105 protein-coding genes, 1 other RNA gene and 1 pseudogene (1 of these 107 running past the window's edge) are annotated in these 115,343 nt (G+C 35.3%); 60 read left to right on the forward strand and 47 right to left on the reverse strand.

The features are described 5' to 3' along the window. Positions 1–330: 330 nt before the first annotated feature. Together AC13DP_RS11530 and AC13DP_RS11535 are read right to left on the reverse strand one after the other, a co-directional pair. Positions 331–762 carry a DUF4268 domain-containing protein gene (locus tag AC13DP_RS11530; RefSeq protein WP_483067853.1) on the reverse strand — a complete coding sequence of 144 codons (432 nt, stop codon included), beginning with the start codon at positions 760–762 and terminating at the stop codon, positions 331–333. 2 nt (positions 763–764) lie between these two features. Then, positions 765–1,433 (reverse strand): ZIP family metal transporter, encoded by a 669-nt coding sequence (locus tag AC13DP_RS11535; RefSeq protein ID WP_013071278.1) that lies wholly within the window; start codon positions 1,431–1,433, stop codon positions 765–767. Positions 1,434–1,577: 144 nt separating this feature from the next. Between AC13DP_RS11535 and AC13DP_RS11540 the strand changes: the two genes are divergently transcribed. Next, on the forward strand, positions 1,578–2,735 hold the full coding sequence (locus AC13DP_RS11540) for a THUMP domain-containing class I SAM-dependent RNA methyltransferase (protein ID WP_339811422.1): 1,158 nt from the start codon (positions 1,578–1,580) through the stop codon (positions 2,733–2,735). Positions 2,736–2,970: 235 nt separating this feature from the next. On the opposite strand, the gene AC13DP_RS11545 is transcribed toward AC13DP_RS11540, so the two are convergent. From AC13DP_RS11545 to rlmD, 3 genes are read right to left on the reverse strand one after another with little or no spacing between them, the layout of a single operon-like run. Next, on the reverse strand, positions 2,971–3,720 hold the full coding sequence (locus AC13DP_RS11545) for a DUF6048 family protein (RefSeq protein WP_013071281.1): 750 nt from the start codon (positions 3,718–3,720) through the stop codon (positions 2,971–2,973). Then, the gene (locus AC13DP_RS11550; RefSeq protein WP_339811425.1) at positions 3,720–4,316 is read right to left on the reverse strand and encodes a DUF6452 family protein; all 597 of its coding nucleotides are present in this window, start codon (positions 4,314–4,316) and stop codon (positions 3,720–3,722) included. The genes AC13DP_RS11545 and AC13DP_RS11550 overlap by 1 nt, the downstream gene beginning before the upstream one ends. Then, the gene (gene rlmD / locus AC13DP_RS11555) at positions 4,316–5,725 is read right to left on the reverse strand and encodes a 23S rRNA (uracil(1939)-C(5))-methyltransferase RlmD (RefSeq protein ID WP_339811427.1); all 1,410 of its coding nucleotides are present in this window, start codon (positions 5,723–5,725) and stop codon (positions 4,316–4,318) included. The genes AC13DP_RS11550 and rlmD overlap by 1 nt, the downstream gene beginning before the upstream one ends. 166 nt (positions 5,726–5,891) lie before the next feature. Between rlmD and rocD the strand changes: the two genes are divergently transcribed. After that, a complete protein-coding gene (rocD, locus tag AC13DP_RS11560) occupies positions 5,892–7,136 on the forward strand; it encodes an ornithine--oxo-acid transaminase (protein WP_339811429.1) in 1,245 nt (414 codons plus the stop codon). A 72-nt stretch (positions 7,137–7,208) separates the two neighbouring features. Here rocD and AC13DP_RS11565 read toward each other — a convergent pair whose 3' ends face one another. The 3 genes from AC13DP_RS11565 to AC13DP_RS11575 form a co-directional block, all read right to left on the reverse strand. Beyond that, entirely contained in the window at positions 7,209–7,415 is a 207-nt protein-coding gene (locus tag AC13DP_RS11565; protein WP_339811431.1) for a CCC motif membrane protein, read from the reverse strand. Between the two features lie 129 nt (positions 7,416–7,544). Continuing rightward, complete coding sequence (locus AC13DP_RS11570; RefSeq protein WP_041578799.1) at positions 7,545–7,826, reverse strand: DUF2752 domain-containing protein; 282 nt, start codon at positions 7,824–7,826, stop codon at positions 7,545–7,547. A 19-nt stretch (positions 7,827–7,845) separates the two neighbouring features. Next, positions 7,846–9,633: a T9SS type A sorting domain-containing protein gene (locus AC13DP_RS11575; RefSeq protein WP_483067854.1), complete on the reverse strand. Its 1,788-nt coding sequence runs from the start codon at positions 9,631–9,633 to the stop codon at positions 7,846–7,848. Between the two features lie 91 nt (positions 9,634–9,724). Between AC13DP_RS11575 and AC13DP_RS11580 the strand changes: the two genes are divergently transcribed. Further along, positions 9,725–9,934, forward strand: coding sequence for a hypothetical protein (locus AC13DP_RS11580; RefSeq protein WP_013071288.1), 210 nt, complete (start codon positions 9,725–9,727; stop codon positions 9,932–9,934). Next, on the forward strand, positions 9,934–10,488 hold the full coding sequence (locus AC13DP_RS11585; RefSeq protein ID WP_347406686.1) for a Smr/MutS family protein: 555 nt from the start codon (positions 9,934–9,936) through the stop codon (positions 10,486–10,488). The genes AC13DP_RS11580 and AC13DP_RS11585 overlap by 1 nt, the downstream gene beginning before the upstream one ends. Positions 10,489–10,601: 113 nt before the next feature. Here AC13DP_RS11585 and AC13DP_RS11590 read toward each other — a convergent pair whose 3' ends face one another. Beyond that, positions 10,602–11,627, reverse strand: a complete 1,026-nt coding sequence (locus AC13DP_RS11590; RefSeq protein WP_347406687.1) for a hypothetical protein — start codon at positions 11,625–11,627, stop codon at positions 10,602–10,604. Positions 11,628–11,716: 89 nt separating this feature from the next. Between AC13DP_RS11590 and AC13DP_RS11595 the strand changes: the two genes are divergently transcribed. After that, positions 11,717–12,865: a cysteine desulfurase family protein gene (locus tag AC13DP_RS11595; protein ID WP_013071291.1), complete on the forward strand. Its 1,149-nt coding sequence runs from the start codon at positions 11,717–11,719 to the stop codon at positions 12,863–12,865. 113 nt (positions 12,866–12,978) lie between these two features. On the opposite strand, the gene AC13DP_RS11600 is transcribed toward AC13DP_RS11595, so the two are convergent. After that, entirely contained in the window at positions 12,979–14,673 is a 1,695-nt protein-coding gene (locus tag AC13DP_RS11600; protein ID WP_483067855.1) for a M23 family metallopeptidase, read from the reverse strand. Between the two features lie 183 nt (positions 14,674–14,856). Here AC13DP_RS11600 and AC13DP_RS11605 point away from each other — a divergent pair, with 183 nt between their 5' ends. From AC13DP_RS11605 to rny, 4 genes are all read left to right on the forward strand, one after another. Then, positions 14,857–15,147 carry a hypothetical protein gene (locus AC13DP_RS11605; RefSeq protein ID WP_347406689.1) on the forward strand — a complete coding sequence of 97 codons (291 nt, stop codon included), beginning with the start codon at positions 14,857–14,859 and terminating at the stop codon, positions 15,145–15,147. A gap of 6 nt (positions 15,148–15,153) precedes the next feature. Then, positions 15,154–15,447, forward strand: coding sequence for a cell division protein ZapA (locus AC13DP_RS11610; RefSeq protein WP_041579872.1), 294 nt, complete (start codon positions 15,154–15,156; stop codon positions 15,445–15,447). A 53-nt stretch (positions 15,448–15,500) separates the two neighbouring features. Next, positions 15,501–15,618, forward strand: a non-coding RNA gene (gene ssrS, locus AC13DP_RS11615) — 6S RNA. Between the two features lie 49 nt (positions 15,619–15,667). Beyond that, entirely contained in the window at positions 15,668–17,251 is a 1,584-nt protein-coding gene (gene rny, locus AC13DP_RS11620) for a ribonuclease Y (protein ID WP_347406690.1), read from the forward strand. A gap of 131 nt (positions 17,252–17,382) precedes the next feature. Here the strand turns inward: rny and AC13DP_RS11625 are convergent, their stop codons facing one another. Both AC13DP_RS11625 and xerD read right to left on the reverse strand, forming a co-directional pair. Next, on the reverse strand, positions 17,383–18,339 hold the full coding sequence (locus AC13DP_RS11625) for an aldo/keto reductase (RefSeq protein WP_483067856.1): 957 nt from the start codon (positions 18,337–18,339) through the stop codon (positions 17,383–17,385). A gap of 98 nt (positions 18,340–18,437) precedes the next feature. Continuing rightward, positions 18,438–19,337, reverse strand: coding sequence for a site-specific tyrosine recombinase XerD (gene xerD, locus AC13DP_RS11630; protein WP_483067857.1), 900 nt, complete (start codon positions 19,335–19,337; stop codon positions 18,438–18,440). Between the two features lie 115 nt (positions 19,338–19,452). On the opposite strand from xerD, the gene AC13DP_RS11635 reads away from it, so the two are divergent. The 4 genes from AC13DP_RS11635 to AC13DP_RS11650 all read left to right on the forward strand — a co-directional run bounded on the left by AC13DP_RS11635 (position 19,453) and on the right by AC13DP_RS11650 (position 22,208). Beyond that, on the forward strand, positions 19,453–20,058 hold the full coding sequence (locus AC13DP_RS11635; protein WP_483067858.1) for a porin family protein: 606 nt from the start codon (positions 19,453–19,455) through the stop codon (positions 20,056–20,058). Positions 20,059–20,287: 229 nt separating this feature from the next. Further along, positions 20,288–20,866, forward strand: a complete 579-nt coding sequence (locus AC13DP_RS11640; RefSeq protein WP_272959201.1) for a porin family protein — start codon at positions 20,288–20,290, stop codon at positions 20,864–20,866. Positions 20,867–20,988: 122 nt separating this feature from the next. Continuing rightward, complete coding sequence (aroQ, locus tag AC13DP_RS11645) at positions 20,989–21,402, forward strand: type II 3-dehydroquinate dehydratase (protein ID WP_483067859.1); 414 nt, start codon at positions 20,989–20,991, stop codon at positions 21,400–21,402. A gap of 86 nt (positions 21,403–21,488) precedes the next feature. Next, positions 21,489–22,208, forward strand: a complete 720-nt coding sequence (locus AC13DP_RS11650) for a Dph6-related ATP pyrophosphatase (protein ID WP_483067860.1) — start codon at positions 21,489–21,491, stop codon at positions 22,206–22,208. Positions 22,209–22,504: 296 nt separating this feature from the next. Here AC13DP_RS11650 and lpdA read toward each other — a convergent pair whose 3' ends face one another. From lpdA to AC13DP_RS11675, 5 genes are all read right to left on the reverse strand, one after another. Next, complete coding sequence (gene lpdA, locus AC13DP_RS11655) at positions 22,505–23,896, reverse strand: dihydrolipoyl dehydrogenase (RefSeq protein ID WP_228251024.1); 1,392 nt, start codon at positions 23,894–23,896, stop codon at positions 22,505–22,507. Between the two features lie 167 nt (positions 23,897–24,063). Beyond that, the gene (locus AC13DP_RS11660) at positions 24,064–24,615 is read right to left on the reverse strand and encodes a hypothetical protein (protein ID WP_013071303.1); all 552 of its coding nucleotides are present in this window, start codon (positions 24,613–24,615) and stop codon (positions 24,064–24,066) included. Between the two features lie 22 nt (positions 24,616–24,637). Beyond that, positions 24,638–25,033, reverse strand: coding sequence for a peptide-methionine (R)-S-oxide reductase MsrB (gene msrB / locus AC13DP_RS11665; protein WP_013071304.1), 396 nt, complete (start codon positions 25,031–25,033; stop codon positions 24,638–24,640). A 9-nt stretch (positions 25,034–25,042) separates the two neighbouring features. Beyond that, entirely contained in the window at positions 25,043–25,531 is a 489-nt protein-coding gene (gene msrB, locus AC13DP_RS11670; RefSeq protein WP_041578800.1) for a peptide-methionine (R)-S-oxide reductase MsrB, read from the reverse strand. Between the two features lie 27 nt (positions 25,532–25,558). Next, positions 25,559–26,428: an alpha/beta fold hydrolase gene (locus AC13DP_RS11675; RefSeq protein WP_483067861.1), complete on the reverse strand. Its 870-nt coding sequence runs from the start codon at positions 26,426–26,428 to the stop codon at positions 25,559–25,561. A gap of 137 nt (positions 26,429–26,565) precedes the next feature. Between AC13DP_RS11675 and AC13DP_RS11680 the strand changes: the two genes are divergently transcribed. Continuing rightward, positions 26,566–27,390: a M48 family metallopeptidase gene (locus AC13DP_RS11680; protein ID WP_281683316.1), complete on the forward strand. Its 825-nt coding sequence runs from the start codon at positions 26,566–26,568 to the stop codon at positions 27,388–27,390. Positions 27,391–27,453: 63 nt separating this feature from the next. Beyond that, positions 27,454–28,773 carry an MFS transporter gene (locus AC13DP_RS11685; RefSeq protein ID WP_013071308.1) on the forward strand — a complete coding sequence of 440 codons (1,320 nt, stop codon included), beginning with the start codon at positions 27,454–27,456 and terminating at the stop codon, positions 28,771–28,773. Between the two features lie 493 nt (positions 28,774–29,266). On the opposite strand, the gene AC13DP_RS11690 is transcribed toward AC13DP_RS11685, so the two are convergent. From AC13DP_RS11690 to AC13DP_RS11705, 4 genes are all read right to left on the reverse strand, one after another. Beyond that, positions 29,267–30,004 (reverse strand): head GIN domain-containing protein, encoded by a 738-nt coding sequence (locus AC13DP_RS11690; protein WP_013071309.1) that lies wholly within the window; start codon positions 30,002–30,004, stop codon positions 29,267–29,269. A 155-nt stretch (positions 30,005–30,159) separates the two neighbouring features. Next, on the reverse strand, positions 30,160–31,251 hold the full coding sequence (locus AC13DP_RS11695) for a DUF4097 family beta strand repeat-containing protein (RefSeq protein WP_041578801.1): 1,092 nt from the start codon (positions 31,249–31,251) through the stop codon (positions 30,160–30,162). Continuing rightward, entirely contained in the window at positions 31,232–31,795 is a 564-nt protein-coding gene (locus AC13DP_RS11700) for a coiled-coil domain-containing protein (protein ID WP_013071311.1), read from the reverse strand. The genes AC13DP_RS11695 and AC13DP_RS11700 overlap by 20 nt, the downstream gene beginning before the upstream one ends. After that, complete coding sequence (locus AC13DP_RS11705; protein WP_041578802.1) at positions 31,785–32,342, reverse strand: RNA polymerase sigma factor; 558 nt, start codon at positions 32,340–32,342, stop codon at positions 31,785–31,787. Before AC13DP_RS11705 ends, AC13DP_RS11700 begins: the two co-directional genes overlap by 11 nt. Positions 32,343–32,556: 214 nt before the next feature. On the opposite strand from AC13DP_RS11705, the gene lon reads away from it, so the two are divergent. From lon to rpsA, 4 genes are all read left to right on the forward strand, one after another. Further along, positions 32,557–35,007 carry an endopeptidase La gene (lon, locus tag AC13DP_RS11710; protein ID WP_013071313.1) on the forward strand — a complete coding sequence of 817 codons (2,451 nt, stop codon included), beginning with the start codon at positions 32,557–32,559 and terminating at the stop codon, positions 35,005–35,007. A gap of 93 nt (positions 35,008–35,100) precedes the next feature. Further along, entirely contained in the window at positions 35,101–35,793 is a 693-nt protein-coding gene (gene cmk / locus AC13DP_RS11715) for a (d)CMP kinase (RefSeq protein ID WP_339813756.1), read from the forward strand. Between the two features lies 1 nt (position 35,794). Then, a complete protein-coding gene (locus AC13DP_RS11720) occupies positions 35,795–36,988 on the forward strand; it encodes an MFS transporter (RefSeq protein ID WP_483067862.1) in 1,194 nt (397 codons plus the stop codon). A gap of 172 nt (positions 36,989–37,160) precedes the next feature. Next, positions 37,161–38,990, forward strand: coding sequence for a 30S ribosomal protein S1 (rpsA, locus tag AC13DP_RS11725; RefSeq protein WP_084842811.1), 1,830 nt, complete (start codon positions 37,161–37,163; stop codon positions 38,988–38,990). An 83-nt stretch (positions 38,991–39,073) separates the two neighbouring features. Here the strand turns inward: rpsA and AC13DP_RS11730 are convergent, their stop codons facing one another. From AC13DP_RS11730 to AC13DP_RS11770, 9 genes are all read right to left on the reverse strand, one after another. Continuing rightward, a complete protein-coding gene (locus tag AC13DP_RS11730; protein ID WP_281682001.1) occupies positions 39,074–39,514 on the reverse strand; it encodes a hypothetical protein in 441 nt (146 codons plus the stop codon). 90 nt (positions 39,515–39,604) lie between these two features. Continuing rightward, positions 39,605–40,003: a response regulator gene (locus tag AC13DP_RS11735; RefSeq protein ID WP_281682000.1), complete on the reverse strand. Its 399-nt coding sequence runs from the start codon at positions 40,001–40,003 to the stop codon at positions 39,605–39,607. Next, complete coding sequence (locus AC13DP_RS11740) at positions 39,990–43,100, reverse strand: PAS domain S-box protein (protein WP_483067863.1); 3,111 nt, start codon at positions 43,098–43,100, stop codon at positions 39,990–39,992. The genes AC13DP_RS11735 and AC13DP_RS11740 overlap by 14 nt, the downstream gene beginning before the upstream one ends. Before the next feature lie 134 nt (positions 43,101–43,234). Beyond that, complete coding sequence (locus tag AC13DP_RS11745; protein ID WP_013071321.1) at positions 43,235–43,987, reverse strand: NUDIX hydrolase; 753 nt, start codon at positions 43,985–43,987, stop codon at positions 43,235–43,237. 704 nt (positions 43,988–44,691) lie between these two features. Then, positions 44,692–46,233 (reverse strand): hypothetical protein, encoded by a 1,542-nt coding sequence (locus AC13DP_RS11750; protein ID WP_483067864.1) that lies wholly within the window; start codon positions 46,231–46,233, stop codon positions 44,692–44,694. Positions 46,234–46,249: 16 nt separating this feature from the next. Continuing rightward, complete coding sequence (locus tag AC13DP_RS11755) at positions 46,250–46,930, reverse strand: hypothetical protein (RefSeq protein ID WP_013071323.1); 681 nt, start codon at positions 46,928–46,930, stop codon at positions 46,250–46,252. A 275-nt stretch (positions 46,931–47,205) separates the two neighbouring features. Further along, entirely contained in the window at positions 47,206–47,589 is a 384-nt protein-coding gene (gene gloA2, locus AC13DP_RS11760) for an SMU1112c/YaeR family gloxylase I-like metalloprotein (protein ID WP_013071324.1), read from the reverse strand. Next, positions 47,582–48,337 carry an ethanolamine ammonia-lyase subunit EutC gene (gene eutC, locus AC13DP_RS11765; protein WP_013071325.1) on the reverse strand — a complete coding sequence of 252 codons (756 nt, stop codon included), beginning with the start codon at positions 48,335–48,337 and terminating at the stop codon, positions 47,582–47,584. Before eutC ends, gloA2 begins: the two co-directional genes overlap by 8 nt. Further along, positions 48,330–49,700, reverse strand: a complete 1,371-nt coding sequence (locus AC13DP_RS11770) for an ethanolamine ammonia-lyase subunit EutB (protein ID WP_013071326.1) — start codon at positions 49,698–49,700, stop codon at positions 48,330–48,332. The genes eutC and AC13DP_RS11770 overlap by 8 nt, the downstream gene beginning before the upstream one ends. 346 nt (positions 49,701–50,046) lie before the next feature. Here AC13DP_RS11770 and AC13DP_RS11775 point away from each other — a divergent pair, with 346 nt between their 5' ends. From AC13DP_RS11775 to AC13DP_RS11790, 4 genes are all read left to right on the forward strand, one after another. Beyond that, a complete protein-coding gene (locus AC13DP_RS11775) occupies positions 50,047–51,552 on the forward strand; it encodes an MltF family protein (protein WP_013071327.1) in 1,506 nt (501 codons plus the stop codon). Between the two features lie 94 nt (positions 51,553–51,646). Then, positions 51,647–52,063: an organic hydroperoxide resistance protein gene (locus AC13DP_RS11780; protein ID WP_013071328.1), complete on the forward strand. Its 417-nt coding sequence runs from the start codon at positions 51,647–51,649 to the stop codon at positions 52,061–52,063. A gap of 153 nt (positions 52,064–52,216) precedes the next feature. Then, complete coding sequence (locus tag AC13DP_RS11785) at positions 52,217–52,657, forward strand: MarR family winged helix-turn-helix transcriptional regulator (RefSeq protein ID WP_013071329.1); 441 nt, start codon at positions 52,217–52,219, stop codon at positions 52,655–52,657. A gap of 226 nt (positions 52,658–52,883) precedes the next feature. Next, complete coding sequence (locus tag AC13DP_RS11790) at positions 52,884–53,708, forward strand: sugar phosphate isomerase/epimerase family protein (RefSeq protein ID WP_013071330.1); 825 nt, start codon at positions 52,884–52,886, stop codon at positions 53,706–53,708. Positions 53,709–53,740: 32 nt separating this feature from the next. Here AC13DP_RS11790 and AC13DP_RS11795 read toward each other — a convergent pair whose 3' ends face one another. Together AC13DP_RS11795 and AC13DP_RS11800 are read right to left on the reverse strand one after the other, a co-directional pair. Then, positions 53,741–54,217 (reverse strand): nucleoside deaminase, encoded by a 477-nt coding sequence (locus AC13DP_RS11795; RefSeq protein WP_013071331.1) that lies wholly within the window; start codon positions 54,215–54,217, stop codon positions 53,741–53,743. Positions 54,218–54,516: 299 nt separating this feature from the next. Next, positions 54,517–54,927: a hypothetical protein gene (locus tag AC13DP_RS11800; RefSeq protein WP_013071332.1), complete on the reverse strand. Its 411-nt coding sequence runs from the start codon at positions 54,925–54,927 to the stop codon at positions 54,517–54,519. 317 nt (positions 54,928–55,244) lie between these two features. Here AC13DP_RS11800 and pyrR point away from each other — a divergent pair, with 317 nt between their 5' ends. The 8 genes from pyrR to AC13DP_RS11840 all read left to right on the forward strand — a co-directional run bounded on the left by pyrR (position 55,245) and on the right by AC13DP_RS11840 (position 62,442). After that, the gene (gene pyrR, locus AC13DP_RS11805) at positions 55,245–55,784 is read left to right on the forward strand and encodes a bifunctional pyr operon transcriptional regulator/uracil phosphoribosyltransferase PyrR (RefSeq protein WP_013071333.1); all 540 of its coding nucleotides are present in this window, start codon (positions 55,245–55,247) and stop codon (positions 55,782–55,784) included. An 8-nt stretch (positions 55,785–55,792) separates the two neighbouring features. Further along, a complete protein-coding gene (locus AC13DP_RS11810; RefSeq protein ID WP_483067865.1) occupies positions 55,793–56,722 on the forward strand; it encodes an aspartate carbamoyltransferase catalytic subunit in 930 nt (309 codons plus the stop codon). Between the two features lie 44 nt (positions 56,723–56,766). Then, a complete protein-coding gene (locus tag AC13DP_RS11815) occupies positions 56,767–57,099 on the forward strand; it encodes a ribonuclease Z (protein WP_483067866.1) in 333 nt (110 codons plus the stop codon). Positions 57,100–57,146: 47 nt separating this feature from the next. Continuing rightward, positions 57,147–58,052: a ribonuclease Z gene (locus AC13DP_RS11820; RefSeq protein ID WP_483067867.1), complete on the forward strand. Its 906-nt coding sequence runs from the start codon at positions 57,147–57,149 to the stop codon at positions 58,050–58,052. Between the two features lie 246 nt (positions 58,053–58,298). Beyond that, entirely contained in the window at positions 58,299–58,943 is a 645-nt protein-coding gene (pdxH, locus tag AC13DP_RS11825; RefSeq protein WP_228251049.1) for a pyridoxamine 5'-phosphate oxidase, read from the forward strand. A gap of 2 nt (positions 58,944–58,945) precedes the next feature. Beyond that, the gene (locus tag AC13DP_RS11830) at positions 58,946–59,446 is read left to right on the forward strand and encodes a SixA phosphatase family protein (protein ID WP_013071338.1); all 501 of its coding nucleotides are present in this window, start codon (positions 58,946–58,948) and stop codon (positions 59,444–59,446) included. Between the two features lie 3 nt (positions 59,447–59,449). Continuing rightward, positions 59,450–61,558, forward strand: coding sequence for a polyphosphate kinase 1 (ppk1, locus tag AC13DP_RS11835; protein ID WP_013071339.1), 2,109 nt, complete (start codon positions 59,450–59,452; stop codon positions 61,556–61,558). Then, complete coding sequence (locus AC13DP_RS11840; RefSeq protein WP_013071340.1) at positions 61,555–62,442, forward strand: Ppx/GppA phosphatase family protein; 888 nt, start codon at positions 61,555–61,557, stop codon at positions 62,440–62,442. Before ppk1 ends, AC13DP_RS11840 begins: the two co-directional genes overlap by 4 nt. A 62-nt stretch (positions 62,443–62,504) precedes the next feature. Here the strand turns inward: AC13DP_RS11840 and AC13DP_RS11845 are convergent, their stop codons facing one another. From AC13DP_RS11845 to AC13DP_RS11860, 4 genes are all read right to left on the reverse strand, one after another. After that, positions 62,505–63,086, reverse strand: a complete 582-nt coding sequence (locus AC13DP_RS11845) for a MiaE family protein (protein ID WP_483067868.1) — start codon at positions 63,084–63,086, stop codon at positions 62,505–62,507. Positions 63,087–63,088: 2 nt separating this feature from the next. Continuing rightward, positions 63,089–64,960, reverse strand: a complete 1,872-nt coding sequence (locus AC13DP_RS11850; RefSeq protein WP_483067869.1) for a DNA polymerase III subunit gamma/tau — start codon at positions 64,958–64,960, stop codon at positions 63,089–63,091. Positions 64,961–65,343: 383 nt separating this feature from the next. Then, complete coding sequence (gene hemN / locus AC13DP_RS11855) at positions 65,344–66,702, reverse strand: oxygen-independent coproporphyrinogen III oxidase (RefSeq protein ID WP_483067870.1); 1,359 nt, start codon at positions 66,700–66,702, stop codon at positions 65,344–65,346. Between the two features lie 3 nt (positions 66,703–66,705). Then, entirely contained in the window at positions 66,706–66,987 is a 282-nt protein-coding gene (locus tag AC13DP_RS11860; RefSeq protein WP_228251055.1) for a hypothetical protein, read from the reverse strand. 320 nt (positions 66,988–67,307) lie between these two features. Between AC13DP_RS11860 and AC13DP_RS11865 the strand changes: the two genes are divergently transcribed. The 3 genes from AC13DP_RS11865 to AC13DP_RS11875 all read left to right on the forward strand — a co-directional run bounded on the left by AC13DP_RS11865 (position 67,308) and on the right by AC13DP_RS11875 (position 70,127). After that, positions 67,308–67,976 (forward strand): response regulator transcription factor, encoded by a 669-nt coding sequence (locus AC13DP_RS11865; RefSeq protein WP_013071345.1) that lies wholly within the window; start codon positions 67,308–67,310, stop codon positions 67,974–67,976. Then, positions 67,973–69,352, forward strand: a complete 1,380-nt coding sequence (locus AC13DP_RS11870) for a sensor histidine kinase (RefSeq protein WP_483067871.1) — start codon at positions 67,973–67,975, stop codon at positions 69,350–69,352. Before AC13DP_RS11865 ends, AC13DP_RS11870 begins: the two co-directional genes overlap by 4 nt. A gap of 142 nt (positions 69,353–69,494) precedes the next feature. Beyond that, positions 69,495–70,127: an HD domain-containing protein gene (locus AC13DP_RS11875; RefSeq protein WP_483067872.1), complete on the forward strand. Its 633-nt coding sequence runs from the start codon at positions 69,495–69,497 to the stop codon at positions 70,125–70,127. A gap of 9 nt (positions 70,128–70,136) precedes the next feature. Here the strand turns inward: AC13DP_RS11875 and AC13DP_RS11880 are convergent, their stop codons facing one another. Together AC13DP_RS11880 and AC13DP_RS11885 are read right to left on the reverse strand one after the other, a co-directional pair. Next, the gene (locus AC13DP_RS11880) at positions 70,137–71,090 is read right to left on the reverse strand and encodes an ISAon1 family transposase (protein ID WP_483067900.1); all 954 of its coding nucleotides are present in this window, start codon (positions 71,088–71,090) and stop codon (positions 70,137–70,139) included. A gap of 19 nt (positions 71,091–71,109) precedes the next feature. Next, positions 71,110–71,463: an ISAon1 family transposase N-terminal region protein gene (locus tag AC13DP_RS11885; protein ID WP_084841021.1), complete on the reverse strand. Its 354-nt coding sequence runs from the start codon at positions 71,461–71,463 to the stop codon at positions 71,110–71,112. Between the two features lie 96 nt (positions 71,464–71,559). On the opposite strand from AC13DP_RS11885, the gene AC13DP_RS11890 reads away from it, so the two are divergent. From AC13DP_RS11890 to AC13DP_RS11910, 5 genes are read left to right on the forward strand one after another with little or no spacing between them, the layout of a single operon-like run. After that, complete coding sequence (locus AC13DP_RS11890; RefSeq protein ID WP_013071348.1) at positions 71,560–71,997, forward strand: thioredoxin family protein; 438 nt, start codon at positions 71,560–71,562, stop codon at positions 71,995–71,997. Continuing rightward, complete coding sequence (locus AC13DP_RS11895) at positions 71,994–72,983, forward strand: FAD:protein FMN transferase (RefSeq protein WP_013071349.1); 990 nt, start codon at positions 71,994–71,996, stop codon at positions 72,981–72,983. Before AC13DP_RS11890 ends, AC13DP_RS11895 begins: the two co-directional genes overlap by 4 nt. Further along, positions 72,980–73,192, forward strand: coding sequence for a DUF4266 domain-containing protein (locus tag AC13DP_RS11900; protein ID WP_013071350.1), 213 nt, complete (start codon positions 72,980–72,982; stop codon positions 73,190–73,192). Before AC13DP_RS11895 ends, AC13DP_RS11900 begins: the two co-directional genes overlap by 4 nt. Further along, a complete protein-coding gene (locus AC13DP_RS11905; RefSeq protein WP_013071351.1) occupies positions 73,183–74,523 on the forward strand; it encodes a DUF3570 domain-containing protein in 1,341 nt (446 codons plus the stop codon). Before AC13DP_RS11900 ends, AC13DP_RS11905 begins: the two co-directional genes overlap by 10 nt. Before the next feature lie 59 nt (positions 74,524–74,582). After that, complete coding sequence (locus tag AC13DP_RS11910; RefSeq protein ID WP_347406705.1) at positions 74,583–75,044, forward strand: heme-binding domain-containing protein; 462 nt, start codon at positions 74,583–74,585, stop codon at positions 75,042–75,044. A gap of 6 nt (positions 75,045–75,050) precedes the next feature. On the opposite strand, the pseudogene AC13DP_RS11915 reads toward AC13DP_RS11910, so the two are convergent. Beyond that, a pseudogene (locus AC13DP_RS11915) lies at positions 75,051–76,560 on the reverse strand (efflux RND transporter permease subunit); the annotation flags it as partial. 223 nt (positions 76,561–76,783) lie between these two features. On the opposite strand from AC13DP_RS11915, the gene AC13DP_RS11920 reads away from it, so the two are divergent. After that, positions 76,784–77,932: an MFS transporter gene (locus AC13DP_RS11920; protein ID WP_347406706.1), complete on the forward strand. Its 1,149-nt coding sequence runs from the start codon at positions 76,784–76,786 to the stop codon at positions 77,930–77,932. 172 nt (positions 77,933–78,104) lie between these two features. Here the strand turns inward: AC13DP_RS11920 and AC13DP_RS11925 are convergent, their stop codons facing one another. Together AC13DP_RS11925 and AC13DP_RS11930 are read right to left on the reverse strand one after the other, a co-directional pair. Continuing rightward, positions 78,105–78,263, reverse strand: a complete 159-nt coding sequence (locus AC13DP_RS11925; RefSeq protein ID WP_228251061.1) for a hypothetical protein — start codon at positions 78,261–78,263, stop codon at positions 78,105–78,107. A gap of 104 nt (positions 78,264–78,367) precedes the next feature. Continuing rightward, a complete protein-coding gene (locus AC13DP_RS11930) occupies positions 78,368–80,644 on the reverse strand; it encodes a serine hydrolase domain-containing protein (RefSeq protein ID WP_483067873.1) in 2,277 nt (758 codons plus the stop codon). Positions 80,645–80,861: 217 nt separating this feature from the next. On the opposite strand from AC13DP_RS11930, the gene AC13DP_RS11935 reads away from it, so the two are divergent. Beyond that, on the forward strand, positions 80,862–81,974 hold the full coding sequence (locus AC13DP_RS11935; protein ID WP_483067874.1) for a hypothetical protein: 1,113 nt from the start codon (positions 80,862–80,864) through the stop codon (positions 81,972–81,974). A gap of 2 nt (positions 81,975–81,976) precedes the next feature. Here the strand turns inward: AC13DP_RS11935 and AC13DP_RS11940 are convergent, their stop codons facing one another. Both AC13DP_RS11940 and AC13DP_RS11945 read right to left on the reverse strand, forming a co-directional pair. Beyond that, the gene (locus tag AC13DP_RS11940; RefSeq protein ID WP_483067875.1) at positions 81,977–84,523 is read right to left on the reverse strand and encodes an ABC transporter permease; all 2,547 of its coding nucleotides are present in this window, start codon (positions 84,521–84,523) and stop codon (positions 81,977–81,979) included. After that, positions 84,524–85,210, reverse strand: coding sequence for an ABC transporter ATP-binding protein (locus AC13DP_RS11945; protein ID WP_483067876.1), 687 nt, complete (start codon positions 85,208–85,210; stop codon positions 84,524–84,526). A gap of 194 nt (positions 85,211–85,404) precedes the next feature. Between AC13DP_RS11945 and AC13DP_RS11950 the strand changes: the two genes are divergently transcribed. Continuing rightward, on the forward strand, positions 85,405–86,100 hold the full coding sequence (locus tag AC13DP_RS11950) for an arylesterase (protein WP_483067877.1): 696 nt from the start codon (positions 85,405–85,407) through the stop codon (positions 86,098–86,100). 491 nt (positions 86,101–86,591) lie between these two features. Here the strand turns inward: AC13DP_RS11950 and AC13DP_RS11955 are convergent, their stop codons facing one another. Next, positions 86,592–87,377 carry a 3-keto-disaccharide hydrolase gene (locus AC13DP_RS11955; protein ID WP_347407603.1) on the reverse strand — a complete coding sequence of 262 codons (786 nt, stop codon included), beginning with the start codon at positions 87,375–87,377 and terminating at the stop codon, positions 86,592–86,594. A gap of 290 nt (positions 87,378–87,667) precedes the next feature. Between AC13DP_RS11955 and AC13DP_RS11960 the strand changes: the two genes are divergently transcribed. The 12 genes from AC13DP_RS11960 (at position 87,668) to AC13DP_RS12015 (ending at position 103,065) form a co-directional block, all read left to right on the forward strand. Further along, a complete protein-coding gene (locus AC13DP_RS11960; protein ID WP_483067878.1) occupies positions 87,668–88,132 on the forward strand; it encodes a (2Fe-2S)-binding protein in 465 nt (154 codons plus the stop codon). 15 nt (positions 88,133–88,147) lie between these two features. Further along, on the forward strand, positions 88,148–90,421 hold the full coding sequence (locus AC13DP_RS11965; RefSeq protein ID WP_013071369.1) for a xanthine dehydrogenase family protein molybdopterin-binding subunit: 2,274 nt from the start codon (positions 88,148–88,150) through the stop codon (positions 90,419–90,421). A 217-nt stretch (positions 90,422–90,638) separates the two neighbouring features. Further along, entirely contained in the window at positions 90,639–91,241 is a 603-nt protein-coding gene (locus AC13DP_RS11970; protein WP_013071370.1) for a YkgJ family cysteine cluster protein, read from the forward strand. A gap of 125 nt (positions 91,242–91,366) precedes the next feature. Continuing rightward, positions 91,367–91,894 carry a DUF4494 domain-containing protein gene (locus AC13DP_RS11975; protein ID WP_272958316.1) on the forward strand — a complete coding sequence of 176 codons (528 nt, stop codon included), beginning with the start codon at positions 91,367–91,369 and terminating at the stop codon, positions 91,892–91,894. A gap of 373 nt (positions 91,895–92,267) precedes the next feature. Next, complete coding sequence (locus AC13DP_RS11980; RefSeq protein WP_483067879.1) at positions 92,268–93,908, forward strand: TldD/PmbA family protein; 1,641 nt, start codon at positions 92,268–92,270, stop codon at positions 93,906–93,908. A gap of 26 nt (positions 93,909–93,934) precedes the next feature. Then, on the forward strand, positions 93,935–95,251 hold the full coding sequence (locus AC13DP_RS11985) for a TldD/PmbA family protein (RefSeq protein ID WP_483067880.1): 1,317 nt from the start codon (positions 93,935–93,937) through the stop codon (positions 95,249–95,251). A 98-nt stretch (positions 95,252–95,349) separates the two neighbouring features. Further along, positions 95,350–95,970 (forward strand): DUF4159 domain-containing protein, encoded by a 621-nt coding sequence (locus tag AC13DP_RS11990; protein WP_013071374.1) that lies wholly within the window; start codon positions 95,350–95,352, stop codon positions 95,968–95,970. Between the two features lie 12 nt (positions 95,971–95,982). Then, positions 95,983–96,978, forward strand: a complete 996-nt coding sequence (locus AC13DP_RS11995) for an AAA family ATPase (protein WP_013071375.1) — start codon at positions 95,983–95,985, stop codon at positions 96,976–96,978. Then, a complete protein-coding gene (locus tag AC13DP_RS12000; protein ID WP_347407599.1) occupies positions 96,979–97,872 on the forward strand; it encodes a DUF58 domain-containing protein in 894 nt (297 codons plus the stop codon). Beyond that, a complete protein-coding gene (locus AC13DP_RS12005) occupies positions 97,873–99,135 on the forward strand; it encodes a BatA domain-containing protein (RefSeq protein ID WP_347407598.1) in 1,263 nt (420 codons plus the stop codon). Then, entirely contained in the window at positions 99,132–101,336 is a 2,205-nt protein-coding gene (locus AC13DP_RS12010; RefSeq protein ID WP_347407597.1) for a tryptophan-rich sensory protein, read from the forward strand. Before AC13DP_RS12005 ends, AC13DP_RS12010 begins: the two co-directional genes overlap by 4 nt. Next, positions 101,326–103,065, forward strand: coding sequence for a hypothetical protein (locus AC13DP_RS12015; RefSeq protein WP_347407596.1), 1,740 nt, complete (start codon positions 101,326–101,328; stop codon positions 103,063–103,065). The genes AC13DP_RS12010 and AC13DP_RS12015 overlap by 11 nt, the downstream gene beginning before the upstream one ends. Positions 103,066–103,646: 581 nt before the next feature. Here the strand turns inward: AC13DP_RS12015 and AC13DP_RS12020 are convergent. Next, positions 103,647–104,078 (reverse strand): hypothetical protein, encoded by a 432-nt coding sequence (locus tag AC13DP_RS12020; protein WP_347407595.1) that lies wholly within the window; start codon positions 104,076–104,078, stop codon positions 103,647–103,649. A 99-nt stretch (positions 104,079–104,177) separates the two neighbouring features. Then, on the reverse strand, positions 104,178–104,873 hold the full coding sequence (locus tag AC13DP_RS12025) for a LytR/AlgR family response regulator transcription factor (protein WP_347407594.1): 696 nt from the start codon (positions 104,871–104,873) through the stop codon (positions 104,178–104,180). A 262-nt stretch (positions 104,874–105,135) separates the two neighbouring features. On the opposite strand from AC13DP_RS12025, the gene AC13DP_RS12030 reads away from it, so the two are divergent. From AC13DP_RS12030 to AC13DP_RS12050, 5 genes are all read left to right on the forward strand, one after another. Beyond that, positions 105,136–105,828, forward strand: a complete 693-nt coding sequence (locus tag AC13DP_RS12030; RefSeq protein ID WP_013071383.1) for a hypothetical protein — start codon at positions 105,136–105,138, stop codon at positions 105,826–105,828. Positions 105,829–106,407: 579 nt separating this feature from the next. After that, complete coding sequence (locus AC13DP_RS12035; protein WP_013071385.1) at positions 106,408–106,845, forward strand: hypothetical protein; 438 nt, start codon at positions 106,408–106,410, stop codon at positions 106,843–106,845. Between the two features lie 156 nt (positions 106,846–107,001). Beyond that, positions 107,002–108,084, forward strand: a complete 1,083-nt coding sequence (locus AC13DP_RS12040) for an efflux RND transporter periplasmic adaptor subunit (RefSeq protein WP_228251137.1) — start codon at positions 107,002–107,004, stop codon at positions 108,082–108,084. 208 nt (positions 108,085–108,292) lie between these two features. Then, the gene (locus AC13DP_RS12045; RefSeq protein WP_041578809.1) at positions 108,293–111,457 is read left to right on the forward strand and encodes an efflux RND transporter permease subunit; all 3,165 of its coding nucleotides are present in this window, start codon (positions 108,293–108,295) and stop codon (positions 111,455–111,457) included. Continuing rightward, complete coding sequence (locus AC13DP_RS12050) at positions 111,447–112,931, forward strand: TolC family protein (protein ID WP_483067881.1); 1,485 nt, start codon at positions 111,447–111,449, stop codon at positions 112,929–112,931. Before AC13DP_RS12045 ends, AC13DP_RS12050 begins: the two co-directional genes overlap by 11 nt. A gap of 82 nt (positions 112,932–113,013) precedes the next feature. Here the strand turns inward: AC13DP_RS12050 and AC13DP_RS12055 are convergent, their stop codons facing one another. Further along, entirely contained in the window at positions 113,014–113,550 is a 537-nt protein-coding gene (locus AC13DP_RS12055; RefSeq protein WP_272957826.1) for a hypothetical protein, read from the reverse strand. Between the two features lie 733 nt (positions 113,551–114,283). Here AC13DP_RS12055 and AC13DP_RS12060 point away from each other — a divergent pair. Continuing rightward, positions 114,284–115,343: the start of a SusC/RagA family TonB-linked outer membrane protein gene (locus AC13DP_RS12060; protein ID WP_483067882.1), read on the forward strand. The gene runs 1,967 nt beyond the window's last position; the window shows 1,060 of its 3,027 coding nt (coding positions 1–1,060); the start codon lies at positions 114,284–114,286; its stop codon lies off the right edge, out of view.

Genomic DNA, 115,343 nt, shown 5'->3' on the forward strand with positions numbered 1-115,343 from the left:
GTCCGGTTAGATCAAAATGGGTGATTAATAATTCTGGTAATAATATCTTGAGTAGGTCTATATATGGATCCAATGCTTCCTGTTTAGAAAACAAAAATCTAATTAATATTTCAATTCACACACAACTTTTGAGAATGATCCTAAAATCGTATCTAGACATTTTACTGTAATCGTTGCTTATTTTTAAAAGACGTATTATAAGAATACTAGTAGTTTATAATATTTGAAACGTCTATTTGGTATAGAAAGGAGGATATGATGATTTGTCAAGCCTTTTTGGAAAAAGTACACTTGAAGTTAGTAAAATTAAGGCTATACTGATGTTGTTGATTAAGAAGTAATAAAGTCTTTGAACTGCAACCAGAATAATTCTAATTGATGCATATTTTCATCGAAGAAGGCTTTTACTTTTGGCCAATCTTTTTTATTATTAATACTAACTTTTTCGTTTAAGAGCACATATACTCTGGAAACTATTTTGCCTTCTGGTAATTCAAATTCTTCGTCTAAAATAACTTCTGGTAGGTATTCGGATTTTAAAATTGTCCTTAAGGATTGAATTTTTTCAAAGTAATAAGCTTGGATGAGTTCATCTTCAGCATCAATATCTAAAGATACCATCGCTTTTTTTCGATCAAAAGAAAATTTGAATTGTATTTCTTTAATCTTGGTATTATACAGTATCCATTTTCTGGAATATTCTTGTCCAAAGCTCGTCCAAAACTCTTCTTTTATTCTTTTACTTTCTTCTTTACTAAACATGGCTACATAAAATAGGCTAATATAATTCCTAATATAATAACACCTAATTTGGATGCGTTAAACTTATGGTTTTTAGAAGCTTCAAATAAAATAGTAGTAGATATATGAAGAAAAACACCAATCACAATTGCATTTAAATAGGCTGCATAAGTTTGTATAAATTCAAATTGTAATTTTAGCCAGCTTCCTAAAGGCGTCATTAAAGCGAAAAGTAATAAAAATAAAAATGCCTTAATATTACCAATTTTAGAGTTAAATAAAAAGATACTTAATATCGCTGCTACTGGTATTTTATGAATAGCCACCCCATATAGTAAATGAGAACTTTCATTTAAAGGAAATCCTTCCAGTAAAGAATGAATGCCTAAGCTTACCAGTAACATCAAGGGGAATTGTTGAGTATTTGGGTTGTGGTGCATATGGCCATGTTCGAGCCCTTTCGATATAAACTCCAAAATAATTTGAAATAATAATCCCAGTAGTATAAAAACTCCGATTTCTTTGCCGCTATGCTCATAGACCTCAGGAAGCAATTCAAATACAGTCACTGACAATAGATAAGCACCACTAAAGGAAAGCAATAATTTAAAAGTGCTTGAAGAAGAAGGTTTTAAAAATTTTGCAATTAAATAACCAATAAGAACTGCTAAAAGCGGTAAAATAAATATCATTAAATAGTACTGTTAATTTAGGCTTTAGTTAGTCGGTTGTTTTATAAAATTATTTCAGTTGAAATTATTTTTTTAACCAATTAAGCTTGGGTTATTAATTGCTGCGAAAATAACGTAATTTTGCCACTCTTTAAAAAGATGATTATGGAAGGTAATTTTAAAATGATCGCTAAGACTTTCTTTGGTTTTGAGCCCATATTAGCAAAGGAGCTAAGAGATCTTGGTGCGATGGATGTAAAGGAAGGCAATAGAATGGTTAGTTTTGTAGGTGATAAGGGGTTTATGTATAAAGCAAACCTTTGTTTACGTACCGCCATAAAAATTTTAAAGCCTTTCGCTGGTTTTAAAGTATTTTCTGAAGAGGATTTATATCAAAATATAAAAAGATTGGATTGGGATGCTGTTTTGGACGTTAACGGCAGTCTTGCAGTTGATGCTACATTACATTCAGAGGTTTTTACCCATTCAAAATACATATCCCTGAAAACTAAGGATGCTATTGTAGATCGTTATAGAGAGAAATACGGTGCCAGGCCGAATGTTGACCTAAAGTTCCCTAGTCTTCGGGTAAATATTCATATCGAAAAAACATGGTGTAATGTATCTTTAGATACCAGTGGGGATTCTTTGCATAAAAGGGGATACCGTACGGCAACAAATATAGCTCCTATTAATGAGATTCTTGCTGCGGGGATGATATTGAAATCAGGATGGCAGGGACAATGTGATTTTCTTGATCCCATGTGTGGTAGTGGTACTATTCCTATTGAAGCTGCTATGATCGCCTGTAATATTCCCGCTAATATAAACCGTAAAGAATTTGGTTTTGAGCGTTGGAAGGATTGGGATGAAGATTTATTTGAAAAGATCGAAGCTTCCAGTCTTAAGAAAGTAAAGGATTTCCATTTTGAAATCGTAGGATATGATAAAGCACCATCTGCAGTTGAAAAAGCTAAGGATAATGTGAAGAATGCTAATCTTACCGAATTTATAAAAATAGAAAGAGTGGATTTTTGTGAAACTGAAAAAAGAAATGATCGCCACTTGCATATGGTATTTAATCCTCCATACGGAGAAAGGTTACAGGTGAATATTGCTGAATTTTATAAAAAAATAGGAGATACGTTGAAGCAAAACTATCCAGGTACACAAGCATGGTTTATAACCTCAGAAGATGAAGCAATGAAAAATGTTGGATTGAGACCATCTAGAAAAGTAAAGATGTTTAATGGGGGCTTGGAATCTCGTTTTTTGAAATATGAAATTTATGAGGGATCGAAAAAACGAAAAAAACAACTTTAAATATGTGCCAATTGAGCGAATTGACGGTTTACAATCTCTGGACTCTAGGAGCGTAAATTAAATATAAATTCACCCAAACTATTAAGATTGTTTAGAAAAATCTATATTTAATAATCAATGCTAGGATAGTATCCAAACTATGATTAAATGGATAAGCTATGATTAGAATGAATAGATTTTAAAAACAATTTTAATTTTCAAGTCAATGTCTTATAGACTGGTCCTAATAAATAATTTAATTTTTTGCTTTTTTGAATATTGGAATCAGGTAAGAGATGGAATATCCATAGCCAATTCCGAAATTACTTTCGTCGAAGGTACGACCAAAGCCAGGTATGGTAAGATTGTCAAAGCCATCAGGTGTAGTTTGGCTTAGTCTACGTTTTAATTGCACATTAGCTGATAAAAATAAATTTTTAAGCACTTCAACTTTAAATCCGGCCATTAATTCGATCCAACTGGCATTTAATCCAGAGGCTTTCGAGCCATCGATTCTTATATCATCTCCAAAATAATTATTGGTAGTATAGATTTGGTATTCTTCAAGATCCTGGCTAAAAGTAGAGAAACCGTATCTCAAACCTGCAAAAACAATGTTTTGCATTCCTTCCCAGTTTTCGTAAGCATTATAATTTGCTCCAATCTTAACGAAGCTTCCAGATGATGAAACTTTAATATAATCTTCACCAAAAGGCAGGGTTTCGTTACCAATTTCAGCAGCTAAGTAGTAATTTTTATAAATGCGCATATCAGCTTCTAGCATAAAGCCGGTATAGTCATCATCAAGAACGGTTCTGGCTAATTTGCTTAGGTCTATACCCACTCTTAAACCATATTTTTCTTTATAAACGGTATCTTTTTTAGTCTCCAAAGCTATTGGTTCTTCCTGATTTTGTGCAAATAAGGAATCAGTGCTTATAGAAAAGAATATGGTGCTAAATACTAAAGCCGTTTTTATATAATTTCGGGATATTTTTTTAAGCATTAATCAAAAAATATATTTAAATGTGCAGTAGGCACATCTTCATTGTCATCATTATCCTCATCGTCATTTTCAAAATTGTCTGTGGTAATGTTATTTGTTAGAAATCTCATACGACTAATCCATCGGCCATCTTCCCCACCTTCAATGATGTAATCTATATTTAAATAATTCACCTTAAAAGAACAGGCTCGATTTATATATTCTTCTTCAGGGTCGTATGTAAATTCTATAATGTCGGTATTGGTTTCAAGATTATTATCTTCATTTTCTATGATCTCTCCATTTTCATTATAAGCAGGCCCATTATAAATAAATTCATATTTTGTAGAATTTTGGCCTGTTTTCAGTGGAATACGGATGCTTTGGCTATTTACCCGATATAATAGCATATCTAAAGTATCCCTGCCTACTTCACGCACGGTAAGGTTTACAGAGGTTCTAGGTTCGTTTTGGGCATTATTTGCGTAAAAATTAATGACCAACATGGGCGTAGTATCTACCGTTTCTGGGCAAATATCATCTCTTTGGCATCCTGCAAAGATTAAAAGGCTTAAAAAGCCTAGAATAAATTGTTTTTTTTGAATGATAAATTTCATTATTTTCTTTCTAAACATACCACATTTTCAACATGAAATGTTTGTGGGAACATATCAACGGGCTGTACCTTTGTAACTTTGTAATATTCGTCCAGCAAAGCTAAATCTCTAGCCTGGGTTGCCGAATTACAACTAACGTAAACAATTTTTTTAGGTAAAATATTTATAATTTGCGCAACAACGTCTTTATGCATCCCATCACGTGGTGGATCTGTTATAATAACGTCTGGATGGCCATGTTTATTGATAAAGTTTTGAGTAAAAACTTTTTTCATGTCTCCGGCAAAGAATTTGGTGTTCGTAATACCATTTCTTTTTGCGTTTTCAATTGCATCGCTAATGGCTTCGGGAACAGCTTCAACACCAATTACCTCTTTGGCATTTTTGGCTACAAATTGTGCAATCGTTCCTGTACCGGTGTAAAGGTCGTAAACAAGTTCTTCCCCTTTAAGACCGGCAAATTCTCTTGTAATTTTATAAAGTTCGTAGGCCTGTGCAGAGTTAGTTTGATAGAATGATTTGGCATTGATCTTAAATGTGAGCCCCTCCATTTCCTCAAAAATATGGTCTCTACCTTTATAGCAAATTACCTCCTGATCATAAATAGTGTCATTTCCTTTATTGTTGATTACATACTGTAAAGAAGTAATTTCAGGAAATTCTTCCGCAACCGCATTTAATAATAGCTTTCTAACTGCTTTATTTTCTTCGAAAAACTGAATAAGGACCATGATTTCCCCGGTGCTTGATGTTCTAATCATCAATGTACGTAGAAGTCCGTTTTGCGCTCTGGTATTAAAAAAGGGAATTTCGTTTTGAGTCGCAAATATTTTTACAAAATTTCTAATAGCATTGCTTGGATCTTCCTGAAGGTGGCACTTCTTTATGTCTAAGATTTTATCCCACATTCCAGGAATATGGAATCCAAGTGCATTTTTATCTTCAAAATCTTTACCACTTTGAATTTCTTCTAATGTTAACCACCTACTGTCACTAAAAGAAAACTCCATTTTATTTCGATAAAAATAGATTTCTTTACTACCTAAAATAGGCGTGATTTCAGGCAATTCTATTTTACCCAGTCGCTTAAGGTTATTGGTTACTTCCTGTTGTTTGTAATCGAGTTGATATTTATAATCCATAAACTGCCATTTGCACCCCCCGCAGGTACCAAAATGTTGGCAAACGGGTTCTACCCTTTTATCAGAATACGAATGAAAATTAACGGCAGTCCCTTCAAAATAGGACTTTCGTTTTTTTGTAGTTTGGACATCGATAACATCACCAGGGACTGCATTATTTACAAAAATAACACGACCATCTGGTGATTTCGCAATACTTTTACCCTTAGCACCGGCATCTACAACTTCAACAGCTTCAAAAAGCTTATTTTTATTCATTCTTCCCATACCGCAAAAATAGAATAATTGCAGGATTAAAGGTAGGGGTCTCTAAAAAAATCAGTAAACATTTAGTAAATTGCGAAAACATTAAAAATGGATGATTTCTCTCCTAATCTGTAAAAGCAGAACAAGAAGGAATTGCAGATATTAATGAATAAAATTTGAAAAAGGAATGGCATTAACAAAAATCAATTCATCACAACAAGCTATCGAATTAGAAGATAAGCATGGGGCGCATAATTATCATCCGTTACCAGCTGTTTTAAGCAAAGGAGAAGGTGTGCATGTTTGGGATGTTGAAGGGAAAAAATATTATGATTTTCTTTCGGCCTATTCAGCAGTGAATCAGGGGCACTGTCATCCCAAAATTGTAGCAGCTTTAAATGATCAGGCAGCTACTTTAACCTTAACCTCAAGAGCATTTCATAATGATGTTTTGGGACCATTTGAAGAGTATGCTACAGAATATTTTGGCTTTGATAAGTTATTACCAATGAATACCGGAGCTGAAGCCGTAGAAACTGCTATTAAATTAGCCAGAAAATGGGCTTACGAAACTAAAGGTGTTAAAGAAACGGAAGCTGAGATCATTGTTTGTGAAAATAACTTCCACGGAAGAACGACCACTATAATATCATTTTCTAATGATGAGGATGCCAGAAAGAATTTTGGCCCTTACACGCCAGGTTTTCAGAAAATACCTTATGATAATATTGATGCTTTAGAGAAAGCATTAAATGAGAATAATAACATTGCGGGATTTTTAGTAGAACCTATTCAGGGAGAAGCAGGGGTTTATGTGCCATCTCAAGGTTTTTTAAAGCGCGCTAAAGCGCTTTGTGAAAAACACAACGTGCTTTTTATTGCTGATGAAGTTCAAACCGGTATTGCAAGAACAGGGAAATTATTAGCTGTAGATCACGAAGAGGTAAAACCTGATATTCTTATTCTAGGAAAGGCAATTTCAGGCGGAGTATATCCTGTTTCAGCAGTTTTAGCAAATAATAATGTTATGGATGTTATCAAGCCGGGACAGCATGGGTCAACTTTTGGAGGGAATCCGCTAGCTTGTGCAGTTGCACATGCTGCTTTAGAGGTGATTAAAGAAGAAAAATTAGCAGAAAATGCGGAGAAATTAGGAGGATTATTCCGTAGACTCTTAGATGATTATATTAGAACTTCCAATATTGTGGAGTTAGTTAGGGGTAAAGGGCTTTTAAATGCAATTGTAATAAACGATACTCCAGATAGCTCTACTGCTTGGGATATTTGTATGGCTTTAAAAGAAAATGGTCTTTTAGCTAAACCTACACATGGAAATATTATACGTTTTGCACCACCTTTAGTGATGGACGAAGAGCAACTAAAGGATTGTGTGGAAATTATTACCAAAACGTTAAAAGCTTTTGAAAGATAGAAAGCAAGTCATAAAACCTAAAATCCCCGGAGTTACCGGGGATTTTAAGTTTATATATTGTTCAGGCTTTTTTTAAAATCCTGATCCGTATATTTCTCTTTGCATTTCCATAAGACCTTCTATACCTCCGGCGGTGATAATCATGATGATTGAAGAAATAAATGAAAGTGCACTTAGTACTAAACCGATAATTCCTAAAATCCGGCCAGTTTTTACATTTTCATATCCTGTATATAGTTCAGGATTCGCGTAATAAAGCTCTTTTGCTTTATTCGACAACAATGGCTAGAATCCCAAACACGATCCCGAATAGGCCATAACAGCAACAGCCTATAATTGACAGCATTCCAAAGATTAAAATTATAAAATTAAGGTAGAATTAGGTAGTTTCTCTTTCATGATATTGCATTAATTGGTTAGGTTATAAAATTGTATCATTTTAAAAATATACGAAATTATCATTATCGATGCGTTTAAAATAATAAAGGCGATTTTAATTTTAAAATCGCCTTTAAATTTAAACTTAATATTTATAATTAAAAATATTGCAAAGATTACCAGAGTATAAATGGCAGGATACATTAAAAATGCTTCTCTAAAATTTCCCTGAAAAAGTAATATAGCAGCTCTTTGGCCTCCACAGCCGTAACAATCTATGCCCAACAATGTTTTGTTAAGGCATGGAAGCATATATTCTTCGTAACCCGTATTAATTTTTAACTGTAATTTTCTTTGTTACTGTTCTATTATCTGCGGTTTTGATTTGAACGATGTAAATGGCATCCATCAAATTAGTGGTAGAAAAGCTCAATTCCTTTTCTAAAGTGGAGATATCCTGGTTAATTACTGCGCCTGCATTCAAATTATATACAGCTACATGTTTTACTTTTACATCTTTTGGTACAACAATCTGTAAACGACCTTCATTATTATTTTGAAAAATATCGATAGAAGCTACAAAAGTCTCTTCTTCTTTAGTTTCCTGAATCTTTTCTTCTTCAGTAGGCTGGTCATTTTCAAAAGCAATAAAGAAGCGATCTTTAAAATCTCCGTTTAATTGTAGCTTGTAATGCTCTTTTTTAATATCGGTATATCTATTATTTTCAGAATCATAAAGATAAATATTTTCATTATCAAGGAAATCTGTAGTGTCAATAGAAAAATCGACTTCCATTTCACTTACGGTTACGATATTTAAAGGAATCATTTTTGAACGATCAAAGGGTAAAACGTTGATCATATATTCCTTTTCTTCAATATTAAAAGAAGCATCACTGGCCAGTTTTCCAAACATTGGTGCGTCCATAGCTTTATCTGGTCCAACGGTAGCATTCTCATTAAAAGCTACCAAAAGTTGTCTGGTATAGGTGTCATTAAGATTAACATTCAATCTAATTTTTACCGCTTCATCATTTTTAATAATTACAGAGGAGTTAGTGCTCCCGGTTTCAGCTGATTTCTCACGTAATTTTATAGCTGTATTGGGATCATAGATACGATGACTATTCTTAAATGTCACGGTTCCTCCTGTAGCATTACCAATAACGTTAAAGCCCGCGCCAATTGGTAGATACTTTACATTATATTTAGCTCCACTTTCGCCAGCATTTCCAATCACATTTCCAGATTGATTGGCATACTTTTTAAAAATGGCGGGAACGTAACCTCCTGCTCCCGGTGAATAGGCTCCATAGCCTCCCTCGTAATCTTTTAAATAATGCGATTTTCCATTAGCCTCGCTATCCCAAAAATAAGCAATGCCAGTAATATCATTATCCGGATCTTTTAGAAATGCATCAAGATCTATAGCCGAAGGATAAGGGTTACCTACCAATATTGATTTATTTGGGTCGATGTTTAAGGTAATATTTCCATTATTTGGAATACCTCGAAAATCATATCTTTGAGCGCTTCCCGGATTGTTTTTTACTCCATCAATTGTGGTATTGTCAGTGCCATTTGTTCCTTTCATAGAGAAACCCAATCCTGCTGCAAGTTGATTAATATTATTCCCAATATGCTGCCATGAATTATAGCCTAGACCAGAAAATTTGTAAATCCAACGAGAAGATATGGTTAACGGGTTGGCGGAACCATTGAGATTAGAAGTTATTTGAACAGGTCTACTTATTGTTTTGTCTATAGGTTCGTATAAAATTTGATTCAGTTTTTTACCGGTGGTTACTACCGGCATTCCCCAATAATTATAATCAAAAGCATTTGAAGTCCCCTCCTGGAAAACAGAAAGATAACCATCTCCAGAATTATCTATATCGTCTCCCTGTAGCAATTGTGCTTTACTTCTTAGATATATGCTCGCTTCTGTAGATGAATTATTATTTTTTTCAAGGTTTATTCCTTTAGTGACAAATAATATTTCATTATTCACATATACATAACTATCTTCCCCATCCGGAGATGGAGAAACACTTAAATCTACCTGAGCGTTTAGAAATAGGGGAAAGATTAATACAAAGAATATGTAATATTGCTTCATAATTAAATTAATTTTGTATACAAAAATACTTCAATTTTTGATTTAATGGTCTAAATATTTTAAATTTTAGACAAAAGGTTTTAAAAATAAGATGAAAAAGAATAGTTCGCAAATACTTAATACTCTTGTCATTATAGTTGGGGCAGCGGTTTTGATTTATGGAATGTCTGTAGAAGACAATTCGCCATATGCAAAGATTATCGGACTGGTAATTTTAATGTTTGGTTTATACAGAGCCACTCAATACTGGTCGGCTACTAAAGATGATTATAAAAAAGATCAAGAAAATGAGAATGACTAATGGAATTTAGAATAGGGGATATTGTTCAGGTAATAGATGATGATATTGAAGGTAAAATTATTGAAATACTTGACAGTAATATATGGATTGAAACTTCAGATGGTTTTTCTATGAAATTTCAGTTGAAAGATTTGGTGAAAATACAGAAAGAAACAGAACCTTTGCTAATTGTGGAGAAGGAAACTATAGCGGAGGCACTTCAGGAGAAAGAACATTTCAGAAAAAACAGGAAACGTACTTTCAGTAAAAAGAAAGAAAAACAGGCTCCGCCCATGGAAGTCGATTTACATATCGAAAAATTGGTTCCCTACCTAAAAGGCTTGTCAAATCATGATATTCTTACTAAACAAATAGATACCGCAAGAGGACAATTAGAGTTTGCCATTCGAAAAAGAATCCAGAAAATTGTTTTTATTCACGGAGTAGGTGAAGGGGTTTTAAAGGCTGAACTTGAGTATCTTTTTAGTAGGTATGACAATGTTAAGTTTTACGATGCCGATTATCAAAGATATGGATTAGGAGCTACTGAAGTTTATATTTTCCAGAATTCCTAATCCACTCTTTAAAAATATTTTACTCGATAATCAAGAGTAAATGTTGCAATCCCAATGGTTGCTGTGATGTCTTGCAAAAAAATATAATAAATGCCTAATTGCTTTTAGGAAATTTACTCTACTTCGGTTTCGGTATCACTGTCTTCTTCAGAATCTATATTTGTTTGGTAGATTATGTTGTATGAGGAGGTAAAGCTTCCCATATTAAAAGCGACATTGGTGTTGATATCTGGCGAATTACCATCACGGTCTATTAAACTAAAACCAGAAATTCTCACTTCAGTAACTATGTTACGCTGAATTCTGTTAGGAATATAAGTTGGATTCTCTCCATTTCGTTGGAAATCTTTATTTAAGTAATCGGGAATCCCGTCTTGTTGCTGGTAAATCAATGGGTTTAAATATTGCCCTTCATCTAAATTTTCCAGGTCATTATCGTTTACTTCATTACGTGTGGGTACACCATCCCCATCATCATCGGTATCCAGATAATCTGCTGTGCCGTCCCCATCAGTATCTAAAAAACCAAAATCTTTCCAGGATCCTTCTTCCGGATTTAGTTCATTTTCGGTAAGTACATTGTCCCCGTCGTCATCGATATCCAGATAATCTGGTATGCCATCTCCATCGGTATCCAGCATTTCTGCATCTGTAAGGTCAGGATCATAACCTTCTTTAATGTTAGGAATACCATCACCATCGGCGTCATCGGTGTCTTTGGAAACATCGCTGTAAGCTAATTTAATACTTACGATGCCCGCATCACCACTTGTAAATTCTTGCAAGACCTTAGGCTGGCTTGGCGGGATATTGGAGCAAAAATAAGAGTTCTCTATAGGTCCGTCGTAAATTCTGTATATAAGTTTATTATTGCCGCTTAAATTAAAAGTATATGCTGTATCTCGAACTTGCGTAATTAGTGCATTACTTACACTGTCGTTTATGGGGCCGGTGGCATCTAAAATAAGAGAAATACTTTCGTAAACACCATCGTTATTTATGGCATAAATCACTTTTTGGTCTAATCCGCAAACATTAAGTGTAGCATCCTCAATTTCAAAATCGGTCACCACAATATCTCCATCGTCACAAGAGAAAAACAAGAATACAAGGCTTAATATGCCTAATGTCTTTTTCATAAATAAGCTTTTGAACAAAAATAGAAGTTTTATAGATTTTCAACGGAGCTTCTTTAAATTTATTTTAAATAGCCTTATCTTTGCGCACCATGGAAAAAGTATATTTAGACTCTGCTGCCACAACCCAAATGCGTCCTGAGGTTATCACCAAGATAACTGAAGTGATGCAAGAAAATTATGGAAACCCTTCATCTACACATAGTTTTGGTCGTTCTGCTAAATCATTGATTGAGAGGGCTAGAAAAACAATCGCAAAACAGTTAAATGTGACCGCCGCTGAAATTATTTTTACTTCTGGCGGTACTGAAGCCGATAATCTTGCACTAAATAGTGCGGTTAGGGATTTGGGTGTTCGACGAATCATTACTTCGGAAATTGAACATCATGCTGTATTGTATTGCGTAAATCAGCTAAAAGATTGTTTTGATATAGAAGTTGAATATGTTAAACTTACCGCAGAGGGTGAAGTTGATCTAGAGGATTTAGGAAATCGTCTGGAACATTCAGATGTAAAAACTCTGGTAAGTTTAATGCATGTAAATAATGAAGTAGGGAATAAGCTTGATATTAAAAAAGTAGCCTTACTTTGTAAGCAAAACAATGCTCTATTTCATTCAGATACGGTACAATCTATAGGACATTATGAGTTGGATTTAAAAGAAATACCAGTAGATTTTACCGCGGTTAGCGCCCATAAATTTCATGGACCTAAAGGAGTAGGTTTTGCGTTTATAAGAAAAAATAGTGGCTTAAAACCGCTAATCTTTGGAGGGGAACAAGAGCGAGGTTATCGCGCCGGTACTGAGGGCTTGCATAATATTGTAGGTTTAGAGGAAGCATTTAAACTGGCCTATCAAAACCTTGAAGAAGAGAAGACCTATACGATGGCATTAAAATCTCATTTTATCGAATCGCTTAAAAAAGAAATTCCAGGAGTGAAATTTAATGGGAAATCTGGCGATTTAGATAAAAGTACGTATACGTTGATTAACGTAAACCTTCCTGTAAGTGAAGAAAAAGCTTTAATGCTCTTATTTCAATTAGACTTAAAAGGAATTGCCTGTTCTAAAGGTAGTGCATGCCAAAGTGGAAGTGATAAAGGATCTCATGTTTTAAATGCTTTTCTTCCAGAAGAAGATTTAAAAACGCCCTCAATCCGCTTTTCTTTTTCAAAATATAATACTAAAGAAGAGATTGATTACGTGGTAAAAACACTGAAGGAATTTATCGAATCTTAACTTGATAAGAGAGATAAAATGTCCAAAGTTTTGCCATATAGTAATTACTAATTAAAAGGCTTTAACTAAAAAACGCTTCGCAAATTGCGAAGCGTTTTTGTTATTTTACAGAATTAGTTTTTTCTAAAAAACTTCGCTTCGTAGGTGTTGATATTACCTACATTATCGGTAACGATCAATTTAAAGTTATTCTCGGTATCCGTTACCACGCCGTCGGTAAAATCATGCGTTAGGGTATTGTTTTTATATTCGTACTCCATTAAGATCCATTTGCCATTTACTGTAGCTCTAAAACTCTGGATCCCGCTTAAATCATCGCTAATTTTTACCTGTAAATTAGTGTTGCCTGAAATCCATTGTCCGTCTTTAAAATTTACCGGGCGTATAGAAGGCGGGTTCACATCTGAAACCAGGGTGTACTCTCCAAAAGTTCGTGTGCCGGTGGTAAAACGTGAGGGTTTTTTATAAGTTGTTGAATAACTTGGGCGCCCGTAAGCATTTAATCTTGCGATAAACATTTTTTCTTTTTGTGCCGTAGGGATATCGCTTACGTCAAAACCAATGGTGATATTTTTATGTAGCGGGACATCATCATGATGAACTTTTACGGTATCGCCCATAAATTCGATATCTAAAAATGTATCGTAATACAAAGCATTTTTAGGAATATAAATGTCGATTCCATTTTCTTCAATAGAGAAAGTTTGATTATAACTGGTAAAATAATCGGTTTTTTCTTCATCTTTTGGTGTGATATTGCCAGAGAAACTTCCTTTTATAGGAATTCTAATCGTTTTAGAATTTCCTTTAAAATCGGTGACCTGCACGACATAATTATAATCCAGCCCATCTTCAATTTCTAATTTTCCTTCGTTTACAACGCTGTTGTAAATACTTAAGGGGTTGTTAGCTTCTTTAAATAATTTCTGAACTCTTTTGCGGTGATTCGAGTAATATTCATAATCGATAAGAAAATTTAGATATCTGCTTTCTGCAAAAGAAAATCGTCGAAAATCCAGATTTATCACCGGGCTCCCGTTCAGGCTGGCCTCAATTTTATACACGCCGTTTTTATTGGGAGCCAAACTTTTTTGATCTACCGTAGAAATACCGAAGCCAATTTCTCCACAGGCTTCAACACTATTAGTTGTATATGAGCCATCATTTTGGGGTATCAAACGTAATTTTTGTCGTTTAGCCGAATTATTTACATGAGCTTCTCTTCCGATAGGGTAGGCAAACAATCCATCCACAATAGGATCCCGAGTATCCTGAATCTCGATGCCAAACATTTCAGGATTCATAGGTCGCTGGCTGCCATCGCGAATTTCAAAGTGAAGATGGGGGCCACCGCTACCACCGGTATTTCCGCTATAAGCGATAACTTCACCCTGCTCAACCGATAATTCACCGGCTTCGGGAAATAATTCAATTTCATACGACTCTTTATTATATTGTCGTTCCTTTAGATATTCTTCGATTTTTGGCGCCAGTTTTTTTAGATGCCCGTAAACGGTGGTATAGCCATTAGGATGTTGTACGTACAATGCCTTGCCATAGCCGTAGTGCTGAATTTTGATTCGGCTTATAAAGCCTTTTGCTGAAGCTTTAACCTCTAATCCCTGGCGTCCCTGGGTTTTGACATCTAATCCGGCATGAAAATGATTAGATCTTAACTCCCCAAAAGTACCTGACAAGATGAGCGGGATATCTAAGGGATCTTTAAAATAATCCTGTGGAACATTATCTATCTGTGCATTTGCTATCAAAGAAAATACACCGAAAAAAAGGCTGAAAAATCGCTTCATATATCGTCAAAAATCATTAAATTCTACTGGTGTAAAGGTAATCAAACTTCGTGCAAAATTAAACCGCTATAATTTAGAAAGTTAGACTTTATAAGGCTTAAAAAAGAAAAATGAAATAAAAAATCATTGCAAATTTAAAACGGTATGTTAACTTTGTAAGGATTAGTATCGAGTTTGACTTTTATGAGCGAGATCACCGAAATAGTTGATAGCCTTGAGAATAGGATTAGTAAGTTGTTGCATCGGCACGAGTTGCTGAAGCAGGAAATGCAATCACTAGAACGGGAAATGACAGCGGTTGAATCTGAAAATACATGGTTAAAAGGACAATTGGAGAATTCTAACAACCAGATAAAAGATCTAAAAGCTGCAAACGCGATGCTTGGCAGTAATGATTATAAAAAGGAAACTAAGCTTAAAATAAATAGTCTTATTAGGGAGATCGATCAATGTATCGTTCAGTTATCTGAATAAATGTAGATGGAAGACAAGCTTAAAATAAAAATTTCGATTGCAGATAGGGTATATCCCTTAACGATCAATCCCAGACAAGAAGAAGGGTTAAGAAAGGCTGCAAAAAAAATCGAAGCCATGATTAAGCAATTTGAGCAAAGTTATGCTGTTAGGGATAAGCAGGATGTATTGGCTATGTGCGCTTTACAATTTGCCGCCCAAACAGAACAAAAAGATATAGATAAAAGTGAAGAAATGCAAGAAGCAGAAGACAAGTTAAGGTCACTTAACGAGTTATTGCAAAAGCATATGGCTTCATAAACGTTCTTTAAATAAAACTAAGGTTACTGCCTGTATTAGTTATTTTTTGATAAACTCAACAGATAATTCTTTAAAGAGGGTGAGTCTAAGTTGTAAAAGCGCGCCGTTCCCTTTTAGGGATTACGGATTCTTGATCAGCTTGTTAGCCCTAAACCTGATTTTAAGGAGTTTAAACAAAACATCTACTAATACAGGCTTTTTTTATATATAAACAACAAATATGGATATAGTATACGCGATAATTGGAGTATTAGTTGGTCTTGGTATTGGCTTTGCCATTGCCAAATCTTTAGAAAAGAAAAAAGCTTCAGGAACTATTCTGGAAGCCCAGAATAAAGCTGCCGGAATAATAAAAGAGGCAAAAAGCGAAGCCGAAAGTATTAAAAAAGATAAAATCCTTCAGGCTAAAGAAAAGTTTATTGAGCTAAAATCAGAGCATGAAAAAGTAATTCTTGCCAGAGATAAAAAGATTGGTGATGCTGAAAAGCGTACCCGTGATAAAGAATCTCAAGTTTCTAGCGAGCTTTCTAAAAACAAGAAATTAAATAAAGAATTAGAGAATAAGAGTAAGCAGCTGGATGATCAGATTGCAGATTACGAACATCGTACTGATTATTTAGAGAAGAAGCAGGAAGAGATTGATAAGTTGCACAGTAGTAAGGTGCAGCAATTAGAAGTAATTTCTGGTCTTTCTGCAGATGAGGCTAAATCGCAATTAGTAGAGAGTCTTAAGGAAGCAGCAAGAGCAGATGCGATGGCTTTGATTCAGGATACTATAGAAGAAGCTAAACTTACCGCACAGCAGGAAGCTAAAAAGATTATTATCAATACCATCCAGCGTATAGGGACAGAAGAAGCGGTAGAAAATTGCGTTTCTGTTTTTAATCTAGAAAGCGATGATGTTAAAGGAAGGATCATTGGTCGTGAAGGGCGAAATATTAGAGCCTTAGAAGCTGCCACGGGGGTAGAAATTATCGTAGATGATACTCCCGAAGCAATTATTCTTTCCTGTTTTGATTCGGTTAGAAGAGAAGTAGCACGTTTATCCTTACATAAACTCGTAACTGATGGTCGTATTCACCCTGCTCGTATTGAAGAGGTAGTAAAAAAGACTAAAAAACAAATCGAAGAAGAAATTATTGATATAGGAAAACGTACCGTAATTGATCTTGGTATTCATGGACTGCAACCAGAATTGATTAAAATGGTTGGTAGGATGAAGTATCGTTCTTCTTATGGCCAGAACCTCTTACAACACTCGCGTGAAGTAGCAAAACTTTGTGGGGTGATGGCAGCCGAATTAGGGATTAATCCTAAATTAGCGAAACGTGCCGGGCTGTTGCACGATATTGGTAAAGTTCCGGAAACTGAAACCGAAGTGCCTCATGCTATTTTAGGGATGCAATGGGCAGAGAAGCACGGAGAAAAACCAGAAGTTTGTAATGCTATTGGTGCTCACCACGACGAGATCGAAATGAATTCTTTATTATCTCCTATCGTTCAGGTTTGTGATGCGATTAGTGGCGCAAGACCGGGTGCAAGAAGACAGGTACTGGATTCTTATATTCAGCGTTTAAAAGATCTTGAAGAAATCGCTTTTGGTTTTGGTGGTGTTAAGAAGGCTTATGCTATCCAGGCGGGTAGAGAGCTTCGTGTGATCGTAGAGAGTGAAAAAGTAAATGACGAAAAGGCAAGTAATCTATCTTTTGAAATTTCCCAGAAAATACAAACCGATATGACCTATCCAGGTCAGGTTAAAGTGACGGTTATTCGTGAAACCAGAGCGGTAAATATTGCTAAATAGTTTTGAGCTAAAATGCAGCGAATATAGATTCTTAATAGGATTTAAGATTGGATAAATAGAAATAAAAAAATCCCCGGAATTTTTCTTGATTTCGGGGATTTTTGATTTATAGAATACAAAATGAATGTAGTTTATTCATCGTAAATATTGGAATACGAATTTCCGTCGGTCACAAAAAATTCTCCTGTTACGTATCTAAAGTGCTCATCTAATTTATCGATTTCAGCTAGATCTTCTTTATCTAATTGATATCCAGAGCTGGCCAAGTTTTCTATGATTCTACCTTTATTGGTAGATTTTGGGATTACTGCCGTTCCTCGTTGTACTGCCCAGTTAATTAATACCTGTCCTGCAGAAGCGCCATGTTTTTTAGCGATTTTTAAAATGGTAGGATTTTCCAGTAAACTTGGTTCGTCTTTAGCTTTCATTGCGTCGGCGCGATCACCGCTTCCTAATGGTGAATATGCAGTCACATTAATTCCGTTTTTACTGCAAAATTCTAAAAGTTCGTTTTGGTGTAAATATGGGTGCAATTCTACTTGTAGTGCTTCAGGTTTCTCATTGGTTTTGCTCATCAAATTTTTCAGTTTCTTTATACTGAAATTAGAGACGCCAATGTGTTTTACCAAACCTTGTTTTTTTGCTTCAACCATTGCTTCCCAGGTTTCGATAATGGGAACTTCTTCCAAAGAATAATATTCATCATCACTTTCAGGAAAACCAACTCCTTTTTTAAAGGCGACAGGCCAGTGAATTAGATAAAGATCTAAATAATCTAATTTTAAATCTTTAAGGGTTTTCTTTAATGCGGGGATAACATCTTCCTTTTTATGTGAATCATTCCATAATTTAGAAGTAATCCATACCTCTTCGCGATTAATCTCGCCCTCACCAAATACTTTTTCAAAAGCTTCTCCAACTTCGTTTTCATTGCCATAGGTTGCTGCACAGTCTATATGTCTATAGCCGTTATTTAATGCAATTTCAACGGCCTTGGTAACCTCTCCTTTTCCAGATTTCCAGGTACCTAAACCTATTGCCGGTTGTTCGTCACCATTCTTATACTTTAGCATTCTTAAAGGTTTCATAGTTAAATTTTGTTTTTCTCTAAATTAATAAGAGAAATTCCTAAAACGAAGCGTATAGCTACTTTTAGCAGAAATTTAATAGGAGTTCTTAACCTAAGTTAAGTTTTCTTTGGATGATAAGTTTCCAGGACTTCGCGTAGATACGTTCTATCCATATGCATATAAATTTCAGTTGTAGTGATGCTTTCGTGCCCCAACATTTGCTGTATCGCTCTTAAATCGGCTCCGTTTTCTAAAAGATGGGTTGCAAAAGAATGTCTAAAAGTATGCGGACTTATCTTTTTCCTGATATTCGCTTTTTCAGCTAACTGTCTTATAATGGTAAAAATCATTGCACGGGTGAGTTGTGCACCCCTTCGATTAAGAAATAAGGTGTCACTTGCTTCAGGTTTTATTTCCTGGTGTGCTCTTACCTGGTCTTTATAGATTGTAATATATTTAATATTGTAATCTGAAATGGGGACAAATCGTTGTTTATCGCCTTTCCCTGTTACTTTTATAAATCCTTCTTCAAAATAGAGGTCTGAGATACGTAGATTTGTTAATTCTGACACCCGTAAACCACAGCCGTAAAGGGTTTCTATAATGGCCCGATTTCTTTCTCCTTCGGTCTTGGTTAAATCTATGGCAGCAATCAATTCGTCGATCTCCTCAACAGAAATGGTTTCTGGTAATTTCCTTCCTATTTTAGGAGCTTCGATAAGATCTGTGGGGTTATCCTTTCTGTAATCTTCAAATATCAGATAATTAAAAAAGCTTTTTAATCCTGAAATAATACGAGCACGAGAGCGGGAATTTAGTTCTTTTGCTATCTCGTATAAAAATAATTGCAGTGTTTCCTGGTCGATTGTAAGTGGACTAGCCGAAAAACTTTTAACTTTTAAAAAATTAATAAGTTTGATTAAATCCAGTTCGTAACTGCTAATTGAATTAACTGAAAGTCCGCGTTCTAACTTTAAATAGGTAAGGTAATCCTTTAAAATATATTCCCATTTCATGTGTTAAAGATACGATTTATGGCAATTTAACCTTAATAATACTTTAGCCTTTGGTAAGATTTCTTTAAGAATCGCTTACTTACATTTGTCCCGTAATCAAAAACAAAATGTTATTATGAAGAAGTCAATTTTAATTATTGCTTTAGTATTGTTTGGAGCCACTACGATGAGTGCTCAGGAAGCTTGGAATTTTGGTATTAAAGGTGGTGTTAACTTCGCTAATTTTACCGGAGACGATTTTAGTTCAGATAATTCAAGAACAAGTTTTAATGTAGGTTTATTAGCTGAAATTCCTTTAGCAGACCGATTTTCTATTCAGCCAGAGGTTTTATATTCTGGGCAGGGATACGAGATTTACGAAAATGATCAGGCTAATTTTTTAGATGTAGATGATAATGTAGAATATCAACTAGACTACGTAAGTGTACCTGTTTTAGCTAAGATCTATTTAGTAGATGGATTAAGTGTACAAGCTGGACCTACCTTTAATTTTAAGGTTAATGAAGAGATCGATTATCAACCAATTCAAGACGGTGGAGATATCGATAATCCATATCCAGGAGCTCAGGATTTTGAATTTGGTGGAGCAGCAGGATTAGAGTATAAATTCAACAATGGATTTTTTATCCAGGGTAGATATACTTATGGATTCTCTGAAACTTTTGAAGATCTAGATATACATAACTCTGTATGGCAAGCCGGTGTAGGTTTTATGTTCTAAAAACCTATAAAGGTCAACTAACTAACCAAATTATGAATTAAAGCGGAAGTATTTTCTTCCGCTTTTTTTATTATTCCTATTCACGATTTGTAGATTTCAAATTGAAAAGTGAAGGCTTTTATTATTGCCTAAGTTATTTTCACTCTTAAGAATAAAAAAAACGCTTTCCAATTTAATGTTTGATTAAAATTAGAATACTTTTATCCCATCAATTAAAAAATATCTTTTGATGCTTAAAAAATTATCATTTGTCATTTTCTTTTTAGTGGGAATGACTTCTTTTGCGCAGCGCACGGAATTTGGTATAAAGGGCGGTCTTAATTTTTCTAATTTAGCCGGTGATGCAAGTTCAGAATTTGAGTGGGTAACAAGTTTTCATATTGGAGGTTTGGTGGAATTTCAGGTTAATGACTTTTTGTCTATTCAACCAGAAGCTCAGTATTCATTGCAGGGGTTTGGATTTACTAATGATGAAAATGTTAGTATTGGGTATGTTAATATACCGGTATTAGCGAAATTTTATTTAGGGGGTAAAAACTTTAGTTTAGAAGCTGGCCCTCAATTTGGAATCAAAGTAAGTTCAAAATACGACTTTGATGGAGGAAGTGCAGATATTGAAGAAGGCTTGAATAACTTTGATTTCTCTGGAGTTTTAGGTGCATCGTATGAATTTGATAATAATTTATTTTTTAGTGCAAGATACATTGCAGGTTACACCAATGTTATAGAAAAGGAAGCATTCGCAGGAGAGGATGCCTCTACTCCTAATAGTGTTTTCCAATTATCTGTAGGATATAAATTTCAATAAAAAATAATTTTCTGATAAATATCCCATAGGATTACCTTGAGGTAGTTTATCTAAAGCGGAAGATTTTCTTCCGCTTTTTTTATATTTAAAATTTTTATCTTTATCATTAAATTGAATATATCATGAAGCTTCTAATTATAAACGGACCTAATCTAAATCTTTTGGGTACCAGAGAGCCTGAAATATACGGAAATCAGACGTTCAAAGAATATTTTGATGATCTACAAAAGAAGTTTGAAAAAATAAAGCTTTCTTATTTTCAAAGTAATATTGAAGGAGAGATCATAGATATGCTTCATGATGCGCGCAAGGAATTTAACGGTGTGATTCTAAACGCTGCGGCTTACACGCATACTTCAGTAGCTATCGCAGATGCCATTAAAGCCATCGAAACTCCGGTGGTCGAGGTTCATATTTCTAACACTCATGCTAGAGAAAGTTTCAGGCATAAATCGTATTTGTCTCCAGTGGTGAAAGGCGTTATTTTGGGATTCGGACTTAAAAGTTATGACCTGGCTATACAAAGTTTTTTATAGTTTTAGTCTGAATTCGATAATTTCAGTATTCCTTTAATTCGGAATTTCTTAAGCCAGTAAGAAATTTTGTCAATATTTTGTTCGGAATGAAAAAAGCCTATTTGAATTGGAGTAGCGGTAAAGATGCCGCTTTTTCTTTATATAAACTTCAGCAACAGGGTGATTTTGATGTTGTTGAGCTTTTTACAGCAATCAATACTGATGTAAACCGAATTTCGATGCATGGCGTGCGTCTTGAACTGTTACAAGCGCAGGCTAGAAGTATTGGACTACCACTACATTTAGCCGAATTTTCTGGAAATGTTTCTATGGAAACCTACAATAGGGTTATGGAAACTGAAACTAAAAAACTGAAAGCAGCAGGAATCGATTTTGCCTGTTTTGGCGATATTTTTTTAGAAGATCTAAAAGAATATCGAGATTCGCAGTTAGCCAAGGTTGGTTTAACCGGTGTATATCCGCTTTGGAAAAAAGAAACCTCAAAATTAGTGGAAGATTTTATAGAATTAGGATTTAAAGCGATCATAGTATGTACCAATGCTGAATATTTAGATGAATCTTTCTGCGGACGAGTGATCGACCATCAATTTTTAGCCGATTTGCCCGAAAATGTAGACCCATGTGGTGAAAACGGTGAGTTTCATACCTTCGTTTTCGATGGGCCTGTTTTTTCAGAATCTATTAAATTTGAAATTGGCGAAAAAGTACATCGAACATACAAAAGCGTAGAAGACGGGGAGGATAATTGTTTTACAGATGAAGATACCAACTGGGATACTGGTTTTTGGTATTGCGATTTAATCTAGAATACAGACCGCTGCGCTATTAGATGTTAGAACATAGATTTTTTTGAATGTAGAATAAAAAATATCCAAATTCGTCATTTTTAGATATTTTTTTACTTCACAAAAGCAGTTTCGCTTGTTTTTATCATATTTCTAAAAAGATTCGGTTTCTGTAAGCTCTTAGCTTCTTATGGAAACACGGAACTATCGACTAATTACTTTTACAAAATAAAACCAAATAAAAAAGCCCTGAAAATATCAATTTTCAGGGCTTTTTATCATGTCTAAGATCTAATCTTTATATCTCAAACCTTAGCTTAGATATGAATTACTTCATCGTAAGCAGCAGCAACAGCTTCCATCACCGCTTCACTCATTGTAGGGTGAGGGTGAACTGTTTTTAATACTTCATGTCCTGTGGTTTCTAATTTTCTACCAAGAACGGCTTCAGCGATCATATCGGTAACACCGGCACCAATCATATGGCATCCTAACCATTCACCGTATTTTGCATCAAAGATTACTTTTACAAATCCGTCTGATTTTCCGGCAGCTTTTGCTTTCCCTGAAGCAGAAAATGGGAATTTACCCACTTTAATTTCGTAACCAGCTTCTTTCGCTTGCTTTTCAGTCATTCCTACTGATGCAATTTCAGGAGTTGCATAGGTACAACCAGGAATATTTCCGTAATCTAAAGGCTGTACATTCATTCCCTTAATTTTTTCAACGCAAATAATTCCTTCCGCAGAAGCAACGTGTGCAAGCGCTGGGCCGTGAACAACATCACCAATAGCGTAAATCCCGTCTTTATTTGTTTTATAGAAATCGTCTACAACGATCTTATCTTTATCGGTTTTGATCCCTAATTCTTCAAGACCAATATTTTCGATATTTGTTTTAATACCAACTGCAGAAAGCACGATATCTGCTTCTAAAGTTTCTTCTCCTTTTTTGGTTTTAACTTTTGCTTTAACGCCATCGCCAGAAGTATCAACGCTCTCTACAGAAGAGTTTGTCATCACTTTAATTCCGGCTTTTTTAACGCTACGCTCAAATTGCTTAGATACCTCTTCGTCTTCTAAAGGCACAAGATTTGGTAAGAATTCTACGATAGTAACCTCGGTTCCCATTGAATTATAAAAATGAGCAAACTCCACACCAATGGCGCCACTACCAACAACGATCATTTTCTTTGGTTGCTTGTCTAAAGACATAGCTTCACGATATCCAATAACTTTTTTACCGTCTTGTTTTAGGTTAGGCAGTTCACGAGAGCGAGCACCTGTAGCTACGATAATATGGTCGGCAGAATATTCTGTCTTTTTATCTTTAGCATCGGTAACTTCCACTTTTTTACCTGCCTTAAGTTTTCCGTAACCATCGATAACATCGATTTTGTTCTTTTTCATAAGGAATTGTACACCCTTACTCATCCCATTGGCCACATCACGACTTCTTTTAATTACGGCACCAAAATCCTTATCGGGGCTTTCAAGCTTTAAACCGTAGTCTTCTGCATGTTTAAGGTATTCAAAAACCTCTGCGCTTTTAAGCAATGCTTTTGTTGGGATACATCCCCAGTTTAGACAAACACCACCAAGGTTTTCTTTTTCCACAATGGCTGTTTTAAAGCCTAATTGTGAAGCACGGATAGCAGTTACATAACCACCCGGGCCACTACCTAAAACAATGATATCGTATTTACTCATATTTAGATTTTTTTATACAAAAAATAGTTCTTGCGAATTTAAGGAATAATCCCTTAACCGAAAAGTTTTGAACTTGTAGGATTGGCTAAAAGTTTTATGAGTTTCTCTCCAATAAAAAAAGCTTTACCGAAAAGATAAAGCCTCTGAATTTTAAACTATAAAGAATTTTAGTTAGCCATTTTTATATCTGAAGTTTTTATATTCAATTCTTTCATTACCGAATTATAATTGGTAATATCAAGTTCATTGTGGGAAGCTAAATAATTTGAAGGAACAACAACCACTCTAAATATTTGATTGTTGGTATAATCCGTACTAAGGTTACTTAAATCAAAATTTCCTTCAATAATGATCTCCACATCTGATGCGGTATGATTGTAAACATATTGAATTGTTCCATCATTTAGAAAGAAATTTTGAGGGATTAAACTCCAGGTATCCATAAAATTACCTTCATTATCTTGAATTTCTCGGTATCGATACACTAAAACCGCATCAGCTTCAGGGTTTATTGTTTGCACATCATCTGGAATTAAAATTACCCTTGAATAACTATTCGTGTCATCATAATAATCAAAAGTAATTTGCTCTTCTAAAGTATAAGCTAATCCATCAAGTCCATCTTCTCCCGGAGGACCTTGTGGTCCTGGTTCTCCATCATCAGAACAGGAAGTAAATAAAAATGTGGTTACAAAAAGTAAGGTGAATATCTTTTTCATAGTGGTAAATATTTAAGGGTTTCTAATTGTTTTTAAAATCTATACTGGCCGAATTTACACAATAGCGCTGGCCGGTTTCTGTAGGGCCATCGTCAAAGACATGGCCCAAATGACTTCCACAGTTGGCGCATAGAATTTCGGTTCTTATCATTCCAAAGGTGCGATCCTGTACATACTCAATTTTGCCTTCTATAGCTTCATCGAAGCTTGGCCAGCCACAACCGCTTTCAAACTTACTATCGCTTTCGAATAACTTTTCATTACAAGCGGCGCAACGATATTCTCCATCTTCAAAATGTAGGTTATATTTACCGGTGTGCGGTGCTTCAGTTCCTTTTTTTCTTAAAACACGGTATTGTTCCTCAGATAGCTGCTCTTTCCATTCAGCTTCCGGTTTCTCGATATTATATTTTTTCATTGGGGTTAATTATTTTTCAGTTGGTATAAAGTTCATAGCGACACCGTTTATACAATGTCTTTTTCCGGTAGTTTCTCTTGGTCCATCATCAAAAACATGACCTAAATGTCCACCACACTTTGCGCAGTGCACTTCGTCGCGTTGGTAGCCCAGTTTAGAATCAGAGCCAAAAGCTACTCCACCTTCTATAGCACGATCAAAACTTGGCCATCCGGTACCGCTTTCGAACTTGTGTTTATTTTCATAAAGTTCGTTTCCGCAGGCAGCGCAAACAAATGTTCCGTTTCCTTTTACCGTTAGAAGGTCACTGGAATAAGGACGCTCGGTCGCAGCTTTTCGAAGTACTTTAAATTCGGCATCTGTAAGTTCTTTTTTCCATTCGCTTTCAGATTTAGAAATTTCGAACTTTTGCTTCTTTTTAGAATTTTCGTCCTGAGCGTTTCCTTTGCAACTTACCAGGGTAAACACGGCAATAAATATGAATAGTAACTTTCTCATTTGTTTTTATGTTGAAAGTTACAAAGATTATGCCGTGATGAACGTTGTGATTTTGTTAATAACCTTTTGGTCTCCCAGGATTCGACGATGTCCAAGACCTTCGGTTAAATAGAGTTCGCTGTTTTTTAGTTGATTATGAATTTCTTCAGCACATTTGTAATGCACATCCACATCATTTTTATCGTGGATTACCAAAGTAGGAATATGAACACTTTGCGCTGAAATTGCTCCAGAGTAATTATCCATATCCTGCCCAAATTTTTTATCAAAATGGGCTTTCATCAAATAAGCCACTTCTTTGTCCATATGCAGGTTTTTCACAAATTCCTGCGTGATCGTAGTCACGCTATTTGCGGTGCCAATAATCACGGCTCTTTCTGGAGATATTCCTTCTTTAATTGCTTTTAGTGTAGACATTCCGCCTAAGGAATGTCCAATGATCGAATGAAACGGACCATATTTTTTATTCAAAAAATGAATAGCTTCTATAAAGTGAGGCATCATGCTCATTTTTCCCGAAGCTTTGCCGTGGGCAGGAGCATCAAAGCTTATTGTACTAAATCCTTCTTTTAGCACGGCATCGGCGATTTTAGAAAGTTGTGTACCACGGCCACTCCATCCATGTACGAGTAAAACTTTTTGGGCACTTTCACCATATTCATAAACAATGATTTGTTTTTTGCTTTTTGGTAAAATCTGTTGCGTTTGTATGGTATTTTGATCCATAGCCTTTTCGCGATTGGGAAGCTTATATTTTAGTGGAGTGAGAAATAATTTACCTGCAAATTTACTGGCTAGATAAGGGGACGCCCAGTTTAAAAATTTACCGGTATATAAAATATACCAGGGAAGCAGTAATTGCTGAATAGGGGTTTTATCTTTATGCTTTTTTGCCATTTTTAAAATGAATTGTTATTCAGATTCGAAAATTTTGGAATCCTTTTTGAAAGCTGAAAAATTGTTAAATCCTACTTAAACAAAACTTTAAAGCGCTGTGGCTTTTGTAATTTTAACAAAACTAATCTAATTAAAATATGAAAGTAAAGAAGTGGATAGTAGTTCTTTTTGTTGCTACTTTAACAGTAGTCGCCTGTAAAGTAAATCCTTTCACAGGACAAAAGAATTTAAATTTTGTAAGTAATGATCAATTGTTCTCCGCCTCGTTTCAGCAATACGATGCATTTTTGGATAGTAGTAATGTGGTGACCGGTACTGCTGAATCCAGGATGGTAAAAAGAGTTGGTGATAAAATTAAAACTGCAGCTGAGCGTTATTTAAACGCAAATGGATACCAGGGATTTTTGGACGATTTTAGATTTGAATATAATCTTGTAAAGGACGATCAGGTAAACGCATTTGCTATGCCAGGAGGAAAAACCGTGGTATATACTGGTATTTTGCCAATTACTCAGGACGAAACTGGTCTGGCGGTCGTGATGGGACACGAGGTGGCACATGCATTAGCCGATCATGGTGCGCAACGAATGAGTGCAGCACAAGTGCAGCAAGTGGTTGGTGGAGTAGGAGCAGCGGCTCTTAGTGGTAAAAGCCAGCAAACCCAACAGATTTTTGCTCAGGCTTACGGAATTGGAACACAGTTAGGAGTGATGCTACCTTTTAGTAGAAGTCATGAATCTGAAGCCGACAGAATAGGCTTGACCTTAATGGCTATTGCCGGATATAATCCAGATGAGGCAGCCGATTTATGGAGAAGGATGCAGCAAAACAGTGGAGGAGCTTCAACACCCCAATTTTTAAGTACACACCCGTCAAATCAAACCAGAATAAATAATCTTGAAGCCTGGGCTCCTGAAGCAAAAGCTGAAGCCCGAAAATATGGAGTAACAAGTTTTCAATAATATTTAGAAATAAATAAGTTGAAAAAGCTACACTATCTGGTGTAGCTTTTTTATTTTTAGTCCATGAAAAATCTTCCAAAGGGTAGCAAAAAGCTACTTAACGCATGGGCATTTTACGACTGGGCAAACTCGGTGTACAGTCTGGTTATTTCTTCAGCAATATTTCCTATTTTTTATGGGGCACTAACCATTATTAGAGATGCTGAAGGCAATAATATTAATGATACCGTTCATTTCTTAGGATTTGATTTTAATAACGATGCCCTAATTTCTTATGTAACCGCAGCAGCTTTTCTGGTCGTTTCTGTACTTAGTCCGTTTCTGTCAGGAATTGCGGATTATGTTGGGAACAAGAAGAATTTTCTGAAGTTTTTCTGTTACCTGGGCGCTTTATCATGCATAGGTTTGTTTTGGTTTAATATGGAATTTTTATGGTTCGGTTTACTTTGTTATTTCCTGGCGCTAATTGGTTTTTGGTCAAGTTTGGTATTTTATAATAGTTATTTACCAGATATCGCTTTTCCAGAGCAACAGGACAAAATAAGTGCTAAAGGTTTTTCTTTAGGATATATAGGTAGTGTTATCCTGCTTATTCTTTGTTTATTGATGATCCTTAAATACGACATGTTTGGTTTTGAAGATGAAGGATTACCAACCCGCTTATCCTTTGTCTTAACTGGAATATGGTGGATAGGTTTTAGCCAGTACACCTATTACTATTTACCAAAAGGGACGAAAAAAGCGAAGCTTACCAAAAATGTACTGTTTAACGGATTTAAAGAACTTCGTAAAATCTGGAGTTCTCTAAATCATAACCTTCAGCTAAAAAGGTATCTTGGAGCTTTTTTCGTATATAGTATGGCGGTACAAACCATTATGCTTATCGCTACGTATTTTGGAATTAAAGAATTAAATTGGGGAGAGCAGGATGCTACAACAGGATTAATTGTAAGTATTTTACTCATCCAGTTAGTGGCTGTTTTGGGAGCCACCTTAACGTCGAGAATAGCCGCTAAGATTGGTAATATTAAAACCCTGATTTTTATAAATATTATCTGGGCTTTAATTTGCGTATATGCCTATTTTATAACCACGCCTAATCAATTTTACGTGGCAGCGGCCAGCGTTGGTTTGGTAATGGGAGGTATCCAGTCACTTTCACGGTCTACCTATTCTAAAATGCTTCCTGAAAATGCTATTGATACCGCCAGTTACTTTAGTTTTTATGATGTTTCAGAAAAAATAGGGATTGTTATCGGGATGTTTATGTATGGTTTAATAGCCCAGCTTACCGGGAGTATTCGAAATTCGATATTATTTTTGATCATTTTTTTTATAGGTGGGATTATTTTATTGATTAGAGTACCGAAAATTAGAAGTTAGGATTTAGAGCGCTGCGCTGCGAGAATATAGAAAAGAGAATATAGACCATATACGAGAGAAATAAGATCCAGGAATAAAGCTTAAAAATGCTAAATTTTGTATGCTAAATTTTGGATTTGAACAAGGACGTCGTCTCAACCTTGCCTCACCGGCATGCAAAGTGGATAGCTCTTTTTTGAGTTAGAAGTAGCATTTAGACCGCTACGTCGTTAAATAGAAAATAAACTAGAGATACATAAATCTGGAATCAGCATTGATTTGGGATGAATGTGCCAACAATTTATGTTTAGTTCCGGCTGATTACAAGTTAATATTCTTCATTTTACCCAAATAAAAACTAGAGATGTGAGATGAAATAATTAGTTTTAAATTCCTGATTCCTGATTCCTGATTCCTGATAACCCTAAACAATTTCCAAACAAAAAATCCCTTCTTTAAGGGAGAAGGGACTTCGCATTCAAAAAAATTAAACAATAATTATCAATATTGGGAATTAATGTTTTGAGATATCTCCAGATCCTGAAGTTTTAAAGTTTTCTTTGCTGGGATTCCCTTTATATTCAATATCTCCAGAGCCTGCAACTCGTGCTTCAAGCTCTTCTTCGGCATAAACCATCACATCACCAGAACCAGAAACCTGTGCGCTTACTTTTTTTGCTCTAAGTTTAAAAGCGTCAAAATCTCCAGATCCGGTTACGCCGCAATCCAGGCTTTTTGCGTTTCCTATTAATACTACATCACCGCTGCCGGTAACGTTTCCGGTAATATCATCAGCTTCGATTTCTAGTTTTAAATCGCCACTTCCGGTTACCGATAAGGAAAAATCTTTTGCGGTGATTTTATCCTCAGTCCAGATATCACCGCTTCCGGTTAAATGAGCCCCCTCTAAATCTTCAAAAGGAACGGTTACTTTAATCATGTTGTTTTTAGAAGGACTAATATTTACCCCTTTTTCTACTGAAATTTTTAAAGTTCCGTTTTTCACTTCCGTAGTAATATATTCCTGAAGATTGCTTTCGGCTTCAATGGTCAGGTTTCCTTCAGTTCCGCTAACCAAGACAACATCCATAAAACCTACAAGGCTTACTTTGTCGTAATCTGATGTTTTGCGGCTTTTATTTACCATATCGCCATTTCCTTTAATACTTTTATTGCTGCTCCACCATTGGGCACTTGCTGAGGTGATGCTTATACAAAAGATAACTACTACTGTTAAAATTGATTTTTTCATGATGTAATTGATTAATGGTTATGCCAGATGGCTATTTTTATTGGCACCGCCAAAGGGTTTAATACCCCGAGACTCGCCTCGAAATTATAATTTTGTTTCTATCGGATACCTCATGGGCTTGCCCCGAGGTAGTTTACTTGCTGAATTATATGTTTTTAATATTCTTTATGGAAACTAACGCTTCCATAGCTTGTGGTGATGTTTATTGAATTTTGGCTGTTTTGTTTACCATAATATCCTGAAATCTCCTTGCTGGTATTACGATCATGCCTTTTTTGAACTTCCAGATCATCCGTACCTTTTACGCTCCCGTAAGAGGTATGCACGTTAAAGATAAAATCCATTTCTGCATCAAAACCTAATTTGATTCCCGCGTAGTCGGTATCAATATTTACGCTTTTTACCCCGTTGATTAATTTTTCAATAGAAATCGAACCGTAGTCCTGATTTAGGCTAAGGGATGAGAACACCCGGCCAATCTTAGTACTTAAGTAATCACCATCAGCTTCAAGGTCTTTTACTTTATCTACTCTAAAGCTTCCGTAATCACAATTGTATCGAAGACGTTCAACTTTTTCAACTTTCGAGTCGGTATAATCAGCACTAATGATCAAGTCTTCAGCTTCTTCAATGGTAAATTCAGAATAATCGGCATCGATTTCCGCAGAAGAAATAAACCCAAAGTGAGAATTTCGGGTATAATCGAAATTCAAAATATTTCTGGATCCTCTTAATTCTCCGATGTCAATTTTTCCATAATCACAGGAAATATCGGTATTTCCGTTTACTTTATCGATGTAAATGGCTCCGTAATCATTATCGATTACCATATCATGATTTACAGGAGCTTTTACTACATAATTGATCTCCATATTGACATTATTACTGCTGCTAAATAAACCGCTCCACCAGGATTTTTCTTCTTTTTGATACCGCGTTCTTGCACTTACACGATTGCCGCTTTGCTGAAAATCTACTGAAATATCGTTTAATTTTTTCTGAACTCTTTCAGGATCATCGCCGTTTGTTTTTATAAAAACCTGAATGACAATTCGGTTTTCGTCCCAGGTAGAAATATCTATATTTCCATAGTTATTATTAATGTCCAAAACACCTCTTTGGGATACTTTAAATTCTTTTTTTATCGTTTTTTCTTTAGTATGCCTGCCATCCAAATCTTTGTTGGCAAAACCTAATGCCGGCACTAATAGTGCGCAGAACAAGAGCTTATATAATGTTAGTTTCATTTTTTTGTGTGTTTAGTTGTTTTATCGTTTCAATTTGGTCCAGTACCTGATTTAACAGGTCAATTCTTTTTTGAAAGTTGTTAATCATGGCGTAGATTACGCGTTTATCCTGCCCACTTTCTAAAAGGTCTTTTTTTAGTTTATTGTATTCTTTTTCTAAGGTTTCTAGTTGCACCAAGGCATCGTTAATGATTTTATTGGTTTGTGGGCTGCGCTCTCCTTCGATAGATTTAAGTTCCCTTTCGATAAGTGTACTATAAAAATCCTGTGTTTCCTTCATTTGCGGGGATACCGCAGCAAGGCCTGTTTCCTTAGCAAAGGCAGGAGTATTAAATACCTTTCCAAAAGCAAAAAATACTATGATAAGGGCGGCTGCTATGCTACTTAGAGGGATCCAAAGTTTTCTTAGTTTTCCTTTTTTAGGATGTTTGTTTTGATGCCGCCGGTCAAGTTTTTCGAGAAATCGATCTTCGTGTCCTGAATTTGGTTCAGCAATATCGAAGTTCAATTTTTTCAGATCCTCAAAGTATTCGTCATTTTTCATCTTTCATCATTTTTTTTCTTAAACTTTCTTTAGCTCGCGAGATGGTCGTCCTACAATTGGCATAAGAGATATTTAAAATATCGCCTATTTCTTCATAATCATAACCTTCAATTAAATGAAGTGTTAGGCAAATCCTGTAATTCTCCTTTAGTTCTTGCATGGCGTTTAAAACCATTTTCACTTTTTGATTTTGAGTATCAGTAGTAGTTATTCCTTCATTATCGTCTATTTCGTTTTTAAGATAATCCTTGTAGCTTACTTCTTCGTATTTCGATCTTTTACTGTGTGCATTAATGCTGTTATTTACCACAATTCGCTTTAGCCAGGCACCAAAAGAAGCTTCAGCTTTAAACTGATCAATTTTTTCGAAAGCACTTAAAAAAGACTCTTGCATAATATCTTCTGCCTCGGCGCTGTGATGAACGATTCTTAATGCGGTATTATACATGGCCCTGTAATACCTGTTGTAAATCTCCATTTGGGCGCGTTGGTTACCCAGACGGCAGTCATTTACAAGATTGTTAATATGTGTGATGGTTGATTGCAAAAAATTATCTTGTTTCTAATATAAAGATAGGGGTAGTTTCTGTTTGTTACAGTTTTTGAAAATTATTTCAGAAAAAATATGCTGGCATAGGAATTGAAACATCTAATAGATAACAATTTTAAGTGCCTGAAATATAGGAATTGCAGGTGTAGAGGTCTCAAAACAAATTGAAATAAACAAACTGTAATGACAGTTTGACTTTTAAAGATAACTTATGGCTAAAACAAAATTCACGGATATTGACAGTTTGTCATTACAAGGTATAAATGAAGATGCAGAGTTGATACCGTTAATGACGCCTGAAGATGAAGAGGAAATAAACAGAGAAAAATTACCTGAAAATTTACCAATATTACCTTTAAGGAACACGGTGCTCTTTCCGGGAGTAGTAATCCCAATTACTGCAGGAAGAGATGCTTCGATTAAATTAATTAACGAGGCGAACAATAATGAAAAAATTATTGGTGTTGTCTCCCAAAAAGATGAAGAAGTAGAAAATCCCGGTATTAAAGATATTAATAATATTGGTGTAGTAGCCCGTATTCTAAGGGTTTTAAAAATGCCCGATGGAAATACAACGGTGATCATACAAGGTAAAAAACGTTTTAATATTTCTGAAATAACGCAGGAGGAGCCGTTTCTAAGAGCAAATGTTGAAGAAATTCCTGAAACGAAGCCGGATGTTCAAAATGAAGAATTTGGAGCTATAATCGATGCAATCAAAGATTTGGCGCTTCAGATTATTAAAAGTAGTCCTAACATTCCCTCTGAAGCTTCTTTTGCAATTAAGAATATCGAGAGTAATTCGTTCTTAATCAATTTTGTTTCTTCTAATATGAATCTATCGGTAGAGGAGAAACAAAATCTTTTAGCGACTAATGACCTTAAAGAAAGGGCTTTGGCTACGCTTAAATTTATGAATATCGAAAACCAAAAACTTGCGTTGAAAAACGATATTCAGTCGAAGGTGCAAAGCGATATGAGCCAGCAACAGCGTGAATATTTTCTTCATCAGCAGATGAAAACCATTCAGGAAGAATTGGGTGGCGTTTCTCATGAAGATGAAATTGAAGAAATGCGTGTTCGTGCCAAGGATAAAAAATGGAGTGAAGATGTACAAAAGCATTTTGAAAAAGAACTCTCCAAAATGCAACGTATGAATCCCCAGGTAGCTGAATATTCTATTCAACGTAACTATCTGGATTTATTTTTAGATCTTCCCTGGGATGAATTTAGTAAAGATAAATTTGATCTTAAACGTGCTAAGAAAATTTTAGATCGTGATCATTACGGTTTAGATGATGTAAAAAGAAGAATTATAGAATATCTGGCAGTATTAAAATTGCGTAACGATATGAAGTCTCCTATTCTTTGTCTTTATGGGCCTCCCGGAGTTGGTAAAACAAGTTTAGGAAAATCTGTAGCCGAGGCTTTAGGTCGTGAATATGTTCGAATTTCTTTAGGTGGTTTAAGAGACGAAGCTGAAATTAGAGGGCATCGTAAAACCTATATTGGTGCGATGCCGGGAAGGATTATACAGAGTCTTAAAAAAGCAGGAACCAGTAATCCAGTTTTTGTATTGGATGAAATTGATAAGCTAAGCATTGGGAATGCCGGCGATCCATCTTCAGCCTTATTAGAAGTTTTAGATCCCGAACAGAATAGCGAATTTCACGATAACTTTTTAGAATTAGGTTTCGATCTGTCTAAAGTGATGTTTATTGCTACTTGTAATAGTTTAAATACTATTCAGCCTGCATTACGTGATCGTATGGAGATCATTAATGTTACGGGGTATACTATTGAAGAGAAGATTGAGATTGCTAAAAGGCATTTACTTCCGAAGCAATTAAAAGAGCATGGATTAACGAAAGACGATCTTAAAATTGGTAAAGCACAGCTTGAAAAAATAGTGGAAGGCTATACTCGTGAATCTGGAGTTCGAGCTTTAGAAAAACAGATCGCTAAAGTAGTACGCTATGGTGCAAAAAGTATCGCCATGGAAGAGGATTATAATAAAAAAATAACGAACGAAGATATTATCGAAATTTTAGGTAGTCCTCGTTTAGAGCGTGATAAATATGAGAATAATGAGGTTGCCGGAGTGGTAACCGGATTGGCCTGGACGCAGGTGGGGGGTGATATTCTCTTTATCGAATCGATTTTATCCAAAGGAAAAGGCAATTTAAATATTACTGGAAACCTGGGTAAAGTGATGAAAGAGTCGGCAACCATTGCCATGGAGTATATTAAATCTAACGCGGAAGAATTAGGTATAGAAGCCGGTATTTTTGAGAAATATAACGTACATATTCACGTACCTGAAGGAGCTACACCTAAAGATGGGCCTAGTGCAGGTATTACGATGTTAACATCTTTAGTTTCTTTATTCACTCAGAGAAAGGTAAAGAAAAGTATAGCTATGACCGGTGAGATAACTTTAAGAGGAAAAGTGCTTCCGGTTGGTGGTATTAAAGAGAAAATCCTTGCAGCTAAAAGAGCCAGAATAAAAGAGCTTATTCTGTGTAAAGAGAACGAACGTGATATTAAAGAAATTAAAGACGAATATTTAAAAGGTCTTACGTTCCATTATGTAAACGAAATGAGTGAGGTTATTGATATTGCGATCACTAATGAAAAGGTGAAAAACGCAAAGGAGTTGTGATCATAAATTTATATTTTAAAAGCCTCGAAGAAATTCGGGGCTTTTTTGTTTTAGCCATTTTCAAATCTCTATTTTTGTACAAACTTCAGCTAGATGACTAAAAAAATTACTATTGCCATCGATGGGCATTCTTCAACAGGAAAAAGTACAGTTGCAAAGCAATTAGCTAAAAAGCTAGGTTATATATATGTAGATACCGGCGCTATGTATCGTGCAGTAACGCTGTATGCTATGCGTAAGGTAATGGTAACAGATGATAAATTAGATGAGGAAGCTTTGTTAAGGCATTTAGCTTTTATTCGTATTAAATTTGAGTTTGATAAGGATCTTGGGTATGGTGTAGTACATTTAAATAATGAAAATGTAGAAGAGGAAATCCGATTGATGGAAGTTTCTAATAATGTGAGCAAAGTTGCGGCGATTCCCCAGGTTCGTAAAATGTTAGTAGCACAGCAGCAAGAAATAGGGAAAGAAGGTGGTGTGGTTATGGATGGCCGTGATATTGGCACTGTGGTATTTCCTAATGCTGAATTAAAGTTGTTTATGACCGCTTCTGCGGAAAAAAGAGCTGAGCGTCGTTACAATGAACTAAAACAAAAAGGAAACGATGTTAGTTACGAAGAAGTACTCAAAAATGTGGAAGAACGTGATCATTTAGATTCTACCCGGGAAACGTCTCCATTAGTTAAAGCTCAAGATGCTATCGAGATCGATAATACTAATCTTAGCAAAGAGGAGCAATTCGACAAGATTCTTAGTTTGGTAAAAGAAAAAACTGACGCCTAAAATGGCCAAAGTTGATAATGCTTCTGAAGAGGGAATTAGTAAATCGGTACTTTATTTAATGTCGGCCGGTGCAGGTTTAGTAGTGGCCAACAATTACTATAATCAGCCTTTATTAAATTTAATAGCCAAAGATTTTGGGGTATCAGAGTCAGCCGTAAGTAATATTCCGCTTTTTACACAATTGGGATATGCCTTTGGATTACTGTTTATTATTCCATTAGGTGATAAATTTCCCCGGAAAAAAATGGTAATGATTGATTTTATATTTATCATCACAAGTCTTTTAGTGATGGCTTTAGCTCCAAGCTTACCAGTGCTTACCATATCTGGCTTTTTTGTAGGTTTTAGTTGTGTGGTACCACAGGTGTTTGTGCCAATGGCGGCGCAGTTAGCAAAACCAGAAAAGAGGGGTAGTGCCATTGGAATCGTAATGAGTGGTTTACTGATAGGGATATTGGGAAGCCGATTTGTAAGTGGTTTTGTGGGAGAATATTTGGGCTGGCGTGTGATGTATTATATTGCAGCTGGAATGATGCTAGTTTTCTGGGGATTATTAAAATTGAAATTACCCGAATTACAACCTAATTTTTTTGGAACTTATAAAGAACTCATGCAATCTTTATGGGGATACTTTAAAACTGAATCTTCGGTAAGACTAGCCGCACTTCGAGGAGCATTAGGATTTGCCGGATTTAGCGCTTTTTGGACCACTTTGGTTTTTTTAATGGAAGAAAATTTTAACTACGGAAGTGGGGTAGCAGGTACTTTTGGTGTTTTAGGAATCGCAGGTGCGTTGGCGGCAAGCCTAATTGGAAAATTGAGCGATAAAATGAATAAAAATAGATTGATCATTATTTCAACAATATTAATGATCGTTGCCTGGGTGGTTTTTGAGTTTTCCGGCTACTCAATTATAGGACTTGTTATCGGAGTGATTTTGGTTGATATGGGTTTACAATCTTTACATATTACGAACCAGAATATTATCTTTTCCAGAAATCCAGATGCAAGAAACAGGATTAATACCATTTATATGGTGGGTTACTTTATTGGTGGCGCATTGGGAACAACTACCGGAGCGTATGCCTGGGAGTTTTTTCAGTGGCAAGGAGTAGCATCTTTAGGTTTAATTTACAGCGTTTTGATCTTAATTTTTCACCTTCTTTTCAAGAAATCTTTAGCTGAAGAAAATTAAGTTTTTAGTAGGTTTGAAAATATTAAAATTAGTTGTATTTTTGCACTCCTTTTTGGCAAAAGAACGGAAATGCAGAAGGGCTTGAAAATCAAAACGTAAAACATCTTCTTAGTTTTATTTTGCTTAAATGTTTCCGATAAACTTTGAATACAAATTTTAATCAGCAATTATTATGGCTGAAGAACAAAAAGAACAGGAAGTTCAGGAAGTAGCTGGAATGGCTACAGCATCTCAACCAGAGGTAACTGAGCAACAAGCTAACCCTGAAAAATTCCTAAAAGAATTTAACTGGCACAACTACGAAGAAGGAATCGACCCAATCGCAGATGATAAGCTAGAAGAATTCGAGAAATTAGTAGAAGAAAATTTCGTAGACACTCTAGATGATGAGGTTGTAAAAGGAAAAGTAATTAATATTACTGATCGTGATGCAATTATCGACATCAACGCGAAAAGTGAAGGTGTAATCTCTCTTAACGAGTTTCGTTACAACCCAGATCTTAAAGTTGGTGATGAGGTAGAAGTTTTAATCGACGTTAGAGAAGATGCTACAGGTCAGTTAGTTCTTTCTCACCGTAAGGCTCGTGTGATTATGGCATGGGATCGTGTGAACAAAGCACATGATGAAGGTCTTATCGTTAACGGTTTTGTTAAGTGTCGTACTAAAGGTGGTATGATCGTAGATGTATTTGGTATCGAAGCTTTCTTACCAGGTTCTCAAATCGATGTGAAGCCAATTAGAGATTACGATGCTTACGTAGGTAAAACAATGGAATTTAAAGTTGTGAAAATCAACCACGAATTCAAAAACGTTGTTGTATCACATAAAGCACTTATCGAAGCTGATATCGAAGAGCAGAAGAAAGAAATTATTGGTCAGTTAGAAAAAGGTCAGGTATTAGAAGGTACTGTTAAGAATATTACTTCTTACGGTGTATTCGTTGATCTTGGAGGAGTTGACGGACTTATCCACATTACTGATCTTTCTTGGTCTAGAATCAACCATCCAAACGAGATCGTAGAACTAGATCAAAAACTTAACGTTGTAATCTTAGACTTTGATGAGGCTAAGACTAGAATCCAGTTAGGTCTTAAGCAATTACATAAACACCCATGGGAAGCTCTAGATGAAGAGTTGAAAGTAGGTGATAAAGTAAAAGGTAAAGTAGTTGTAATCGCAGATTACGGTGCATTTATCGAAGTTGCTGAAGGTGTAGAAGGATTAATCCACGTTTCTGAAATGTCTTGGAGTACGCACTTAAGATCTGCTCAGGATTTCGTAAATGTTGGTGACGAGGTTGAAGCTCAAATCCTTACTTTAGATCGTGACGATCGTAAAATGTCTCTTGGAATTAAGCAATTAACTCCAGATCCATGGACAGATATCACTTCTAAATATCCTGTTGGATCTAAGCATACAGGTGTAGTTCGTAACTTTACTAACTTTGGTGTATTCGTAGAGTTAGAAGAAGGTATTGACGGACTTATCTATATCTCTGATCTTTCTTGGACTAAGAAAATCAAACACCCATCAGAATTCTGTAATGTTGGTGATAAACTAGAAGTAGTTGTATTAGAATTAGATGTTGAAGGACGTAAACTAAGTTTAGGTCACAAACAAATCGAAGATAACCCTTGGGATAAATACGAAACTGAATTTGCTGTAGGTACAACTCATACTGCTGCAATTTCTGAAATCGTAGACAAAGGAGCTACTATCGATTTTAATGAAGATATTACTGCATTTGTACCACAAAGACACCTTGAAAAAGAAGACGGAAGTAAACTTAAGAAAGGTGAAACTGCAGAATTCCAAATCATTGAATTCAATAAAGAGTTTAAACGTGTTGTAGCATCTCATGCTGCTATCCACAGAGAAGAAGAGCAAAAAATCGTTAAGCAAGCTGCTAAAAAAGCTGCTGCACAAAACAGCGAGAAAACCACTATTGGTGATGTAAATGCAGATCTTCAGGCTCTTAAAGATAAAATGGAAGGGAAATAATCTTTTCAGTTTATAAAGCTAAAAACCTCCTTTTTAAGGAGGTTTTTTTATGCTGTCATTTTTCGTAGCTCTTTATTATAAAATTACTTCAACTGGTAATCCAGAATTTGCTTTTTTCCATTTTGCATAGAAATCAATGTCATTTTATCTTCTTCAGTAGAAAATAATAATCTTTGCTTTTCAGTAAAAGCCGACGAATCTAAAGTTTTGGATTTCTCATTAAATTCAAAGTGAATATAAAGATCATCGTTTTGTTTTTCAGTATAAAATTTTCCTTCAGCAGTAATCGTTTCTGTAGCTGTCATTCTCTTTTTTAAAAATGTACTATCGGGTAAAAGAAGATAACTTTCCTGCCAGGCCATTTTTAGGCCTTTTTGCTGTTCATTTTCTGAAGGGAAACTCATTTGCACCAATTCCCATTTCTGCGGAAAATTGTTAGGTGTGTGTAGCTCTGGATACGAAGGATTATCGATATTGCAGGAAAATATGCTTAAAAATAAGACAAGCCCGATGATGTATTTCATGATTGATGATTTGCGGTCTATATAATAGATAGCAAAAGCACCAAATGGTTGCGTAAAAAGTTAAATAAATCTAAAAATTTAGATGAAATGCTAATTTTGGTGATTCTGAAGCACAGTTTTTAAAGCTTCAATGGTAATTGGTTTTACAATATAATTACTCACGTTGTCGTATGATTTTGCTTTATTAATGTCGCCAGGATCTATAGAAGAGCTCACAATGTAAATGGTAATTGGCTTATCACTTTCAATTTTTATAAATTCTTCCAAAAACTCCCAACCATCCATCACTGGCATATTAAGATCAAGTAAAATGACATCTGGAAGCTCGGCTTCATTAGAAATAATGGCATTTAGATGATTTAAGGCTTCTTTTCCGTTATGAAAAACCATAAAACCATTACAGAAATCGGCCAATTCCATTATTTTTTTTGCACTAAAAACGAATATAGGATCATCGTCTATAATGCAGGCAAGATCAATTTTCTTCATTCTTAAAGAGTATTTTAAATAGAGTACCCTGATTTACCTCACTTTCTACCTCTATTCTGGCACCAATAGCTTCAATTTGATTTTTGGTGATAAACAATCCAATCCCTCTGGAATCTTTATGCCTGTGAAAGGTATTGTACATCCCAAAAAGCTTATGGCCGTGTCGCTGTAAATCGATTCCTAGTCCGTTATCTTGAATATTTAGGATAATTTCTCCGGTAATATCGTCATTTTCAGAATACAATTTAATAAAACTATTTCTTTCTAGAGAGCGGTATTTAATTCCGTTGGTTATAAAATTGAGTAAAATACTATCCAAATAAGCTGGGATTCCCTGTATAGTAATGTCTTTATCAATATTATATTCAACATTAACTTGGCCATCCATTGCTAGGGCACTGGTGTTTTCTACAGCATTTTCTACAAAATCTCTTAAATTACACTCATTTAAGTTTTCTTTTACTGAAGTATTTATTACCACAACCTCATTAAGATGCTCTATAGTTTCCCTAAGATTTTCGCTTGCTGTTCCTAAGAGCTGTATAATTTGATTTTCATTTAATTCTGGATGTTCCATATTAAATATATCCAGAAGAGATGAGAAATTGCTTGAATGGCTTCTTAAATTATGAGAAACGATATGAGCAAAATTTCTTAACCTCTGATTTTGATCTTTGGTAACTTCCAGTAAACTCATAATTTCATTTCTAGCTTCTTTTAGATCTGTTATTTCTAAAGCAGCATGTAAGTAACCTATTAGCTGGTCGTTTTCAATAATAGGGGTAATGGTTAGTAAAACTGGAATTTTATTTCCATTTGCATCTATATAACTCCATTCCCTTGTAGTACTTTTTCTGTTCTTAGCTTCAAAAATTAAAGCTTCATATTCTTTAAGTTCTACCTCAAATTCGTTATTTAAGCTAACAATTTTTTGTTCTAGCTCGGTAGTCTCATGGAATATTAAAACAGATTTCTTTTTTACATTTTCTGGGCTGTATCCTAAAAGATTTTGTGCACCACGATTAAAATCTGTTATATATCCTTTTTTGTCTGTAGCAATAAAACTAACCTTAGTACTGGCTGCCAATAAAGCTTTTTGGTGTGCCAGGGTTTTATTCAGCTGTTGCTGCGCTAACTTCCGGATACTAATATTTTTAATTTGTGTAGTGATTAACAATGGCTCACCATTAGAATCTTTAATTAAAGACGCAAATATTAGTACATAGATCTTTTTATTCTTTTTAGATCTAAATTGAAGTTCTACATGAAAGTGATCTTCTTTTTTCTCTACAAGTTCATTAATAAGCTTTTTTAAACGCTTTTCATCTTTTTGATCTACCAGATCGAACAGTGATTTATCTAAAAGATCTTCTTGTGTATAATCTAAAATTGAACATAGACTTTTATTAACTTTTAAGGGTTTTGTTTTAAGATCACAAATAGCCATTCCTATGGCTGCATTCTCAAAATTTCCTCTAAAAGTTTCTTCGCTTAATTGCAGTTTTTCCTGCGCCAGGTTAAATGGCGTAACATCATACATAGCTACAACAGCACCAATCACTTCGCCTTTATTGTCTTTAATTTGCGATCCACTAACCGATACAAATCGATCTTCGGCATTTTTAGGCCTAATTTTTATATTTGGATTGGTAATTTTACCTGTTTTAAGTACCTGTATTAATGGAATCTCATCTGTAGTAAGTTGAGTTTTCCCATCTAGGTGGTAAAGACCATAATAATCTGGAAATTTATTGGGATCGATGTTGGTTACAGGTAAACCATGCCATTCTCTTGTTGTTCTATTAAAAAGCGTAAGTTCTCCATCAGCATTACAGGAAACAATCCCTACTTCTAAAGATTCTAAAACCGTTTCTAAAAATTGCTTGCGATTTTCGCTAATCTTTTCAAGTTCTTTAATATGGGTAATATCTGTGGTATGGATTATAATTCCACCAATTTTTTGATCATTGGTATACCAAGGTCGCATAGACCATTTTATATATCGATTTTTACCAAAACGATCTACAAATTGTTCTTCTTCTCTTTGCGCAGATTCTCCTTGCAATCCACGAGCATGAATAGCTCTCCATTCTTCCTTAACATCAGGAAAAAGATCGTAATGATATTTGTTGATAATATTTAAATCTTCAACCTGATAGTCTTCTTTCCACTTTTTAGAAGTTACTATATACCGCATCTTTGTATCGAACATGGCGATAGCAGTTGGTGCTTCCTCAATAAATTTTTGGCTTCTTTCTGTTTCTTTTTTTTGCTGTGTGATTTCTTCATGATATCCCGTCATCCATTCAGGTTTTCCATCTGCTGTCCAGCTTACTACTTTACCACGGTCTGCGACCCAAACCCAGTGTCCTTTTTTATGGCGCATTCTTGCTTCGGTCCTGTATACTTTTGTTTTTCCGGCAAAATGTTCATTTAAAATTTTCTGGCAGTTTTCAGCGTCATCGGGATTTGCAAATCTATGCCAGGTATCCACCGAAGTTGGTTGTAATTCTTCAAGTTCGTAACCTAAAATTTTTGCCCATTGTTTGCTAAAGATGGTCTCTCCAGTTTGAATGTTCCATTCCCATACACCAATACCAGTTCCGTCTAAAACATGCTCATAGCGTTTAATCTGCTCATGTAAATGAAGATCTGGCTTCTTAAATTTAGTAACGTCTTTTACTGCCACTAGTATTCTTTTTCCTAAAGAAAGATCAGTAAAGGTAATAATAGCACATTCCAGCCATAGTGTGTACTTGTGGCTATGAACAAATCTAAAGGTTATTTTTTTCTCTGGTTGATTATAACCATCTATGGAGGCGATGACCTTATTGAATTGGTCTTGATCTTTGCTATAAACAATGTCTTTCCAAGTCCAATTGTCTTGAGAAGAAGTGTTATATCCAAGTAATTCCAGAAGTTTAGGAGCGCAAAAAAAATAATCTTTTTGGATATCTATGATAAAAAGTCCATCAAGAGCGTATTGCTGAATAAAATCGAAATAAGACTTATCTTTTGTAATTGCTGAGTATAACTCATCATAGAGATAAGAACTATTCTCTTTTATAGGGGTGATTTGGGTATATTTAGAACGCATTATGTATTTGTAGGGATTTTAAAAATACATAAAATATAATTATTAAGCTATTTTTTTTAGAATAATTTAATTATAATGGTTTAAACTACGTTTATTGTTGGTTATTGGCGTACTACGTTAATAATACCTTAATTTTACCAGGCTTCTTTGAACCCGTTTTCTAAAGCTTCATTATAAACCTCCAAATTGAAAGTATATAAATTAGGAGCTTTATGTGCCCCTCCTTTACGGGTTTCTTTTAATTTTTTCAGGATGCCGTATTTAGTCATTTTACGATAAAAATTACCACGATTAAGCGATTTGTCCAGAATTATCTCGTATAGTTTCTGCAGCTCAGGCATAGTAAATTTTTCAGGCAACAGATTTAATCCTACCGGACGGTAATTAAGCCCTTTCCGGAGCTCTAATAACGCAGTATTAAATATTTCTTCATGGTCCATCATAAGATTAGGGAGCTCATGGACATTTTTCCATTCAGAAGCATCAGATAATTCATCAACTTTAGGATCTACTTTTGCAAAATTTGTTAGCGCATAATATCCTACCGAAACAAATCGTTGTTTTTGCCACAGATCATCCGGATAGCCTTCAAAGAAATATTCACTTCGGTTTAGTCTACCAAAAGTTTTAAATTGATTGAGATAGATTTGTTTTGCTCCGGTTCGTTGTTCCAGAATTCTGTGGGCACCTTCATCCAGGTTTTCATTTTTCCATAAATAGCCTCCCGGTAGAGACCACTCATCTTTCCCCTTTAATTTAACTAGCAAGACTTTTAGCGAAGAAGTATCAAAACCAAAAACAACGCAATCGATAGAAATACTTGGTAAACTTTTTTCTTTGTTTAATTTTGAATATTTATCTAAAATACCAGCTAATTCTGATTTCATTCTAATCTGTTTAATTCTCAAAATTACATTTAGATTTTTATTAATCAAACTTTAATTTTCATAAAACCTGATATTTAATAAAAAAACAGGATAATTTAATTTCTAAAAATTCTAAATTCTTAAAATAGTATCTTATTCTTTTTAATGTTATTAATCAATTAGAGATAGGTTTCATGACCTCTTAATTTTTGCTCTATAGCCATGATATAAATGTGCGCTTCAGTTTAGTTCAATAGTCGTAATTAAAAGCTTTAATCCTTTACTAATAGAAAGCAGAGATTGCGCTGCAACGACATCAAAAATAATGTTCTACTAAAAGGTTTATTTGCGTACCCACAAATAACTTATTTTGACAGGGTTTAAATCAACTCGAAATAGCTTAAACAAACTTGGAGCGTGTAATGCGATTTTAATAATTATCTAAATCATTTGTTTGTGGCTTGATCGTATTATTAATTTCATCTTTTATTTTAAGGGTTTTATCGATAATGTCTTAATTTATATAAGAAAAGTTTTCTTTATTGAATGTAATATTTTAATATTGTTGTTAGATGAAGCAATGGTTTTTTCATCTTATAATATCATTCATTTTTTGGTTAGGTTGGTATGATATTAGAAACTGGTTAGTTGTAAAAAGGGATGCATTGCATCCCTTTTTTAGTACTTTCCATATCACTGAAATCAATTTGAATTTTCTTCTCCTTTTAAAAATTGATCTCATCACATAACTCACTATCGACATCGAACTGATAATTTTTTGAGCTTATATATTCTTCATAAGTATAGGTTTTTCCATCGAATTGAATCTGGAATTCGTAAGTGTTTCCAGCTTCCATTTCATAAGATTGTAGTTTTAGATCTTTTATCACACCGTTTATCCATTCTGTTTCTCCTTGTTTACGGTACTTAATAGGATAACTTGCTATATTAAGTTCCACATCTTCACAGGGGATGTTAATGGTGATCTCTACTAGTTCACTATCTGGTTCGGGCATCTCAATGGCAGGTGATTCTCCACAAGAAATATCACTTATAGTTAATGATTCACCAGACGCATAGAGTTTAAGGTTTATCTTATCGCCTATACCATTATATGGAACTTTATTTATTCCAGGAACGAGATTTTGCTCAATAATTTTATAGGTTCTGGTTTCAATACTGCCAGTAATTTCTAATTCAATCTTTGCCTGAATATTGGACTCAGTTGGATTATTGATTTCAAAAATATCTGAACAAACCGGTAATTCAGCCACGATAGAATAATCTGTTAAATGATCTGTATCAAAATTTACGAATAACTCATCACCAGATCCAGAAATAGTAACCTCTTTTTCAAATACCCATGTATCCTTTTCTAATTCATAACTATATAAAGATAATTGATCACCAATCTTCACTTGGTTCCCGGTATTAGGATTGTATAAGTTTTTATCAATTTCCATGTTGACTTTTATCGATTGACTAAAATCTTTAACCTCTTGATTTCCAATGTACATGTTGATAGAGGTATAGCTCATAGGTAAGAATGATTTGTCCGCCCTGGAACCATTTTTTAAAACAGATTGATTGGTAAAGCCACCAGGAAAGATTTTAGATAGTTTTACTGTATTGGCATCCATATCGATAACTTCCACATTTAAAAGGCTGCCGGATAATAACTCTCCACTACCATTTAAAAATTCTGTTCCTGCTTTAACTTCAATAGTACCGTCTGTTTGCTTAGAAGACTTTTTACCAAAACGTATAGTTTTATTTTCTTTTAATTGGCTTCCGGATAGTTCGGCATTATCGCTTACCGTACTAATACCTTCGGTTTCCCTGGTTTTGTGGAGTAAATATACCGGCATCTGTACGGTTTTATTATTTTCGGTAAAATTAATTTTCAATTTCGCGGTTTGATACCCAGGGGCCGAAGCAATAAAATCAAAACTTTTAATCTCATTAGGAGATTGTGGCCTATCTGCAGGATTCAGTATAAGTGTTATGCTGCCTTCAGATAAATTGTAGTTCTTTTTTCCGGCAGAGTTTAGTATAGATGTCCCATAATCTGCTGCGGGGACTAAGGTAATATTATTTGGATAAGTACCATCTTCTAAATCTTTAATCTCAATTTGAGCGGTATACTCTAAAAAGTTTACATCAAGGCCAAGTTTAAAATCATCTGCAATTTCGTTTGGCGTCTTCTCGCATGCTGTAGGAATTATAGTTACAGCAATCAGCATCATTAGTAAAAATATTTTTTTCATCTTTTAAAGGATTTAATTAAATTCTAACGGATAATCTTAAGTTTAAGAATGGGAACCACCTATAATCTCTAATATCTTCCTGGAGTGACACCGCCTGATTGGCAGTAGGGGCAAGCATTCCAGTAGCTGTAATATCTACTTTAGGTTCAGGAAGATAGAAACTTCCGGCTTCAAAGGACACTCCAAATTTATTTTTAGGTACTGCTCTACCAAAGCCTAAACCTAAGTATGGAGCGAAACCATTATAATCCAACGTAAGCTCCAAATCACCAATTTCTTCTGGTCCCAATATAATCTCACCATATTCTAAAGTGCCGTCATAGGTAGCCAGTGCATTCGTTTTTCCATCGCTAAAATGAGCTGCACCTCCAATGACTTTAAAACTGCTGGATTTAAATGGCAAATATTCTAAGCTAAGATCGAATTCTAAAAAACGGGTATCTGCAGTCACATTAAGATTTGCATCATCAACCTCGATCTCCTGAACAAAATCTTTTATACTAAGGATATTACCCCTAAGCCTAAGGTTAAAATGTTGGGATAAATTTCTGGCTATTTCAAGTCCGCCACCTAAAGTTGAGCCATTTAAAGCTATAGCAAATTTATTGCTATAGTTTGATTCAGTAACTCCCTGACCAAAACAGGTGCAAGAAATACACAGTAAAGCAAAATAAAATAAGTTTCTTTTTATCGACATCGTCCAGTTTCTTAAGACTTACCTTAAAGAATTTAAGATAAAATTAATATTTGCAAATTTATACATTTATCTATCAAATATACCTTTTGTCGGATTTTTTATTGATTTAAGCTAATTTATGTGTCATTAATGTTATTTTTCCATATAAATTGTAGGAAAAATCTTTATTGATAAGTCTTAAAGAAAGAAAAATTAGAATCTTAGTTTTGTTGATAGTCTAAACATCCTAAATTTAAGAATGATTTCTATTGAAACTTTAAGTCTAAAAAAGCAGTTTATTCTTCATAAAGTTCTAAAGGTAAATCATCCGGATCGCTAAAGAAAGTGAATTTTTTCCCTGTTTGTGGATCCATACGAATATCTTCAGTTTTGATTCCTTTTGAATTTAATTTTAAAATCATATTTGCGAGATCATCTACTGCAAAGGCAAGGTGCCGTAACCCCAGAGCTTCCGGATGGCTTGGACGTTTTGGTGAATTTGGAAAAGAAAATAACTCGATGATGTATTCCCCATTCAAAGCTAAATCTAATTTGTAAGAATCCCGCTCTTTACGATACACTTCGCGTATAATCTCTAATTCCAGAATTTCGCTATAAAATTTTTTTGAAGCTGGATAATCAGAACAAATTATAGCAATGTGATGAACAGATTTAAGCATGATCGATTTTGTGGTTTTTCAAGTTAGATTTTAAAGATACACCACTAATTTTTTTCGCGAACGATTCATTAATTAAAAACTCCAAAAGATTTGTAGCATCTGTTATACCCATTCCATCGCTATGAATATTAGAAATACAGTTTCTTCTTTCATCTGTAGTACCACTCTTAGGCAGGTAAGTAGTATAAATGCCTAAACTTTTTGGGCTCGATAAACCGGGACGCTCCCCAATAAAAGTAGCAGTAAATTTTGCATTTAGCTTTTCTGCGATTTCGTCACCAATAGCTACTCGACCATTCTGCACGATACTCATCGCGATGGAATATTTGTCCTTTAACTTCGGAAGTAATTTTTCGATAATTTTTGGGCTTTGCAGGGTAGCCTCAGGTGATAAACCATCAACAATATTAAAGATAATATCAAATTCTAAAGTTTTTTCAATTTTAGATGATGCCAAAAGCTTTCCTAAATCCGGACGTTTTAAATATTCTTCACGATCTTTTGCCTTACTTTTAAAATGGAAAATTTTTAAGTCGAAATTCTTTAACTCTGATTCAATTTTTACAATTTCAAATTCCTTGTAAATCGCATCCCGAGCTTTGGCATGATCTAACTGAAATTGTAAAACATGCTTTAACGATTGGCTTCCTCCGGTATTTCCAAGCGCGATACGTGCCTTAGAAAGCTTGCGTAGCTGAGTATAAGGATCTTCTTGGAGCTCACTTTTATATATTTTTGGTTTATCCATTACTTATGAGTTTATGAGATTCATTTAAGCGCTGGCGATTTCCCTGTTTATCAAAAATACCCATTTTTAACAGCCATTTTTCGAATTCTGGTGCCGGTCGTTTATTCAAAACCTTCCTAAGGTACATCGCATCATGAAAAGAGGTGCTTTGGTAATTCAGCATTACATCATCAGCTCCTGGAACCCCCATTATATAATTGCAACCGGCCACACCTAGAAGCGTTAATAAAGAATCCATATCATCCTGATCGGCTTCTGCATGGTTGGTATAACATACGTCACAACCCATAGGCAGTCCCATCATTTTTCCGCAAAAATGGTCCTCTAAAGCTGCACGCGTAATTTGCTTTGCATCATATAAATATTCTGGCCCAATAAAGCCAACTACAGTATTTACTAAAAGAGGACTATATTTTCTTGCCACAGCATAAGCTCTAACTTCGCAAGTTTGCTGATCTACACCATGGTGTGCATTTGCAGAAAGTTCAGATCCCTGACCGGTTTCAAAATACATTATATTATTTCCTATTGTTCCCCTATTTAGCTGTAATCCCGCATCATAGGCTTCCTGAAGCATATTTAGATTAATCCCGAAAGACTCGTTTGCTTTTTGAGTCCCACCAATCGACTGAAAAATAAGGTCTACAGGTGCTTTTTCGATAATCTCCATGGTGGTGGTAATATGACTTAAAATGCAGGTTTGTGTTGGAATTTCGTATTGTTGTCTAAAATTGTCCAGTAGTTTTAATAATTCTGACACGGCCTTTGGGCTATCCGTAGCAGGGTTGATGCCAATTACCGCATCACCACAGCCATAAAGTAATCCGTCAATCGTACTCGCAGCAATCGCCTTTGGATCATCAATAGGATTATTGGGTTGCAATCGAACCGAAAACCGATCTTTTAAGCCGAGTGTATTCCTGAATTTTGTTATCACTTCACATTTTTGGGCCACTTTTATAAGGTCCTGATTACGCATTAATTTAGAAACGGCTGCGACCATTTCCGGGGCTAATCCAGGGGAAATATCTTTTAAAATTGTAGGAGTGGCCTCATAACTTAGCAACCAATCCCTAAACTCTCCAACACTAAATGCAGAAATGGGATAGAAAGCTTCAGCGTTATGATCGTTCATAATTAAGCGGGTAACTTCATCTTCAGCATAAGGAATAATAGGATTTTCCAGAAATACCTTTAGCGGTAGATCACTTAAAACATATTGCGCGGCAACCCGTTCTTTATTGTCCTTTGCAGCAATCCCGGCCAGGACATCACCAGATCGTTCAGGACTGGCTTTGGCCAATAAAGTTTTTAAATCTTTAAAATTGTAAGTGATGTTATTGATACTGAACTTATATTCCATAAACTAAATTTAACTTGATAATAGAGCATAATTCTCATGTCACATACAGCCCCATGATTAGCCGGATGGGATCGGGACCCAAAAAAATGGCAAACATTTTCTCCAAAACCCCTAAGAACAAGCTTTTAGGTTTATCTGAAATTTAGTAAAAACCTGAATAGAAGTTAGCTTAGCGAATATTAATTTATATAAAAAACTAGTATTTTGATATTTATGAATTTAAGTGGGGATCTTATTGTCAAATTATAAATCTTAAGTCCTATTTTTTGCTGTTCACGTTTCTTATCCGGTTTCTTATTTTTTAAAGTTAATTTAATTGGTTATATTACAGGAAATCAATTGTTTAATGATTCAACTTTTACATAAATTTTCTTTATATTTTATTTTTAAAAAGTTTTTCGTACTACTTTTTCTTTTTAGTTGTTTTGTAAGCTGTTCTGAAAAAAAGAATCTGAACGATGGAGCTGAAATTACTCCAAAACTGTACTCTAAAGATCTTTCAGCTATTAAAGAAGATGGTAAGCTAACGGTCATTACCATTTATAATTCTACCAGTTATTTTTTATATCGAGGGAAACCTATGGGCTTTGAATACGAATTGGTAAAAAAACTCGCTGATCATTTAGAACTTGAATTAGATATCAAAGTTGCTAAAGATATGGATCATTTGTTCGATATGTTAAATGCGGGTGTGGGCGATTTAATAGCCTTTGGACTCTCTGTTACCGAAGACCGTAAAAAGATAGTCAATTTTACCGAATATCACTATTTAACACATCAGGTATTGGTGCAACGCCGGCCTGAAAATTGGCGTAGATTACCCATGTACAAGATCAAAAAGCATACAATTAACGATCCTATTGAAATGATCGGGAAAACGGTGCACGTACGTAAAAATTCTTCCTATTACGAACGCTTAGAGAACCTGGAAAATGAGATTGGTGGGCAAATTGATATTCAACTGGTTTCGGGAAATAAAACCACCGAGGATATTATAAAAATGGTTGTGGATGGTGAAATAGATTATACCGTTTCAGATTATAATATTGCCGCCATTAATCAAACTTACAATCCAATTTTAGATATCGATACAGAGATTAGCTTCTCGCAACGTATCGCTTGGTCGGTTCGTAAAAACTCACCTGAATTGTTGGCTGAGATTAATTCCTGGCTAAGAAATATTAAAAAGAAAGATTTTTATTACGTCGTGTACAACAAGTATTTTAAGAACAAAAAATCGTACCGTCGACGTATAAAAAGTGAATTTTATAGTAAAAATCAGGGAAAAATCAGTCAGTATGATGCTATTGTAAAAAATAATGTCGAGCGTTTAGGATGGGATTGGCGACTACTGAGTTCACAAATCTTCCAGGAATCACGCTTTCAGCCAAATGAAAATTCCTGGGCTGGCGCTGGTGGTTTAATGCAATTAATGCCGGCAACGGCAGAAGAATTAGGGGTGAAAAATATTACCAATCCTTCAGAAAATATTCGTGGTGGTACACAATATTTAAAGAAATTAATTCAAAATTTTACCAAAGTCGAAGATAGCATTCAGAAGATAAAATTCACTTTAGCTGCATATAATTGTGGTTTGGGACATGTTCGCGACGCGCAACGCTTAACCAAGGCTTCTGGCGAGGATCCGTACGTATGGGACGATAACGTAGAAGATTATTTACTGAAATTGAGTTCCAGAGAATTTTTTAGCCGGCCTGAAGTAAAATATGGATTTGTAAGAGGTAGGGAACCTTATTTATATGTAAAGGAAATTTTCCTTCGGTATGAGCATTATAAAACACTTATTCCTTTTAAAACACCCGATTCCACTTCTCAGTTGGTTTCAAATTAAATAGATTTTAAGTAATTTTTTATTTCGAATAATCTTTATTTGAATATATTTGTATCGTAAACGATTTAATCGTAAAAGATAAAATATTTTAATTATGAAAACACAATATCAAACAACAGTTTCAGCCACAGGAGGAAGAAACGGACATGTGAAAAGCGAAGATGGACTTATAGATTTTGACATTTTAATGCCCAAAGAATTAGGGGGAAAAGGCGGAACTACAAATCCAGAACAATTATTTGCAGCAGGTTATGCAGCTTGTTTCGATAGCGCTTTAAATATGGTTATCGGTAAAGCTAAGGTGAAGCCAGAAAAAGAAACTACTGTAACTGCAATAGTAGGGATTGGCCCAAATAATGAAGGTGGCTTTCAATTAGCGGTAAAACTTAGCATAGAAATTCCTGGAGTAGAGAAGGAGAAAGCACAAGAATTGGTAGAAAAGGCACACCAGGTTTGTCCTTATTCTAACGCTACCCGCGGAAATATAGAAGTTGAATTAGAAGTTATTTAATTCCACATAGCGGAATAATTGCCTGGTTACAGCCTGGGACAGTTGATTTCGATGTTAAAAATTACTGAATTCTCTTTTTGCTTATTGCAAAAAGGGAATTTTTATTACTTTCAATAATGTAAAAGGCTGTGAACATTTAAAAATTGCGGAAGGATGAATGAGAAATATGAAAATTTAAAACTTGATAACCAACTTTGTTTTCCATTGTATACAGCTTCAAGATTGGTCATTCAGAGGTATCAACCAATGTTGAAGGATTTAGACCTTACCTATCCGCAATATCTGGTATTAATGGTACTTTGGGAAAAAGATGAGGTGAATTTAAGTGTGATAGCAGAAAAACTTCAGTTACAATCCAATACCTTAACGCCACTTTTAAAACGACTTCAGCAACGTGGATTTTTAGACCGTAAACGCTCTGAATCTGATGAAAGAAATATCGTAATTACGCTAACTGATCAAGGGAAAAAGCTAAAAGACCAGGCCTGTAATGTGCCAAAGCTATTGTCTGAGCAACTTCCATTGGCAGCAGAAGAAGCCAAAGAATTGTATCGAATATTATACAAAATGATTGATAAAATGAACAAAAAATAGTTTCAGTATACTTTTACCGAACGTGTTCTTCTGCAGAAAACCTATTCTTTTTTATCGGTTTTACTCATTTCAGTGATGCCTTTTTTTGAGCCTCTATGTTCATAGTTTTAGTAGTTGAAAAAAAGTCTGGACTTTAAATATGTTAATCATGATTACTAGAATTAACTAGAATCTAACAGCATTTTTTAACAATAGAGCTTACCTTTATTCAGTAAAAAAGAATAGAATGAGCAAGTTGGGGGTTTGTTCCTGGATATTAGGAATATCAGATATCAATGCGTTGATGGAAAAAGTCAAAATGCTGGGACTGGATGGGGTACAGCTTAATGGTGACTGGAGTGACTATAATGCGAAGGAAGTAATTGAAGCCGCAGATCTTTTTGATCTGGAGATTTTTGCTATAGATCCTTTTGACTCGGTCCCTCCAGCCCAAGGACAGGCGAATGCTGAAACTGCTATAGCTTTTTACAAAAACATTATTGATTTTGCAGTGCAGGTGAAAGCTTCCTGGGTAAACCTTCAGGGCCTAGCTAAGTGGACTGTTAACTGTAAAGATCCTAAGGAGTCTTGGGAAATGCTGGTGCATTGTTGTAAAACTCTGGATGCCTATGCACAACTAAAAAAAGTAAAAATAGCTTACGAATGTGTTAACCGATACGAATCGCCAATGATCCATACAGCACAAAAGGCTATGGAATTAATAAAAGCGGTGGGGCATCGCAATTTTGGGTTAATCTTGAATAGTTTTCATATGCATATTGAAGAACCAGATCCTTTAGAAGCGTTAAGAAAATCTGAGAAGCTATTATTTAGCTATCAAATTTCTGATTCCAATAGATCGGGAATCGGAAGAGGACAGGTAGATTTTGTTAAACATCATGGCGTATTAGAAGAAATAGGTTTTGACGGTCCCATAATTATTGAAGTGGTTTTACCCGAATTAGTGCCTGGCAATACGCCAAAAACAGCATTGGAAAGAGAACGCTTAGATGAAGAAATTAGGCGAAGTATAAGAGTATGGGAAAATTTAAAAGAAAAGCCCCATATTTAAAAATTTAAATTTTGAAATAAAAAAACCGAATCTTAATAATCGATTCGGTTTTCTTTTCTATCCCATTTCTCAAAAACAGGTAATCCTTCCTCCCGCAGAATATTTACAAAAGGTACTTTTCTATTTTCGATGTCCTTATCCAGTTCTTCATAGATAAACTGATCATCAAAACCAATTTTAGCGGCATCACTATGGTTTAAGGCATAAAATACTTTTTTAGGCCTCGCCCAATAGATCGCGCCTAAACACATGGGGCAAGGTTCACAACTAGTATAAAGCACGCAATTTTCTAATTGAAATGTATTTAAATTTTCACATGCTCTCCTTATCGCAGTTATTTCAGCATGGGCGGTAGGATCATTACTGGATGTTACGATATTCCATCCTTCAGCGATAATTTCACCATCTTTAACCACAACTGCACCAAAAGGTCCACCAGCTCCTGTATTCATTCCTTCTTCTGCCAGGGCTATAGCCCTACGCATAAATTTTTTATCGTCCTCTGTCATACTTAGCAATTTTTCCTCAAAATCAAATCTAAATAAAAAAGGAGAGTAAAAGCTTTCTAATATTAGATCTTATGATTTTTATAACTTAAAGGCATCTTTTTTTATTAGAAATGTTTTACACCGTAAAAAAAGAATATAATTTCTAGATTTCGCTGCTTATTGGTATTCCTCAAAAATTATAAATATGTTTTCTAGTTCATACCTCAAATTAATAGGATCTTAATAAGTCTTGGTTTTTAGTTATTGTATTGCAAAGTGTTTTTACAGATGGATTCTTGACGCAATAATTAAAGTTTCTATTACATGAAATTCCTGGCAATAGCCCCAAAGCCGTCTGGTAAATCGATTGCTTTATTAAAAGGAATTATCTGTGATAACTGCTCTTTTTGATCGAGGACCAAAAAATATTCAGTGATCAACTGTGCTAAAAGTATTCGGTGCGATTTGCTAAGATGTGCCGTATTAATTAAAATATAATCGTTTTTTACCTTTAAAGCTTTACTACCAATAGGATTCCAAAGTCCTTTTATAGTGACTTTTTTATTTATGGATCGAAGTTCTTTTAAGAAATTAGAAGCTGTTTCTTCATCATACTTGAGTTGAAGATATTTTTCTATTTCGATGTAATAAAAACTACTTAATAATATTTCATTGGCACGTTTAACAACTCGGGAAAGTTTTCGGTTTCCACCATTGTAAATTAATTTCATTTTTGATTTTTTAGAATTTATGTTTGGTTTAGGTCTAATAATTATTTAAAAAATGAAATAAAATATATAGTATGTTAAGTAATCTTAGGGCTCTAAATTAGGGCTAAAGTTAGGTTATATTTGTCTGTAATTCAATTAAATATTCATTTGTAAATTATTATTGTGATTTATTGAATTTTTACCCTTCAAATTTTTAGTTTAAAAATTAAAAGCCTTGTAATAATTTATTTTTTTGATAAAAACTATGTTCTTATTTGATTCGAAGAATCAAAAAATACCTTATTTTTGCTCTCCGAACCTTCATTTCAACCCAGTATATGAGTCAAAAAGTGCTACTTACCGCTAAAGAAGTACAAATTATTTTGCAACGACTGGCTTGCCAGCTTGTAGAAAATCATTCTGACTTTTCTAATACTGTTCTTATCGGGATACAACCCAGGGGTATATTTTTACTAAATAGACTTCAGGAAATTTTGGAACAGGAATATCAGCTTAAGGATCTTAAAACGGGCCAATTGGATATTACATTCTACAGGGATGATTTCCGCAGAAGCGATAAGCCGTTAGAAGCCAATAAAACAAAAATCGATTTTGTAGTAGAAGATAAGCGTGTGGTTTTTATCGATGATGTTTTATATACCGGTAGAAGCATAAGGGCAGCCCTTACTGCGATTCAATCTTTTGGAAGGCCCAAAGAAATTGAATTGTTAAGTTTTATTGATCGTCGTTTTAGTAGACATTTACCTATTCAGCCAGATTATAATGGTAGACAGGTAGATGCTATAAACGAGGAAAAAGTAAAAGTAAACTGGAAGGAAAATGAAGGCGAAGATATTGTTTACCTTATTTCAAAATAACTAGCGTAATGAACGAATTAAGTGTTAACCACTTACTTGGGATTAAGTACCTGCAAAAATCGGATATTGACTTAATTTTTAATACTGCCGATCATTTTAAAGAAGTTATTAACCGGCCTATTAAAAAAGTCCCATCGTTACGAGATATAACCATAGCCAACTTATTTTTTGAAAATAGTACCAGAACCCGCCTTTCTTTTGAGCTTGCCGAAAAACGTTTAAGTGCTGATACGATTAATTTTTCAGCTGCTTCTTCCTCGGTTAAAAAAGGAGAAACGCTTATTGATACCGTAAATAATATCTTATCGATGAAAGTCGATATGGTGGTTATGAGACATCCTAATCCTGGAGCAGGAATTTTTCTTTCTAAACATGTAAAAGCGAGCATTGTAAATGCAGGGGATGGAGCACATGAGCACCCCACACAAGCCTTGCTGGATTCGTATTCTATACGTGAACGTTTAGGAGAGGTTGCCGGAAAGAATGTGGTGATTGTAGGAGATATTTTGCATAGTCGAGTAGCCCTTTCTAATATTTTTGCTTTAAAATTACAGGGAGCAAACGTAAAAGTTTGCGGACCTAAAACGCTAATTCCAAAATATATTGATTCTTTGGGAGTAGAGGTGGAAACCAATCTTATAAAAGCATTAGAATGGTGCGATGTAGCCAACATGCTTAGGGTTCAAAATGAAAGGATGGATATTAGTTATTTCCCTTCTACCAGAGAATATACGCAACAATTTGGTTTAAATAAGAAAATACTGAATAGTCTAAACAAAGAAATCATTGTAATGCACCCGGGACCGATTAATCGCGGCGTAGAAATTACCAGTGATGTTGCAGACAGTGATCAGGCAATTATTTTGGATCAGGTACAGAATGGTGTTGCGGTAAGGATGGCGGTTATATATTTATTGGCTTCTAAAATCAAGCAATAGATTTTATTTTTTAAATTAGTATTTTATATGACAAAAAGAGGCTAATGAAAATTGAAAAGAAAGAAAATTATCTTTTAATTACCGATGATAAGGATTCTATAACCGATTTTACTTCACGATTAACAACGAATCATCATGAGTTTGAAAATGAAAACGTTGTAATCGATATTCTTAAATATGGTGAAATGGAGTTAGAAGAGTTATTAGGATTTTTAGAACTTTCTACCATACATCGTGCTAACAAAAAATCTTTTGTAATCGTTAATGACGCTATTAACATAGATAAAATCCCAGAAGAATTATTTGTAGTGCCTACCTTAAGAGAAGCCGAAGATGTGATCCAGATGGAAGAGCTGGAGCGAGAGCTTGGCTTTTAAATCTGTCTTTCTAAAACATTGCCGTTTTTCTTTAAAATCCGATTTTAATGAAGCTTGATATTTTAGGCTGTTATGCAGCTACTCCACGTTCTTTGACTAATCCCACCTCGCAGGTTTTAACGATGCAAAATCAAATGTTTTTGATCGATTGCGGTGAAGGTACCCAGGTTCAACTTCGTAAAAATAAGATCAAATTCGGTAAAATCGAACACATATTCATTTCGCATCTGCATGGCGATCATTTTTATGGGCTAATAGGGCTTATCTCTACTTTTATGTTGCTTAACAGGGAAAAGGAGCTTCATGTTTACGGTCCAAAAGGAATAAAAGAAGTGATTTTACTTCAACTTAAATTATCAAAGGCCTGGACACCATATCCCCTTTATTTTCACGAATTAACTTCAACTCAACCAGAAAAAATTTACGAAAACGAAAAGCTTTCCGTAGAAACGATCCCACTTAAGCACAGGGTGTATACCAATGGATTTTTATTTAAGGAAAAACAAGGCGATCGTAAATTATTAGTGGAAGAAGCCCGAAAATATAAAATAGACGTAGCGCTTTTTAAAAGTCTTAAAAAAGGTAAAGATGTAATTTCTGAAGAAGGTAAACTTATAAAAAACGAGCTTGTAACAGAAAGCGGAGATGCCCCTAAAAGTTATGCTTTTTGTAGTGATACAGTTTTTTCTGAAGAAATCATTCCGCAATTATCCAATATTGATGTGCTGTACCACGAATCTACTTTTTTACAGGAGCAGCTTAAATTAACAGATCCTACTAAACATAGCACTGCAATGCAGGCTGCGACGATAGCCAAAGAAGCTAATGTAAAACAACTTATTTTAGGACATTACTCTACTCGATATCCTGATATTAAACTATTTAAAATTGAAGCCGAGCAGGTCTTTCCTAATGTTTTACTGGCTGAAGATGGTAAGACGCTGGAATTTTAATGCGTAATTCAGAGAATTCAATTTTATTTAAAATTATAAGTGATTTACTGAATTTCTATCTGCTTATAGGTAATTAAAAATTGATATAAACATGGTCAATTTTTTTCGGCTTTATTTTTAAAACTTGTAAATTGCAGTAGACAAGAAAAGCTTGTAAATTCTATAGAATATTAAGTAAAAGTGCTCCGAACGAAATTTCTATTAAAGTTTAAAAAACTTTTTTAGGCGAGTTAAAAATATATAACCATGAGTAGGAATCTGCAGGATTATAGACAATCTTATGAAAAAAGTGAATTGTTAGAAAGCAATATTTCTGATAATCCATTCGAATTATTTGAACGATGGTTTAATGAGACCGAAGTGGAAGGCGGTGCAGGAGAAGTAAATGCAATGACGATTGCTACGATAGGCTTAAACGGTTTTCCGAAATCGAGGGTTGTTCTTTTAAAATCGTATGATTCTGAAGGCTTTATTTTCTACACTAATTTTAATTCAGAAAAAGGAAAAGCCATAGCTATTAATCCAAATGTTTGTTTATCATTTTTCTGGCCTTCTACAGAGCGACAGGTAATTATACAGGGAGTAGTGGAAAAGGTTGATGATGAAACGGCGACCGAATATTATCATTCCCGCCCAAGGGGGAGTCAGCTAGGCGCATGGGCATCTCCGCAAAGCTCTGAAATTGCTTCGCGAGAAGTGTTAGAAAATAACTTGGCGCAAGTTGAACTTAAGTATAAAGATCATGAAGTACCTAAACCAGAGAACTGGGGTGGATATATTGTAAAACCTGTAAATATAGAGTTTTGGCAGGGGCGCCAAAATAGATTACACGATCGTATTATTTTTAATAAAGAAGAAGCTCAATGGAACTCTAAACGTTTAGCTCCTTAATTATGAAACGATTAATTGTAGTAAGACATGGTAAATCTTCCTGGAAGCATCAAGTACCGGATGATGAAAGACCTTTGAAAAAGAGAGCACTAAAAGATGCCAAGGCAGTTTTAGGAATTTTTGATACTTTCTTTAAACAGAATATAGATTCCGATTCTGCTATGTTTTGGAGTAGTCCTGCTACAAGAGCCCACGAGACTGCGAAGATCTTCAAAAAAAAATTAGGAATTAAAGATGAAAATTTTCAGGTAAAAAAAGCATTATATACTTTTAATAGCAGGGAACTGAAAAACATTATTTGTTCAGCTCCAAATTCAATAGAAACGCTTGTCGTTTTTTCGCATAATCCCGGGATAACCAATTTGGTAAATGCTATGGGAGATCGCAAATTTGATAATATTCCAACGACCGGCTTGTGTGTTATAGATTTTGAAGATTCTAATTGGGATACTATAACTTCAGGCAAGACCTTACTAACCCTTTTTCCAAAGAATTTACGCTAAAGCATGCAGGAAAATAAATACATCAATCGAGAATTAAGCTGGCTTCAGTTTAACACCCGAGTTTTACAAGAGGCTGAAGATGAAACCGTACCCTTAATAGAAAGACTGCGATTTTTAGGGATTTTTAGTAATAATTTAGATGAGTTTTTTAAAGTTCGTTATGCTACGGTAAAGCGTATCGATCTTGCCGGGAAAGCAGGGAAAAGCGCGCTAGGTGGTATGAAGGCCAGCAAACTTTTGGAAGATATCACTAAGGTTGTTATTAAACAGCAGTCTGAAAGTTTAAAGATTTTAGATAAGATACAACAACGACTACGTGAGGAACATGGCATTTGTGTGATCAATGAAAAAGAAGTGTCTGAATCCCAGCAGAAATTTGTTAAAGATTATTTTCTTTCTCAGGTAAGTCCGGCATTGGTAACCATCGTACTTAACGATTTAGAAGAACTACCTAGTTTAAAAGATAGTGCTGCTTATCTGGCTGTAACGATGGAAATGAAAGCTTCTAAACCGGCAGGTAAAATTTCCAAACTGGTAAAAAGTACTACAAATGAGCGTAAATATGTGCTTATTGAAATTCCACGAAGTATAGAGCGATTTGTGGTTTTACCATCAGAAGATGAAAAAAAATATATTATCATTCTAGACGATTTAATTCGGTATAACTTAAATAGTATCTTCAATATTTTTGAATACGAGACTATTTCTGCCCATATGATTAAAATAACAAGAGATGCCGAATTAGATATTGATAGCGACCTTAGTAAAAGTTTTATCGAAAAGATTTCTGAAAGTGTAAAAGATCGAATTAAGGGGGATCCTGTTCGTTTTGTTTACGATAAAAATATCGATAAGGCAACGCTTAATTATCTTATGAATAAAATGGGCATAGATCATGCAGATAGTATTATTCCCGGCGGGCGTTACCATAATCGCCGTGATTATATGGGGTTTCCAAGATTGGGGAGCAAAGAATTACTTTATGATACTAAAGAAGCACTACCTATTCCCGGTCTGGCATTGCAAACAAGTTTGATACAGGGTACCGGTAAAAAAGATCATATGCTTTATGCACCTTACCAAAGTTTCTCTTATGTGGTTAAATTTTTACGTGAGGCTGCGCTAGATCCAAAAGTAAAAACCATAAAAATTACCATATATCGTTTAGCAAAAATTTCTCACATCGCAAGTTCATTGATTAATGCCGTAAAAAACGGTAAAAAGGTTTTGGTTCAAATAGAGCTTAGAGCACGTTTTGATGAAGCCGCAAACATTAAGTATGCTGAACAAATGCAACGGGAAGGGGTGAAGCTTATTTTTGGGGTACCTGGATTAAAAGTTCACTGTAAGACCTGTGTGATTGAACGTGAAGAAAACAACGGGAAATTAAAAAAATATGGGTTTATAAGTACCGGTAATTTCAATGAGTCCACCTCAAAAATTTATACCGATTATACACTTTTTACAGCAAATCAGGAGATTTTAAAAGAAGTAAATAAGGTTTTCGACTTTTTTGAAACCAATTATAAAGTGAGTAAATACAGGCATCTAATCGTTTCACCACATTATACTCGTGCAGTTTTAACAAAACTCATTCAAAATGAAATCGATAATCAGCTTGAAGGTAAACCTTCAGGGATTAAACTGAAGTTAAACAGTCTTTCAGATTATCCCATGATCGATAAATTATACCAGGCCAGTAGGGCAGGAGTAAAAATTAAATTGATTGTTAGAGGAATTAATTGTTTAATTCCCGGTGTACCAGGAATGAGCGAGAATATAGAAGCGATTAGCGTTGTAGATAAATTTTTGGAACATCCAAGAGTGTATATTTTTGAGAATGCAACGAATCCAAGGGTTTATATTTCTTCGGCCGATTTAATGTCCAGAAACCTGGATAACCGAGTAGAAATTGCTTGTCCTATATACGATAAAGATATAAAACAGGAAGTAATCGATGGCTTTGAAATTAGTTGGAGTGATAATGTAAAAGCGCGCGTTTTTTCAGAAAAACAAAATAATGCTTATCGCAAAAAAACAAAGCCAAGAGTGCGATCTCAGGAAGCGCTTTACGATTATTACTTAAATAAAAACGAAAATTACAGGAAGTGATAGTACAAAAGAATTTTGCAGCGATAGATATAGGATCTAATGCCATTAGATTATTGGTTTCTACCATTACCGAAAAGGAGGGCATGGAAACCAGTTTTAGGAAGACCTCTTTAGTACGCGTGCCCATAAGATTGGGAGCAGACGTTTTTTTAAAACAAAGTATTTCTGAAAATAACCGTGATCGTATGGTAGATGCCATGCATGCTTTTAGCCTGTTAATGAAAGCTCATGGTGTTGAAAAATATAAAGCTTGTGCTACTTCTGCAATGCGAGAGGCAAAAAATGCTGATGAGGTTACTGAAGTTATAAAAAAGAGAACGGGAATAGAAATTGAAATTATCGATGGCTCACATGAAGCTGCCATTATTGCCGCTACAGATTTACATGCATTAATTCAGGATGATCATAATTATCTCTATGTAGATGTTGGTGGGGGAAGTACAGAGTATACACTTTATAGCAATGGAAAATCTATAGCTTCAAGATCTTTTAAAGTAGGTACTGTGCGATTATTAAACGATCTGGTAGAGAACAAAACCTGGCGCGAAATGGAGGCCTGGGTTCGTGAAACCACAAAAGGTTATCCAGATATTAGTCTTATAGGATCTGGAGGGAATATCAATAATATCTTTAAGACCAGCGGTAAAAAAGAAGGAAAGCCATTAAGCCTTGCTTATCTTAAGAAGTATGACGAATTGCTTAATAGTTATACTTATGAGGAAAGGATTATCGAGTTAGATTTAAAGAACGATCGTGCAGATGTAATTATACCTGCCTCAAGAATTTATCTGAATTCTATGAAATGGGCCAGGGCAAATCAAATATATGTGCCTAAAATTGGTTTGGCAGATGGAATAATTAAGTCCATGTACCAGTCTAACTAATACGAAATCAATGATATAAAAATAAAAAGCTGGTGAATTTACCAGCTTTTTTTAATAATTTTTTAACCGTGGATGGTTTCTTTATTTCCTAATCCCTGGATCATTTTACCTTCAAATTCTAAAAGATCGTTCCACTTTTTGTCAACTACTTCACGTTCTCCATATTTTCTGGCAAATTTTAAAAACATTGTATAATGATTTGCTTCGCTAATCATCAAGTTTTTATAAAATTCGGCCAGTTCTTTATCTTCTAGCTTTTCGCTTAATAATCTAAAACGTTCGCAGCTTCTTGCTTCGATTAGTCCGGCGATCAATAATCGGTGGATAAGCTGTGTCTTTCGGCTACCTCCTTTTGGGAAAAACTTTAAAAGCTGAACTACGTATTCGTCCTTACGGTCCCATCCCATCTCGATATTACGCGCTAAAATTTTATCATGAACCATTTTAAAATGTCCCATTTCTTCACGGGATAAGGCAATCATGGCGGTAACAAGTTCAGGGTATTCAGGGTAATTAACAATTAAAGAGATCGCGGTAGATGCTGCTTTTTGCTCACACCAGGCATGATCAATTAAAATTTCTTCAATATTTTTATTGGCGATATCTGCCCATCTGGGATCGGTAGGAAGTTTTAAACCAAGCATAATTATACGTCTAAATCAAAAGTTGTTCGTAATTTATCCAAAAGCGGATTTTTCTCTTTTAGCTTATTGTATTTTTCTATTGGTGTAAATACAAATTTTTTCGCCGTAGTTTCGTTAACATCAATAACCAGCGAGATGGTCGTATTTTTTAATCGGGTTTTTAGAAATCCCATTAATTTATGCTGACCTTTTTCCAGGTCGATTTTCATAGATTCTGCCGGTAATTCTAAATGAATTTCATTTTCATTTTTTAAAGTAGGAAGGTCGGTTTCTAAAATTGAAGCCAGGATTTTCTCTCCCCGCTTCTTCAATTTATGAACATAATCGTCCCAGGCGGCCTGTAACTGTGTTTCAGTAAATTTTCCGGTCATTACCGTCTCACGCTCCGGGGCCTTATCCTTTACCTGAGCTTCGAGTTCTTTTTTCTTTCGAATACTAGCCAAAGACAGTCCGGATACCCGTTCTCTTTTTTCTGTTGTATTAGTAGCAGGATCTACTGATTTTGGTGTTTCGTCGCTCGATAATTCAGATTTATTTTGTTCCGGTACTTCTTTTTCTGCTTCTTCAGTTTTTGGATCAGAAGTGTTGGGAACTTCATTACTAAAATATTGCTGATTGGCGGGTGTAGCTTCTGGAGCACAAGTATCGTTTTCTGTACGATTTTCGACAGAAGGTTGTTGCGCTTCTTTAGGGGGGGGGGCACTTTGCCCGTATTCATTATTTCTGATAATCGATTTTTCCTCTTTGGAGATCGATTTTGCAGGTTGTTCGAAATGAGAAGGGGGAACTATTTTAGGATTGTTGTTTTTTTTTTCTCCGTCGAAAGTGACAGAGGCTATTTGCATTAAGCAGAGTTCTACTAAGAGTCGTTGATTTCGACTGCTTTTATATTTTAAATCACATTCATTCGCCAGATCAATAGCCTGAAGCAAAAATTGCTGAGACGTTTTTTGAGACTGCTCAAAATATTTTGCTTTTGTTTGTTCACCTACTTCCAAAAGCTGGATGGTACGCTGATCTTTACACACCAATAAATCCCTAAAATGCGACGCTAAACCTGCAATAAAGTGATGTCCATCAAAGCCATTAGATAAAATGTCATTAAATAAAATCAGTAATTGCGGGATATTATTATCCAGTAACAAATCGGTTACCTGCATGTAAGTATCATAGTCCAGTACATTCAGGTTTTCAGTAACAGCTTGTCGGGTAAGGTTATTTCCGCTAAAACTTACTACCCGATCATAAATAGAAAGTGCATCACGCATTGCACCATCTGCTTTTTGAGCGATGATTTGCAAAGCATCTTCTTCGGCATTAACACCTTCCTGTTCGGCAATATATTTTAAATAATCTTTGGCATCGGTAACCGTAATTCTTTTGAAATCAAAAATTTGGCAACGCGATAGAATAGTGGGGATAATCTTATGCTTCTCGGTCGTAGCAAGGATAAAAATAGCATGTTTTGGCGGCTCTTCTAAGGTCTTAAGAAATGCATTAAATGCCGAGGTAGATAACATGTGAACCTCATCTATAATATATACTTTATAAGTGCCTACCTGTGGTGGTATTCTTACCTGATCGATAAGGTTACGAATATCATCAACCGAGTTGTTAGAGGCGGCATCGAGTTCAAAAATATTAAAAGCAAAATCTTCATCTGGACTTTGAGTACCGTCCTGATTAATCATTTTGGCTAAAATACGGGCACAAGTTGTTTTTCCCACTCCACGCGGACCGGTAAATAAAAGTGCCTGCGCAAGATGATTGTGAGCAATAGCATTAGCCAAAGTATTGGTAATTGCCTGCTGCCCAACTACATCTTTAAAGGTTTGTGGCCTGTATTTACGCGCCGAAACTACAAAATGCTCCATCTAACAAGTTTGAACGACAAATATAAAAATAGCCTGCTTAACCACGAAGATGTTGACGAGTATTTATAAACAAATCGTGAACTTTATGAACGGCTTTATGAAACAGAATTTAAAAGTAAGAAGTTAGACTATAGAAATACGAGAAGGAAGCTTATGTGGAATGCAATGGGTTTTCTTGAAAATGAGTAATCAATAAACAAACTTTAAACCTTGGACTTTCAAACTTTCCAACCTATAATTTACAACTTTCAGCTCTGAATCCACAATATAAAAAAAGAGGCTTCCCAAAACGATATCCCACCTTCCAATCAGAAAATCCCCGAAATCTTATGGTTAGGTTAGGAGCGTTAAAAGAAAACCTCTGGTTTAAAGAAGACAGAATTTTAAATAGTCATGGAAAATAGTTTAGTATCTGGTTTTTTTCGCTGAAGCCTAAGATCGAATGCCATACAAACATTGCGAACAAAAGCTCTTCCTTTTTCTGTAATTTCAATTTTATTATGGAGGATTTTTAATAATCCGTCATCTTGCATCTCAGATAGCTTTATAATTATATCCGGTAATTCTGGAAATTGCATGTTGTTGTCTTCCCAACTTGTCTCCAGTTTGCACATTAGGTTTAGAATATGCTTTCTGATAATTAAATCTTCCGGACTAAGAATATGTCCGCGATAAATAGGAAATATTCCACCCTCAATTAAATTATTGTATTCTTCGATGTTTTTAACATTTTGTCCAAAAGCATACCAGGAATCACCAATTGCTGAAACGCCCAAGCCAACCATCAACTGTGTAGTCGTTGTAGTATATCCCATAAAATTACGATGAATTGTTTTTTGCTTAAGACTTTGCGCTAATTCGTCTTGGGGAAGGGCGAAATGATCCATACCAATCTCTATATACCCCGATTCTAATAAGCGCTTTTTACCAAGTTCAAATTGTGCTCTTTTTTCTTCAGCAGTAGGAAGATCTTCATCCTTAAAACCACGTTGACCGTTACCTTTTATCCACGGCACGTGAGCATAACTATAAAAAGCAATACGCTCTGGTCTTAATTTTTTAGTAAGGTTTATAGTATTTTCTATATCAGCTGTAGTTTGAAAAGGTAATCCGAAAATGATATCGTGGCCTATAGAAGTATAACCCGCTTGTCTGGCAAGAGTGGTTACTTTTTGGACGTTTTCAAAAGGTTGTACGCGATTTATCGCTTTCTGAACTTTGAGATTATAATCCTGCACCCCATAACTAACCCTTGTAAAGCCAAGATTGGCTAATACATCAAGGTGTTTATGACTGGTATTGTTAGGATGGCCTTCAAAACTTAGCTTGGCATTAGCGCGATCCTTAGGATCTTTAAATAATCCTTCAATGAGCAGTTGTAAATTTTCTGAAGAAAAGAACGTAGGAGTACCGCCACCTATATGCAATTCTGAAATCTTTGGTGTTTCTTCAAATAAGGAAACATACAAATCCCATTCTATTAAAAGTGATTTGATATAAGGAATTTCAACAAGGTGATTTTTGGTAATCCTTTTATTGCAGCCGCAAAAGGTACACATACTTTCACAATATGGGAGATGAATGTAGAGGCTTATACCGTTGTGCTTACTTTCTACATAACTTCTTTTTAAACATTCTTTCCACTCTTTTAATGAAAAAGAAGCATCATCCCAATATGGTACGGTTGGATAGCTTGTGTACCTTGGACCGGCTACATTATATTTATTTACCAGTATTTGCATGATTTATATGCTGTTTCCTATAATTAGTAAGGTGTTAATTAAAACACTTGCGGTAAATAAGTGAAAAACCACACTTGGTTTTTGCACAGTTAAAATCGATGCATTATGAGCGCTACAAATAGCAACACTAATAAAAACCAAAAACATTTGTAATGCTGCATGGCCATGCATTAAAGTGGTCATTATTGCGATCCCTCCTAAACTTGTGGAAACGATCATGGCTAAAGCTGAATAGCCTAAGAAATTGTGACTAAATTCTTCGTTTAATTTTGCATAAAGTGTCATAATTCGAGGATTTTTAATTATACAACAAAATTATCCTAGAAGCTCGTCGTAAAATATGATAATTGTCAGTTTCGATTTTTTTTTAAAATTTTTTAAAAGTCTTTTAATACTGAAGCTCTCTTTGAGATTCTAAGTCCTCTTATCTGCTGGTAAAAAGCACTAGGCTTTAGCTTTAAGCCACCTCATAATATAAAATGGCTAAATCTTGAATATTGATTACCTTGTAACAGGTTAGTATTGAAATTTAAAAAACCTAAATTTTAAGCGAATCTTAAGGTAAGACTAAAGTCATTTTAAAGGATTAATAGCAAATTTGTACTATGAGAATTCTAATAGTAGAGGACGAAACAGGTATTTCTGGATTTCTAAAGCAGGGCTTAGAAGAAGAATCTTTTGCCGTAGATATTGCTGATAATGGCAAAAAAGGGCTAGAATTGGCGCTTACCGGAAAGTACGATCTCTTGCTGTTAGATTGGATGCTTCCTGGCCTAAGCGGTATAGAAATATGCCGGCAATTTAGAAAAGAAGATAAAGAAACCCCTGTACTTTTTTTGACGGCTAAGGACACCGTAGACGAAACCATATTTGGTTTACAAAGTGGAGCGAACGATTATATAAAAAAACCTTTCCATTTTGAAGAATTACTAGAAAGAATTAAGGTGCAACTGCGCCCAAAATCTGGAGAGCACGCTATCTTTTCTTTAGGACCGATAGAATTGAATACAGGTACTCATCAGGCATTTAAAAACGGAAAAGAAGTTAATCTTACCCTTAAGGAATTTGCATTGCTGGAATACTTAATTCGTAATAAAGAAAGGGTATGTACACGTACCAAGATTATAGAAAAAGTTTGGGATATCAATTTTAGCTATAACACTGGGGTAATAGATGTGTACATTAATGCATTACGTCGTAAACTAGATTTGGATCAAGATGAAAATTATATTCAAACAGTTAGGGGAGTTGGCTACATTGCTAAAGAATCATGAAGCTAAGTTTTAAAGATCGTATTGCTATTTATTATATGCTGGCTACTGCGCTTATTGTGGCTTTTGCTTTTTTAGTGGTTTTTATTTTGGTAAAGCAAACTGTTTACCAACAATTAGACAGTGATCTCCATTACGAAGCGACCATACACTTACAGGAAACCACTTTAGAAAATGGAAGGCCTGTTTTTTGGGATAAAGAAGAATGGGAAGAACGAGAGCATAGGGAGGTGCAAATAAATCCTGTCTTTGTTCAGGTGATGGATAGTACGGGCACAGTCGTAACCGATAAGTCACCAAATCTTAAAAAAGATCAATTATCATTTTTTCAAAATAAAGAAGATAATGAGCATTTTAATGCTTATTTAAAAAACGAACTTATTCGTCAAATCCAGGTGCCGGTAAAGATGAATGGTAAAGTTTATGGATATATCATTACAGCTATGTCTTTTGAAGCTTCTCAAGATGTAATTGTGCGGCTGGCCTGGATACTGATCTTATGTTACCCGCTTATTTTGATAGTTCTATTTTTTATATCAAGGTTCCTGGCAGGACGAAGTATTAAACCTATTCAGGAAATTACGCAAACAACCAATCGTATAAGTAGAGATCACCTTAATGAACGTGTAAAATTTCCCGATAATAAGGATGAACTTTACGATTTATCCCTTTCGATAAATAGCTTATTAGATCGTGTAGAGCAGGCTATCGAAAGAGAACGCCAGTTTACCAGTGATGCTTCTCACGAATTAAGGACGCCCATTTCTTCAATTAGGGGAACTCTGGAAGTTTTGATAAGAAAAGAGCGCACTCGTGAAGACTATGAAGATAAGATTAATTATAGTCTAGGTGAAATTGATAGGATGAGCATTATAATTGAGCAATTATTATTTTTAGCTAGAAATGACGATGGCCATCGCCTTCTTGATAATAGCAGGCAAACAGAAATCATATCTCTTATCGATGAGGTGATTAATGAATATACTGTAAAACTAAGGAGAAAGAATATTCAGCTTGTCTTTAATGCTGAAGGAATTAAAAATTTCCAGATACATGCCTATTATGGATACGCTATCTTAAATAATGTTTTAGAAAACGCTATTAAGTATGCCTATGCAGATTCTACCATAACCATCGATTTAAAGATGAAAAATTCCAGACCGGTTGTAAAGATAATTGATGAAGGAATTGGGATTAAAGAAGATGACATCAGTAAGATTTTTAATCCATTTTTTAGATCTGAAGGTTTAGAGCATAAACATATAAAAGGTACCGGTTTAGGACTTTCTATTGTACAAAAAGCAGCGCAGGCTATTGGCGCTAGAATAGAGGTAGATAGCATCAAATATAAAGGAACTACTTTCACTATCCATTTTTAAGCGAATCTTAAGAAAAGACTTAGTTTATCTTTAGGTATACCATTTACTTTTATACTAATTAAAAGCCTTGGGCGGAAACGCTCCATAAAGGATTAGAATAAGAATTATGATATAGAATTACTTCAACTAATTTTTTTGATATATGTTGATTGATGAAGTAAAATCATATTGTGAAGAATTACTTTCTTCACAATCTTGTAAAGAAATGTCTTTTCATAATCTGGAACATACGCGAGACGTTGTGGCCAACATTAAAACCATTGGTAAATCAATGGGGCTTTCTGCATCGTTTATGGAGCCAGTGATCATTGCAGGATGGTTTCACGATACCGGATTTTTAAAATCATATAAAGAGCATGAAAAATATAGTGCGGTATTCGCTTACCAATTTCTGTCTGCTAAAGACTGGCCTATAGAAAAGATTAAAATAGTAACAAATTGTATTCAGTCTACTCATATGCCACAGGAACCATGCTGTTTGGAAGCCGAGGTGCTTTGCGATGCTGATATTTTTCATTTGGGAACTTCAAAATTTATTAGTCGTAATCAATTACTAAGAAAAGAGTGGGAGGAAAAGCTTCAGCAGCAATATTGTGAAGAAAGTTGGCTTCAGCTTAATATTCAATTTTTAAGTCAACAGCATTTTTTTACCCGCTACGGTAGAACAATATTGGCACAGGGGAAATGCCAAAACATCAATTTCTTAAAAAACAAATTAATAAAAATCACAAAGTCGGCATCAGCTAAAATGAAGGCCAATTGGGATCAAGCCTAAATGTTGTGTTTACGCAAAAATTGTGGTTAATCTGTAGAGGAAGAATTCTATATTTTTCACTCCTCTAAACTGAGCTCTAAATGCTTTTATTTTTGCATTAAAGGATTCTGCTGATGCATTTGTACTTCGGTTGATAAAGTAGTTTAGAATAGACCTGTAGTTAATGGTTATGGTATTGGCAATAGTATTAAATGCCTTAAAACCCGTATGCTCTACATCCTTGTACCAGTGGGCTAGTTTTGTATATGCCCCTTCTTTTGATTTAGCATTGTTAAATATATTTCTAAGCCTTTGTGTAAGCTTAAATGCCAACTTTATATCGGGGTATTGCCCGAAGAGTATTTTGCTGCGTTGGAGCTGGTTCTCTGTCCAATTGGAAGGTGCTTTATAGAGCAGGTACCGGCTACGCGCCAATAATTGTTTTCTGGTGTCCCCATTTGCAAAGATTTCTGGACTACAACTTTTCTGTTTTAACCTGGCCTGTTTGATTTGTTCGTTCTCCAGATCTATCGCCTCCCATCGGTGCTTGATCCTAATATCCTGTAGGGCTTCAAAGGCAAGTTTTTGGACATGGAAGCGATCGGTGACCTGTACAGCCTTAGGGAAGCATTTCCTGGCAATGTTTTTCATGGACTTGGCCATATCTAGGGTGATCTCCTTGACTTGTGCTGGTTTTGAAGCTGGTATTTTAAGGAGTTGTTCTATAATGGGTTCTACCTTGGTTCCCGAGAAAATAGCTACAATACTGCCCTTTTTCCCCTTAGCTCCTTTATTGGTGATGATGGTATAAAGTTCTCCTTTGGAGAGTGCAGTCTCATCTATAGAGAGCTTAGAGCTTATGTTTTTGGGGAAAATGAGCCATTCTTTGGAATGAGGTTTTTGATCCCACTCTTTAAAATCGCTTAAATAATCTTTATACTGGCGCTGGAGCTTCTTTCCGTTTACTCCGTAAAAAGCCCCGATGGTATGACAGTCAGAGGCTTTAGTACTGACTAAGTCCTTTTAAAAAAGCAGCGAACTCGGTGGTCATTCGGGTTCCCTGTGCTACTAAGTTCCAGTCACGCTGTACAACTTCTTTATCTTGTTTACCCAGCCAGCGACGGCGTTTTATATGCAGGAATACTTTTTTACCTCGTACAGGAAAATCCTGGATTGTTATTTCCTTATGAAACCCGTGTGCTATGACTAGTTTAGAGGAGAACTCTTTAGGAATATCAGGCTTCTCTTCAAAATCCAGGTGTAATAAATCCCCTTCTGTTTGATGTCCGGTTAGATCAAAATGGGTGATTAATAATTCTGGTAATAATATCTTGAGTAGGTCTATATATGGATCCAATGCTTCCTGTTTAGAAAACAAAAATCTAATTAATATTTCAATTCGCACACAACTTTTGAGAATGATCCCCAATTGTGCATAACAACAAAATTAAAAATGAAAAAAATACTGCTTATCCTTATTTGCGTTTTTTCAACTCAATTTTTATTAGCTCAGGATTGGAAAACCGATTTTGCCGCAGCAAAAAAAGAAGCGGCTAAAGAAGATAAACCTATTATTCTTGTTTTTCAGGGATCGGATTGGTGTGCGCCTTGTATAAAGTTAGATAAAGAAATTTGGAGCACAGAAGAATTTAAAGACTATGCCCAGAAACACTACGTAATGTTAAAAGCCGATTTTCCGCGGAAAAATAAAAATGCGCTTTCACCAGAACAACAAGAAAAGAACAATAAACTAGCTGAAGTTTACAATTCTAATGGCTATTTCCCATTTGTAGTGGTTTTGGATAAATCTGGTAAAGTTTTGGGACAGGCAGGCTATCAAAAAATTGAAGTAAAACAATATATAGCCATGCTTGATAAGTTTGCGAAATGATGAAAAAAGCAGGATCTTTTTTAATGCTTTTAATATTGTTCGCTGTAGAGGTAAATGCGCAGCAAACCCTGAAGCGAACCCTAAAACTTATGGGCAGTCGCTTTGATATTACCGTGGTCGCTAAAGATAGCACAGCGGCGAACAGCGATATCAATATGGCCGTTGCTGAAATTACGCGTATAGAAAAGCGAATTTCATCCTGGGATCCAAATTCAGAGACTTCTTTAGTCAATACCAATGCAGGCATAAAACCCGTAAAAGTTAGTCAGGAGCTTTTTGATCTTATAAAAAGAGCGATAGGGATATCAAAACTTACCGATGGAGCTTTTGATATTACTTACGCATCCATGGATAAAATTTGGAAGTTTGATGGCAGTATGACTAGGATGCCTGCTGAAGAAGATATTAAAAGTTCAGTTTCAAAAGTAGGTTATCAAAATATTATTTTAAATGAAGCTGAACATACCGTATTTCTGAAATTACCCGGAATGAAAATTGGCTTTGGAGCAATTGGGAAAGGCTATGCAGCAGATAGAGCCAAAGATTTACTGCAAAGTAAAGGTGTAATTGCGGGTATTATTAATGCTTCGGGAGATATGAATACCTGGGGTAAACAGGTAAATGGTGAAGATTGGAAGGTTGCCATTACCAATCCTATGGATAAAAACAAAGCTTTTGCTTTGCTGCCTATTAAAAATGAAGCGGTAGTAACTTCTGGAGATTATGAGAAGTTTGTAGAGTTTAACGGAACTCGATATGCACATATTATCAATCCAAGAACCGGCTATCCGGCTACCGGAATTATTAGTGTGACGGTTTTTGCTCCTAAAGCCGAATTGGCCGATGCTCTGGCCACCTCGGTATTTGTAATGGGAAAAGAAGTAGGGTTAAATAGAATTAACCAGTTACCTAAAGTAGAATGTATAATTATTGATGTTGAAGGAAATATTCATACTTCAGATCATATTGAAATAGCGACTAAATGATTAAAAAAGTAGTAATACTGGCGTTAATAGCTTGCAGTACTGTTTCATGTTCGGCAATTAAGGAATATGAAAAAGTGTATATAAATGATCCCGATATGGTTTTGGGAGCAAAGAAAGTAGATCGGTTTCAAACAAATTTTCATTCGTACAGGGAAGCAGCTTCTGGTGCAAATGGAGGCAAAACTGGTGGAGGATGCGGATGCAATTAAAATATCAATATAGTATTGTAGCGATTTTGGGCATTTTAAATGTCAATTTTTTAATAGCTCAGCAAGAGCAATCTTCTTCTGGTGAGGTTGATGGCTACAAAAAAAGGGTTTTAGAAAATACCGAAATCGACTTTCTAAGCAGTTATTATTCTCAGGATGGAAATAATGCAGCCGTATCTGGTGGTACGGGAACAGAAGAGCTTACCGATTTTACGCCAACCATCGTGGTATCTATTCCGTTAAATGTAGATGATGTTTTGACGATAGATGCAGGTGTTTCAGCATATACTTCGGCGTCTTCCAGTAATATCAATCCTTTTGATGGTGCTGGGCAGGCAGATCCTTTCACAGCATCCTCTGGAGCGTCTCGTGGTGATACCTGGGCAAATATTAACGGTACCTATAGCCATAGTTCAGACGATCGTAATACGATCTGGACGGCAGATGCATCTTTGGCCAGTGAATATGATTATTTTTCAATAGGTTTTGGTGGAAGTTTTACAAAGTTATTTAATGAAAAAAATACGGAACTTACCCTACACACCAAAATCTATCTAGATACCTGGAAGCCTATTTATCCTATAGAATTAAGGCCTTTTGGAGAAAGCGGAGCTGGTTTAAATGATGGCTTATTTCAGCAAAATTCGATTACCGGCAATCCTAACTACAATCCTAAATTTACTGAATTTACTGATAAAGGGCGAAATTCGTATACTTTGGGATTAAATTTTTCCCAGATTCTTAGTGAGCGATTGCAAGGATCACTGGCGTTGGATGTGGTGAGCCAAAACGGACTTTTATCGACGCCTTTTCAGCGGGTATATTTTGCAGATGTTGCGGATTCATTTATTCAGAATTTTCAGTTGGCGGATGCTATAGAGCAATTACCCGATACAAGACTTAAAATTGCAGTTGGCGGTCGCTTAAATTATTATCTAAACGAAACTTTTGTACTGCGTGGTTATTATCGTTATTATAGTGATGATTGGGGAATACAATCGCATACGGCAAGTATAGAAATGCCCATAAAACTGGGTAGTAAATTTACACTTTACCCATCGTATAGATATTATACTCAAACTGCTGCAGATTATTTTGCCGGTTACGAGATGCATCGTTCTAACCAGCAATACTATACATCTGATTATGACCTTTCAAAATTCCATGCAAATCAGTTTGGGTTTGGTGTAAATTACACCGATATATTTACCAATTTCAATATCTGGAGTTTGCATTTAAAGAGTATCGATCTTAGATATCTTTATTACAAAAGGAATTCGGGGTTAAACTCAGGATTGGTATCTTTTGGAGTTAACTTTATAATTCCGTAGTATTTTTTAGAAAACTATCTCAAATTCAACTGTAATATGCTCACTAAAACCAATTAAAAATGTCTCGTAAAAAGAAATTTTCAAGTATACTTTTAATAACTATGGTACTGGTTGTCGTAGTACTTCAGTTTTTTAGACCGTCAAAAAATATTTCCGAAGAAATATCGAATAATGATATTTTAAAAGCTGAAGATTTACCAAGAGAGGTCTCCAGAATTTTGGTGACTTCCTGTTATGATTGCCATTCTAATAATACTAATTATCCCTGGTATAGTGAAATTACGCCTGTAAATTTCTTTTTAGATAATCATGTGAAGGATGGGAAAAGGCATCTCAATTTTTCGGAATGGGCCAAATTATCTGCTGAAAAAAAAGCGCATAAAGTTGAAGAAATAGGGGAAGAGATTGAAAATAATAAAATGCCATTAGATTCTTATGTTTGGTTGCATAAGGAGGCCAAGCTTACTGAAGCACAAAAACAACTTCTATTAGATTGGGTAAAAAATTACCAGCCTAAATAGCTAATAGAATAAAGATGCTGCAACAGGGACATAGGTTAAACATAAAATGATTGCCCCGATAATTGCGAAACTAAAGGCCAGGGCCATTGGTCTAAACATTTTACCTTCGACATTGGTAAGGGAAAGAATAGGCAGGAATACAATCAGAATAATTACTTGTCCAAAAATGGCAGACCCCATCATTTTAGAAGCGCTTACAAAAGTAGCCTGATCGTTTAGATTACGAATTTCTTCTTTATTTAGCTGGTTGTATTTTCTAAAGCGCTGTGTAATTTCGAAAGCACAATATTCTACGATAATTACGGCACCATCTATGATAATTCCAAAATCAATTGCGCCTAAACTCATGAGGTTAGCATCAATTTTAAAAATATACATCATAGTAAGTGTAAATAAAAGACAAAGTGGAATTACGGAGGCAACGATAATTCCAGAGCGAATATCTCCCAGAATTAGTACCACTACAAAAATCACGATGATAAATCCTAAAACCAGATTTTCGGTAATTTTAAACGTAGTTTTACTTATAAGTTCACTTCGATCTAAAAAAGGATTAATTTTAACCCCTTCGGGTAAATTAGATTGGATTTCTGCCACCCGTTCTTTAACCGAATTGATCACCTTTTGTGAGTTAGCGCCTTTTAACATCATTATTTGGCCCAATACTTTTTCGCCTTCATCATTCCCGGTAATTGCACCGTATCTGGGTGCATGCCCAAAGTCTACCTGTGCAATGTCCTTTATATAAATTGGCTTATCACCTTTAATGCTAACTACGGTATTTCTAATCTTATCTAAGGAATCGATTTTACCATCTCCACGAATAAATAAGACCTGATCGTTTTTCTCGATATATCCACCTCCAGAAATACTATTATCAGCCTGTAGGGCCGTTAGAATATCTGAAATTTTGATATTTAAAGCGCTAAGTTTGGCCGAATTTATAGCAACTTCATACTGCTTTAAATAACCACCCCAGGTATTAATTTCAACAACTCCGTCGATACCCGAAAGTTCTCTTTTTACAATCCAATCCTGAATGCTCCTTAATTGGGTAGCATCATATTGATCTTCATACCCGGGTTCGGTTTCTAACATATACTGATAAATTTTCACCAAGACCAGTCATTATAGGAGAGCCAATGTCTTTAGGAATACTTTCTTTAGCCGCATTAATTTTTTCTGAAATAAGTTGGCGTGGTAAGTAGGTGCCTAAAGATTCGTTGAAGACGATCGTAACAACTGAAAGTCCGAATTTAGAAACCGATCGAATTTCTTTCACTCCCGGCAAATTGGCTATTTCTAGCTCTATGGGATACGTGATATATCGCTCCATATCCTGTGTAGATAGATTTTGAGAAGTGGTGATAACCTGAACCTGATTATTGGTAATATCTGGCACTGCCCCAATAGGAATATTATTCAGTGAGTACATTCCCACCCCTATGAGAATTGCGGTAAATATTCCAACAAGAATCTTATTTTTTAAACTGAACCTAATAATCTTCTGAAGCATTTTCTAAATAAATTTAAGAGCAATTTGCATTTTTGCTCTTAGTAATCACTAAGGCAATACTTAATATTCGCTTAAAAAAATGTTCATTTTTAGGGAACTAGCTGTTTCAAAGCGACTTTATTAATCGATAATTCAAATAAGCTTCTTTTGTAAGCATTAAAGCCATTTTATGTGAAGTCTATGTTATAGTAATTCCTGATATTTGTTTTTTTTAGTTTTAATAATGGAAGCAAGACATCGACATCGTATCGCCTTAAGTATCTGTTTTTTTGTTAGTGGAATTTCATTTTCTACCTGGGCCTCCAGGATTCCATCTGTTAAAGAATTATACAATCTTAGTGAAGCCGAATTGGGAAGCTTGCTTTTAGTGATGCCTTTTGGTAATATCGTAGGTTTACCAATTTCGGGATGGCTGGTATCAAAATTCGATAGCCGTAGCCCCCTTTTTGCCGGGATTATTCTTATTTCTTTGTCTTTAGCCGGTATCGGATGGTCTTCCAGTATTTACAGTTTAATGATAAGCATGTTCTTTTTTGCATTTGCGATGCGAATAATGAATATTGCTATGAATACTCAGTCCATAAGTTTACAAAAATCTTTTCTCCGTAAGATTATTGGTTCTTTTCATGCAGCATGGAGTTGTGGTGGTATTATAGGGGTAGCGTTATCTACTTTTATGGTAAAGTTTGGCATAGATATGCCGATACATCTTAGTATTGTTGGCGTTGTAAGTTTGGTATGTATAGGGAGTAGTTTTAATTTTTTACTTAGCGGAGACAAAACAACGGGTGGCAGTAAACTTAAATTAGGCAAACCAGATGGCTATATTTTTATTTTAGGACTAATGGTGTTTTTCGCTGCCTTATGTGAAGGGGGGATGTTTGATTGGAGCGGAGTTTATTTTAAAGAAGTGGTAGGCGAAGAAATTTTTACTCTAGGTTATTTAACCTTTATGGTTTTTATGGCACTTTCAAGGTTTTTCTCTGATTTGATAGTTGAAAAAATTGGAATGCCAAAAACCTATATCGTTAGTTCTTTAATGGTGGTCTGTGGTGTTTTAACTGTTGTTTTATTTCCATATTTCTGGCCTGCTTTAATAGGGTTTAGTGTGGTTGGTTTAGGAATAGCAGCTGTCATGCCAATGACGATGGGATTGGCTGGGGAATCGCCAAAATACAGTCCTGGGATGGCCATTTCTATAGTAACCACATATAGTGTAACGGGAATGTTACTTGGCCCTCCATTGGTAGGATATTTAGCTGAATTATTTGGATTAAAAATTGCTTTTTTACTCTTCTTAGTTGCCGGATTAATGCTTTATCCTATTTCAAGAAGATTTTTTAAAAGACAGGAAAAACTTCCAAATTGTTAATCATGGTTAACAATTTTAGCTTTGATAACGGCCGGAGTAATAGAAGTTTTTTCATGTAAAAAGCTTTTACGCTTTTCATCTTTAAAATTAAAAAACATAAGAAGCAGGTAGAGCAAAAGCAGAAAGCAAAGACTTAAGATTGAGATATTCTTTTTTAAGAAAGCCCTCATGCCTAGTCATTTGTTTCTATAAAATAAGCTTTACCGTCATTGTAACCTTCTATAAAAGCTTCTGAATTTTCATTCCAGTCTAATACGACGTTTAGCATGAAATAGCAGAAAAATCCGAACAATAGAAATTTAAGGTCTCTTTTGGTGATCTTTTGCATCATTGGTTGGTTATAGGTTGTTTAAATCAATAGGATTATAAATTTAAAGTATTTTTAACAACTTAAAAAAGGGGATTATTCCCCTTTTTAAGTTGTTAATCACTAATCTAGTATTCTTGTTTTTGCATTAGAAACTCTTCATTCATTTTATCGAATCGTACTCCGCTGGTTCTGCCATTATCCACTTCAAATCCTATAATTTTATCTTTACTGTTTCGTATAAATTTTATGGCCTGAACAGGAAAACCTGTGGCAAAGCTATCTTCGGTGGTATATTCTAATTTCAAATTTTCGGGAAATAGAAAGCTGGAAATTTCTAATTGATCGTTTTTTAAATTGATGTGGTAAACGGTTTCAATTTCAGTACTGTAAAAATTTCCTTTGAAATTTTTTAGGTCTACATTTTCCGAAGTTTTTATTTTTTTGGCTTTATGTAGTCCGTTTTGGATTAAGGTTAATGAATCTGCCGTTCCATTCTCATTTAGATGAAATTTAACCCTAGCGTTAACTCCTTTTATTTTGAATAGTGAGTCCGATTCGGCCACAAGGTCAAATTCCGGTTGCCCGGTAGCCTGAGCATAAATTCGATCTTCATCTTTCATAAAAGTCATTACGAAGGTTTTCATTTCTTCTAAAGCATATTTGCCCAAAAGTTTATCGAATTTTGAGGTTTCGTAGACAAAATCTTCTGAGTTTTTATCTGAAGAGATCTTGGTTGCGGTATGAATACCATTTTGCATCAACGTTAAACTATTAGCAGTACCATCTTCATTCAGGTTAAATTTCACACGTGCTTCTATACCTTTAATTTTAAAAACCGAATCAGATTCGGCAATAAGATCTATTTCAGGCTGTCCGGTAGCCTGGGTATAAATTCGGTCACCTTCCTTCATAAAACTCAGGATAAAATCGGGAGATTCATCTAGGGCATACTCACCTAATAGTTTTTCAAACTTTGCAATGTTATATTCACCTTCTTTTAAAGTCTTGGCATCATTAAACTCATTTTCAAAATAAATATCGGCTATTTTATTAGCTATTCCTGCACTGTTGAAAGATGCATTATTACTTTCAGTAATTACAGCAGCATCAAATTCAGGGAAATACATAAGCATAGACCGGTGCGCAGCATCAGCGCCACCGTGATGAATTCTGGTTTTGTTATGGTATTTATCGATGGAAAGTCCAAATCCATAATCCAATGTATCCCCATCTTTTAATACAAATGCTGTGGTCATGGTCTTATAAATTTCTTCACCCCCCAATTGATGAGACTTGAAATTTTGGATCCAATTTTTTAAATCTGGTAGTGTGGTATAAATTCCGCCCGCACCACGAGAATATTGTAAATCTTCAACTTCTACATATTTACCAGAGTCTCCAATTTTATAACCAGCGGCTCGATTTGGAATAATTTCGTCATTAGAAGCTCTAACACGAGTATCCTTCATATTTAAAGGTTCAAAGATATTTTCTTTCATCCATTGTGGAAAAGGGGTATCGGTAACTCGCTCTACTACCAGGCTAAGTAAAATAAACCCGGTATTGTTATAATTGAATTTTGTTCCCGGTTCGTTTTGTAATTTTGGTTGATTTTGGATGCTTCTAATAATTTGTTCTTCACTAATTGGGAGGGTAAGATCACTCCCGGTAAGGCTAAAAAGATTTAAAAATTCACGATATCCGTTGGTATGGGTTAAGAAGTTACGCAGCGTCACTTTCTGTTCAAATTCGGGTAATTCAGGGATATATTTTCGAATATCATCATCAATATTTAATTTCCCCTGCTGCTGCAACAACATAATAGCCATGGCGGTAAATTGCTTAGAAGTAGATCCTATGTTTGTTGGCGTTGAGGTTTTAAACGGAATCTCATAGCTAAGATTCGACATCCCGTAGGCTTTTTCTAAAAGTGTTTTACCATCTTTCAATACCAAAACTTCGGCTCCCGGAACATCACCGGAATAGCCTATAAGTAATTGATCTACTTTTCCCTCTGGTGTTTTGGCCAGAGGCTCGGCTGTTAAGATCTCTATGCTAAAAGCACCAGAATCTTTTTTAAAAGGAGCTACTTCCAAACGATAATCGCCTTTTTTATTGGTGGTAAAACTGAAGAAGTCCGGGCCTTTTCCGGTTTCGTCAAATTCTTCTAACAATTTATTTTCTTCAGAATATAGTTTAATAATACCGTCAACACTGTTTTGGTCGATTTTACCGTAAACAAAGTAAGCAGAATCCAACGCTATCGTAAAGGATTTAGAATCTTCTGAAGTTTCTAATTGTGCTGAGATTGGTTGATTTAGCTTTAAATTTTGACTTTGCGCAGGTAGGAGTGTAGCTTTTAGTAAAATAAATGCAAAGCATAATAACTGTCGTTTTTTCATGATTGATGGTTTAAGTAAGACCGCATTGGCCATTTATTAATCCCTCGTTGATTGGGTAACTCATCGAGGTTTTTAAAGAGATGTATACCTATACGACGACCAATATTATAATTGGTTACAAAATAATTTTTTTCAATTATAACCGTTATATATTAGGTTTTGCGATTGAAAGATTCTTAGACTCACCTTAATGTAGATATAATCTAATTAAAATATAATGAAAAATAATTATTTCCTATTTGCAATTTTAGCGGTTTTCTTCTTTTCCTGTAGCGATGATGATCATGAGACGAGATTTTCTGAAGTTTCTGATAATTACTTTGTTAACGATCCAACCACTTCAGAGTATAACCTTGAAGAATGGCAGGATCTTATAGGTATTCCTTTTTATGTAAAAGCCGTGGCTTCTAATACCTATTTATCTACAAAAAGATCAGATAATAAGTTGACATTAACCGATTTTGATGAAGAAAATGAACAACTATTATTTGGTATTTCAGAAAAGGATGAGGTTTCAAGGTCACTTTCATTAATTTCGGTAATAGAAATGGAAAATATCGGAGTACAATCAATGAACTCTAAAGAAGAGTTATTAGTTCCTGTAATTTTCGATGCTGCTGAAAATAATACACTTCAGGATACTCAATATTGGCGTTTAATAGCTAGTGAAAACAATCATTATTCATTAATTGAAAATGCTACATTAGGTGAAAATGAGAAAAATTTTGTTTTAGAAACGGCAGAAAATTCGATTTATCTTTCTTCAAAAAAAGATACGCAAAATCAACAATTTGAAATTATTCCCAAAGGTGATTTTGAAATTGAAAATATACAATTTGATACTGAAGCCGGAAAAGTTATGAATAGTGAGTGGATAACATTTTCTAAGGATACGGTAACTAACCCTACCAATGAATTTAAGGAAGTAACTGTTTATGATGAATATCCTGATACGCTACATGCTTCTTTTATCGAAAATAACCAACAAGTTTTAATGCCTTTAAAGAATAATCAAATAGAAATACGATTGCCTGCTATTGAAGTCATTTACGATGAAATCAACGTTAGTCATGGCTGGGATAAAATGATAACATATGCTGAAAATAGTGAGTGGAAAAGAAATGTGGAGATTTCAGGGCAATCTGACCTCAAAATTCCACCACAAACAGAGTATGAGATCACTTATAATATCAACAGGTATACTATTGAAGTACCTTATGAAATTACCTATAAAGATCAATCATCTGGTGCAAGTTTCAGAAAAAAGGGTATTTGGACAACCGAATTTTATTATGAATCAGAAACTAAATTAAATGAAATTAATAAATAAGTTTATATACTTTCCCGCCGCAGTACCTGTAGCGGTGGGTTTTTTATCACACTACGGCTATTTGCCAATCCAATAATTAAAACCAGTAAAGTAATCCCCGGGAATAAAATTCCAAACGGAATCCAGGATGGAATAAAGGTGGTTTCAAAAGCCAACCAGGCTAATAATAAACTACTTATTAGTGATAATAAAATTCCACTTAAACTTCCCAAAACCCCCAAATAAATATATTCTAGGGCTGCAATCTTAAGAATCTGGTTACTTTTAGCACCTATTGTTCTAAGCAGGACACTCTCTTTAATGCGTTGATATTTACTGGTTCTAACCGCACCTAATAGAACAATAATTCCCGTAAGAATACTAAAAAAGGCCATAAAATTGATGATCCAACTTATTTTGTCCAGTAATCCTTCGATTATGCTCAATACCTGGCGTAAATCTAAAATCGAAATGTTTGGATAATTTTTGACTAATAATTGCTGAATTTCAGCCGACTTTTGTGCATCGGGGACCTTTGTCGTTATGACATGAAATTGTGGTGCCTGCTCCAAAACACCTTTTGGAAAAACAATAGAAAAGTTAGTCTGCATCCGTCCCCAATCGACCAGTCGGGTACTGGCAATTTTCGTTTTCATTAAAACACCCTGTACATTAAAAGTGACCTGATCGCCAACTTCAACCTGAGCATCTTCAGCAAAATTTGTACTTACCGATATCGGGATCATTTCAGGATTTTCAACTTCAGCAATCCACTCTCCATTTTCAATACTTTCCGAAGCAATTAAAGAGTCCCGGTAGGTCACACGAAACTCATGGCTTAAAATCCACCCGTTAATAGTAGAAGTGCTGTCTTCCCGAATCTCATTTACCGATCTTCCCTTAATATTTTGTACGCGCATCGTAACGATTGGGATATCTTCGATTACAGGTAAATCCTGCGAAGCTATAGTTTTAGACACGTTTTTCGTCTGGCCTGTTTGTACATCCAGCAAAATCATATTGGCACTGGTGTTGTTATTATCTAAGGTAGCCTGTGCGAGTAATAAATCTTTACTAAAATAAAGTGTACTGATTAAAAAAGTACCAATGCCAATTGCCAAAATCAGGATCAAGGTCTGGTTTTGAGGTCTGAATAAATTCCGAAGGGATTGTCGTGAAACAAAACTCCAGGATTCAGGGAAAAATTTTCGGATAAGATTCATAAATACCTTAGCAATACCGGCTAAAATCGCAAAAGTGACTAATACACCAGTAATGAATGACAATGCATATTGCCAGTTTCTAAGGAGCCAAAATGAGAAGAGGAATAAAAATAAAATAATCAATATTGAAATTCCTAAAAGTGCTTTTCGTGATTTTGAACTTGTATTTTCCTGAACACGTAAAACCTGAAGCGGTGATACGTAAAGTGTACCTACAAGAGGGTACAATGCAAATAAAACAGACATTAAAATACCCAATACGATTCCGGCTAAAATTACCCTGGGTGAAATCGATAAAGCTATTTCTACCGGGAGTAAACCTTCTAAAATTATCGGAAAAGCATATTGTAAAATTACGCCTAGAATACTTCCTAAAATTCCGCTTAAAAAGCCTATAAAAGCAACCTGAATCAAGAAGATTAAAAAACTTTGTTTTCTAGAAGCCCCCAGGCATTTTAGCACCGCAACCGATTTTAATTTTTCCTTGATGTAAATATTAATTGCGCTGGCAATTCCCACACACCCCAATAATAAAGCAATAAAAGCAACAAGATTTAGGAACTTTCCGAAGTTTTCATAACGTTTACCTAATCGCTCACTGGTTGATAGATGGGTATCAAGATCGGCATCTTCTTGCTTTAATTGGTGAGCAATTTTTTCATCTAAAAGTTTAAGATTGGTCTTTTTATCGGCTACAAAATAATAGTCGTAATTAATACGGCTTCCGGTTTGTATGAGTCCGGTTTGCTCTATAAATTTATACGGAATAATCACCGGTGGCGCTATCGCTCCAAAAAGTGAAGAACTACCGGGAGCCTGCTTTAATTCTCCTAAAATAGGGAATATGATGTCGCCAATTTTAATACTATCACCTACTGCAATGTCGAGCTGAAGCATCACAGTAGCATCTACTAAAGCGCCATTTTGATTTTGGTAGTCTGAAGCTGCAGATTTAGGTGTGGTTTCCAGTTCTCCATAAAAAGGAAACCCCTTATCAATACCACGAACGCTTACAAATTTTGTTCCTGTCTTGTTAGGAAAAGCAGCCATGGAGGCAAAACTAATTTCGCGTGAATCGATACCCAGAGAATCCATGATTTCAGTTACCCGCTCGCTTGGCGGATGATTCATATCTATGGTATAATCGGCACCCATTAGGGATTTAGATTGTAACGCAATATTATCCTGTAAATTTTCTCCAAAAGATTGAATAGAAACCACGGCGGCAATTCCCAAAACAATAGAAGCCATAAAAAGCAAAAGCTTGCGTTTACTGGCCTTTCCATCTCTCCAGGCCATTGTTAGCAGCCAGGAAAATCCTGGTTGTTGAGTCTTAATTTGCTGCATTTAAATCCCTGTTTTCTGGTCAGATACTATTTTCCCACCCTTAATTTCTAAAATATGCTGGGTCATTTTGGCCAATTCCATATCATGGGTTACAATCACTAAAGTAGTACCCAGCTCGGCATTTAATTCAAATAATAACTGAATTACTTTTTTCCCGGTTTCAGCATCCAGATTTCCGGTAGGTTCATCAGCAAAAAGAATTTCAGGATCGTTAGAAAAAGCTCTGGCTAAAGCTACCCGTTGTTGCTCTCCGCCAGAAAGTTGTGAAGGATAATGATTCATTCTATGGTCTAAACCTACTTTCTTCAGTAATGCTCTAGCTTTTTCTGTAGCCTGTTTGTTTCCTTGTAATTCTAACGGAACCGCCACATTTTCTAATGCGGTAAGTGTGGGTAATAATTGAAAATTTTGAAAAACAAACCCCACTTTTTGATTCCGTAGCGAGGCCAGGTCATCTTCAGAAAGACTGCTTAATTGTATGCCACATAATTCGATTTCACCCTTGTCAATCTGGTCTAAACCTGCGCAAAGTCCTAATAAAGTCGTTTTTCCGCTACCCGATGGGCCAACGATCGCAAAGGTTTCTTTGGCTTCAACTTCGAAATTAATATCATGCAAAATCTGGAGTTTTTTACTTCCGCTGTCGTAGCTCTTCTCCAGGTTGGTAAGGTTTAATATCTTTGTCATTGTATGCTGTGGGGCTCTAAAAATTAGATGTTATGTTTTTATTGGCATCGCCAAAAGGATATAATAACCCAAGGTTCCTGATTCAGTATTTTTAAAAACAGAATATTCAAGAACGTACAAAATAAGAAATGATTTTAAGACCTTCTGAGATTTATCCCTAAACTTGTTTAAATTTCTTTTGAAAAAAATTGACCATGAGAATAACCAATCTTAGTAAACTAATCGTAGCGATTTTTTGCCTTATTTTTTTTAATTCCTGCAAAAACGAAGAAAAGCAGTCTGGGTCTTCTTCTGAAAAAGTTTCTACTGAAACTGCTTCTGAAGAAAATAAAGCTGAAGAAGCGCCAGTCGTGTTATTTTTTGGAACCAGTTTAACCGCAGGTTTAGGCTTGGATACTACAGAAGCATATCCGGCGCTGATTCAGAAAAAAATGGATTCACTGGGGATGGATTATAGCGTGGTGAATGCAGGATTAAGTGGTGAAACCACCGCAAGTGGATTAAACCGACTTGATTGGGTTTTTAAGCAAAATGTGGATGTTCTGGTGATTGAACTTGGTGCCAATGATGGTTTACGTGGTGTGTCGTTAAAGGAAACCAAGAGTAATTTAGAACAGATTATTAATACGGCAAGGGAGAAAAACCCTGAAGTAAAAATTATTCTGGCCGGAATGCAAATTCCCCCAAATATGGGAGAGGAATATACCTCTGAATTTAGATCACTTTTCCCTGATTTAGCAGAGCAATATAATTTAGAGCTTATTCCTTTTTTATTGGAAGGTGTTGCCGGAGATCCAAAATTAAATCAGGAAGATGGTATTCATCCCACAGCCGAAGGGCAACAAATTTTGGCGAATAATGTCTGGAAATTATTGAAAGAAGATCTATAATGAGCACTGAACAATAAGCAATAAACGATAAACAATGAGTAGAGTTGAGCGTTAGTTAGACCGCAATAAAACTTAGCCAATACATCTATTTTTATGTTGAGATCGATCTCTCTGCTTCTGGCACGATGGGATTGTGAGCTTATGGTCGATGTAGACAATTTACAATTAGCAAAAATCTGTCAACCGGGAATTGTATGTTATAAATCCTTAATTTGAAAATGTATTGATTTGATAATTGAGAATCAAGACACAGGATCCAGTAATCCGGATAAGGTATTGAATTATGAATTTTCGTTATTTTGACCAGATCGTAGCAGAATGGAGAAATCTTTTTTATGAATAAAACTGTGGCAATACGGTAATTTGAAAATCGATCTTTCTTTAAACCTTCAACTTTTCAACTTTCCACTTTAAAAACATCAACCTCAAGATCAAAAAAAATCCGACTATAAATTAGCCGGATCTCATTGTTCAAAAAATTAAACGTCAACTTATAATTTTCTCACCCAAATATTTCTAAATTGAACTTTGGTACCGTGGTCTTGTAAAGCAATAACATCTTCTTCGTGCGCCTCAGGGTAATTATGTAAACCAATATAAAGGGTTAAGCCTTGTATAGTCGTGTTGTTTTGTACGACCACGCCATTATGGAGCACGGTAATTTTTGCCTTTTGGTCTATTTTGCCATCTTTAAAACGTGGAGCAGTGTAAATCACATCGTATACATTCCATTGATCTGGAGAACGCATGGCATTAACTAGTGGTGGCGCATCTTTATAAATACTTCCTGCCTGGCCATTGCTATAAGAGCGGTTATTGTAGGAATCTAAAATTTGTAACTCGTATCTATTCTGAAGAAACAATCCGCTGTTTCCTCGTCCTTGTCCTGAATTTTCTACCTTATCGGGAGCACTCCATTCAATATGAATTTGTGCATCGCCAAACTTCATTTTCGTCTGGATGCCGCCGGAGCCTGGAACAACTTCAAAATAACCATCTTTTATAGCCCAGGGAGCTGCTTTTTCGGTATCAGTCTGACTTACCCATTGATCTAAATTTTCACCATCAAAAAGTATGATAGCATCTGAAGGTGCATCACCAGGTTTTTCACCCGGAGTAATTTTACTAACCTGGGGTTCCCAAATTTCAGTCATTTCTGGTTTCATGGGCATAGGAGATACTTCTGGCGGTGTATTAGGCGCATCAACCTGGGCAAAACCAATACCGTAACATCCTATACCAAATAATAATAGTGTGGTTATTTTAAGTTTTTTCATATTCTTAAAAAAAGAGTTTGATTAAATTTCTTCTGAAATATAAAGAATAAGTAATAAAAAGCCTTTAAAAATTATAGAATTATAAAAACAGAAATGAAAATAGTCTAATAAACAGGAATATAATCAACCCAATCTCATGAATATTTGAATGGAAAATATGAGAAGTTGGATTATAATAAAGCTTCTTAAAAATATATGAAAATATCCTGTTTAATTTAAATCAATTCCAAATAGCTAATATTTAATAGCGTTTAAGAAAAATTTTAGTAATTTTTATAAAAAATTATGTCATGGCGAAATTCAATCTTAATATCAACGGTGAAGAGAAAACCGTAGATGTAGACCCTAATACCCCGCTATTATGGGTTTTGAGAGATCATTTACATTTAGTAGGAACTAAATATGGCTGCGGAATTGCCCAATGTGGCGCCTGTACGGTTCATTTTAATGGTGCTGCAGTACGTTCTTGCCAGCTACCGATTTCTTCTTTAGAAGGAAGTAAGATAAAAACTATCGAGGGTTTGTCTGAAAATGGAGATCATCCAGTACAACAGGCCTGGTTAGACATAGACGTTCCGCAATGCGGTTATTGCCAGGCAGGGCAAATTATGTCGGCTTCTGCATTGTTGGAAAGCAATCCAAGTCCAACAGACGAAGAAATAGAAAATGCCATGAATGGTAATATTTGTCGATGCGGAACTTATAGCCGAATTAAAGCGGCGATCAAAGCTGCTTCAAAATCTCAAATAGCCTAATTTAACCTCAGAGAAATGACAAAGAAAAGTACAACAGTTAATAGAAGGTCTTTTATAAAGAGTGTTGGTATTGCCGGTGGTGGTTTGCTTATTGGCTTTAACTGGTTGGCCTGCAAGCGCAGTGAAGAAGTTGCTGTGGGAGAAACGGCCTTAGAGATGCCCGATGAGTGGTTTGAACTTAACGGCTATTTAAAAATAGGCGATAATGGGGTGGTGACAATTTATTCTCCAAATCCTGAAATTGGTCAGAATGTAAAAACCTCGATGCCAATGATGGTGGCTGAAGAACTTGATGTAGACTGGAATAATGTGATCGTAGAACAAGCGCCATTAAATACTGAATTATACTCAAGACAGCTTGCCGGTGGTAGTCAATCAATTCGCCAGGGTTGGGAACCGCTAAGAAGAGCAGGAGCAACAGCAAGATATATGCTATTGGAAGCTGCTGCGAAGCAACTGGAAGTTCCGGTGGAAGAACTAAGCGTGGAAGACGGAATTATTTCGCATTCGGGTAGCGATAAGAAAATTTCGTACGGAGAGATTGCCAAAGCTGCCGCTGAGATTGAAATTCCAGAGGAAGAGCAGGTTATTTTAAAGTCCAAAAACGATTTTAAAATTATAGGTTCTTCAAGAAAAAATGTAGATGCTAAAAAGATCGTAACCGGGCAACCGCTTTTTGGCTTAGATACTTATAAAGAAGGAATGCTAACGGCCATGATCGTTCATCCTCCAAAATTTGGAATGGAATTTAAATCGATGGATGCCGATAAAATTAAAGAAATGCCAGGCATTAAAGATGTCTTTACCATCGATACTTATCCAGAAGGGCTCCAAAAACAATGGAGTGATGTTTCTGCCTTCAGTAAGTTGGTTGTTGTTTTAGGAGAATCGACCTGGCAGGTCATGCAAGCCAAAAAAGCTTTAAAAGTAGAATGGGATTTAAATCCTGAGCTGACAAAAAAGATTGAAATTCTTGAAAAATCAGCAGGAATGGGAGAGGTAAGTGGTTTAGAGAGTTCAGCAATACATACTTCTTTAATGGCTGATGTTGGATCTAAAAAAGCGGAAACAATACGAAAAGACGGGGATCCGGAAACTGCTTTTAAAAAAGCAACAAGAATTATAGAACGCTCCTATACCTGTCCGTTTTTAGCGCATAACTGCATGGAACCCATGAACTTTTTTGCCAATGTCACCGAGGATAAAGCCGAATTATTAGGCCCTATTCAAACTCCCGAATATGCTGAGAAAACCATCCAGTCCCGCTTAGGTTTAGACCTTGAGAATATAGATATCCAAATGACAAGGATGGGTGGCGGTTTTGGGCGTCGTTTATATGGTAATTTTCTGGTAGAAGCGGCGGTAATATCTCAAAAAGCAGGCGCACCGGTTAAGTTGGTGTATTCCAGAGAAGATGACATGACAGATGGTGTTTATCGCCCGGCATATCACGTAACTTATAGAGCTGCTTTAGATGCTAATAATAAGATCACTGCATTTCATGTTAATGCAGGGGGAATAAAGGAAAGTCCGTTATTCGCCAATCGCTTTCCTGCCGGAGCAATTGAAAATTATTTAGCCGAAAGCTGGACCTTGGATAGTAATATTTCAATAGGAGCTTTTAGAGCACCAAGGTCTAATTTTATAGCCGGAGCCGAGCAATCATTTTTAGATGAGTTAGCGGAAGAAACCGGTCAGGATCCAATTCAGTTTAGGCTAGATCTATTGAAAAAAGCCAAGGAAAGTCCGGTAGGGGAAAACAATGATTATGATGCGACTCGTTTTGCCGGCGTGCTAGAAATGGTAAGAGATAAATCGGGTTGGGGAAGGCAAGACCAAAATAGTAATCGCGGAATTTCAGCTTATTATTGTCATAACTCGTATGTAGCTCAGATCTTAGATTTAAGAGTCCAAAATAACGAACCGATTATCGATAAAGTAGTTTGCGCGGTAGATTGCGGAATTGTAGTAAATCCAGATGCCGCTAAAAATATGGTAGAAGGCGGAACCATAGATGGTATTGGGCATGCATTATATAGTAAGATTAGTTTTGAAGACGGTATGCCGCAACAAAGTAATTACGATACTTATCGTTTAATACGACATAAGGAAGCACCAAAAAGTATCGAAGTATATTTTATCGAAAATGGAATCGATCCAACCGGATTGGGAGAACCACCATTTCCGCCGGTTATTGGGGCGCTGGCTAATGCTTTATATAAAGCTACCGGAAAACGTTTCTACGATCAGCCTTATATCGCCGGGCTTCAGGGCGAATTAAAAACATAAGCTTATAAATAACGCTGATTAGTTTATGATTTTTAGAGACTGTTTTTTCTATGCAGAAAAAGAAATATAACTCTATTAAACTAATCAGCGCTACTATTTTTATCCTTTGGGGTTTTATTCTAGTTAAATTATAAATATTATCAATTTTGATATTTAACAGTTTCCTCTTGAGATTTTATTAAAACAGATGCTATTTTCAACTAATTTCGCGATCAGAATGAAATTAGAAGAAAAAGTAAGGGCAGTCGAAAGTTTATTCGAAACCCTTTCAGAAGAGCTTGATACTTTTCAGGCTCAGGCTGGGTTTAGTTGCGCTACCGGATGCGGGAAATGTTGCGAAAAACCAGGTATTCAAGCATCACCACTAGAATTTTTACCATGGGCATTTCAGTGCTTTTTATCAGGAAAAGCTGAAGAAACTTTGGATCACCTAAATTTATCGACTGTCGAAATTTGTCATTTATATAAAACCTTGAGTTTGGAGAGTGGTTCTGGCAGATGTACAGCGTATCATGAGCGCGGTTTGGTTTGCAGACTATTTGGCTATGCAGCGCAACGTGATAAACTGGGGAAACTTCAGTTGGTAAGTTGTAAATTATTAAAGCAGCAATCAGTGGCTTTTCAGAAAACATCGCAGGCGATTCAGGAAAATTTACCGGTACCGGTTTTTAGCGATTATTATTTACAATTGGCGCAAATCGATTTTAATTTAGGGAGAAAAATAATTCCTATTAACAAAGCGATGAAACTGGCTTTAGAAGAAGTTTTACAGTACTACTCCTACCGTCCCTTCCCAATCAATTGGAAAAGAATCGCTTAGGATTTTACCTAATATTGATTAAAAAGGATAGCTTTTTTTAAAATTTAAACTTGTGAATATCTAATCTTAGGATTGCTTTCCTAGCAAACTTTAAATTTTATTTTTGCGCTCTTAAAATTCAAGACATGAGCGTAATTTGGTATGAATGTAAGGTGAAATACAGAAAAACACACGAAACTGGCGAGCAGAAAGTGGTAACCGAAGTGTATCTGCTGGATGCAGTGTCTTATACTGAAGCTGAAACCAGAATTACTGAAGAAATGCAGAAGCTTACCAGTGAAGATTTTATGATTAAAAATATTAAAATCGCAAATTTCGCTGAGGTTCATCCTTTTGATAATTCAGATCGTTGGTTTAAATCTAAGGTTTCTTTAATCGCTATGGATGAAGAAAGCGGAAAAGAAAAAAAATCAAATAGTTATATGCTGGTGCAGGCTAATGATGTAAAAGAGGCTTTTGAGAATACTACTAAGGCGATGGAAGAAACCATGGGTGATTATAGTATACCATCGATTGTAGAATCACCTATTTTAGATGTATTTCCGTATTTTACTGGAGAAGAAGAGCAGCTGGAAAAATATAATATGATGGATGCTGTAGAAAGCTTAAGCGAAGAAGCACAACAGGAAGAGGCAAAACAGGAAGAAGCGTAGGTAAGCACATCGTCCAAACATAAGCTTCCTAATTTATAAGCTTATTAGGAACAATATAAAAAAGGCCTTTCAATTTAATTATTGAAAGGTTTTTTTATGCAAAAAAAATAGAATTACAGGAGTTTGTTTTTTTAGAATTTTAAAGACTTAGCAAGAAAGATATGAAATAAGGCTATTTAAATGATGTAATTGTGTTAAATTTATATAATTTAAGAGAAAAATATAGGTTCATTTTGTTTATAGTGTTAATATTATAACGGAGTTCTTAAGAATAGAAAACTAATAAAGAGATAAACAACTGTTTACGCTCTTTTCTTTTTTACCTGGGAAACCAATCATTAAAACGTTAGCCAACTCAAAACAAACTTAATTTATGAAAAGAAGAGACTTTGTCCAATTAACCGGAATGGGTTTAGGGGCCATGATGCTTCCTTTTTCTACTATGGGAAGTAATATTGCTGCTGAAGCCCTTTTGGAACCGGGATTAGATGTAGCTGCAAAAAAGATCCTTGCCGATGTAGCTTTAAATACAGCTAGAAATCTTGGAGCCAGTTATGCAGATGCTCGTATTGGGCGATATTTAAATCAATATGTTTTTACTCGTGAAGATAAAGTTCAGAATGTGGTGAATACCGAATCATTTGGTATAGGTATTCGGGTAATCGCTGATGGAACCTGGGGTTTTGCCTCTACCAATGACGTGACTGAAGACGGAATCAAGAAAGCGACCAGCCAGGCTGTTGCCATTGCAAAAGCGAATGCTAAAATTCAGAAAGAACCAGTGCAATTAGCACCGGTGGAGGCGTTTGGTGAAGTAAGCTGGAAAACTCCAATAAAAAAAGATTTTAAAGAAGTACCGGTGTCTCAAAAAGTAGAATTGCTCTTAGATGCGAATTCGGCCGCTATGAATAATGGAGCCAATTTTGTGAACTCCTCTTTGTTCATGGTGAACGAACAAAAATATTTTGCTTCTACAGATGGCTCTTATATCGATCAGGATATTCATAGAATTTGGCCTACTTTCGATGTAACCGCTATCGATCGTACAGCTGGAAAATTTAAATCCAGATCAGCTCTTAGTGCACCCATGGGAATGGGCTATGAATATTTAGATGGTTTAGAAAGCGAAAAATTAGTTGGTCCGGCCGGTTTAAAATTATATAGAAATAGCTACGATATTATAGAAGATGCCACTTTAGCGGCAAAACAGGCTAAAGAAATGCTTACAGCAGAATCTGTTCAGCCAGGAAAATATGATCTTGTTTTAGAACCTAACCATTTAGGACTTACTATACATGAATCTGTAGGACATCCGTTGGAGCTAGACCGGGTTCTTGGTTACGAAGCTAATTATGCGGGTACCAGTTTTGCTACTTTAGATAAATGGAAGTCTGGCGACTTTAAATATGGCAGTGATAAGGTAAATATCGTAGCAGATAAAACGCAACCTCATTCTTTAGAAGCTGTTGGTTACGACGACGAAGGAGTGAAAACCAAGAAATGGGATCTTATTAGAAATGGCATTTTAGTGAATTACGAAGCGATTAGAGATCAGGTTAAAATTATCGATCAAAACGAATCTCACGGTTGCTGTTATGCACAAAGCTGGAATGATGTTCAGTTCCAAAGAATGCCAAATGTTTCTTTAGAGCCGGGCAAAGAAAAATATTCGGTAGAAGAAATGATAAAAGATGTAGAAAAAGGGATTTATATCGCAGGTCGCGGCTCGTATTCTATCGATCAACAACGATATAATTTCCAGTTTGGAGGTACCATCTTTTACGAAATTAAGGACGGAAAAATCGTAGGGATGCTAAACGATGTTGCTTACCAGTCAAACACGCAGGAGTTCTGGAATTCCTGTGTGAAGATCTGTGACGAGAGCGATTATCGTTTATTTGGTTCGTTCTTCGATGGGAAAGGTCAGCCATCACAGGTTAGTGCCGTTTCTCATGGTAGTTCTACTTCGCGATTTAAAGATGTAAATGTGATCAATACAGGAAGAAGCATCTAAGATTCTCTAACCTAACAAATAAAAAAATGGCAATATATACTGAACAAGAAGCTCGTGAAATTCTTGAAAAAGCAATGAGCTTTTCTAATGCAGATGCTTGCGTAATGTATCTAAGTGGAAGCGAAAGTGGCAATATTCGTTATGCGAGAAATACCGTTTCTACCGCAGGACATCAATCCAACCAATCCTTACAGGTAGTGGCGAACTTCGGAAAAAAATCCGGAACGGCAACCATCGATGAATTCGATGATGAATCTTTAAAAAGTGTGGTACAAAGGGCGGAAGAATTAGCACAGCTTTCTCCTGAAAATCCAGAGTTTATGGATCCTTTAGAACCGCAAACTTATGATAGGCCGGTAAATTATGTAGAGGCAACAGCGAACATTAAACCAGAATATCGGGCTGAAGTTGCTGCAAGTAGTATTCAACCGGCTTCAGAACAGGAAGTCACTGCAGCTGGATTTTTGGATGATGGCGTTTCCTTTAGAGCAATGCTTAATTCAAAGGACCTGTTTGCTTATGATAAATCGACCAACGTAGACTTTACAGTAACTATGCGAACTAATGATGGTACAGGTTCTGGTTGGGTAACCAGGGATTATAATGATATTTCTAAGTTCGATCCAGAGGAAGCTGCTGCAATCGCAATAGAAAAAGCGGTGCTTTCTAAAAAAGCAAGGGCAATAGAACCAGGGAGATATACCGTAATCTTAGAACCTGCCGCTGCCGGAGATCTATTACGAAATATGTACCGCTCTCTTGGCGCACGTACAGCAGATGAAGGTCGTAGTTTTATGTCTAAAGAAGGCGGAGGCACCAAGCTTGGTGAGAAAATAGTGGACGAACGTGTAAATATCTGGAGTGATCCTTTACATCCCGATGTTCCTACAGCAACATGGAATGGGGATGGTTTACCGCTTAAAAAAACATCCTGGTTAGAAAATGGAGTGGTTAAAAATCTTGCCTACGACAGATATTGGGCCTCAAAAAGTGGAGTAGATCCGGTGCCATTTCCACCAAATATGATTATGGAAGGTGGGGACATGTCTAGAGAAGAATTAATAAAAAGTACTAAACGCGGAATTTTAGTAACCCGATTTTGGTATATACGATCTGTAGATCCTCAAACCTTGCTCTATACTGGCCTTACGAGAGATGGAACTTTTTATATTGAAAATGGTGAAATTAAATATCCTGTAAAGAACTTCCGGTTTAATGAAAGTCCTATAATTATGTTGAACAACCTGGAAGCCTTAGGCGAGCAGGTGCGAGTAAACGGAAATTTGATTCCATACATGAAGATTAGAGACTTTACATTTACCAGTCTTTCAGATGCTGTTTAATGTTAAGCTAAAAAAGTAAAATCCATAATCTCGTAGAATTCTATGAGATTATGGATTTAGTATAACTAGAAGAAAATTCATAAACGAAGCCCCTTAATTTGAATAAGGATTTTTTCTTTACCAGGTTACAATACGAATCGGGAGATTGGGACGTAGATCAACGAATGCCTTCCAATCTACTAAATTCTTTGATCGAATACACTACACTGCCCGTGGATCCTCAGGAAAATATTATTTCGTTGGGAAGTGATGAAATTTTTAATTGTCCGTTTTGCTATTTATCGGGACATAAACTCGTCCAGTTTACAAAAGCCGAAAGTGATAATTTTAAAAAATACGTTGAAAATGGCGGTTTCGTATTTGTAGATGATTGCAATCATGATATCGACGGACTTTTCGCTAAATCTTTCGAGCGTCAAATGGAAGAAATTTTTGGCCCACTGGCTTTAAAAAAGATTTCGAACGATCACGAGATTTACTCCAGCTTTTTCGAGTTTGAGGACGGTCCACCAACAACTTCTCAAGAATTAAATGGTTGGGGAGACGATCTGGTACACGAATATCTTAAAGCCATCGAGATCCAGGGAAAGATAGGCGTCTTATATTCTAATAAAGATTATGGTTGTGAATGGGATTATGATTTTAGAAATAAAAGATTTTATCGAATAGACAATACTCGCTTTGGTGTAAACATCGTAATGTATGCACTTACGGCATAAGAGTTTTAAAATATGAATGAAGAATTACTAAATCTTGAAAAAGAAGTAAAAGACCTAACCACCAAAATTGACCTTCTAAAAACGGAGATCGGGAAAATTATTATTGGTCAGGAAGAAACCATAGAACAGTTATTGATCACTTTTCTAGCAGGAGGTCACGCTTTGCTTGAAGGTGTTCCAGGGTTAGCAAAAACCTTAATGATTAGAACCTTATCTGATGCGATAGCGCTAAAGTTTAAAAGGATTCAATTTACACCAGATCTTATGCCATCGGATATTATTGGTACTGAAATTTTAGAGGAAGATCATACGACCGGTAAAAAGTTTTTTGAGTTTAATAAAGGCCCTATTTTCTCGAATATTATTCTGGCTGATGAAATTAACAGAACGCCCCCTAAAACCCAGGCCGCTTTGTTGGAAGCTATGCAGGAGTTTGAAGTTACCTACTCAGGAAAAACCTATAAGCTGGACAAGCCATTTTTTATTCTGGCCACTCAAAACCCTATTGAACAATCGGGAACATTCCCCTTGCCGGAAGCCCAGCAGGACCGCTTTCTTTTATACATTAAAATTGGATATCCAAGCGAGCAGGAAGAAACCAGTATTTTAAAAAGTACAACGAGTTCCGTAAAAAAGAAGGTCAATCCGGTTATTAGCGGAGAAGAAATTTTGCGTTTGCAGGAATTGGTAAGAGAGCTGCCTATAAGCGATGATCTAATTGGTTACGTAAGTAAAATAGTAAGGGCAACACGCCCAGAAACAACGACCATTGATTTTGTAAAAGAGTGGGTAAGTTGGGGTGCGGGACCACGTGCAGGACAGGCAATGATTTTAACTGCAAAAGCCAGGGCATTATCCCAAAAAAGACTGGCAGTAACGAAGGAAGATATTAATGTGGTAGCTTACCCTGTGCTGCGACATCGGGTAATCGTAAATTTTAAAGCTGAAGCGGCAAGAATTACTTCAGATCATGTTACTAAAGATCTATTAAAGAATATCGCTTTTTAGATGGATACGTATCAGGAACTTTTAAAACCAGAGATCGTTCGGGAAATTTCAGGATTGAGCCTGATGTCCCGTGTGATCGTTGATAGTTATTTGCAAGGCCTGAATAAAAGTCGGCATCTTGGTGTCGGGATGGAATTTAGTCAATATCGCGGTTACGAAGCTGGTGACGACCTACGTTTGCTAGACTGGAAGATGCTGGCCAGATCTGGACGCTATTACATCAAACAATCGGAGATCGAATCTCAGATTAGTGTAAAATTTATTATGGATGCCAGCGCTTCGATGGGACACAGTGAGCATAAGATTACCAAAATGGATTTTTTGAGAATTATGGTGGCATCTATTTCATATTTGGCGTATGACCAGGGAGATGATGTTGGACTTTTTGCATTGAATCAGCATGAATTACGGGCTGTTTATCCCAGAGCCGTAAAAAAAGATTTTAACCGCTTATTACACGAATTAATTGCGATCGACAATCGTGGAAAGTGGCCGGAAAGTTCGGCTTCTTTCAATCAAATTCATAGTCATCATCGCAAAGAGATCGTGTTTTTTATTACTGATATGCATCAGCATACATGCGAGTTGCAGGAATTTGCAAAAGCTCTAAAAACAGATCGAAATGAAGTTGCTGTACTCCAAATAATAGGGGAGCAGGAAATGGAATTTGAGTATAAGGGCACACTTACTTTTGAGGATATGGAGACTGGCGAAAAAGTAAAAATTACTGCCAAAGAAGCTAAAGCCCAATATTTAAAAGACCTGAAAAAGAGTATAAAGGATAACGAAGATTTCTTCCTTGGAAATGGGATTGATTATCAATTGTTTAAAATGAACGAACCATTAACGGAAACTCTAAAATTATACCTCAAAAAACGAATTAAATTAGCGTAAATGTCTTTTGTAAACCCCACTTATTTATGGAGTCTTTTAGGGCTTTTGGTTCCTATTGCTATTCATTTATGGAATAGGAGCGAGGGAAAAACCATAAAAGTAGGAAGCATAAGGCTAATTAAAGAAAGCCAGACGTCTAAGAGCAGTAGATTGCAGTTTAATGAATTTTTTTTATTGATTTTACGGCTAATTTTAATCAGTTTGGTCTGTTTTATTCTGGCATCTCCTGTATCGATTGCAAAACGCTCAAATCTTAAAATTGCATATGTGGTTGAACCATCGCTATTGAAGTTAAAAAGCTTAAGAGAAGCGTTGGATTCGATAATGGATAAAAATGAAGTGTATTTATTCGCTGAAAATTTTCCTGAATATGACAAAGAAAATTTAGTGTCTAATATTGGAGAAAGAGCATTTGAAAATCCCCAATATTGGCAATTGGCGCAGCAGTTTTCTAAGCTGCATAGCGATAGTCTTATAGTTTTTAGTAAAGCTAGATTAAGCGGAATTAATGGCAAAAGACCCGAAATTGCGCAAAAAGTAAACTGGATTGTTATCGATTCTACAGAAAGTACTAGTGAAATCATAGAAATGACTTCGTTTAAAGATTCGCTAGAGTTATTAGAATTCAATATTCAACAAAATTTAGGGCGATTTTCAAAAATAAGAATAGCTGCTATAGATAGCACTAATTATCATATTACTAAAAATGTATTGCGCCATGAATTAGATACGATACGTGTTCAGTTTTATGACGATTTGATGATTGAAGCTCAGGTTAAATATTTGAAAACTTCATTTACTGCACTGGGGAAATATCTAAAAAGACCGGTTGTTTTTAATGATTTTGAAATTGAAAATTCAGTTAGAAATCCTGGAATTTTGATATGGTTAAGTGCAAAGGAATTACCGGGATTTAGTAATACTATTTTAATTTTTAAGCCGGATGCCTACGCTGAAAAATTAATCGAAAAGACCGAAAAACCCAGTGTTTTTAAGCTTACAGATACACTACACAGAAAAAATATTTTAGAAGAGCATCTGGCTGAAAATCTTTTACCGCTTATTGGTTTACATCCTAAAATAGATTCTAAAATTACGGAGTTTGATATTCGAAATATAGACAAAGAACTTTTAGCGCCTGTTTTTAACTCCCAATCTAAAAAAAGCTATATAGTGCGATTGGATTTGACACCCTGGCTTTGGCTAGCCTTTTTATTGTTTTTTAGTATAGAACGCATCGTTTCAAAACATAGGGAGCAATGAGAAAGGGAGCAAAAGTTCTTTTAGATTTTAAAAAACGCTGGCAGCTTTATGCCTGGTTAAAAGTTATAGGGTTTGCCATGGCTCCATTAATTGTTTTATGTGGCCTAGAGATCAAATTTTGGATTTTGCCAATTGTTTTTGTAGCGCTATTGATCGTTTCAATTTTGTTATTAAAACCATTTAAAATAGGGCTTACGCAGGTTGTAAAATTTATAGATACCCGTTTTATTGAGGCTGAATATAGTGCAGCTTTGCTTTTAAAAAAGGATGTTGAGTTATCCAATATTGGGCGATTACAGAAGGAGAAAATTGCACAGCGATTTCAGCAGCGGTCTCAAACACTTCAACCGCCGGTATCATTTAAAAGTATTGTGATTCTATTGTTTTGTTGCCTGCTAATTGGTTTTGGCCTTCAGTATTTTGGAATTGGACTGCGTACTATGACTGAATTTCAACACAATCAGATAAAACCTTCAGTGAAGTTTACTGCGGCAGATTCAACTTCTGTAGAAAACGATACTCCGGCTATAGCAAATGCTGCTTTGGATATTCGGTATCCAAATTATACGAGAATCGGCAGCTTTCGCAGTGATAAAATGGATATTGAAGTCCTGCAAAATTCGCAGGTACACTGGACGGTGGATTTTGATCAAAAAATTGATTCGGTTATTCTAGAGTTTCAATCTCATTCTTATAAAATGAAGGGCGACAAACAGCGATTTGAAATCGGCAAGAAAATCAACGAACCTGTAGTTTATAATTTCCGGTATTTTGATTCGTTGGGTAACGAATATATTTCAGATCTTCATGGTATTAGCGTTTTTGAGGATGAAAACCCGGTGATCGAGATTGAAAATTTAGATCAATTTACATCATTTAATTTTTCCGATGAAAAAAAGCTTCAGTTTAGCTCGAGAATAAAAGATGATTTCGGAATTGACGAGGCATATATTATTGCTACGGTAAGCAAGGGTAGTGGGGAATCGGTGAAATTTAGGGAAGAAAGAATAGAATTTCAGCAATCGATTAATTCGGGTGCAAAAAGCCAGGAAATTTTTCAGGAGATAGATATGGATCGCCTGAACATGGAACCCGGAGATGAACTTTATTTTTATGTTGAAGCTTTAGATCTTAAGGAACCAATAGCCAATGTAACGCGAAGTGAAACCTATTTTGCGGAGATTAAAGACACTGTAAAAATGGATTATATGGAATCCAGTGGTATGGGGGTTGATTTGCTGCCGGATTATTTTAGAAGTCAACGTCAACTTATTATTGATACTGAAAAACTTATCAATGAAAAACCTGAGATTAGCCGAAAGGAATTTGAGAGCAGAAGCAATAATCTTGGTTTTGATCAAAAAACCTTGCGCTTAAAATACGGGCAGTTTATGGGAGATGAAGCCGAAGGAAGCCTGGCGTCTGAAAATGCTGAAAGTCTGGATGGCGAAGAGGATTTACTTGCGGCATATTCGCATAGACACGATAGTGATAATGAGCATAACTTGGTCGAAGAACATGAACATGGGCATGAAGAAGAGGAAGAAGATCCATTAGAAAAATATGTACATAATCACGAAGATCCAGAAGAATCTACTTTGTTTGCAAAATCATTAAAAACGCAGTTGCGGCAGGCGATAAACCAGATGTGGGATGCCGAATTACAGTTACGGATTTATGAGCCAAAAGCTTCACTCGAGTACCAATATCGCGCCTTAGAATTAATCCAGAATATTAAAAATAGTTCACGCATCTATGTACATCGCATAGGTTTTGATCCGCCACCATTGAAAGAGGATAAGCGTTTGACGGGTGAATTGAAAGATGTGGGGAGCTATCAAACAACGCAGGATTATGAGCAGGATTTAATATTTGAAGGAATTAGGAAAGCAATTGCTGAATTAGGCAAATTACAGGAAAGTAAATCTGATAAATTAAGCCAAAGGAGTAAAGAAATATTTAATGAAGCCGGTATAGAGCTGGCAAGAGAAGCCATTGAAAAGCCGGGACAATTTTTAGGTACTCTAAAAGCTTTAAAGAAGCTAGGTGGTGGCCAGCTTGAAGGTTTTAATCTACAGGAAATTCAGCATGCTTTGTGGGAAGCCTTACCAAAGCCAAAAGATAAAGCAATACCATCCAGATCATATCAAAACAATCTGGATCAATTAATGTTGGAAGAATTGGAGGCTTATGAACAGTGATATTACATTTCTAAATGATCGGCTTTTAAGTTTTTATCTTTTAGGTGGGGTGGTTTTGTTCATCGCTTTGGTCTATAAGGAATATGGTAATACTCGAAAAAGCGTTTTTTATCTAAGAGTTTCGATAGGTTTAATAGCTATTTTTTCGTTGCTCGCGATTGCATTAAGACCGGCTTATCCAAATAAGAAAAATAGTAACAAAGCTATTGTAATTACTGGTGGAGCCGATAAAACCCAATTAGATAGTTTAAAAAAAATATATCCTAAAATAACGACGGTCGATTATAAATCAGGAGATTTTATAAAGCCAAAATTAGAAGGGACGGCCAAGGTTTTTCTATTGGGTTATGGTATTGAAGAATACGACCTGTTTCAATTTGAAAATATGGATGTAGTTTACCTACCTTCTAAATTGCCACCTGGAATTGATAAAATAAAATATTCAAAAACAGTTTTTCAAGGTGAAAATGTAAACATTCGGGCTCATTTTTATAAATCAAAACCTGGTAATAAAGTTTATTTAGTGGATTTTGGCGGCAATAAGCTTGATTCAGCCGTGATAATAGATGGTGAATTTAAACTGAATGCGGTGACTAAACTTACAGGTGAATTTGTTTATCAATTAACAGTTATAGATTCGATAGGGGAGCAGGTAATACAGGAGCCCCTTCCCGTTAAGATTAATGCCCCCAAAAAATTGCGAATATTAATCCTCAATAATTTTCCAAATTTTGAAACCCGGTATCTCAAGAATTTCTTAGCAGAAGAGGGACATCAAATTACCATTAGAACACAGTTAACAAGCAATCGCTTTAAATATGAATATTTGAATACTAAAACACAAGTTTTTTCCGGTATCACTGAGGATTCTCTTAAGGATTTTGATGTTTTAGTCCTCGATACACCTGGTTTTAGCCAGCTTTCTGTAAATGAAAAGCAGATTTTGGAATCGGCCGTTAAAAAAGATGGTTTAGGTATTTATGTCCAGCAAGTTGAAGATAATTTTAAGGAAAAAACATTTGTAAATTTTGTCACTCAATTTGATGGTTTGCCAGAAATGAAGTGGCATAATGAGTCCCAGATTAAGCTTTATAAATATCCATATATCTTTCAGAAAACAGCAAATACTTACTCTTTATTAGAGATCGAAGATAATCTGGCAGTTTATCAGTATTTAGGTAGGGGGAAAGTTGGTAGCAGCGTTTTTAAGAATACGTATCAATTGCTTTTAAAGGGTAACAAACCGGTGTACAGGGAAATTTGGACAGATATTTTTAAAGAGATCGCTAAGCCATCATGGGAAAGTGTAAACTGGCAATTAGTAACTGATATCGGTTTAGTTAATGTCCCAGTAGATATTCGTATTAAAACAGCTTTGGCAAGACCAGCACTAACCGATAATTTAGAACATCATATTGCATTACTCCAACATGCGGATATATCAGACGAGTATGTAGCAAGGATTTATCCTGAGAAAGAGGGCTGGAATCATTTAAAATTATCAGCTGATGATAGCATTTTGGATTTTAAATTTTATGTATTTAAGGATGATGATTGGAGTACAAAAAGGCATAGTAATTTATTAAAAAATAGTCAATCGTACTTTAATAATGTTGCAGAAGCTCAAGAAAAGGAGCTGTTATTAAAACCAATTAATGTATACTGGTTTTATTTTATTTTTATAGGATGCGTGAGCTTTTTATGGTTACATCCTAAGTTAAAAAAATGATATTTTAAAAATTAAGTAGTCGCTAATACAATAATTACTATTTCTGGCAGTTTAGGAATAAGAAGGTTTACAGAAGGGAATAAGAAATTTTAACTATTTTTATAGTTGATTTTAACACAAAGGATTTATTATATTTTATGTGAAACCGTATGTTTGTTGAACCTAATCATTATTTCGTTAATTTGTATTAGCCTACAAACTGGAATAATATGGTAAAAGGGAGCACATGTGCTCCCTTTTTAGTTTTACTATTTTTGTAGATATGATAAATTATGGAAATCCAGAGTTTGTAATGATATTTACTTAAAATTTCTCTCCTAAAATTTCGTTAATTTATAAGTATTATATGTAATTTTGAAATTCCGAAATTAATAATTGATGAGTACTATTGAAAAAATAACTTTGATTGTCGCCATTGTTGACGTGCTGGCGGTAGTTATTTTTTATATTCTTTTAAAAAGATCAAAAAATAAAAATTCTTAATGGATATCTCCAGATTTCAAATTAAAAAAGCCTGAAATCATTTTTCAGGCTTTTTGCATTTCGGGGATCTCATTTTAGTTAATATAACTAATAACGAACTAACGATTGATATAAAAATAAAAACAAAACAAAACTTTAAAATCTAGTACTTTATACGTTGATTTAAAATTTCCGGAAGCAGGAGTTATGGGATTTGTTTCCGCTTCCGGATCTTGATCTAACCAATGTAATCTCAACTTTAATAATTTTTCTATCTTATAATTTTGTAACTTTTTAAGAGCATAACATTTTTCTTTATTGATATCGATAATTTTACCCATTTGTTTGGCTTTTTCTTTAAGAGAATAAAGTGTGAAGGCGGCTGGCAAATCTATTTCAGAGATACTATTAATATCTATGTTTAAAATATCTTTTGCCTTTTCTAAATGTGATTGTAACTCAGTCTCAATACTTTTAATGGTATAAGCATTTAATACACCAGATATTTTAATTAAGTGATTTTTCCCATTTGTAGCCATTCCTACGTACATTTCTTATTGTTAAATTACAAATCAATTCATCTTCTAAGATATTTATTATGCAGGCGGTTATATTTTTAGGATAAGCGGTAGGATTTTATATGTAAGTAGTTAAATTACATCAATGCTATTTAATACGTTTTTCCGAAATCTCCTACTAATAGATATTACTTTATTCCCTATTAAGACACTGTTATCTTCGATATCTTTTATTTTATCGATATTAATAATATAAGAGCGATGTGTTTGTACAAAATTTTCGCAGTCTAATTTTTCAATCAACTTTCTTAAGCTGCAGTAAGAAAAAATTTTTTGAGCTTCGAGATGAATAAAAACATAATTTCCACAAGCTTCAACATAATTAATGTCGTTAGGATTAATTTTTATTAGGCGCTTATCACTTTGTACATAGAATGATTTAGAAGCTTTAGCTGGGATGCTCATTTGTACTTTCCGTTTGCCAATAGCCTTATCGACTGCTTTTAAGAACCTGTTCTTTTTAATTGGTTTTAGAAGATAATCAAGAACATGATCAAAATCAAATGCTTCAATAGCATATTCTGTAGTCGATGATATTAAAATAACCTGAGGAGAATCTTTCAGTAGAGATAGCAATTCAAATCCACTAATATCAGGAAGCATTATGTCTAAAAATATTAAATCAATATTTTGATTCGACTTAATAAACTTCAATGCTTCAAGCGCACTCCCAAAAGTTCCTGCAAGCTTTAAATTGGTATGCTCCTGAATTAGCATTTTACATAAAGAAACCTGTAATTCTTCGTCATCAACAATTATACATCTCATTACTTCCAATTTGAGGAATAACTAATTAAGTGTTAATTTATTTAACAATATAACCAAAATATTGATTATATCTTTTGATTTGATATATTGTTAATAACTTTTTTAATTCATTAAAGACACTAATTTGTGTGTTTTTTTCTCTTTTTTAATCAGTTTGATTAAAATTTTAACCGGATATTAAGTAAAGCTTGTGTTTTCTGAAAGAGTTTAAAGCGTAGTGATTAATTAGATTTGTAAAATAACCAGAAAAAATCTAACCAGCATGAACTCATTAGCAAATAACGGGAATATATCCTACCGCGAAACCTTACGAAAAATTAGGCAGAAACATCAAATTAAACCAAATGAGCGGCATTTTTTAAAAGAATTAAAACATGCTAATATTAGATGTTTGGCATTTACTACTGATGGTGGCTTTTGTGAAAAAGGCAATTTTTATAAAAATCTGGAAGCAGGGCTTGGTACCATTCGTATTAATTACCAGGATCAGTACACAGCAAAAGAAAAAGTGTTGATCCTAAATAAATTAGAGAAAGAAATAGAGGATATTCCTATCGATTTCCAGATCAATGCCTTATACCAAAAAATCGAAGATGCTTTTTGCTTTTATTCTCAGGCATTGGATGAATCAAACCGTTTATATTTTAAGACGCTATTTAAAAATCTTTGCTTTCATAAAAAAGCTTACATATCAGGATTAAAATCTCAGTATAAACTTGCCAATTACAGGAGAAAGCAAAATGGATTAAAATGTAAGGAATTAAGAAATAAGGGAAGAGACTTTGTCGTTAAAAGAGGCTTAGAATTACAATCTGAATTAGAATCCCTTTATCGTGATTTAATACCTAATATTTCTGATCAACAGGAGCGTCATACTTTAGAAAGTCATCTTAAATATGTATTGGAAGATAAACAATTGTTTTCCAGGTTAAAGAGTGACAAATTTTTAATATAGGTTTGGTTGATAATCTAAAATAGGTGTTGCGGTTCCGTTCCAAGCTATCAATATTTGGATCCATGAAAAATAACTTCTACTAAGTAGCTCATGTCAAGCTCATGAGTTACTTAGTAGAAGTATTTTATTGGTATCGTTTAAGGATATAAAACCCACGGTTGCGATTTGCCGATTTGCCAAGGTTATATTCGCTCTGTTGTTAGCAGTTAGAATGTAGAGAATAGAGTTTTTTACATAAAATTTTGAATTTTAAATGTTTTTGTGGTGAATACTGAAAAGCGATGGCTATATAACAGGCTAAAACCTTGAATCTAGAATTTTGAACTCTTGCACTTTGAACTTCAAACCTTCAAACCTTCAACTTATTATACCATGTCAAGAAACTGGAAAAATTATGGAATTTTTTAAGTTATTGATGTTTTTTATTGAATTTTTGCTTAGAAACCCCTCTTTAAATCTTGTTTATTCTAAAAAAATACAACCTTATTTTACTGAATATTAAATAATTATTTGCTTTATGTAAAATAATGTAGAAGTTCTTGTAGGTAATCCAAAGATTCTATAGCTTTGGCGCTGCAAATGAAATCATTGTTTAAATACATATCGTTTTTTCTACTCCTCCTTAATGGTTATGGCCATCTTCATGCCAGTAATCTACAGGAGAATAATGATTTTATTGTAGACGACTTTTGTTTTCAGGATCAACTGGATTTAGGTTTTGATTATTTTGATGATAGTGATGCACTAATTCATGAAAAATCAAGATCCAATCCAGACAAAAAATTTTCTGAAACTGAAGAGATCGAAATTGAAGAAGCACAAAATGATTCGGATTCAGATACTGATGCTTCAAAAAAAAATATAGAGACTGGCGATTACGTTACCGGTCTTTTCTACATTGTACTTTCTGCATATCACGATAACAGTCTTCGTGATTACGAACCTTATTTTTCAAAACACCAAAAAATTTCATCTTACCCATCTATTTGTGTGAGATATTGCGTGTTTAGAATATGATTTTCTAAGTCTGGATTATTTATCTACAATCCAGCAAACTTCAATTTTTAAAAATAGTCTATTAAAGCATTTGTCTATCGGTTTATGTTTAGCGGTGATTTATAGGCTTTTATAAGGTTTCCCCTAATTTTTATCACTTTTAAATTTGAAATTATGATGAGTAGAATTCTCATGATTGTTAGTCTGTGTGCTATGTTTTTAGGCATGGGCTGTGAATCCCACAAAGAAAAGAAAGAAGAAAAATCCAGGTATCTGGTAACAAGCCCGCTTCGTAAAGATACCCTGGTCGTCAATCAATACGTAGCGCAAATTCAATCTATAAGAAATATAGAAGTGCGGGCGCAGGAGAGAGGTTATCTTGAAGATATCTATGTAGATGAAGGACAGTTTGTGAAAAAAGGGCAGTTAATGTTTAAAATTATGCCTAAGCTTTACAAAGCCGAATTACAAAAGGCTGAGGCTGAAGCCCATTTTGCCGAAATAGAATACGAAAATACCAAACAACTAGCCGATAGTAATGTTGTTGCTCCTAACGAATTAGCAATGTCAAAAGCTAAGTTAGAAAAAGCAAAGGCTGAAAAGTCGCTAGCGCAGGTACATTTAGAATTCACTGAAATTAGAGCTCCCTTTGACGGAATTGTAGACAGACTTCATTTAAAGTTAGGAAGTTTGGTGGAAGAAGGAGAATTACTTACCAGTTTATCCGATAACAGCGATATGTGGGTTTATTACAATGTTCCTGAAGCCGAATATTTGGACTATCAGCAAGCCATTCACGAAGATGATACGGTAAAAGTAGAATTGTTGATGGCCAATAACCAGATTTACAAGCATGATGGTTATGTACAAACTATCGAAGGAGAATTTAATAACGAAACCGGGAATATTGCTTTTAGAGCAAGTTTTCCGAACCCAGAAGGCCTTTTAAGACATGGTGAAACCGGTAGTGTTCTTACCAAAGTCCCCTTTAATAACTCATTACTAATTCCTCAAAAAGCCACATTCGAGGTGCTAAGTAAGCATTATGTATATGTTATAAACGAAGATGATAAAATCGAAGCAAGAGAAATTAGTCTTGCCGGTGAGCTTCCGCATATTTATGCCATAAGTGATGGAATTACTGAGGATGATAAAATTCTTTTAGAAGGACTTCGTAAAGTTAGAGACGGAGATGAGATCGAGTACGAATTTGAAGATCCTCAAGAGGTTATAGGTCACCTTGAACTTTATGCCGAGTAATTTATTTTCATGAAAATTGGCAATTGGAAGGTTTTTTTAGAATTAAAATTTCAAGAGCCTTTCAAATTCCTGACAGATTGAACATTATAGGTTAATCTGTATAGGCATTTATAAAAAATGTTTTGATGGTTTTTGTTTCGTTTCGAAATGAGGCATGTGTTAATAATCATCACTTAAATCTCGATACCGAGTAAAATTTAATAAGACTATGTTTAAACGATTTATACATAGACCCGTATTTGCAATTGTTATTTCTATTATAATTGTATTTATGGGGTCTTTAGCAATAAAACAACTGCCTATATCGCAGTTTCCCCAAATTGCGCCTACCACAGTAAATATATTTGTAGCCTATCCGGGCGCCAGTGCAGATGTATTGGTAAAATCTACCCTTATTACTTTGGAGAATTCAATAAATGGGGTGCAGGGAATGCGTTATCTGGCAACAGATGCAACCAGTGCTGGTGAGGCCACATTACGAGTGATCTTTGAACCTGGGACGGATCCTAATGATGCCGTGGTAAGGGTAAAAACACGGGTCGATCAGGTAATGCCTTTATTACCAGAGTTGGTACAAAGGGAAGGGGTAGTGATTACACCTATCCAGCCGAGTATGTTAATGTATGTAAACCTCTACTCGAAAAAGGAAAGTATGGATGAAAAATTTCTATACAATTACGCCAACGTAAAAATGATTCCCGAAATAAACAGGATTAAAGGGATCGCGAGATCTACTATTTTGGGTAGCCGTAAATATGCCATGCGTGTTTGGTTAAACCCAGATAGAATGCGTGCTTATAATGTTTCTGTAGATGAAGTTATGGAGGCAATGAAAGAGCAAAGTATCGTAGGTAGGCCAGGACGTTTAGGTAGAAGTTCAGGAATAAAGGCACAGTCTTTAGAATACGTACTTACCTACAAAGGTCGCTATAGCGAACCTGAAGAATACGAGAATATTATTGTTAGGGCAAACCCCGATGGGCAAAGTTTGAGATTAAAAGATATTGGTAGGGTAGAGTTAGGAAGTGAGTTTTTTGATATCTATTCTAATCTGGACGGTCATCCATCAGCGGCGATCGTATTAAAACAAAGTTATGGTAGTAATGCCAGTGATGTAATTGAAGAAGTTAAGGCCGAACTGGAGAAAATGAAAGAAGATTTCCCTCCTGGTATGGATTATAAGCTTAGCTATGATGTATCTCAATTTTTGGATGCCTCAATAGAACAGGTGGTTCACACCCTACGTGATGCTTTTATCCTGGTAGCAATTGTAGTGTTTATTTTCTTGGGAGACTGGCGTTCTACCTTAATTCCTATTTTGGCGGTTCCGGTGTCTTTGGTAGGGGCATTTTTCGTGATTCAATTCTTCGGTATTTCAATTAACCTGGTAACCTTGTTTGCTTTAGTACTTGCCATTGGTATCGTGGTAGATGATGCCATTGTGGTCGTCGAGGCCGTGCACGCAAAATTTGATGAATATCCGGATATTTCTCCTTATGTAGCCGTAAAACAGGTGCTTGGAGAAATAGGGGGTGCAATTATTGCTATTACGGCGGTAATGGTTTCGGTATTCCTGCCTATTTCATTTATGTCTGGACCAGTTGGTACATTCTACAGACAGTTTTCGATCACTATGGCCAGTTCCATTGTGATTTCAGCAATTATAGCACTTACCCTTACGCCGGTTTTATGTGCGATGCTGCTTAAAAATCACCATGGTAAAGAGCATAAACAAAATTTCCTTACTAAAGGATTAGATAAATTCAATTCAGGATTCGATAAGCTTACCGGTAAATACGTTGGTATATTAAAAAGAATGGTAAGCCGTAGATGGTTAACCTTCGGGATTTTAGTAGCCTTTTGTGCCGGTATTTATCTTGAAAGTCAGGTCTTACCTTCTGGTTTTGTGCCTAGTGAAGACCAGGGAACTATTTATGCCATTATTCAAACACCTCCTGGAGCAACCTTGGAGCGAACTAATGAAGTTTCCAGAAAGTTACAGAGTATTTGTGAAGAAGTAGAAGGAATAGAATCGGTATCCTCGTTGGCAGGTTATGAAATTATGACTGAAGGGCGTGGATCTAACGCAGGTACCTGTTTAATTAACCTTAAAAACTGGTCTGACCGTAAACATACAGTTACCGAAATTATGGAAGAGCTGGAGGAAAAATCCAAAGACCTAGGTGCGGTTATCGAATTCTTTGAGCCACCGGCAATTCCAGGTTTCGGTTCTTCTGGAGGCTTCTCTATGCGTCTATTAGATGAAAATACGGAAACCGATTATCAGGATTTCGATAAGATCAATCAGGAGTTTATGGAGAATTTAAGAAAACGTCCGGAGCTAAAAGGGCTGTTTACTTTCTTTGCCGCCAACTATCCACAGTACGAATTAGAGTTCAATAATGAACTGGCCATGCAAAAAGGAGTATCCATTGGTGATGCTATGGAAAACCTGAATATTTTAATTGGTAGTACTTACGAGCAGGGATTTATTAAATACAACCGTTTCTTTAAGGTGTATGTACAGTCAGATCCTCAGTTTAGACGTCTACCTTCAGATATTCTGGACATGTACGTGAAAAATGATCATGGTGAAATGGTGCCGTATTCTGCATTTATGAAACTGAAAAAACTACAGGGTCCAAATGAGGTAACTCGTTTTAATATGTACAATTCGGCTGCAATTCGTGGATTACCGGCTGAAGGATATACCACAGCAGACGCTATTGATGCTATTAAACAAGTTGCCAAAGAAACGCTTCCTAAAAACTACGACATCGCCTGGGAAGGATTATCGTATGATGAAGCGCGAAGAGGGAACGAATCGATTTACATTTTCTTAATCGTATTGGTCTTTGTGTATTTTGTGCTTGCTGCCCAGTACGAAAGTTTTATAATTCCGTTATCGGTAATATTTTCATTACCTGTAGGAGTGTTTGGTTCGTTTATGCTGTTAAAGTTAATGGGACTTCAAAACGATATCTATGCCCAAATTGGTTTAATCATGCTGGTAGGGCTTCTGGGTAAAAATGCTGTGTTAATCGTTGAATTTGCCGTTATGAAACATAGTGAAGGCCTTAGTGTATTAGAAGCGGCCATAGAAGGAGCTAAAGTGCGTTTTAGACCCATTTTAATGACGTCTTTCGCATTTATTGCCGGTTTAATTCCGTTGATCATTGCTACCGGAGCTGGAGCTGTAGGTAACAGAACCTTAGGAGCTTCGGCACTTGGAGGAATGCTCTTTGGAACCATATTCGGTGTAATTATCGTACCAGGACTATACTACATTTTCGGAAGTCTTGCTGAAGGAAAATCATTGATTAAATACGAAGACGAAAATCCATTAACAGAAGATTTTGATTATGATAAATAGATTTAAAAAATATAAGCGTTTCTCTTATTTAGGCGTTACAGCAGGAATTATGCTGAGTATAACGTCTTGTGTACCTTCATTGTCAGAGAAAACCGCAAGTAAAGAGGTTCCCGGGAATTATCATAATTCCCAGGATTCTCTTGCTACTAAAAGTTTTAATTCCGCAGATACTACAAGCTCGGCTTCTATAGATTGGAAAACATTTTTTGATGATCCCAACCTGATAGCTTTAATTGATACCGCGCTTGAAAATAATCAGGAGTTAAATATTATGCTGCAGGAGCTAAAGGTCGCTCAAAGTGAAGTACAGGCTAAAAAAGGTGAATATTTACCATCAATTGGATTAAAAGCAGGTGCTGGAGTTGATAAAGTGGGTAAATATACACGCGATGGAGCAGTAGAAGAGAATTTGGAGATTAAAGAAGGAAAGGCCTTTCCGGATCCACTTCCTGATTACATGATAGGCTTAAATGCGCAGTGGGAAGTAGATATTTGGAACAAACTTCATAACGCTAAAAAATCTGCCGTGATGCGCTATTTATCCAGCGTAGAGGGAAGAAATTTTATGGTAACCAATTTGATAGCTGAAATTGCTAATTCTTATTACGAATTACTGGCTTTAGATAATCAGCTCCAGATTGTGAAAAATAATATCGAAATTCAGGAAAGAGCCTACAGGATTGTAAAATTACAGATGCAGGCCGCTCGTGTTACCCAGCTTGCGGTAAGTAAATTTAATGCAGAAGTCTTACATACCAAAAGCTTACAATATGATATTCAGCAAAGAATTACGGAAACAGAAAATAAGCTGAATTTCCTTGTTGGTCGTTATCCACAACCAATAGCGCGTAGTACCGAAGCATTTGCAACGATGCTTCCAAAGCAAATCGATGCTGGTTTACCGGCGCAATTATTACAGAACAGGCCGGATATACGTCAGGCAGAATTTGAGCTTCAGGCATCAAAACTTGATATTAAAGTTGCAAAAGCCAGATTTTATCCTTCATTCGGGATTTCAGCGAATATCGGGTATCAGGCTTTTAATCCGGATTACCTGTTAAATACACCAGAATCCTTAATTTATTCTGTTGCAGGGGATCTGGTAGCACCTTTAGTGAACCGAAATGCCATAAAAGCAGCCTATAAAACTGCAAATGCCAAGCAAATTCAGGCGGCTTTCGATTACGAACAAACCGTTTTGAAAGCCTATATAGAAGTGGCCAATCAATTGTCTAAAATCGATAATCTTAAGAAGAGTTATGATTTAAGAGCTGCGGAAGTAGATGCCTTAACGGAGTCGATAAAGATCTCGAATAAATTGTTTAGAAATGCAAGAGCAGAATATATGGAGGTGTTGATGACCCAAAGGGATGCCCTGGAATCTAAATTTGATCTTGTAGAAACTAAAATGCAACAAATGACGGCTGTTGTGAATATGTATCAGGCGCTTGGTGGCGGCTGGAATAAAGATTAATTTTTTGTTTTATTGTTTGTTTATTTAAATTGCCGAAAAAGCTCTCAGAATTATATATCTGAGAGCTTTTTCTTTTTCAAGTTCAAAAACCAATTTTGAGTTTTGCACGTGTCATGTTTAAAGGAGTAGGATTAAAAATTGAAGTATCGTCATCTGGTAATAATGTTTTGTTGCCAATATCTAGGTTAATATTATTTTTGAGCTGAAAGTCTATGCCAAAACTTATTCCTGAAGTAGGAAAAAGCGGATCCATAGGTATCCTTGTATTTTCATAAATGCTACTAAAAGGATTTGAAATATATTGCCCAGAAATATATAGCAGGCTTTTTGAGGATAACTGGGCATTTAATTTAGCACCATAAGAGTATTTTAATAAACGATCGGCAGTCATAAAATCATAGTGTTCTAAAATTCCTACGAATACTTCAAGTTTTAAAAAATTTTGCTTCATAAATTCAAAATTATTTTTAAAATGCTTGTACTCCCCAACTCCATAGATCCGATCAGACAATTTGCTTTGGCTCAATCTAAGCGATGTTTCTTCTTTAAAAAAATTTTCTTGCTGTCCATATAAGCAAGGGAAACTCATTAAAAACAATACTATTAAAGAATATTTCAAACTTAATATTTTTAAACATATGAAAATAACGTTATGGTCTAAAAAACAGTATAAATAGCCGAATAATATTTATTGGTGTCGACAAAAAGAAATATAATATTCAGAGGTTTGTTTAGAAAGAGTAAGAATCTTTTAATTCCACTTCCACAAGCTTATTAATGATATATTGAAAACAGGAGTAGTGCTCAAATCAGTAGCATAATTAATATTCAGGATATAAATAATTCTGTGGCAGTTGATCTGTTAATCCTAATAGAAGTATAGGCACGAAAATATATAATTACTGCTTTAGTGGTTAGATATATAACATCCACGCAAAATTTACTTTTAATTTTAAGTTAACAGTGTTTTACTCCAATGTTAGCTTTGGTTTAATCTATGTTAACCTTTTCAAATTTTTAAACAAAAAAACAAAATGTAATAATGTCCAACTTATTAGTGATGTGTTATTTTTTGGTGATTTAAATTTTTTATATAATAATTTTTAGTAATTATTTTTAGTGAAAATTCATCAATTTCTTTATTAAAACGTTTTTGCACTAATTAAACTATACATAATCTTCATTTAAAACAGCTTCTTTTCTTTCTTCATTAATTTGCATCGTGTTAATGATAACTTAAAAATCTTATGTGATTTTCATCCAAAGCAAACTCTAAAAAACACTAAACCGCAGAAGCTACCAACAACTGCGGTTATTAAAATTAAGCATTGTGCAACCAATTACTTAACTAAATGTATTTTAAAATTACACAATTAAAATCGAAAAAGGTATTATTTGGACTTTCAGTTTTACTTTTTTCGCAAGCTACTGAAGCTACTTCTTTAAGTATGCCTTCAAGAGACTTTACGATTACCAATAAATCCATTCAGCGCTCAATTAGTGGTGTGGTCACTGACGATCAGGGTGTGCCACTTCCTGGAGCAACCGTAATGGTTAAAGGTACCAGCAACGGGGTAACCACTAATTTTGATGGGGAATATACAATCGAAGTTCAGGAAGGAGATATTCTTCAGATATCTTTTGTAGGCTTTAAAACTTTCGAAAAAAGAGTAACCGGACAAACCAATTATGATATCCAGTTAGAAACAGATAGCGCTTCTTTAGACGAGGTTCTTGTCGTTGGATATGGTACTCAAAAAAAATCAGATTTAACCGGCGCTGTAAGTTCTGTAGGTGAAGAAGAATTCAATAAAGGTATCAATACGAACCCCGGTAATTTATTACAGGGTAAGGTTTCCGGATTAAATGTCACTAATGCCAGTGGTGAACCAGGCTCAGGTCAGGATATTGTGATTAGAGGTGTAGGGACACTTCGTTCCGGTACTTCTCCATTATATGTTATTGATGGTTTTGTACTGGATAATTCCTCTACGGGAATGCCTACAAATCCATTAAATTTTATTAATACGGAAGATATTGAATCGATTAACGTATTGAAAGATGCTTCAGCTGCAGCAATTTATGGTTCTCGTGCGGCAAATGGTGTGGTAGTAATCACCACTAAAAAAGGAAAGGCAGGAAGAACACAAATGAATGTATCTGCTTCTACCGCTATTTCTTCTATTGCCAATAAAATAGATGTATTTTCTGCAGATGAATTTAGAAGAGTAGTTCAGGAAATCGGAGGAAGTTTAAGTGATAATGGTGCTGATACCGATTGGCAGGATGAACTTACCAGAACCGCCATTACCAATGATGTCAATTTTTCGATGAGCGGGGGAACTTCTCAAACTTCTTATTTCGCATCCTTAGGTGCCAGAGATCAGGAAGGGATATTAAATAATAGTAATT

Source organism: Zunongwangia sp. L-65 (assembly GCF_056859415.1).

What these genes read in the sequence shown, in the direction of transcription:
- AC13DP_RS11530 (WP_483067853.1), bottom strand. Translation starts at nt 762, where the DNA reads ATGTTTAGTAAAGAAGAAAGTAAAAGAATAAAAGAAGAGTTTTGGACG.
- AC13DP_RS11535 (WP_013071278.1), bottom strand. Translation starts at nt 1,433, where the DNA reads ATGATATTTATTTTACCGCTTTTAGCAGTTCTTATTGGTTATTTAATT.
- AC13DP_RS11540 (WP_339811422.1), top strand. Translation starts at nt 1,578, where the DNA reads ATGGAAGGTAATTTTAAAATGATCGCTAAGACTTTCTTTGGTTTTGAG.
- AC13DP_RS11545 (WP_013071281.1), bottom strand. Translation starts at nt 3,720, where the DNA reads ATGCTTAAAAAAATATCCCGAAATTATATAAAAACGGCTTTAGTATTT.
- AC13DP_RS11550 (WP_339811425.1), bottom strand. Translation starts at nt 4,316, where the DNA reads ATGAAATTTATCATTCAAAAAAAACAATTTATTCTAGGCTTTTTAAGC.
- rlmD (WP_339811427.1), bottom strand. Translation starts at nt 5,725, where the DNA reads ATGGGAAGAATGAATAAAAATAAGCTTTTTGAAGCTGTTGAAGTTGTA.
- rocD (WP_339811429.1), top strand. Translation starts at nt 5,892, where the DNA reads ATGGCATTAACAAAAATCAATTCATCACAACAAGCTATCGAATTAGAA.
- AC13DP_RS11570 (WP_041578799.1), bottom strand. Translation starts at nt 7,826, where the DNA reads ATGCTTCCATGCCTTAACAAAACATTGTTGGGCATAGATTGTTACGGC.
- AC13DP_RS11575 (WP_483067854.1), bottom strand. Translation starts at nt 9,633, where the DNA reads ATGAAGCAATATTACATATTCTTTGTATTAATCTTTCCCCTATTTCTA.
- AC13DP_RS11580 (WP_013071288.1), top strand. Translation starts at nt 9,725, where the DNA reads ATGAAAAAGAATAGTTCGCAAATACTTAATACTCTTGTCATTATAGTT.
- AC13DP_RS11585 (WP_347406686.1), top strand. Translation starts at nt 9,934, where the DNA reads ATGGAATTTAGAATAGGGGATATTGTTCAGGTAATAGATGATGATATT.
- AC13DP_RS11590 (WP_347406687.1), bottom strand. Translation starts at nt 11,627, where the DNA reads ATGAAAAAGACATTAGGCATATTAAGCCTTGTATTCTTGTTTTTCTCT.
- AC13DP_RS11595 (WP_013071291.1), top strand. Translation starts at nt 11,717, where the DNA reads ATGGAAAAAGTATATTTAGACTCTGCTGCCACAACCCAAATGCGTCCT.
- AC13DP_RS11600 (WP_483067855.1), bottom strand. Translation starts at nt 14,673, where the DNA reads ATGAAGCGATTTTTCAGCCTTTTTTTCGGTGTATTTTCTTTGATAGCA.
- AC13DP_RS11605 (WP_347406689.1), top strand. Translation starts at nt 14,857, where the DNA reads ATGAGCGAGATCACCGAAATAGTTGATAGCCTTGAGAATAGGATTAGT.
- AC13DP_RS11610 (WP_041579872.1), top strand. Translation starts at nt 15,154, where the DNA reads ATGGAAGACAAGCTTAAAATAAAAATTTCGATTGCAGATAGGGTATAT.
- rny (WP_347406690.1), top strand. Translation starts at nt 15,668, where the DNA reads ATGGATATAGTATACGCGATAATTGGAGTATTAGTTGGTCTTGGTATT.
- AC13DP_RS11625 (WP_483067856.1), bottom strand. Translation starts at nt 18,339, where the DNA reads ATGAAACCTTTAAGAATGCTAAAGTATAAGAATGGTGACGAACAACCG.
- xerD (WP_483067857.1), bottom strand. Translation starts at nt 19,337, where the DNA reads ATGAAATGGGAATATATTTTAAAGGATTACCTTACCTATTTAAAGTTA.
- AC13DP_RS11635 (WP_483067858.1), top strand. Translation starts at nt 19,453, where the DNA reads ATGAAGAAGTCAATTTTAATTATTGCTTTAGTATTGTTTGGAGCCACT.
- AC13DP_RS11640 (WP_272959201.1), top strand. Translation starts at nt 20,288, where the DNA reads ATGCTTAAAAAATTATCATTTGTCATTTTCTTTTTAGTGGGAATGACT.
- aroQ (WP_483067859.1), top strand. Translation starts at nt 20,989, where the DNA reads ATGAAGCTTCTAATTATAAACGGACCTAATCTAAATCTTTTGGGTACC.
- AC13DP_RS11650 (WP_483067860.1), top strand. Translation starts at nt 21,489, where the DNA reads ATGAAAAAAGCCTATTTGAATTGGAGTAGCGGTAAAGATGCCGCTTTT.
- lpdA (WP_228251024.1), bottom strand. Translation starts at nt 23,896, where the DNA reads ATGAGTAAATACGATATCATTGTTTTAGGTAGTGGCCCGGGTGGTTAT.
- AC13DP_RS11660 (WP_013071303.1), bottom strand. Translation starts at nt 24,615, where the DNA reads ATGAAAAAGATATTCACCTTACTTTTTGTAACCACATTTTTATTTACT.
- msrB (WP_013071304.1), bottom strand. Translation starts at nt 25,033, where the DNA reads ATGAAAAAATATAATATCGAGAAACCGGAAGCTGAATGGAAAGAGCAG.
- msrB (WP_041578800.1), bottom strand. Translation starts at nt 25,531, where the DNA reads ATGAGAAAGTTACTATTCATATTTATTGCCGTGTTTACCCTGGTAAGT.
- AC13DP_RS11675 (WP_483067861.1), bottom strand. Translation starts at nt 26,428, where the DNA reads ATGGCAAAAAAGCATAAAGATAAAACCCCTATTCAGCAATTACTGCTT.
- AC13DP_RS11680 (WP_281683316.1), top strand. Translation starts at nt 26,566, where the DNA reads ATGAAAGTAAAGAAGTGGATAGTAGTTCTTTTTGTTGCTACTTTAACA.
- AC13DP_RS11685 (WP_013071308.1), top strand. Translation starts at nt 27,454, where the DNA reads ATGAAAAATCTTCCAAAGGGTAGCAAAAAGCTACTTAACGCATGGGCA.
- AC13DP_RS11690 (WP_013071309.1), bottom strand. Translation starts at nt 30,004, where the DNA reads ATGAAAAAATCAATTTTAACAGTAGTAGTTATCTTTTGTATAAGCATC.
- AC13DP_RS11695 (WP_041578801.1), bottom strand. Translation starts at nt 31,251, where the DNA reads ATGAAACTAACATTATATAAGCTCTTGTTCTGCGCACTATTAGTGCCG.
- AC13DP_RS11700 (WP_013071311.1), bottom strand. Translation starts at nt 31,795, where the DNA reads ATGAAAAATGACGAATACTTTGAGGATCTGAAAAAATTGAACTTCGAT.
- lon (WP_013071313.1), top strand. Translation starts at nt 32,557, where the DNA reads ATGGCTAAAACAAAATTCACGGATATTGACAGTTTGTCATTACAAGGT.
- cmk (WP_339813756.1), top strand. Translation starts at nt 35,101, where the DNA reads ATGACTAAAAAAATTACTATTGCCATCGATGGGCATTCTTCAACAGGA.
- AC13DP_RS11720 (WP_483067862.1), top strand. Translation starts at nt 35,795, where the DNA reads ATGGCCAAAGTTGATAATGCTTCTGAAGAGGGAATTAGTAAATCGGTA.
- rpsA (WP_084842811.1), top strand. Translation starts at nt 37,161, where the DNA reads ATGGCTGAAGAACAAAAAGAACAGGAAGTTCAGGAAGTAGCTGGAATG.
- AC13DP_RS11730 (WP_281682001.1), bottom strand. Translation starts at nt 39,514, where the DNA reads ATGAAATACATCATCGGGCTTGTCTTATTTTTAAGCATATTTTCCTGC.
- AC13DP_RS11735 (WP_281682000.1), bottom strand. Translation starts at nt 40,003, where the DNA reads ATGAAGAAAATTGATCTTGCCTGCATTATAGACGATGATCCTATATTC.
- AC13DP_RS11740 (WP_483067863.1), bottom strand. Translation starts at nt 43,100, where the DNA reads ATGCGTTCTAAATATACCCAAATCACCCCTATAAAAGAGAATAGTTCT.
- AC13DP_RS11745 (WP_013071321.1), bottom strand. Translation starts at nt 43,987, where the DNA reads ATGAAATCAGAATTAGCTGGTATTTTAGATAAATATTCAAAATTAAAC.
- AC13DP_RS11750 (WP_483067864.1), bottom strand. Translation starts at nt 46,233, where the DNA reads ATGAAAAAAATATTTTTACTAATGATGCTGATTGCTGTAACTATAATT.
- AC13DP_RS11755 (WP_013071323.1), bottom strand. Translation starts at nt 46,930, where the DNA reads ATGTCGATAAAAAGAAACTTATTTTATTTTGCTTTACTGTGTATTTCT.
- gloA2 (WP_013071324.1), bottom strand. Translation starts at nt 47,589, where the DNA reads ATGCTTAAATCTGTTCATCACATTGCTATAATTTGTTCTGATTATCCA.
- eutC (WP_013071325.1), bottom strand. Translation starts at nt 48,337, where the DNA reads ATGGATAAACCAAAAATATATAAAAGTGAGCTCCAAGAAGATCCTTAT.
- AC13DP_RS11770 (WP_013071326.1), bottom strand. Translation starts at nt 49,700, where the DNA reads ATGGAATATAAGTTCAGTATCAATAACATCACTTACAATTTTAAAGAT.
- AC13DP_RS11775 (WP_013071327.1), top strand. Translation starts at nt 50,047, where the DNA reads ATGATTCAACTTTTACATAAATTTTCTTTATATTTTATTTTTAAAAAG.
- AC13DP_RS11780 (WP_013071328.1), top strand. Translation starts at nt 51,647, where the DNA reads ATGAAAACACAATATCAAACAACAGTTTCAGCCACAGGAGGAAGAAAC.
- AC13DP_RS11785 (WP_013071329.1), top strand. Translation starts at nt 52,217, where the DNA reads ATGAATGAGAAATATGAAAATTTAAAACTTGATAACCAACTTTGTTTT.
- AC13DP_RS11790 (WP_013071330.1), top strand. Translation starts at nt 52,884, where the DNA reads ATGAGCAAGTTGGGGGTTTGTTCCTGGATATTAGGAATATCAGATATC.
- AC13DP_RS11795 (WP_013071331.1), bottom strand. Translation starts at nt 54,217, where the DNA reads ATGACAGAGGACGATAAAAAATTTATGCGTAGGGCTATAGCCCTGGCA.
- AC13DP_RS11800 (WP_013071332.1), bottom strand. Translation starts at nt 54,927, where the DNA reads ATGAAATTAATTTACAATGGTGGAAACCGAAAACTTTCCCGAGTTGTT.
- pyrR (WP_013071333.1), top strand. Translation starts at nt 55,245, where the DNA reads ATGAGTCAAAAAGTGCTACTTACCGCTAAAGAAGTACAAATTATTTTG.
- AC13DP_RS11810 (WP_483067865.1), top strand. Translation starts at nt 55,793, where the DNA reads ATGAACGAATTAAGTGTTAACCACTTACTTGGGATTAAGTACCTGCAA.
- AC13DP_RS11815 (WP_483067866.1), top strand. Translation starts at nt 56,767, where the DNA reads ATGAAAATTGAAAAGAAAGAAAATTATCTTTTAATTACCGATGATAAG.
- AC13DP_RS11820 (WP_483067867.1), top strand. Translation starts at nt 57,147, where the DNA reads ATGAAGCTTGATATTTTAGGCTGTTATGCAGCTACTCCACGTTCTTTG.
- pdxH (WP_228251049.1), top strand. Translation starts at nt 58,299, where the DNA reads ATGAGTAGGAATCTGCAGGATTATAGACAATCTTATGAAAAAAGTGAA.
- AC13DP_RS11830 (WP_013071338.1), top strand. Translation starts at nt 58,946, where the DNA reads ATGAAACGATTAATTGTAGTAAGACATGGTAAATCTTCCTGGAAGCAT.
- ppk1 (WP_013071339.1), top strand. Translation starts at nt 59,450, where the DNA reads ATGCAGGAAAATAAATACATCAATCGAGAATTAAGCTGGCTTCAGTTT.
- AC13DP_RS11845 (WP_483067868.1), bottom strand. Translation starts at nt 63,086, where the DNA reads ATGCTTGGTTTAAAACTTCCTACCGATCCCAGATGGGCAGATATCGCC.
- AC13DP_RS11850 (WP_483067869.1), bottom strand. Translation starts at nt 64,960, where the DNA reads ATGGAGCATTTTGTAGTTTCGGCGCGTAAATACAGGCCACAAACCTTT.
- hemN (WP_483067870.1), bottom strand. Translation starts at nt 66,702, where the DNA reads ATGCAAATACTGGTAAATAAATATAATGTAGCCGGTCCAAGGTACACA.
- AC13DP_RS11860 (WP_228251055.1), bottom strand. Translation starts at nt 66,987, where the DNA reads ATGACACTTTATGCAAAATTAAACGAAGAATTTAGTCACAATTTCTTA.
- AC13DP_RS11865 (WP_013071345.1), top strand. Translation starts at nt 67,308, where the DNA reads ATGAGAATTCTAATAGTAGAGGACGAAACAGGTATTTCTGGATTTCTA.
- AC13DP_RS11870 (WP_483067871.1), top strand. Translation starts at nt 67,973, where the DNA reads ATGAAGCTAAGTTTTAAAGATCGTATTGCTATTTATTATATGCTGGCT.
- AC13DP_RS11875 (WP_483067872.1), top strand. Translation starts at nt 69,495, where the DNA reads ATGTTGATTGATGAAGTAAAATCATATTGTGAAGAATTACTTTCTTCA.
- AC13DP_RS11890 (WP_013071348.1), top strand. Translation starts at nt 71,560, where the DNA reads ATGAAAAAAATACTGCTTATCCTTATTTGCGTTTTTTCAACTCAATTT.
- AC13DP_RS11895 (WP_013071349.1), top strand. Translation starts at nt 71,994, where the DNA reads ATGATGAAAAAAGCAGGATCTTTTTTAATGCTTTTAATATTGTTCGCT.
- AC13DP_RS11900 (WP_013071350.1), top strand. Translation starts at nt 72,980, where the DNA reads ATGATTAAAAAAGTAGTAATACTGGCGTTAATAGCTTGCAGTACTGTT.
- AC13DP_RS11905 (WP_013071351.1), top strand. Translation starts at nt 73,183, where the DNA reads ATGCAATTAAAATATCAATATAGTATTGTAGCGATTTTGGGCATTTTA.
- AC13DP_RS11910 (WP_347406705.1), top strand. Translation starts at nt 74,583, where the DNA reads ATGTCTCGTAAAAAGAAATTTTCAAGTATACTTTTAATAACTATGGTA.
- AC13DP_RS11920 (WP_347406706.1), top strand. Translation starts at nt 76,784, where the DNA reads ATGGAAGCAAGACATCGACATCGTATCGCCTTAAGTATCTGTTTTTTT.
- AC13DP_RS11925 (WP_228251061.1), bottom strand. Translation starts at nt 78,263, where the DNA reads ATGATGCAAAAGATCACCAAAAGAGACCTTAAATTTCTATTGTTCGGA.
- AC13DP_RS11930 (WP_483067873.1), bottom strand. Translation starts at nt 80,644, where the DNA reads ATGAAAAAACGACAGTTATTATGCTTTGCATTTATTTTACTAAAAGCT.
- AC13DP_RS11935 (WP_483067874.1), top strand. Translation starts at nt 80,862, where the DNA reads ATGAAAAATAATTATTTCCTATTTGCAATTTTAGCGGTTTTCTTCTTT.
- AC13DP_RS11940 (WP_483067875.1), bottom strand. Translation starts at nt 84,523, where the DNA reads ATGCAGCAAATTAAGACTCAACAACCAGGATTTTCCTGGCTGCTAACA.
- AC13DP_RS11945 (WP_483067876.1), bottom strand. Translation starts at nt 85,210, where the DNA reads ATGACAAAGATATTAAACCTTACCAACCTGGAGAAGAGCTACGACAGC.
- AC13DP_RS11950 (WP_483067877.1), top strand. Translation starts at nt 85,405, where the DNA reads ATGAGAATAACCAATCTTAGTAAACTAATCGTAGCGATTTTTTGCCTT.
- AC13DP_RS11955 (WP_347407603.1), bottom strand. Translation starts at nt 87,377, where the DNA reads ATGAAAAAACTTAAAATAACCACACTATTATTATTTGGTATAGGATGT.
- AC13DP_RS11960 (WP_483067878.1), top strand. Translation starts at nt 87,668, where the DNA reads ATGGCGAAATTCAATCTTAATATCAACGGTGAAGAGAAAACCGTAGAT.
- AC13DP_RS11965 (WP_013071369.1), top strand. Translation starts at nt 88,148, where the DNA reads ATGACAAAGAAAAGTACAACAGTTAATAGAAGGTCTTTTATAAAGAGT.
- AC13DP_RS11970 (WP_013071370.1), top strand. Translation starts at nt 90,639, where the DNA reads ATGAAATTAGAAGAAAAAGTAAGGGCAGTCGAAAGTTTATTCGAAACC.
- AC13DP_RS11975 (WP_272958316.1), top strand. Translation starts at nt 91,367, where the DNA reads ATGAGCGTAATTTGGTATGAATGTAAGGTGAAATACAGAAAAACACAC.
- AC13DP_RS11980 (WP_483067879.1), top strand. Translation starts at nt 92,268, where the DNA reads ATGAAAAGAAGAGACTTTGTCCAATTAACCGGAATGGGTTTAGGGGCC.
- AC13DP_RS11985 (WP_483067880.1), top strand. Translation starts at nt 93,935, where the DNA reads ATGGCAATATATACTGAACAAGAAGCTCGTGAAATTCTTGAAAAAGCA.
- AC13DP_RS11995 (WP_013071375.1), top strand. Translation starts at nt 95,983, where the DNA reads ATGAATGAAGAATTACTAAATCTTGAAAAAGAAGTAAAAGACCTAACC.
- AC13DP_RS12000 (WP_347407599.1), top strand. Translation starts at nt 96,979, where the DNA reads ATGGATACGTATCAGGAACTTTTAAAACCAGAGATCGTTCGGGAAATT.
- AC13DP_RS12005 (WP_347407598.1), top strand. Translation starts at nt 97,873, where the DNA reads ATGTCTTTTGTAAACCCCACTTATTTATGGAGTCTTTTAGGGCTTTTG.
- AC13DP_RS12010 (WP_347407597.1), top strand. Translation starts at nt 99,132, where the DNA reads ATGAGAAAGGGAGCAAAAGTTCTTTTAGATTTTAAAAAACGCTGGCAG.
- AC13DP_RS12015 (WP_347407596.1), top strand. Translation starts at nt 101,326, where the DNA reads ATGAACAGTGATATTACATTTCTAAATGATCGGCTTTTAAGTTTTTAT.
- AC13DP_RS12020 (WP_347407595.1), bottom strand. Translation starts at nt 104,078, where the DNA reads ATGTACGTAGGAATGGCTACAAATGGGAAAAATCACTTAATTAAAATA.
- AC13DP_RS12025 (WP_347407594.1), bottom strand. Translation starts at nt 104,873, where the DNA reads ATGAGATGTATAATTGTTGATGACGAAGAATTACAGGTTTCTTTATGT.
- AC13DP_RS12030 (WP_013071383.1), top strand. Translation starts at nt 105,136, where the DNA reads ATGAACTCATTAGCAAATAACGGGAATATATCCTACCGCGAAACCTTA.
- AC13DP_RS12035 (WP_013071385.1), top strand. Translation starts at nt 106,408, where the DNA reads ATGAAATCATTGTTTAAATACATATCGTTTTTTCTACTCCTCCTTAAT.
- AC13DP_RS12040 (WP_228251137.1), top strand. Translation starts at nt 107,002, where the DNA reads ATGAGTAGAATTCTCATGATTGTTAGTCTGTGTGCTATGTTTTTAGGC.
- AC13DP_RS12045 (WP_041578809.1), top strand. Translation starts at nt 108,293, where the DNA reads ATGTTTAAACGATTTATACATAGACCCGTATTTGCAATTGTTATTTCT.
- AC13DP_RS12050 (WP_483067881.1), top strand. Translation starts at nt 111,447, where the DNA reads ATGATAAATAGATTTAAAAAATATAAGCGTTTCTCTTATTTAGGCGTT.